This is a genomic window from Proteus sp. G2673 (assembly GCF_009915125.1).
Classification (GTDB): Bacteria; Pseudomonadota; Gammaproteobacteria; order Enterobacterales; family Enterobacteriaceae; genus Proteus; species Proteus penneri.
Genome location: NZ_JAABLT010000004.1, coordinates 57,672 through 173,014, shown reverse-complemented (window position 1 = coordinate 173,014; position 115,343 = coordinate 57,672). Strand labels below are relative to the sequence as shown.

General features: G+C 36.9%; 102 protein-coding genes and 3 pseudogenes. 50 read left to right on the top strand and 55 right to left on the bottom strand.

Annotated elements, in window-relative coordinates:
- Window positions 1–726: 726 nt before the first annotated feature.
- The 4 genes from GWI59_RS01505 to GWI59_RS01490 all read left to right on the top strand — a co-directional run bounded on the left by GWI59_RS01505 (window position 727) and on the right by GWI59_RS01490 (window position 3,239).
- Window positions 727–1,263: an Ail/Lom family outer membrane beta-barrel protein gene (locus GWI59_RS01505; protein ID WP_006536995.1), complete on the top strand. Its 537-nt coding sequence runs from the start codon at window positions 727–729 to the stop codon at window positions 1,261–1,263.
- Between the two features lie 334 nt (window positions 1,264–1,597).
- On the top strand, window positions 1,598–2,137 hold the full coding sequence (locus GWI59_RS01500) for an Ail/Lom family outer membrane beta-barrel protein (protein ID WP_006536994.1): 540 nt from the start codon (window positions 1,598–1,600) through the stop codon (window positions 2,135–2,137).
- A 193-nt stretch (window positions 2,138–2,330) separates the two neighbouring features.
- Window positions 2,331–2,786 (top strand): GNAT family N-acetyltransferase, encoded by a 456-nt coding sequence (locus GWI59_RS01495; protein WP_109847593.1) that lies wholly within the window; start codon window positions 2,331–2,333, stop codon window positions 2,784–2,786.
- Window positions 2,787–2,957: 171 nt separating this feature from the next.
- Window positions 2,958–3,239 carry a lipoprotein gene (locus GWI59_RS01490; RefSeq protein WP_109847592.1) on the top strand — a complete coding sequence of 94 codons (282 nt, stop codon included), beginning with the start codon at window positions 2,958–2,960 and terminating at the stop codon, window positions 3,237–3,239.
- A 108-nt stretch (window positions 3,240–3,347) separates the two neighbouring features.
- On the opposite strand, the gene GWI59_RS01485 is transcribed toward GWI59_RS01490, so the two are convergent.
- Window positions 3,348–3,677, bottom strand: a complete 330-nt coding sequence (locus tag GWI59_RS01485; protein WP_373273825.1) for an HI1450 family dsDNA-mimic protein — start codon at window positions 3,675–3,677, stop codon at window positions 3,348–3,350.
- Between the two features lie 109 nt (window positions 3,678–3,786).
- Window positions 3,787–5,247, bottom strand: coding sequence for a cardiolipin synthase (cls, locus tag GWI59_RS01480; RefSeq protein WP_072062521.1), 1,461 nt, complete (start codon window positions 5,245–5,247; stop codon window positions 3,787–3,789).
- A gap of 305 nt (window positions 5,248–5,552) precedes the next feature.
- On the opposite strand from cls, the gene GWI59_RS01475 reads away from it, so the two are divergent.
- Window positions 5,553–5,735, top strand: coding sequence for a YciY family protein (locus GWI59_RS01475; protein WP_036913581.1), 183 nt, complete (start codon window positions 5,553–5,555; stop codon window positions 5,733–5,735).
- A 112-nt stretch (window positions 5,736–5,847) separates the two neighbouring features.
- Window positions 5,848–6,567 (top strand): TonB system transport protein TonB, encoded by a 720-nt coding sequence (gene tonB, locus GWI59_RS01470; protein ID WP_109847590.1) that lies wholly within the window; start codon window positions 5,848–5,850, stop codon window positions 6,565–6,567.
- A 130-nt stretch (window positions 6,568–6,697) separates the two neighbouring features.
- Here tonB and yciA read toward each other — a convergent pair whose 3' ends face one another.
- Complete coding sequence (gene yciA / locus GWI59_RS01465) at window positions 6,698–7,129, bottom strand: acyl-CoA thioester hydrolase YciA (RefSeq protein WP_006536988.1); 432 nt, start codon at window positions 7,127–7,129, stop codon at window positions 6,698–6,700.
- Between the two features lie 292 nt (window positions 7,130–7,421).
- Window positions 7,422–7,976: pseudogene (locus tag GWI59_RS01460) on the bottom strand (septation protein A); the annotation flags it as partial.
- Between the two features lie 296 nt (window positions 7,977–8,272).
- On the opposite strand from GWI59_RS01460, the gene GWI59_RS01455 reads away from it, so the two are divergent.
- Window positions 8,273–10,093 carry a SulP family inorganic anion transporter gene (locus tag GWI59_RS01455; RefSeq protein ID WP_237584726.1) on the top strand — a complete coding sequence of 607 codons (1,821 nt, stop codon included), beginning with the start codon at window positions 8,273–8,275 and terminating at the stop codon, window positions 10,091–10,093.
- Window positions 10,094–10,213: 120 nt separating this feature from the next.
- Here GWI59_RS01455 and GWI59_RS01450 read toward each other — a convergent pair whose 3' ends face one another.
- On the bottom strand, window positions 10,214–10,987 hold the full coding sequence (locus GWI59_RS01450; protein ID WP_109400366.1) for a YciC family protein: 774 nt from the start codon (window positions 10,985–10,987) through the stop codon (window positions 10,214–10,216).
- A 432-nt stretch (window positions 10,988–11,419) separates the two neighbouring features.
- Between GWI59_RS01450 and ompW the strand changes: the two genes are divergently transcribed.
- On the top strand, window positions 11,420–12,055 hold the full coding sequence (gene ompW, locus GWI59_RS01445) for an outer membrane protein OmpW (RefSeq protein WP_006536979.1): 636 nt from the start codon (window positions 11,420–11,422) through the stop codon (window positions 12,053–12,055).
- A gap of 673 nt (window positions 12,056–12,728) precedes the next feature.
- On the opposite strand, the gene GWI59_RS01440 is transcribed toward ompW, so the two are convergent.
- From GWI59_RS01440 to GWI59_RS01410, 6 genes and pseudogenes are all read right to left on the bottom strand, one after another.
- Complete coding sequence (locus GWI59_RS01440) at window positions 12,729–13,043, bottom strand: BON domain-containing protein (RefSeq protein ID WP_006536978.1); 315 nt, start codon at window positions 13,041–13,043, stop codon at window positions 12,729–12,731.
- A 276-nt stretch (window positions 13,044–13,319) separates the two neighbouring features.
- Window positions 13,320–14,126 carry a tryptophan synthase subunit alpha gene (gene trpA, locus GWI59_RS01435; RefSeq protein ID WP_161723845.1) on the bottom strand — a complete coding sequence of 269 codons (807 nt, stop codon included), beginning with the start codon at window positions 14,124–14,126 and terminating at the stop codon, window positions 13,320–13,322.
- Window positions 14,126–15,316: a tryptophan synthase subunit beta gene (gene trpB, locus GWI59_RS01430; protein WP_006536976.1), complete on the bottom strand. Its 1,191-nt coding sequence runs from the start codon at window positions 15,314–15,316 to the stop codon at window positions 14,126–14,128. The genes trpA and trpB overlap by 1 nt, the downstream gene beginning before the upstream one ends.
- A 48-nt stretch (window positions 15,317–15,364) precedes the next feature.
- Complete coding sequence (gene trpCF, locus GWI59_RS01425) at window positions 15,365–16,711, bottom strand: bifunctional indole-3-glycerol-phosphate synthase TrpC/phosphoribosylanthranilate isomerase TrpF (protein WP_006536975.1); 1,347 nt, start codon at window positions 16,709–16,711, stop codon at window positions 15,365–15,367.
- A 4-nt stretch (window positions 16,712–16,715) separates the two neighbouring features.
- A pseudogene (trpD, locus tag GWI59_RS17635) lies at window positions 16,716–18,309 on the bottom strand (bifunctional anthranilate synthase glutamate amidotransferase component TrpG/anthranilate phosphoribosyltransferase TrpD).
- Window positions 18,309–19,886, bottom strand: a complete 1,578-nt coding sequence (locus tag GWI59_RS01410; protein ID WP_109847586.1) for an anthranilate synthase component 1 — start codon at window positions 19,884–19,886, stop codon at window positions 18,309–18,311. Before GWI59_RS01410 ends, trpD begins: the two are co-directional and overlap by 1 nt.
- A 308-nt stretch (window positions 19,887–20,194) precedes the next feature.
- On the opposite strand from GWI59_RS01410, the gene rnm reads away from it, so the two are divergent.
- The 4 genes from rnm to GWI59_RS01390 all read left to right on the top strand — a co-directional run bounded on the left by rnm (window position 20,195) and on the right by GWI59_RS01390 (window position 24,174).
- Window positions 20,195–21,055, top strand: coding sequence for an RNase RNM (gene rnm, locus GWI59_RS01405; protein WP_161669296.1), 861 nt, complete (start codon window positions 20,195–20,197; stop codon window positions 21,053–21,055).
- A gap of 24 nt (window positions 21,056–21,079) precedes the next feature.
- Window positions 21,080–21,700, top strand: coding sequence for an L-threonylcarbamoyladenylate synthase (locus GWI59_RS01400; RefSeq protein ID WP_072062510.1), 621 nt, complete (start codon window positions 21,080–21,082; stop codon window positions 21,698–21,700).
- A 420-nt stretch (window positions 21,701–22,120) separates the two neighbouring features.
- Window positions 22,121–23,044 (top strand): 23S rRNA pseudouridine(2605) synthase RluB, encoded by a 924-nt coding sequence (rluB, locus tag GWI59_RS01395; protein WP_072062509.1) that lies wholly within the window; start codon window positions 22,121–22,123, stop codon window positions 23,042–23,044.
- 179 nt (window positions 23,045–23,223) lie between these two features.
- A complete protein-coding gene (locus tag GWI59_RS01390) occupies window positions 23,224–24,174 on the top strand; it encodes a hypothetical protein (protein WP_109847584.1) in 951 nt (316 codons plus the stop codon).
- 23 nt (window positions 24,175–24,197) lie between these two features.
- Here the strand turns inward: GWI59_RS01390 and cobO are convergent, their stop codons facing one another.
- Both cobO and GWI59_RS01380 read right to left on the bottom strand, forming a co-directional pair.
- Window positions 24,198–24,788 (bottom strand): cob(I)yrinic acid a,c-diamide adenosyltransferase, encoded by a 591-nt coding sequence (gene cobO, locus GWI59_RS01385; protein ID WP_006536964.1) that lies wholly within the window; start codon window positions 24,786–24,788, stop codon window positions 24,198–24,200.
- A gap of 25 nt (window positions 24,789–24,813) precedes the next feature.
- Window positions 24,814–25,575, bottom strand: a complete 762-nt coding sequence (locus tag GWI59_RS01380) for a YciK family oxidoreductase (protein WP_174704118.1) — start codon at window positions 25,573–25,575, stop codon at window positions 24,814–24,816.
- Between the two features lie 213 nt (window positions 25,576–25,788).
- On the opposite strand from GWI59_RS01380, the gene sohB reads away from it, so the two are divergent.
- Window positions 25,789–26,835: a protease SohB gene (gene sohB / locus GWI59_RS01375; RefSeq protein WP_072062507.1), complete on the top strand. Its 1,047-nt coding sequence runs from the start codon at window positions 25,789–25,791 to the stop codon at window positions 26,833–26,835.
- Window positions 26,836–27,234: 399 nt separating this feature from the next.
- Here sohB and GWI59_RS01370 read toward each other — a convergent pair whose 3' ends face one another.
- Window positions 27,235–27,483: a YciN family protein gene (locus GWI59_RS01370; RefSeq protein ID WP_006536960.1), complete on the bottom strand. Its 249-nt coding sequence runs from the start codon at window positions 27,481–27,483 to the stop codon at window positions 27,235–27,237.
- A gap of 307 nt (window positions 27,484–27,790) precedes the next feature.
- Between GWI59_RS01370 and topA the strand changes: the two genes are divergently transcribed.
- The 3 genes from topA (at window position 27,791) to cysB (ending at window position 32,283) form a co-directional block, all read left to right on the top strand.
- Window positions 27,791–30,388, top strand: coding sequence for a type I DNA topoisomerase (gene topA / locus GWI59_RS01365; RefSeq protein ID WP_072062505.1), 2,598 nt, complete (start codon window positions 27,791–27,793; stop codon window positions 30,386–30,388).
- Between the two features lie 155 nt (window positions 30,389–30,543).
- On the top strand, window positions 30,544–31,068 hold the full coding sequence (sodC, locus tag GWI59_RS01360) for a superoxide dismutase family protein (protein WP_006536955.1): 525 nt from the start codon (window positions 30,544–30,546) through the stop codon (window positions 31,066–31,068).
- Window positions 31,069–31,308: 240 nt separating this feature from the next.
- Window positions 31,309–32,283 (top strand): HTH-type transcriptional regulator CysB, encoded by a 975-nt coding sequence (gene cysB / locus GWI59_RS01355; RefSeq protein ID WP_006536954.1) that lies wholly within the window; start codon window positions 31,309–31,311, stop codon window positions 32,281–32,283.
- Between the two features lie 61 nt (window positions 32,284–32,344).
- Here cysB and GWI59_RS01350 read toward each other — a convergent pair whose 3' ends face one another.
- Window positions 32,345–33,175 (bottom strand): hypothetical protein, encoded by an 831-nt coding sequence (locus GWI59_RS01350; RefSeq protein ID WP_109847582.1) that lies wholly within the window; start codon window positions 33,173–33,175, stop codon window positions 32,345–32,347.
- A gap of 219 nt (window positions 33,176–33,394) precedes the next feature.
- Here GWI59_RS01350 and acnA point away from each other — a divergent pair, with 219 nt between their 5' ends.
- Both acnA and GWI59_RS01340 read left to right on the top strand, forming a co-directional pair.
- Window positions 33,395–36,067 carry an aconitate hydratase AcnA gene (gene acnA, locus GWI59_RS01345; protein ID WP_161671559.1) on the top strand — a complete coding sequence of 891 codons (2,673 nt, stop codon included), beginning with the start codon at window positions 33,395–33,397 and terminating at the stop codon, window positions 36,065–36,067.
- A gap of 215 nt (window positions 36,068–36,282) precedes the next feature.
- Window positions 36,283–37,647, top strand: coding sequence for a transferase (locus tag GWI59_RS01340; RefSeq protein ID WP_109400382.1), 1,365 nt, complete (start codon window positions 36,283–36,285; stop codon window positions 37,645–37,647).
- A 297-nt stretch (window positions 37,648–37,944) separates the two neighbouring features.
- Here the strand turns inward: GWI59_RS01340 and ribA are convergent, their stop codons facing one another.
- On the bottom strand, window positions 37,945–38,544 hold the full coding sequence (ribA, locus tag GWI59_RS01335) for a GTP cyclohydrolase II (protein WP_109400383.1): 600 nt from the start codon (window positions 38,542–38,544) through the stop codon (window positions 37,945–37,947).
- Between the two features lie 285 nt (window positions 38,545–38,829).
- On the opposite strand from ribA, the gene pgpB reads away from it, so the two are divergent.
- The 5 genes from pgpB (at window position 38,830) to yciH (ending at window position 42,300) form a co-directional block, all read left to right on the top strand.
- Window positions 38,830–39,537 carry a phosphatidylglycerophosphatase B gene (pgpB, locus tag GWI59_RS01330; RefSeq protein WP_006536945.1) on the top strand — a complete coding sequence of 236 codons (708 nt, stop codon included), beginning with the start codon at window positions 38,830–38,832 and terminating at the stop codon, window positions 39,535–39,537.
- Between the two features lie 159 nt (window positions 39,538–39,696).
- On the top strand, window positions 39,697–40,014 hold the full coding sequence (locus GWI59_RS01325) for a LapA family protein (RefSeq protein WP_072063882.1): 318 nt from the start codon (window positions 39,697–39,699) through the stop codon (window positions 40,012–40,014).
- A gap of 12 nt (window positions 40,015–40,026) precedes the next feature.
- Complete coding sequence (gene lapB, locus GWI59_RS01320) at window positions 40,027–41,196, top strand: lipopolysaccharide assembly protein LapB (RefSeq protein WP_161669294.1); 1,170 nt, start codon at window positions 40,027–40,029, stop codon at window positions 41,194–41,196.
- A 45-nt stretch (window positions 41,197–41,241) separates the two neighbouring features.
- The gene (pyrF, locus tag GWI59_RS01315; RefSeq protein WP_161723843.1) at window positions 41,242–41,976 is read left to right on the top strand and encodes an orotidine-5'-phosphate decarboxylase; all 735 of its coding nucleotides are present in this window, start codon (window positions 41,242–41,244) and stop codon (window positions 41,974–41,976) included.
- On the top strand, window positions 41,977–42,300 hold the full coding sequence (gene yciH / locus GWI59_RS01310) for a stress response translation initiation inhibitor YciH (protein ID WP_161671558.1): 324 nt from the start codon (window positions 41,977–41,979) through the stop codon (window positions 42,298–42,300). It begins immediately after the preceding gene.
- A gap of 133 nt (window positions 42,301–42,433) precedes the next feature.
- Here the strand turns inward: yciH and GWI59_RS01305 are convergent, their stop codons facing one another.
- The 10 genes from GWI59_RS01305 to GWI59_RS01260 form a co-directional block, all read right to left on the bottom strand.
- Window positions 42,434–42,982, bottom strand: a complete 549-nt coding sequence (locus GWI59_RS01305) for an RNA 2'-phosphotransferase (RefSeq protein WP_109400385.1) — start codon at window positions 42,980–42,982, stop codon at window positions 42,434–42,436.
- 185 nt (window positions 42,983–43,167) lie between these two features.
- A complete protein-coding gene (locus tag GWI59_RS01300; protein ID WP_006536939.1) occupies window positions 43,168–45,114 on the bottom strand; it encodes an exoribonuclease II in 1,947 nt (648 codons plus the stop codon).
- Between the two features lie 114 nt (window positions 45,115–45,228).
- Window positions 45,229–45,867 (bottom strand): endonuclease III, encoded by a 639-nt coding sequence (nth, locus tag GWI59_RS01295; RefSeq protein ID WP_006536938.1) that lies wholly within the window; start codon window positions 45,865–45,867, stop codon window positions 45,229–45,231.
- 12 nt (window positions 45,868–45,879) lie between these two features.
- A complete protein-coding gene (locus tag GWI59_RS01290) occupies window positions 45,880–46,584 on the bottom strand; it encodes an electron transport complex subunit E (RefSeq protein WP_072063886.1) in 705 nt (234 codons plus the stop codon).
- 1 nt (window position 46,585) lies between these two features.
- Window positions 46,586–47,212 (bottom strand): electron transport complex subunit RsxG, encoded by a 627-nt coding sequence (gene rsxG, locus GWI59_RS01285; protein ID WP_109400387.1) that lies wholly within the window; start codon window positions 47,210–47,212, stop codon window positions 46,586–46,588.
- Between the two features lie 17 nt (window positions 47,213–47,229).
- Window positions 47,230–48,306: an electron transport complex subunit RsxD gene (rsxD, locus tag GWI59_RS01280; RefSeq protein ID WP_161671557.1), complete on the bottom strand. Its 1,077-nt coding sequence runs from the start codon at window positions 48,304–48,306 to the stop codon at window positions 47,230–47,232.
- Window positions 48,307–48,312: 6 nt separating this feature from the next.
- Window positions 48,313–50,481, bottom strand: a complete 2,169-nt coding sequence (gene rsxC / locus GWI59_RS01275; RefSeq protein ID WP_161723841.1) for an electron transport complex subunit RsxC — start codon at window positions 50,479–50,481, stop codon at window positions 48,313–48,315.
- On the bottom strand, window positions 50,474–51,100 hold the full coding sequence (rsxB, locus tag GWI59_RS01270) for an electron transport complex subunit RsxB (RefSeq protein WP_006536931.1): 627 nt from the start codon (window positions 51,098–51,100) through the stop codon (window positions 50,474–50,476). Before rsxB ends, rsxC begins: the two co-directional genes overlap by 8 nt.
- Window positions 51,100–51,681: an electron transport complex subunit RsxA gene (gene rsxA, locus GWI59_RS01265; protein ID WP_006536930.1), complete on the bottom strand. Its 582-nt coding sequence runs from the start codon at window positions 51,679–51,681 to the stop codon at window positions 51,100–51,102. The genes rsxB and rsxA overlap by 1 nt, the downstream gene beginning before the upstream one ends.
- A 94-nt stretch (window positions 51,682–51,775) precedes the next feature.
- The gene (locus GWI59_RS01260; protein WP_109848436.1) at window positions 51,776–52,243 is read right to left on the bottom strand and encodes a DUF2569 domain-containing protein; all 468 of its coding nucleotides are present in this window, start codon (window positions 52,241–52,243) and stop codon (window positions 51,776–51,778) included.
- Window positions 52,244–52,375: 132 nt separating this feature from the next.
- Between GWI59_RS01260 and GWI59_RS01255 the strand changes: the two genes are divergently transcribed.
- Together GWI59_RS01255 and GWI59_RS01250 are read left to right on the top strand one after the other, a co-directional pair.
- A complete protein-coding gene (locus GWI59_RS01255) occupies window positions 52,376–53,419 on the top strand; it encodes an oxidoreductase (protein ID WP_161723839.1) in 1,044 nt (347 codons plus the stop codon).
- A gap of 22 nt (window positions 53,420–53,441) precedes the next feature.
- The gene (locus tag GWI59_RS01250; RefSeq protein WP_109400391.1) at window positions 53,442–54,431 is read left to right on the top strand and encodes a bile acid:sodium symporter family protein; all 990 of its coding nucleotides are present in this window, start codon (window positions 53,442–53,444) and stop codon (window positions 54,429–54,431) included.
- Window positions 54,432–54,568: 137 nt separating this feature from the next.
- Here GWI59_RS01250 and add read toward each other — a convergent pair whose 3' ends face one another.
- Window positions 54,569–55,570 (bottom strand): adenosine deaminase, encoded by a 1,002-nt coding sequence (gene add / locus GWI59_RS01245; RefSeq protein ID WP_109848439.1) that lies wholly within the window; start codon window positions 55,568–55,570, stop codon window positions 54,569–54,571.
- 668 nt (window positions 55,571–56,238) lie between these two features.
- On the opposite strand from add, the gene GWI59_RS01240 reads away from it, so the two are divergent.
- On the top strand, window positions 56,239–57,207 hold the full coding sequence (locus GWI59_RS01240) for a VWA domain-containing protein (RefSeq protein ID WP_006536924.1): 969 nt from the start codon (window positions 56,239–56,241) through the stop codon (window positions 57,205–57,207).
- Between the two features lie 91 nt (window positions 57,208–57,298).
- Here GWI59_RS01240 and GWI59_RS01235 read toward each other — a convergent pair whose 3' ends face one another.
- Window positions 57,299–58,990 carry a YdgA family protein gene (locus tag GWI59_RS01235; protein WP_161723836.1) on the bottom strand — a complete coding sequence of 564 codons (1,692 nt, stop codon included), beginning with the start codon at window positions 58,988–58,990 and terminating at the stop codon, window positions 57,299–57,301.
- Window positions 58,991–59,570: 580 nt separating this feature from the next.
- Between GWI59_RS01235 and fumC the strand changes: the two genes are divergently transcribed.
- Window positions 59,571–60,968 carry a class II fumarate hydratase gene (gene fumC, locus GWI59_RS01230; protein ID WP_006536921.1) on the top strand — a complete coding sequence of 466 codons (1,398 nt, stop codon included), beginning with the start codon at window positions 59,571–59,573 and terminating at the stop codon, window positions 60,966–60,968.
- Between the two features lie 75 nt (window positions 60,969–61,043).
- A complete protein-coding gene (locus GWI59_RS01225) occupies window positions 61,044–61,397 on the top strand; it encodes a hypothetical protein (protein ID WP_115065329.1) in 354 nt (117 codons plus the stop codon).
- 8 nt (window positions 61,398–61,405) lie between these two features.
- Here the strand turns inward: GWI59_RS01225 and tus are convergent, their stop codons facing one another.
- From tus to GWI59_RS01215, 3 genes are all read right to left on the bottom strand, one after another.
- Window positions 61,406–62,335: a DNA replication terminus site-binding protein gene (gene tus, locus GWI59_RS01220; protein ID WP_161723834.1), complete on the bottom strand. Its 930-nt coding sequence runs from the start codon at window positions 62,333–62,335 to the stop codon at window positions 61,406–61,408.
- Between the two features lie 176 nt (window positions 62,336–62,511).
- Window positions 62,512–62,682 (bottom strand): hypothetical protein, encoded by a 171-nt coding sequence (locus GWI59_RS17360; protein ID WP_202608158.1) that lies wholly within the window; start codon window positions 62,680–62,682, stop codon window positions 62,512–62,514.
- A gap of 110 nt (window positions 62,683–62,792) precedes the next feature.
- Window positions 62,793–64,076 carry an MFS transporter gene (locus GWI59_RS01215; protein WP_109400397.1) on the bottom strand — a complete coding sequence of 428 codons (1,284 nt, stop codon included), beginning with the start codon at window positions 64,074–64,076 and terminating at the stop codon, window positions 62,793–62,795.
- Window positions 64,077–64,201: 125 nt separating this feature from the next.
- Here GWI59_RS01215 and GWI59_RS01210 point away from each other — a divergent pair, with 125 nt between their 5' ends.
- The 3 genes from GWI59_RS01210 to bioD all read left to right on the top strand — a co-directional run bounded on the left by GWI59_RS01210 (window position 64,202) and on the right by bioD (window position 67,324).
- Window positions 64,202–65,116: a LysR family transcriptional regulator gene (locus GWI59_RS01210; protein WP_006536916.1), complete on the top strand. Its 915-nt coding sequence runs from the start codon at window positions 64,202–64,204 to the stop codon at window positions 65,114–65,116.
- Window positions 65,117–65,244: 128 nt separating this feature from the next.
- Window positions 65,245–66,456, top strand: a complete 1,212-nt coding sequence (mlc, locus tag GWI59_RS01205) for a sugar metabolism global transcriptional regulator Mlc (RefSeq protein WP_109400398.1) — start codon at window positions 65,245–65,247, stop codon at window positions 66,454–66,456.
- Between the two features lie 196 nt (window positions 66,457–66,652).
- On the top strand, window positions 66,653–67,324 hold the full coding sequence (gene bioD / locus GWI59_RS01200) for a dethiobiotin synthase (RefSeq protein ID WP_072063901.1): 672 nt from the start codon (window positions 66,653–66,655) through the stop codon (window positions 67,322–67,324).
- A gap of 268 nt (window positions 67,325–67,592) precedes the next feature.
- Here the strand turns inward: bioD and GWI59_RS01195 are convergent, their stop codons facing one another.
- The 5 genes from GWI59_RS01195 to dhaT all read right to left on the bottom strand — a co-directional run bounded on the left by GWI59_RS01195 (window position 67,593) and on the right by dhaT (window position 70,878).
- On the bottom strand, window positions 67,593–67,829 hold the full coding sequence (locus tag GWI59_RS01195) for a DUF1161 domain-containing protein (RefSeq protein WP_006536912.1): 237 nt from the start codon (window positions 67,827–67,829) through the stop codon (window positions 67,593–67,595).
- 54 nt (window positions 67,830–67,883) lie between these two features.
- On the bottom strand, window positions 67,884–68,240 hold the full coding sequence (locus tag GWI59_RS01190) for a DUF1283 family protein (RefSeq protein ID WP_006536911.1): 357 nt from the start codon (window positions 68,238–68,240) through the stop codon (window positions 67,884–67,886).
- A 100-nt stretch (window positions 68,241–68,340) separates the two neighbouring features.
- Window positions 68,341–69,090 (bottom strand): bifunctional NADP-dependent 3-hydroxy acid dehydrogenase/3-hydroxypropionate dehydrogenase YdfG, encoded by a 750-nt coding sequence (ydfG, locus tag GWI59_RS01185; RefSeq protein WP_072063902.1) that lies wholly within the window; start codon window positions 69,088–69,090, stop codon window positions 68,341–68,343.
- Window positions 69,091–69,344: 254 nt separating this feature from the next.
- Window positions 69,345–69,566, bottom strand: a complete 222-nt coding sequence (gene osmB / locus GWI59_RS01180) for an osmotically-inducible lipoprotein OsmB (RefSeq protein ID WP_006536908.1) — start codon at window positions 69,564–69,566, stop codon at window positions 69,345–69,347.
- 148 nt (window positions 69,567–69,714) lie between these two features.
- Window positions 69,715–70,878, bottom strand: a complete 1,164-nt coding sequence (gene dhaT, locus GWI59_RS01175; RefSeq protein WP_161671553.1) for a 1,3-propanediol dehydrogenase — start codon at window positions 70,876–70,878, stop codon at window positions 69,715–69,717.
- A gap of 257 nt (window positions 70,879–71,135) precedes the next feature.
- Between dhaT and GWI59_RS01170 the strand changes: the two genes are divergently transcribed.
- The 3 genes from GWI59_RS01170 (at window position 71,136) to arsC (ending at window position 73,270) form a co-directional block, all read left to right on the top strand.
- Complete coding sequence (locus GWI59_RS01170) at window positions 71,136–71,471, top strand: metalloregulator ArsR/SmtB family transcription factor (RefSeq protein WP_006536906.1); 336 nt, start codon at window positions 71,136–71,138, stop codon at window positions 71,469–71,471.
- Between the two features lie 73 nt (window positions 71,472–71,544).
- The gene (locus GWI59_RS01165; RefSeq protein WP_161723832.1) at window positions 71,545–72,834 is read left to right on the top strand and encodes an arsenic transporter; all 1,290 of its coding nucleotides are present in this window, start codon (window positions 71,545–71,547) and stop codon (window positions 72,832–72,834) included.
- A gap of 10 nt (window positions 72,835–72,844) precedes the next feature.
- Window positions 72,845–73,270 (top strand): glutaredoxin-dependent arsenate reductase, encoded by a 426-nt coding sequence (arsC, locus tag GWI59_RS01160; RefSeq protein ID WP_161723831.1) that lies wholly within the window; start codon window positions 72,845–72,847, stop codon window positions 73,268–73,270.
- A 162-nt stretch (window positions 73,271–73,432) separates the two neighbouring features.
- Here arsC and GWI59_RS01155 read toward each other — a convergent pair whose 3' ends face one another.
- Window positions 73,433–74,554: a ribosomal protein uL16 3-hydroxylase gene (locus GWI59_RS01155; protein ID WP_161671551.1), complete on the bottom strand. Its 1,122-nt coding sequence runs from the start codon at window positions 74,552–74,554 to the stop codon at window positions 73,433–73,435.
- Between the two features lie 700 nt (window positions 74,555–75,254).
- On the opposite strand from GWI59_RS01155, the gene GWI59_RS01150 reads away from it, so the two are divergent.
- The 3 genes from GWI59_RS01150 (at window position 75,255) to GWI59_RS01140 (ending at window position 79,247) form a co-directional block, all read left to right on the top strand.
- Window positions 75,255–77,123: an amidohydrolase gene (locus GWI59_RS01150; protein WP_161723829.1), complete on the top strand. Its 1,869-nt coding sequence runs from the start codon at window positions 75,255–75,257 to the stop codon at window positions 77,121–77,123.
- A 62-nt stretch (window positions 77,124–77,185) separates the two neighbouring features.
- A complete protein-coding gene (locus GWI59_RS01145; RefSeq protein WP_109848447.1) occupies window positions 77,186–78,784 on the top strand; it encodes an MFS transporter in 1,599 nt (532 codons plus the stop codon).
- Between the two features lie 172 nt (window positions 78,785–78,956).
- A complete protein-coding gene (locus GWI59_RS01140; RefSeq protein ID WP_161723827.1) occupies window positions 78,957–79,247 on the top strand; it encodes a VF530 family DNA-binding protein in 291 nt (96 codons plus the stop codon).
- A gap of 40 nt (window positions 79,248–79,287) precedes the next feature.
- Here GWI59_RS01140 and GWI59_RS01135 read toward each other — a convergent pair whose 3' ends face one another.
- Window positions 79,288–80,454 (bottom strand): XylR family transcriptional regulator, encoded by a 1,167-nt coding sequence (locus GWI59_RS01135; RefSeq protein ID WP_115065339.1) that lies wholly within the window; start codon window positions 80,452–80,454, stop codon window positions 79,288–79,290.
- 188 nt (window positions 80,455–80,642) lie between these two features.
- On the opposite strand from GWI59_RS01135, the gene GWI59_RS01130 reads away from it, so the two are divergent.
- From GWI59_RS01130 to xylB, 4 genes are all read left to right on the top strand, one after another.
- Window positions 80,643–81,812: a MalY/PatB family protein gene (locus GWI59_RS01130; protein ID WP_115065340.1), complete on the top strand. Its 1,170-nt coding sequence runs from the start codon at window positions 80,643–80,645 to the stop codon at window positions 81,810–81,812.
- Between the two features lie 6 nt (window positions 81,813–81,818).
- The gene (nhaC, locus tag GWI59_RS01125) at window positions 81,819–83,294 is read left to right on the top strand and encodes a Na+/H+ antiporter NhaC (protein ID WP_161723825.1); all 1,476 of its coding nucleotides are present in this window, start codon (window positions 81,819–81,821) and stop codon (window positions 83,292–83,294) included.
- Window positions 83,295–83,304: 10 nt separating this feature from the next.
- Window positions 83,305–84,621, top strand: a complete 1,317-nt coding sequence (gene xylA / locus GWI59_RS01120) for a xylose isomerase (protein WP_161723823.1) — start codon at window positions 83,305–83,307, stop codon at window positions 84,619–84,621.
- Between the two features lie 73 nt (window positions 84,622–84,694).
- Entirely contained in the window at window positions 84,695–86,149 is a 1,455-nt protein-coding gene (xylB, locus tag GWI59_RS01115) for a xylulokinase (protein ID WP_161723821.1), read from the top strand.
- Between the two features lie 75 nt (window positions 86,150–86,224).
- Here the strand turns inward: xylB and GWI59_RS01110 are convergent, their stop codons facing one another.
- The 4 genes from GWI59_RS01110 to GWI59_RS01095 form a co-directional block, all read right to left on the bottom strand.
- Window positions 86,225–86,488 carry a DUF3811 domain-containing protein gene (locus GWI59_RS01110; RefSeq protein WP_072063915.1) on the bottom strand — a complete coding sequence of 88 codons (264 nt, stop codon included), beginning with the start codon at window positions 86,486–86,488 and terminating at the stop codon, window positions 86,225–86,227.
- A 164-nt stretch (window positions 86,489–86,652) separates the two neighbouring features.
- The gene (locus tag GWI59_RS01105; RefSeq protein ID WP_161723818.1) at window positions 86,653–87,678 is read right to left on the bottom strand and encodes a threonine aldolase family protein; all 1,026 of its coding nucleotides are present in this window, start codon (window positions 87,676–87,678) and stop codon (window positions 86,653–86,655) included.
- Window positions 87,679–87,790: 112 nt separating this feature from the next.
- Window positions 87,791–89,143: a molecular chaperone gene (yegD, locus tag GWI59_RS01100; protein ID WP_109848451.1), complete on the bottom strand. Its 1,353-nt coding sequence runs from the start codon at window positions 89,141–89,143 to the stop codon at window positions 87,791–87,793.
- A 140-nt stretch (window positions 89,144–89,283) separates the two neighbouring features.
- A complete protein-coding gene (locus GWI59_RS01095; RefSeq protein ID WP_161723816.1) occupies window positions 89,284–89,679 on the bottom strand; it encodes a DUF6122 family protein in 396 nt (131 codons plus the stop codon).
- Window positions 89,680–89,784: 105 nt separating this feature from the next.
- Between GWI59_RS01095 and GWI59_RS01090 the strand changes: the two genes are divergently transcribed.
- Window positions 89,785–90,873, top strand: coding sequence for a linear amide C-N hydrolase (locus tag GWI59_RS01090; protein ID WP_161669293.1), 1,089 nt, complete (start codon window positions 89,785–89,787; stop codon window positions 90,871–90,873).
- 80 nt (window positions 90,874–90,953) lie between these two features.
- Here the strand turns inward: GWI59_RS01090 and GWI59_RS01085 are convergent, their stop codons facing one another.
- The 4 genes from GWI59_RS01085 to GWI59_RS17480 are packed head-to-tail and all read right to left on the bottom strand — an operon-like array spanning window position 90,954 to window position 95,468.
- Window positions 90,954–92,423, bottom strand: coding sequence for a TolC family protein (locus GWI59_RS01085; RefSeq protein WP_109848453.1), 1,470 nt, complete (start codon window positions 92,421–92,423; stop codon window positions 90,954–90,956).
- Window positions 92,423–94,276: an FUSC family protein gene (locus tag GWI59_RS01080; RefSeq protein ID WP_109848454.1), complete on the bottom strand. Its 1,854-nt coding sequence runs from the start codon at window positions 94,274–94,276 to the stop codon at window positions 92,423–92,425. Before GWI59_RS01080 ends, GWI59_RS01085 begins: the two co-directional genes overlap by 1 nt.
- Complete coding sequence (mdtN, locus tag GWI59_RS01075; protein WP_161723814.1) at window positions 94,266–95,306, bottom strand: multidrug transporter subunit MdtN; 1,041 nt, start codon at window positions 95,304–95,306, stop codon at window positions 94,266–94,268. The genes GWI59_RS01080 and mdtN overlap by 11 nt, the downstream gene beginning before the upstream one ends.
- Before the next feature lie 3 nt (window positions 95,307–95,309).
- Window positions 95,310–95,468 (bottom strand): hypothetical protein, encoded by a 159-nt coding sequence (locus GWI59_RS17480; protein WP_237584731.1) that lies wholly within the window; start codon window positions 95,466–95,468, stop codon window positions 95,310–95,312.
- 389 nt (window positions 95,469–95,857) lie between these two features.
- Here GWI59_RS17480 and mnmH point away from each other — a divergent pair, with 389 nt between their 5' ends.
- Window positions 95,858–96,943 (top strand): tRNA 2-selenouridine(34) synthase MnmH, encoded by a 1,086-nt coding sequence (mnmH, locus tag GWI59_RS01065; RefSeq protein WP_161723810.1) that lies wholly within the window; start codon window positions 95,858–95,860, stop codon window positions 96,941–96,943.
- Between the two features lie 784 nt (window positions 96,944–97,727).
- On the opposite strand, the gene GWI59_RS01060 is transcribed toward mnmH, so the two are convergent.
- Window positions 97,728–99,128: an amidohydrolase gene (locus GWI59_RS01060; RefSeq protein ID WP_109400421.1), complete on the bottom strand. Its 1,401-nt coding sequence runs from the start codon at window positions 99,126–99,128 to the stop codon at window positions 97,728–97,730.
- A 171-nt stretch (window positions 99,129–99,299) separates the two neighbouring features.
- On the opposite strand from GWI59_RS01060, the gene GWI59_RS01055 reads away from it, so the two are divergent.
- Entirely contained in the window at window positions 99,300–100,541 is a 1,242-nt protein-coding gene (locus GWI59_RS01055; RefSeq protein WP_161671542.1) for a TerD family protein, read from the top strand.
- Between the two features lie 103 nt (window positions 100,542–100,644).
- On the opposite strand, the gene GWI59_RS01050 is transcribed toward GWI59_RS01055, so the two are convergent.
- Entirely contained in the window at window positions 100,645–101,100 is a 456-nt protein-coding gene (locus GWI59_RS01050) for a YaiI/YqxD family protein (RefSeq protein ID WP_006536837.1), read from the bottom strand.
- 447 nt (window positions 101,101–101,547) lie between these two features.
- Here GWI59_RS01050 and GWI59_RS01045 point away from each other — a divergent pair, with 447 nt between their 5' ends.
- Together GWI59_RS01045 and GWI59_RS17575 are read left to right on the top strand one after the other, a co-directional pair.
- A complete protein-coding gene (locus GWI59_RS01045) occupies window positions 101,548–103,146 on the top strand; it encodes an ABC-F family ATPase (protein WP_161723808.1) in 1,599 nt (532 codons plus the stop codon).
- A gap of 379 nt (window positions 103,147–103,525) precedes the next feature.
- The gene (locus GWI59_RS17575) at window positions 103,526–103,651 is read left to right on the top strand and encodes a hypothetical protein (RefSeq protein WP_006536833.1); all 126 of its coding nucleotides are present in this window, start codon (window positions 103,526–103,528) and stop codon (window positions 103,649–103,651) included.
- Window positions 103,652–103,714: 63 nt separating this feature from the next.
- Here the strand turns inward: GWI59_RS17575 and GWI59_RS01040 are convergent, their stop codons facing one another.
- Window positions 103,715–104,923 (bottom strand): MFS transporter, encoded by a 1,209-nt coding sequence (locus GWI59_RS01040; RefSeq protein ID WP_161723805.1) that lies wholly within the window; start codon window positions 104,921–104,923, stop codon window positions 103,715–103,717.
- Between the two features lie 140 nt (window positions 104,924–105,063).
- Between GWI59_RS01040 and GWI59_RS01035 the strand changes: the two genes are divergently transcribed.
- Complete coding sequence (locus GWI59_RS01035) at window positions 105,064–105,654, top strand: TetR/AcrR family transcriptional regulator (RefSeq protein WP_006536830.1); 591 nt, start codon at window positions 105,064–105,066, stop codon at window positions 105,652–105,654.
- Between the two features lie 72 nt (window positions 105,655–105,726).
- Here the strand turns inward: GWI59_RS01035 and GWI59_RS01030 are convergent, their stop codons facing one another.
- Window positions 105,727–106,323 (bottom strand): TetR/AcrR family transcriptional regulator, encoded by a 597-nt coding sequence (locus tag GWI59_RS01030; protein ID WP_161723803.1) that lies wholly within the window; start codon window positions 106,321–106,323, stop codon window positions 105,727–105,729.
- 152 nt (window positions 106,324–106,475) lie between these two features.
- On the opposite strand from GWI59_RS01030, the gene GWI59_RS01025 reads away from it, so the two are divergent.
- Entirely contained in the window at window positions 106,476–107,978 is a 1,503-nt protein-coding gene (locus tag GWI59_RS01025) for an MFS transporter (protein WP_161671539.1), read from the top strand.
- A gap of 3 nt (window positions 107,979–107,981) precedes the next feature.
- On the opposite strand, the gene GWI59_RS01020 is transcribed toward GWI59_RS01025, so the two are convergent.
- Together GWI59_RS01020 and accA are read right to left on the bottom strand one after the other, a co-directional pair.
- The gene (locus GWI59_RS01020) at window positions 107,982–108,869 is read right to left on the bottom strand and encodes a LysR family transcriptional regulator (protein WP_109400624.1); all 888 of its coding nucleotides are present in this window, start codon (window positions 108,867–108,869) and stop codon (window positions 107,982–107,984) included.
- A gap of 78 nt (window positions 108,870–108,947) precedes the next feature.
- Window positions 108,948–109,910 (bottom strand): acetyl-CoA carboxylase carboxyl transferase subunit alpha, encoded by a 963-nt coding sequence (gene accA, locus GWI59_RS01015; protein ID WP_161723801.1) that lies wholly within the window; start codon window positions 109,908–109,910, stop codon window positions 108,948–108,950.
- Window positions 109,911–110,212: 302 nt separating this feature from the next.
- Here accA and ydeE point away from each other — a divergent pair, with 302 nt between their 5' ends.
- Entirely contained in the window at window positions 110,213–111,400 is a 1,188-nt protein-coding gene (gene ydeE, locus GWI59_RS01010; protein WP_161723799.1) for an efflux MFS transporter YdeE, read from the top strand.
- A gap of 151 nt (window positions 111,401–111,551) precedes the next feature.
- Here ydeE and GWI59_RS01005 read toward each other — a convergent pair whose 3' ends face one another.
- Together GWI59_RS01005 and GWI59_RS01000 are read right to left on the bottom strand one after the other, a co-directional pair.
- On the bottom strand, window positions 111,552–112,088 hold the full coding sequence (locus GWI59_RS01005) for a metallophosphoesterase (protein ID WP_072068090.1): 537 nt from the start codon (window positions 112,086–112,088) through the stop codon (window positions 111,552–111,554).
- Window positions 112,089–112,220: 132 nt separating this feature from the next.
- Window positions 112,221–113,000, bottom strand: a complete 780-nt coding sequence (locus tag GWI59_RS01000; protein ID WP_237612093.1) for a helix-turn-helix domain-containing protein — start codon at window positions 112,998–113,000, stop codon at window positions 112,221–112,223.
- A 286-nt stretch (window positions 113,001–113,286) separates the two neighbouring features.
- On the opposite strand from GWI59_RS01000, the pseudogene GWI59_RS00995 reads away from it, so the two are divergent.
- Window positions 113,287–113,854, top strand: a pseudogene (locus GWI59_RS00995) (GNAT family N-acetyltransferase).
- Between the two features lie 65 nt (window positions 113,855–113,919).
- On the opposite strand, the gene GWI59_RS00990 reads toward GWI59_RS00995, so the two are convergent.
- Window positions 113,920–115,203, bottom strand: coding sequence for a cystathionine gamma-synthase family protein (locus GWI59_RS00990; RefSeq protein ID WP_109848464.1), 1,284 nt, complete (start codon window positions 115,201–115,203; stop codon window positions 113,920–113,922).
- Between the last annotated feature and the right edge of the window lie 140 nt (window positions 115,204–115,343).

Here is a 115,343-nt window from a genome sequence, read left to right as displayed (position 1 = left end):
AGAGAGTAGGTCTCTTAAGTTAACTAAATTATATTTAACTGTTTTTTATACAGTGTTTATGTCGAACAATGATGATAAGGGAAATGTAATGTTAAAAGTCATTGCTGAAGATTTTATTAAAACAGAAGCATTACTAGGGAAATTGTAGAGTCGAATAACAAACTGATTTCTCCTTGTAGAAAAGAATTTTTTAATTTATGCCAGCTAAGTTTTTGGTTAAAAATGCAACTTGCTAATAATATATGAAAGGAAAAGCCACTTATAGAGTGGTTTTTTTATACACATTAATATTAATAAGGTTATCTATCTTAGATACCAGATTAAAAATACACTTAAATATTAATCAATATCATATAGGTTAAGACAAATTAATTTTACTTAGTAAGTGTCTTTTATTTTACTGATTAGTAACCAATAGAATTTCAATCGAAGCTTTAATCATATTTAAATTGCGGCTGAAACTAATGATAAATTGAAATTACTTCTTTTTTAATAACGTTATGATCTTAATATTTGCTTAGTAATAGTGAAAAATAAGGTAAGTTTATTGTTAGAGCGGATGGTCTTTTAATTATCAATTTAATCATAAGAATTTCTTTATAAAAATTAATTAATAACGTATTATTTATAAATAAAACTTATTGAGTATTAAACTCAATTTGATAAGAAAGCTAAATTCTATTTTAGTTCCTTTTTCTATCTTTTGCTTTTATATAGAGAATAAAAATGAAACGTAATTTATTTCTGTCTACTTCGTTGTTAGCTATTTCTACACTTTCTTTTAATGTACAAGCCGCGTTAGATAATACTTTATCAGTGGGTTATGCTCAAAGCTCAATTAAATTGAATGATGATAAAATAGATGATAATCCTAAAGGGATTAACTTTAAGTATAATCATGAGTTTGATAATGATTTGGGAATTATTGGATCACTGACGTATACAAAATTAACCTATAATTATTATAGTCGTTGGGGAAAAATTGGTTCAAGTGAAATTGACTATGTTTCATTAACGGCTGGCCCTAGTTATCGTTTTAATGACTATTTTAGTGCATATGGTTTAATTGGTCTTGGTCACGCTAGTCAAGAAGATAAATATTATTATGCTAATGATACATACAGCAAAACATCCGTGGCTTATGGATTAGGTTTACAAATTAATCCAATTCCAAGCGTAGCAATAGATGCATCTTATGAGTATTCAAAATTTGATGATGCAAAATTTGGTACTTGGGTATTAGGTGTTGGTTATCGTTTCTAATTTCAAGTTAATAAATAATATTGTTAAAAGGTCACGTAACGTGGCCTTTTTATTTTTTATAAAATATAAATTAAATAATATTAAAATAAATCATTTTATTTAATTTTAAAATCTATTCGCCTTCATTTTTCAAATAAATATTTTATTTATTTACCTTTATTTGGATGGTTCTCTTTATTATTTTTCCATTAAAATTAAATTATTTATATAAGTTTTACTTTGATTTATTATTTTGAGTGGAAGCAGCGATTTATAGTGTTGAATTAATTGAAATTTAAACTATTTTTATTGCTGTTTCTTATTTTATTAACTAAAGATAATATTGAGATATATAATGAAAAATAAATTATTATTACCAATTACAGCAATTTTCTTATCAATAACGGCATTTAATGCATCTGCTACATTGAAAAACACATTGTCTATAGGCTATGCACAAAGTCAGATAAAAGTAGATGGCGAGAAGGTAGATGAAGATCCTAAAGGATTTAATATTAAGTATGATCGCAAGATAAATAATGATTTTGGTCTTATAGGTTCATTTGTTTATAATAATAAAAAATATAATTGCTATGATGATAATGATAAAAATGTAGGGCATATTGATGTAGATTATTATTTATTTTCGGCTGGACCAAGTTATCGTTTTAATGAATATATTAATGCGTATGGTTTAATCGGTACCAGTGTTTTTAATGCTAATTATAAAGCTCCCTCTGAAGAACAGCATGAAAACAAAGTATCTATAAGTTATGGATTAGGTTTACAAATCAACCCAATTCCAAATGTAGCCATCGATGCATCTTATGAATACTCAAAATTAGATGATATGAAATTTGGTACTTGGGTGTTAGGTGTTGGTTATCGTTTCTAATTTTAAGTTAATAAATAATATTTTTAATAGGTCACGTAATGTGGCCTTTTTATTAATATAAATGTTTATCGCTATATTTTAGATGTAACTTATCAAAATGCATTTAATATACACTAAATGTGTTTTTTTTATTCAGATTGCTTGACTGTTGATAAAGGATCTTTATGATGCCATATTTTATATAGAGGAAAATATGTTAACTGTAATAAAAGCAGAACCTTCGCACTATGATGAAATGATTGCGGTTTGGGAATCGTCAGTTAGGGCTACACATACATTTTTATCTGAAGATATCATCTTATCGCTTAAAAAAGATATTGTAGAACACTATTTTCCAATGCTTAATACATATGTTGCGATAGACAATAATAATATTATTCACGGGATTTTAGGCACAGCAGAAAATAAGTTAGAAATGCTATTTGTTGATGCAAATTCTAGAGGGCATGGTTGTGGAAAATTGCTTACAACTTTCGCGATAAATACACTGCATATTGATGAGCTAGATGTCAATGAGCAAAATCTTCAAGCGATTGGCTTTTATCTTTATATAGGATTTGAGCAAGTAGGGCGTTCAGAATTAGATGGGCAAGGCAATCCTTTTCCATTGCTACATTTAAGATTAAATAAAAATAAGTATAAATACTAAACAAAGAGATGTTAAAGATATAAAATAGGGAGAAAAGTAAAAACTCTCTTTATTTATCTTATGCAAGTAATAATTATCCACTTAAACTTGATTTATATCGTGATAACTTATCTACTTTAATGAAATAATTTTTTCATAATTAAATAAATCTAACACGATAGTGGAATAGTTATGAAAAAAACCTTAATTATTATTTTTTCTTTATTTTTATTATCCTCTTGCTCTGAATCACAAGAAAATAAAGTTATTGAATATTGTATGGATACATTAAATATTTATAGTAATGTGAGCAAAGATCAATGTTTGTGTTTTTATAATGAAGCAAGTAATAAATTTTCTTCAACTGAAATAGATAGAATGGTCAAATCACCGCCAATAAAACAAGAAAGTACACTGACAAGAGAAGGCACCATGTTTTTAACTATCGCACATTCATCTAAATGCTTCGAGTAACAGATATTATGTGTAATACCTAACAACAATGTGGCTGTTCCTCGCCCACATTAGGCGAGGGTTTACGGCGGATTTTGCTAAAAGATAAGCAAGTGAAGAGAAAAGAGATCATGATTTCCAAATAATATGGAACATAGGTTGTAGTGGATCACGACTAATTAGAACACGACCAAAAATATCATCAATATCAGAATCATCGTCTGGAGCGAGACCAATAATCACTTCGCTAAAACGGGCTGATGTGACAGGTAGGCCAACAATAAATTGCCAATCATTACCTAATGGAACTACTTCAGCAGCACCTCTTTCTTCAAATTGCAGGTTAAACAATAATTGGTCTGCAACATCTAAATTATCAGCTGCTTGGGCTAAAAATAGATCGTAAGCTTGTTCTAAAGCGTCATCTTCACTCATTAAAGTTGGTTCATTCATGGTAATGCCTGTCTATTATTTCAATCATTATTGCGTTAGTGGTATCGCATTTTTACTAATTTAGCACCGTTATATCTTATCAGTTCTTAGTAGTCTATTGATTATAACATTTCTGTTATAACAGAGGACTAAAGAAATAGCAGATGCGCTCTAATACACGATTTAAGAAGGGACGTTTTTCCCATTCATCCATGGTTAATTCTGTTGAGCGGGCAATATAATCATATTGCACAATGCTTAAATCACTTCCAAAACCTTCATCATCAATGACAACGGTAATTTCAAAGTTTAACCATAGACTACGCATATCAAGATTAACTGAACCTACCATGCTGAGTTGTCCATCAACCATCACACTTTTGGTATGTAATAAACCATCTTCAAATTGAAATATTTTTACACCGGCTTCTAGCATTTCTGTAAAGAAAGAACGGCTTGCCCAACGCACAAGGAAAGAGTCATTACTGCGAGGAATAATAATACTGACATTAACTCCTCGCATCGCAGCGGTTGAGATTGCATGAGCCAGATCATCGCTAGGTACAAAATAAGGTGTTGTGAGTACCAGTTCTTTTCTTGCAGAGTAAATCGCTGTAATAAGTGATTGCTGAATTAGCTCATCAGGAAATCCTGGGCCTGAGGCGATGATTTGTGTTGTATGACCACTTTCTTGTTCACAAGGCATAATATTGTCATCAGGAGGAGGAGGTAAATGGCGCTCACCCGTTTCCATTTCCCAGTCAAAAGCATAAATCATACCTAATGTTGTAGAAACAGGGCCTTCCATTCTTACCATAATATCAATCCATTGACCGACTCCGGAATCTTGCTTGAAATAACGAGGGTCAACCATATTCATACTTCCTGTATAGGAAATGTAATTGTCGATCAATACGATTTTTCGATGTTGACGCAAATCCATGCGGCGTAAGAAGAAACGGAATAAATTAACATGCAGTGATTCAACGAATTCAATACCTGCGGCTCTCATTACATCTGGGCCATTAGTACGGAAGAAATTCCAACTACCTGCGGAGTCAACCATGACTCTGCATTTTACACCGCGTTTAGCGGCTCTGATTAAGGCATCGGTGACTTCATCGACTAAACCACCTGATTGCCAAATATAGAAGACCATTTCAATGTTATCACGAGCGTTATTAATATCGCGTGTAATTGAATTTAGCGAATCTTCACAGGTAGTTAACAGTTCAATTTTGTTACCTTTAACGCCTCTAATACCCTGGCGTTTAGCGGTTAATTGGAAAAGAGGGGTTGCAATATCGCTCGTACTTGTAGCAAAGATATGTTTACATTTTCTCAAGTCTTCAAGCCACGCAACAACAGAAGGCCACATCTGTTTAGCATGTTCAACGCGTCGTTTTCCTAGGTGTAATTCACCAAAAGCAAAATACGCAATAACTCCGACTAATGGCAGAATATAGATGATTAATAACCATGTCATTGTTGATGTAACCGGTCGTCGGTGCATTAGGACACGAAATGTGACCCCTGCAATTAATAGCCAATAGAAGAAAAAGGTTAGCCAACTCAATACAGTATAAAATGTTGTCATAGTAGAGCTATTTTCCGTTGAAAATGAATTGCATGGATATGCTAAAGGCAATTTACTAAAAATAGTTCATTATTTTTGTTATTTGCCGAATGTTGTTATTAAATCAGGATTATTATCTCTGTCAAATCTCTTTCTTAAGAGATAAGTATTAAATAAGTAATAAGATACAACTCTTTATTCATTTTTTCTTTGTGAGAAATGCTTAAATGCTGGATGAAATTTAAGCAAAACATAAATCCCCCCTTGGATCACAAAATGAACGTCTTATAATAGTCCACTTATTCGAAAAAATAGGTGCTGATAGTATGAGACACAGTAGGACTGAAGTAGCTCGTTGGCGAATGATGAGACAAGCTATACGTAAACGACGCCGATGGCTAGAAGGGCAATCTCGCCGTAATTTCCGAATTTATAAGCTGCGTAAACTTGATACTTCTAGAAAACATAGAGCACTTTTATTTGTACAACACATAGAATGGAACTCATAATTTCACTTTTTAACAGTTAATATCAATCATTTTGCTAAACCTTATTGAATATGATTGCTATTTGCATTTAAACTAGGGGCATATTTTTTCTTTAGGTGAAATAAGATCAGTTATGCGTTGGAAGCTTTGGGTACTCATATCACTTTGTCTACATGCCTCACTTGTTGCGGCTGCGATGTTATATGTTGTAGAAGATAAGCTAGTTACACCTGAGCCTATCTCTATACAGATGTTGGCATTTGCAGCAGATGAGCCTGCAGGCGAACCAGAGCCTGTGGTTGAAGAAGTTACCCCGCCAGAACCTGAGCCGGTTGTTGAACCAGAACCAGAACCTGAGCCAGAACCTATTCCTGATGTAAAACCTGTTATCGAAAAACCAATAGAGAAAAAACCTGAACCGAAACCAAAGCCGAAACCAAAACCTGTGGACAAACCCAAACCGCCTGTTGAGCGACCACAACCTTTAGTTGTTAATAAAGGTAATGATCTCAAAAATCTTAACCCAACGGCAAAGCCAAGCGATAAAGGCGATGAAAAACCAGTTGCAGTGGCAAGCAGTGGTGAAGGCAGAGTACCAAATGCAGTACGCCAAGGTTTACCTGAATATCCTTCGCGAGCAAGAGCTGTGGGTATTGAAGGGGCTATAAAAGTTCGTTTTGATGTTGATGCTGATGGGCGAGTGGACAATGTAGAAATACTTTCTGCTGATCCAAAAAACGTGTTTGAACGTGAAGTAAAAAGAGCCATGCGCCAATGGCGTTATGAAAAAATCCCTTATAAAGGAAAAGTGGTTCTTATTGAGTTTAAAATGACAGGGATATCAGCAAGCTAATTTTTATAAAGTTAGCGGTTAAACAAAGCGATATTATTATTTAATACCAGATAAATAAAAGGCACTTTTAATAAGTGCCTTTTTTAGTATCTCAATTTTAATACTTTTCGTTATTTTGGGTAATGGCGTTTTATTCCATTGTGCTTGTTAACGTAAAGTGAGCTTTACCTTCAGGTAAACGGCGAGCTGAATTGTTCTCATCAACGGCAACGTAGGTAAACACTGCTTCTGTTGCGCGATAGCGTTGGCCGACAGGTTCTGTGGCAACTTTCTTAACCCAGACTTCAATATTAACCGTAATTGAAGAATTACCTGTTTTTAAGCAACGTGCATAGCAACAAACGACATCGCCAACAGCAACAGGTTTAAGAAAGGTAATGCCTGTTACGCTTACAGTAACGACACGACCTAACGCAATTTCTTTTGCTAAAATTGCACCACCGATGTCCATTTGAGACATTAACCATCCACCGAAAATATCACCATTGGCGTTAGTATCAGCAGGCATGGCAAGGGTACGTAAAACGAGCTCACCATTAGGCAAAGATTGTTGTTCAGTCATGAAAATAAAGTATCTGTAAATAATGTTGAAAACAAGGAGATATTTACTCGTCATACTTCAAGCTGTAGCGTTGTTGACTTCGTTCATTCGCATTAGTCACATACTGATGTATGCTCCTAGTGTTTCATTCACTTGTCGCCTAACTACACCTCGAATTATTTAGAGTACATATCCCCCAATAAAATAAAAATGATTATTCAGATTTTGAATGAGCATCATGTGATGTCGGTTTAGATGCTTGTTTTACCATATCATCTGATAATTTGTGTTCACTATCTTCTGCAGTTTCATCTTTAGTTTGTTCTTCTGGTAAACGGTTATTCCAGATATAAACCACACTAGCGATTGTAAAGATAAAGGTTAAAATAGTTAAGCCAAAGACTTTAAAATTAACCCAAGTCTCTTCTGCTAAAGAAAATGCCACATAAATATTACCAAGAGCACAAGCAAAAAAGAAAATCACCCATGCAATATTGAGTTTCTTCCAATTTGCGGGTGGCATAGCAAGTTCTTTGCCTAACATTCTTTCCATTAACGTTTTTGGCGTAAATAACTGCATACCAATTAAAACGATGGCAAAAATGGCATAAATCGCGGTTACTTTCCATTTAATAAAATCAGCAGAATGGAAGAAGATCGTTAATGAGCCAAAAATAGTCACCACGATGGCAGTAATGAGCGGCGCTTTCTCAACTTTATGGAAAATAAGCCATGTCAAACCGACTGAGATCCACGTCGCGATAATTAATGCACCTGAAGCATAGAAAATATCTTGCCATTTATAAAAGATAAAAAACACTAATAGTGGAGCAAAATCAAGTAATTGCTTAAGCCAGCCATTTTTCATAACAGATAGGAACCTATGGTTATTAAATTCATAAACTTCGCTATTCTAATGCAAAGCGACAGAAAATGGGTAAACAATTGCATATCTTTAACGACAGAGAGTTAATTTATACAAAAAACGCTATTTTTATCTGAAATAACCCAATGAAAAATCAACGTAATTGTGTTTATGTAAAATTAAAACTCAAGCTTGAGTTATGAAAGAGGATTTAAATATAACTCTAGTATATGATTTAGTTACTCATCATTATCATCCGCCACTTTTTGATGAATGTATATTCTGATAAGAGGAAATCAATGAACGGAAAAAGAATAATAAAATGGATGCCAGGATTAGGCTTATTATTTAACTATAAGCGTGAATATTTTGGCTATGACTTAAAAGCAGGGCTTTCGGTTGCTGCCGTCGCGCTACCTGTTGCTATTGCTTATACTGAATTATTAGGCATTAATGCTATTGTTGGATTGTATGCCTGTATTTTCCCCATGATTATTTATGCATTATTTGGTACTTCTCGCCAATTAATTACGGGACCAGATGCAGCAACGTGTGCCGTTATTGCGGCAGTCGTTATTCCATTATCTGCTGGTGATGAAAATACACGATGGCAACTTGCCATTATTATGACTGCAATGACGGGGTTTTGGTGTATTTTAGCTAGCCATTTCCGATTGGGGGCATTCACTGACTTTTTGTCTCGTCCTATTCTTCAAGGGTTATTAAATGGTGTGGCTATCACCATTATGGTCGGGCAAATTAGTAAAGTATTTGGTTTTGACACTTCTCCAGAACACCTAATTGAAAAACTTATTGAAGTTCCATTTCGATTAATGGATGCGCATTTACCTACGGTATTGATGTCAGTGGTAACACTCGCTTTATTATTAGGTATTCGTTATTTTCGTAGCCGATGGCCAGCACCACTAATTGCTATGGTTGTAATGACTTATCTTAGCTGGCAATTTGATTTAGCAAGTTATGGTATTGCTATTGTGAATAAAGAAGCAGGAAATGTTGATCTATTTCTGCCAGTCGTGTCGATGAGTGGATTTCACCCTAGTGTATTACGAGAGTTATTGGTTCCATCTATAAACTTGGCTGTCATTAGCTTTGTGAGTTTTATGATGACAGCTCGCAGTTTTGCCAGTAAAAATGGTTATGATGTCGATGCAGATCAAGAATTAAAAGCATTAGGTATTGCCAATATTGCGGCTGCACTTTCACAAGGATTTGCTGTAAGTGCAGCAAGTAGTCGTACCGCAGTCAATGATTCTGTCGGTGGTAAAACGCAATTAGTTTCTATTATCGCAGCACTGGTTATTCTACTGGTGTTATTATTTATGACAGATTTCCTCGCCTATATTCCATTATCTTCACTTGGAATTGTGTTGATCGTCTCTTCATGGTCACTGCTGAGTATTCGTCATATTTGGTCTTATCGTAAACGTAATAAACAAGCATTTACATTGGCATCATTCACCTTGTTAGCAGTGTTATTAGCAGGGGTGATTAATGGTATAGGCTTTGCGGTCTTATTAGGCTTATTACAATTTTTACGTATTGTTTTTCGACCAAGCGATCAGCTATTGGGTATCGATGAGCAAGGAATGGTTCACTCAATGAATAAGGATAATGGTATTGAACCTATCGATGGCTTAATGATGTACCGTTTTAATTCACCACTGACTTATTTTAATGTGGGTTATTTTAAAAAACGGGTACTTCAACTTGTTGATAGTGCGCCTCAACGTCCAGCTTGGTTAGCGGTAGATGCGGCTGTAAGCTTTACTTATGATGATGTCAGTGTATTTGCCGCTATTGATGAACTAATACGAGAGTTGCGAATAAAAGGCGTTAAATTGGTTTTGGCAGGACGGAGAACAGAGTTAAATCGCTGGATTGAACGTAACAGAATTTCGCTCAATGAAGATGACTTGATTATTGCTCCTGATCTCTATTTTGTGATCAGACTTTATCAAAGCAGACAACAGATCAAAGAAAAACAGAAAGAAGCAAGAAAAGAAGCGTTAAAGCAAGAAGCTGAAAGCCAAGAAGCAGGGAGTAATAAAACATCGATATCAGAAGTATCAAGAGAGAGTCAGACTTCAACACCTTAAGCATTCCAGCTATGTTTATGAGTGGTAATAAATAAACAGTAAAATCCCGTGATAAGTCGTTAGCTTATACACGGGATTTTTTTATCGATAAATTTTATGGGTAGTTATGTTTTGAATAAATTAGCGCATTTGTTGCGTTGTGTATTTGTTTTCAACCAACATAAATAAACGAAATAGGTAAATAATCATCCACGCTGAAGCCATATTTTTCAGAAGATAGAATAAGAAATTATGGATAAGATCAGGTAGTTGAATAGTTAGATTACTCACAAAACCAATGCCAAATTGCAATAAGATCCAAATACCTAAAGCAGGAATAAGTGAGCCAGATTCACTAAAGCCAATTTTCCAGCCTAAACGAATTGCACTACCCATATTTTGTTGGCGCACTAAAACAACGGGGGCTAATGCAAAACCAATAAGCAAAATGATGCCAGGAATAATCATCACCATAAAACCTGCGCTAATTAAAATAGAGCACAGAACAATTAATAAAAACATTTTTGGTAAGCGAGGTAAGCACGCGTTAAATGTTTGCCCAAGAGTAACATTGTGACCCGCAGAGATTGCCATAGCGAACATCAATAAGGTGAGAACCAAGATGCTTTGCTGTAATGTTTCAAATGCATACAGTGATAACACTTTTTTGGCAATACCCACGACACTGTTTGACATTGCTTCTAACTCCGCAGGAGAAGCAGAGGAAAGCTGTGTATTTTTAAAATTAGCCACAAATTCAATCATCACTTGGTATTCTTGAGGATTAGGGCCAATTAAGACATGAATTATCGCTAAAATAACAGCAAGGATAGCGGAAAGTGTAACAATGCTACGTCGTTCATTCTTATAAAAATTCAGACTGTCTCGGTAGATTGTGCGTGCCGTGGTAGGCATGAAACTGCTCCTATAAAAAATAGACTGTGTCAATGCGCGCTATTGTACCTTCTACAACAACAAAATGGGATATTTTCTCTTACTTCTCTTATTTGGTTTTTTTCTTGTTATCAGTAATTAGAATATACTTATTATTTAAAATAAATAAAACATTATTTTAACATAAAAGTAACCTTATTTTTAATTACATTTTTCAGGATATTTTTATTCAAAAATTATTAATAAAAATAAATTTAATTATAAGAAAAAATTGTATTAATCGGTAATTTGATGCAGATCAATTATAAATAATCGCATTGATAAATAATAATAAGAGAAATAACACTTTCTGCAAAAATAATTCCAAAGTTGTGATCGGTATTAGATCATAATTATCAATAAATGGTTATATTTTTAGCGGAAATTTTACTTATTACAGGAATGGGTTAAATAATGAAAAAACTTTCTGCGCTTATTTTAGCGGCTGCAACTCTTGCGCCTTCTATTTCTTTTGCTCACCAAGCAGGTGATTTCTTATTCCGTGCAGGTACTGCAACTGTTCGTCCTAATGCAGGTTCTGATAATGTATTAGGTATTGGGCATTTTGAAGCTAATAATAATACCCAATTAGGTTTAACCTTTGGGTATATGATCACTGATAATATTGGTGTTGAGCTATTAGCAGCTACTCCTTTTGAGCACAAAGTATCATTAACAAACTTTGGTGAAATTGCGACAGTTAAACATTTACCACCAACATTAATGGCACAATATTACTTTGGTAATGGTGAAGATAAATTACGTCCTTATCTAGGTGCAGGTCTTAACTTTACCACTTTCTTTGATGAAAAATTCAATTCAGCGGGTAAAGGTGCTGGTTTATCTGACTTAGATCTTAAAGATTCATGGGGCTTTGCTGCACAAGCGGGTTTAGATTATAACCTCGATAAAAACTGGATGCTGAATGCGTCTGTTTGGTGGATGAATATCGAAACGGATGTTAAATTTAAAGCAGGTGAAGATAGACAATCAATCAGCACACGTTTAGACCCATTTGTCTTTATGTTTGGTGTGGGCTACCGTTTCTAATTATTCTTTCTTTAAAAGAATATCTTATAATGAAAAAGCGAAGTTTATCTTCGCTTTTTTTATCTTTTAAATTTGAACCAAGCCTTTCACTTTTAGATTATATAAATTCTCTCTTTTATTGTTGAATACATCATTTATGAGTAATTAAAAATAGAGATAAAACAAAAGATGCATTTTAAATATAATATTTAATATTTAAACATTAATAAAAATGCATCTTATATATATCTTTTATTTTTACCTTCTTAATAAGATAAAACAGTGTATTTTTATTTATTAAAAACCAATGGTCTTTTTATAAATAAAATAGGGTAATATATAGATTCATTTTAAATGCAACTTTATTTTATTTTAGTGGAAGTGCTTTGTGTATCAAGAGATAGAAAGAAATAAAAAAAGAATAAAAGAGGGTTAAGAGAAGCAATATTCATAAAAATAAGAAGGTTGGTTTTTAATCATTAAATGATTAATTATTCTTTTTAATTGTTCTCTTTACAAACATTTTTTCAAGTCGAAGTGAAAACACCCTTTTTTAATCTATTTGCGTTTTTTATAAAAATTGATCTGCTTTATGATAAAAGCTAATACTGATAATGGTGTACTTGACAAAAAAAGACCACCGAAAAGGTGGTCTGAAAAGTAAGGCTAAAGGAAGACTAGAATAAAGAAAGGATCAGCGAATCACCATTGAGTTGATAACACCTTTTACGCCAGTTACTTTACGGGTTGTTTCAATGGCACGATTAGCATCCGCTTGAGAAGAGACAAAACCACTTAATTGAACTTTACCTTTAAAAGTCTCAACGCTAATTTGTGTTGAGTTAAGATTTTTTTCACCAATTAGTGCTGTTTTAACTTTGGTAGTGATCACGGAGTCATCAAAATAACCCCCAGTACCTTCTGATGTTGCAGTTGGAGAACATGCAGACAACGTAAATGCCATCAGTAGTGCCGCCATAACAGCGGAGATTTTTGCCCATAGTTTCATTATCAAACTCCTTATACATTGCGTAATTAATTGAGTATCTTTGAAAAGAAAATATAAAGCGCTTTATAAAGTATGTGCAAAAAATAAAATTTTGCCAAATTTTTATAGGTATTGATTATGTTACTTTAAATGGAGAAAAAAGAGGGATTGCGCCATTTCATGCGGAATAAGCACCAATACGGGCCTTCAAAAGCGTGAGTCAATTAATAATGAATTAAGAGTAATCCGCTTAGAAAAATAGCAAACTATTCTCCTAAAGCGGATTGATTATGATAGTTAAGAGAGTGTAGCTGCTTTCATTTCTTGGACAAATTGAGTAAGCGCTTTAAGCATCACTTCAGGTTGATGAAGATTTTTCTCAATAATTTGTACAACGGCTGATCCTGAAATAGCACCCGCTGCACCATTTGCAATCGCCTCTTTCACTTGTTTTGGCTCTGAAATGCCAAATCCTTGTAATGCTGGGGGCGCATTATAGGTTTTTAGCTTGTCAGTAAGATGTGTTAGTGATTGTTCTGCGCGTTTATCTGTGCCAGTTACACCTGCTCTTGATAGTAAATAGGTATAACCTTTACCTGACGCTGCTAACTCTTGTAAAAGCTCATCATCAGCATTAGGCGGGCAAATAAAGATTGGAGCGATATTCGCTCGCTTTGCTGCCTCTCGGAACGCTTTTGATTCACGTAAGGGCACATCACCAATTAAGACAGAATCGACACCAGCTTGTTGGCATTTACCATAAAAATTATCAATCCCATTACTAAAAACAAGATTGGCATAAACTAATAGACCAATAGGAATATTAGGATGTTTTTTACGTACATTAGCTAAAAGTGCAAAACAATCAGTGGGAGTTACGCCAACATTGAGGGCACGTAAATTAGCACCTTGAATAGTAGGACCATCTGCAAGAGGATCGGAAAATGGAATACCAATCTCTAAAGCATCTGCGCCACCTTCAATTAATGCATCAATAATTTGTAATGACAGTTCAGGAGAAGGATCACCTAATGTGACAAAAGGAACGAATGCGCCTTGCTGTTGTTGTGCTAATGCCTCAAAGCATACTTGATAACGGCTCATTAGATTTCTCCTCTTGCTGCTAAAATATCGTTTACAGTAAAAATATCTTTATCACCACGGCCTGATAAGTTCACAATTAATAACTGTTCTTTGTCAGGATTTTGTGCAATTAATTTCAGTGCATAAGCCAATGCATGAGAAGATTCTAAAGCTGGAATAATTCCTTCTCGGCGAGAAAGTGCTTTAAAGGCTTCTATGGCTTCGTCATCGGTAACAGAAACATAATCAGCACGACCAATGCTGTTTAAATGTGCGTGTTGTGGTCCAACTGATGGGAAATCAAGACCCGCTGAAATTGAATATGACTCTTCAATTTGTCCTTCATCAGTCTGCATAATTGGGGATTTCATCCCAAAATAGATCCCTAATTTTCCATGTTTCAGAGGTGCGCCATGTTCACCTGTTTCAATGCCTTTACCCGCAGGTTCAACGCCAATGAGTTGCACAGGTGTTTCTGGAATAAAGGAAGCAAATAAACCGATAGCGTTAGAACCACCACCAATACAAGCAATAACAGCATCAGGTAGACGACCTTCACGCTCTAAGATTTGTGCTTTGGCTTCATCACCAATCATACGTTGAAACTCACGGACAATAGTTGGATAGGGATGAGGGCCTGCTGCTGTTCCTAATAAGTAATGCGCGCGATCGTAACAGCCAGACCAGTCGCGCAACGCCTCATTACAGGCATCTTTTAAGGTAGATGAACCACTATGAACGGGAATAACTTCAGCACCCATTAAACGCATACGAAAGACGTTAGGTGATTGACGTTCGACGTCTTTTGCACCCATATAAATACGACACTTCATATTAAGCAGTGCACAGGCCAAAGCCGTTGCAACACCATGTTGACCTGCCCCCGTTTCTGCAATAATTTCGGTTTTACCCATACGTTTTGCTAATAAGGCTTGGCCTAATACTTGGTTAGTTTTATGAGCGCCGCCATGCAGTAAATCCTCACGTTTTAGATATAAACGAGTCCGCGTGCCTTCTGTTAAATTACGGCAAAGAGTTAATGCTGTTGGTCTACCTGCATAATTTTTTAATAAATCTTGGAATTCTTGCTGAAAAGAGGGATCGTTTTGTGCATCAATAAAAGCTTGTTCGAGTTGATCCAACGCAGGAATTAAGATTTCAGGTACATATTGGCCACCAAATTCGCCAAAGTAGGGGTTAAGTTTTCTCATTGTGATGTCATCCTGTTTAAAATTTTATCTTTGTGAAATTTAGTTTTGCTATAATTGTGCAAAGACTTGGTTCAGACGTTGCGCATCTTTTATGCCCGGAGCCGATTCTACTCCAGAGTTAAAATCAAGCCCGATACAGCCTGTTTTAACTGCATCTAAACAGTTTTCACTGTTAAGACCACCTGCAAGTAATGCTTTTTCACGTATTGTGTTTGGAATTTTTTGCCAATTAAATGTTGTTCCTGTACCGCCTGTGCCGTTATCAAGTACATATTTATTAACGTGTGAAACGGGGAGAATATCACTGTGAATTGCCATATTTATGGCTTGCCAAATCTCACAGCTAGGTTGAATTTTTTGTCTAAGTTGCTCAATAAACTGAGCATCTTCTTGTCCATGTAATTGAATGGCAGATAAATTAAGTTTTTCTGCATAGTCACAAATAAGTTCAATAGGTTGGTTTTGAAAAACACCGACAAACGCTAAGGGGGCTTGTGTTATCAGCTCTTGAGCTTGTGACAATGTCACTTTACGTGGGGATTTTTCTGCGAAAATCAATCCTGCATAGTAAGCACCGGCTTGATAAACCGCTTTTACATCTTGTGTACGAGTTAACCCGCACACTTTATGCTTTCCCAAAACGAGTGCTCTTACTGCTTGGTCAATATTTTCTTGTGACATTAAGGCACTACCCACTAAAAAACCATTAGCATATTGGCTTAACTCTTGAACTTGCTGGTGGGTATGAATACCTGATTCACTGATCACGATTGCATCTTTAGGTAATCCTTGGCTTAACTGTTGGGTACGAACTAAATCAATAGAGAGATCTCGCAAGTCGCGATTATTAATACCAATAACTTTGGCATTAAGCTTAATTGCTCGTTGACGCTCTTCTTCTGTGCTGACTTCGGTCAACACACCCATATTTAATTGATGAGCAACTGTTGATAGCGCGCGATATTGTTCATCATCTAAGACAGAAAGCATTAATAAAATGGCATCTGCTTGATAAAAACGTGCTAAATAGATTTGGTATTCATCAATAATAAAATCTTTGCACAAAACGGGCTGATGTACGGCTTGGCTGACTTGACGTAAATAATCAAAGCTTCCTTGAAAATATTTTTCATCGGTTAATACCGAAATTGCTGCAGCATAAGGCTGATAAATTTTTGCAATTGTAGCGGGATCAAAATCAGCACGAATTAATCCTTTTGAGGGCGATGCTTTTTTACATTCTAAAATAAAAACCGTATTAGGTTGAGTTAATGCCTGATAAAACGAGCGCGTTGAAGGCACTATTTGCTGCACAAATTCTGATAACGGTTGGCTTGCTTTACGTGCGATCAAATATTCTGCTTTATCTTTTACAATGGCGTTTAATACAGTCATGTTTTTATCCTCTCGCGGCTAATGCGGTAACACGATTTATTGCTTTACCGCTATAAATGGTGTGCATAGCAACTTCAGTATTTATTTTTAAATCTTCTTGCCCATGTAAACGCATTAATAAAGCGACATTTGCTGCGACAGATTCGGTATGTGCTCTTTTTCCTTCGCCTTGCAGTAAATTCGCCAATAATTGACGGTTAACTTCAGGTGTACCACCTTCTAAATCGGCCATTGAACAAGGACGAAGACCAAAATCACTTGGTGTGAGTTCATAACGCGTAATTTCACCATTACGTAATTCAGCGACTTGAGTCGGTGCATGTAACGACACTTCATCCATACCGCCACTGTGTACCACGGCGGCGCGTTCATAACCCAATACTTTTAGTGTGTCTGCAATAGGCATTAATAACTCAGGGCTATAAACACCAATTAATGCTAATGGTGGGCGTGCTGGATTAATCAAAGGACCTAATACGTTAAATAAGGTGCGTGTTTTTAGTTGTTGGCGCACAGGAGCAGCAAAACGAAAACCACTGTGATACTGCGGTGCGAATAAAAAGCAAAGTCCCACTTCATCTAATAATTGACGTGCATCATCTGCACTTCTATCTAATGGAATACCAAAAGCAGCGAGTAAGTCTGATGAGCCTGAGCGACTAGATACGCTACGGTTACCGTGTTTGGCAACTTTAATGCCGACTTCTGCCGCTACGAATGCGCTAGCAGTTGAGATATTGATGCTGTTCGCGCCGTCGCCACCTGTGCCAACAATATCGCAAAAAGTGTAATCAGGACGAGGAAATGGCAGTGCATTTTCAAGTAATGCTCGTACAGCACCGGCGATTTCTTGTGGATGTTCACCACGCATTTTCATGCTAATTAATACAGCGGCTAATTGTGATTCTGTTAATTCACCACGGATAATCGCGCTAAACAGGGTTTGGCTTTCTTCTAATGTTAACTGTTGAGCGCTAAATAATTTGTTGAAGATAGTTTCCATTTTATGCGTCTCCTTTAGGAGTTAATGCCCATGCGATTGTTTGTTCTAAAAGTTGTGCGCCTTTGGTGGTTAAAATTGATTCTGGGTGAAACTGGAAACCACATGTTTTATGTTGACGGTGACGCACCGCCATAACAGTGTTATCGCACCAAGCATTAATAATAAGTTGTTCTGGAACTTGTTCTCCTGAAAGTGAATGATAACGAGCAACGGGTAAAGGGTTAGGTAGATCCACAAACATTTCACTGTTATCGTGTTCAGCTAATGTCGCTTTACCGTGTAAGATCTCTCCACATGAAGAAACTTTGCCACCGTAAGCTTCAATGATGGCTTGATGGCCTAAACAGATGCCAACAACAGGTAATGTACCTAATACGCGTTTTAACAGCTCAGGCATACAGCCCGCTTGTGAAGGTGCACCAGGCCCCGGAGATAACAGTAAAATAGGGTTATCGAGTTCGCGCAACTTCTGTTCAATAAAATCAGCTGTGACGCTATTGCGATAAATCACCACGTTATTACCAAAGCTACGTAATTGATCAACAAGGTTATAAGTAAATGAGTCAATGTTATCGAGCAGTAAGATAGTCGCCATTAACAAGCCTCCTGCTGTTGTGTATCCGTATGCGCTTGTAAAATAGCGTTGATTACAGCTTGTGATTTATTGCGGGTTTCTTCCGCTTCCATTTTGGGATCTGAGTCGAGCACAATTCCGGCTCCGACTTGAATTGTGGCAATATTATTTTCAACATAAGCAGAGCGAATAACTATGCAAGTATCAAAATCACCGGCACCAGTAAAATAACCAATGGCTCCACCATAGCTGCCACGTTTCGTTTTTTCATAACGAGCAATTAATTGCATAGCACTGACTTTAGGCGCTCCCGATAACGTTCCCATATTCATACAAGCTTGATAAGCATGAAAAATGTCTAAGTCATCACGTAATTTTCCAACTACTCTAGAGACTAAGTGCATCACAAAAGCATAACGGTCAACTTTTGTTAACTCCGCGACATAACGGCTACCTGCTTGGCAAATGCGTGCTAAGTCATTACGCGCCAAATCAACTAACATTAAATGCTCTGAAAGTTCTTTGGTGTCAGTACGCATTTCTAGCTCAATACGGCTGTCTAAATCTGCATTAATTGAACCATCGGCATTGCGCCCTCTAGGACGAGTTCCCGCAATAGGGTAAATTTCAATTTGTCGATCACTGGTTTGATATTTCAGTGCGCTTTCTGGTGATGCACCAAAAACAGTGAATAGCGCATCTTGCATATAAAACAGATACGGGCTTGGGTTTTTCTGTTTCAACACTTGATATGCAGCAAGTGGTGAAGGGCAAGCTACTTGAAAGCGACGAGATGGCACGACTTGGAAAATATCACCACGACGAATATAGGTTTTCATTGCCTCAACGATATCACCATAGCCTTTATCATCCATATTGGTGTGTATTGTTGATCCTTCTGCTGTTAAAGCGTGGCGAATAGGGTGTTTTAACGGTTGTTTAGCCAGCGAAATTAACTCAGTTTGTCGTAAAGTGAGACGTTGGCATTCTGTTTTATCATCGGTAAATGCAATGGAAACCAATTGACTATCTTCATTTTGATGGTCGATCACGATTAATTGTTCGGCTAAATAAAAGCAATAATCAGGGCAAGAAAAATCACTTTCTAATTCAGGAATAGATTCAAATCCGCAGACTAAGTCATACGCAAATAAGCCACCAACAAAGATAAAGTTTGCATCTTTAGTATCTTTATTAACAAGAAAGAAGCGTAACGCATCAAATACGCTAGCAGATTTTAATTTGCTTTCTTCATCGGTCTCTTGTGAAGGCGTTGCAAAAGTAAAGACACACTGTTTGTCGTTTTCTGACGTCAAATTAGCTTTTTCTTTTAGTGCGATTTTTAATGCAGGCAATAACGCTTGTCCATTAACGCTTAATGCATCAATAGTGACTTGATTTTTTACTGCACTGATGCGTAATGCACTATCAACAATTAATAAGCTTTTTAAGTTCGCTTTAGTGTCGATTTGTGCGGATTCTAACAATAATGTGTAATGTTGATTTTCACATAATGTATTGAAAAGCAAAGCGGGTTCTCTGTGATAAGGCAGTGGCGTTGCCTTGGTATTAAATGAGAATGCAAGTGATGTATTCATTGTTATCGCTCTATATTATTTTCTTTATTTGCTGTTTTTAAAGCATAAAAAAACCCGCGTAGGCGGGTTTTAGATATCACTGACGTTAAGCCGGAGATCAAACCGCCCATAAAAGAGTGTTGCGCCACCAAAGAACGATAACATGTTGATTGATATTCATAAGATCTCCTTACAGCTAACGACGAATAAATGAAAAGTGAACTAGCTCGTGTTACGTACTAGTAAACTGGATTGTGTTAGGTTCGTCAAGTACTTTATGGCATACTCTTTAAAATTTATTATCTAGTTAAGGTGAAAAGGGAGACGTGATGACTGAAGGGCTATCTGATTTGAGAGTGATTTATGATTTACACAGCCACACTACCGCGTCAGATGGCGAGCTTTCACCAGAAGAATTGGTTGATAGAGCGATAGAGCGTCAAATTAATGTTTTAGCGATTACGGATCACGATACAACAGCGGCAATTGCACCGGCTAAGCATTATATTGCAGAAAAAAATCTGCCTCTTACTCTGATATCAGGTGTCGAAATATCGACTTTGTGGGAGAATATAGAAATCCATATTGTTGGATTAAATATTGATATTGACCATAACGCGATGAAATCGCTCCTTTCATCACAAAGCCAATGTCGTGAAACACGTGCGATAATGATAGGTGAGCGATTAGAAAAAGCAGGTATTGCCAATGCTTTTGAAGGCGCTAAAGCGCTAGCGCATGGTGGGCAAGTAACAAGAGGACACTTTGCCCGATTTTTAGTGAATGACGGACATGTTGCTTCAGTTAATAAAGTATTTAAACGTTATTTAGCGAAAGGAAAAACAGGCTATGTACCTCCGCAATGGTGCTCAATAGGTGACGCGGTCACAGCAATTCATGCTGCTGGTGGTGTTGCAGTATTAGCACATCCGGGTCGATATGGTCTATCTTCTAAATGGTTAAAACGATTAACACTTTATTTTAAACAACAAGGTGGTGATGCAATCGAAGTGGCACAATGCCAACAACCACCACAAGAACGAGAACAACACGCGGCATTAGCTCAATCTTATGAGCTAAAAGCTTCGTTAGGTTCTGATTTTCATCGTCCTTGCTCGTGGATAGAGTTGGGGCGTAATTTATGGTTACCCAGTGGCGTTGAACCAGTTTGGTCGCTATGGCAGGAGTAACATCAGAAATTCGTTGAGGGATGTATGAGCCAACTTTTTTATATTCACCCTGATAATCCGCAGGCTCGTTTAATTGAACAAAGTGCTGATATTTTACGCAAAGGTGGAGTGGTGATTTATCCAACAGACTCTGGTTATGCTATTGGCTGTTGTTTAGAAAATAAAGATGCAATGACGCGAATTTGTCGTATTCGCCAATTAGATAAAAAACACAATTTTACACTGATGTGCCGTGATTTATCAGAAATCGCCAATTACGCTTATGTTGATAATGTGGTATTTCGTTTAATAAAAAATAACACGCCAGGTAATTACACTTTTATCTTAAAAGCGACTAAAGATGTACCAAAGCGTTTGATGAATGATAAGCGTAAAACTATAGGCTTGCGTGTTCCTTCTAACCCTATTGCATTGGCATTGTTAGAAAATATTGGTGAGCCATTAATGTCAACAAGCTTGATTTTACCAGGCAATGATTTTGCTGAATCTGATCCGGAAGAAATCGAAGATTTATTAAGCAAACAAGTTGATTTGGTTATCCATGGTGGTTATTTAGGGCAAAAACCGACAACGGTAATTGATTTAACAGAAGACACCCCTGTCATCGTGCGTGAAGGTACGGGTGATATTACGCCATTTCAGTAAATTATTGAGTTGATTAAACGAGATTAGAAGCAAATGACTCGATAGTGAAGAAATTTATCACAAGATAAAGAGATAAAAGGTGAAGGGATGTATCGCTTGTGTTAAATTTATACATTGCGATAAAAATCATGGTGCTTATTTTTGAAATCGGTTATATCAACGCGTATTTTAAACGCAAAATACAATAACTCGATCTGCAGACAAACGACTAATTGTCGTTAAGATTTTTACCAACATCGTTTTATCGACACTATTTATCACAATATTGATGTGAAAAATCGTCAATATTGTTCACTATTGAATCAATAAACCTGTGTTTATTTCTTATGTTAATAAACATGGGTTATTTTTTACTTAATTGATTTTTAAAAATTAATTCTATTGTATGACGCCTGTGAAGGCGACAAATGAGGTTGTTTCATGAGCGATAAATCGCAACGTACTGAAAAGTTACAAAAAATCCTTGCTCGTTCTGGTCACGGCTCTCGTCGTGAGATTGAAGGTTATCTTCAAGAAGGACGTATCAGCATTGATGGTACAAAAGCAAAATTAGGTGATCGTATTGATGTCACCTCTACAGCAAAAATCCGCTTAGATGGTCGTATTCTAAATATTCGTGAAGCACAAAAAGATGTCTGTCGTGTGCTTGCTTATTATAAACCTGAGGGGGAGCTGTGTACTCGCAGTGATCCGCAAGGTCGTCCAACTGTTTTCCAACGTCTTCCTCGTCTTAACAGTGCTCGCTGGATTGCTGTTGGTCGTCTTGATGTAAACACCAGTGGATTACTGTTATTTACCACAGATGGTGAATTGGCTAACCGTTTAATGCATCCTAGCCGCGAAGTTGAGCGTGAATACGCAGTTCGTGTTTTTGGTGAAATCGATGATGCGAAAATTCGTCAATTAACGCGAGGTGTACAATTAGAAGATGGTCCTGCTTCATTCCGTTCTGTTTCTTACCGTGGTGGTGAAGGGATTAACCAATGGTACAATGTTTCACTGACTGAAGGGCGTAACCGTGAAGTGCGTCGTATGTGGGAAGCTGTTGGTGTACAAGTTAGCCGTCTTATTCGTGTTCGTTATGGTGATATTGATTTACCAAAAGGTTTACCGCGCGGTGGCTGGGTTGAATTAGGGTTAGCTCAAATCAACTATTTACGTCAGTTAGTTGAGTTAAACGACGAAACAGTAACAAAAGTTGCAGTGGAAAAAGATCAGCGTCGCATCAAAGCAAATCAGATCCGTCGTGCAGTTAAGCGTCATACTAAAATTTCAACACGCACTTCAACATCGCCTGCTAAAAGAGCATCAAGTCGTCGTCAATCAGCAGGAAATAAAAAGTAATTAGCGAATAATTATTTATTATTTTAAATTAAAATATCATTTTGAAAATAATCGCTCTATTTTAATAGGGCGATTATTTTTTTGACTACTTTCTTTTTTTTATAAATCTATTTATGATGACACTATTAGGGCGTATTTATTAATAACTTTATATTTAACGATAAGGTATTCAAAATAATATGTATCGTTATTTTCATTTAATTGCTGTGTTATATATAGCCTCTTTAGTCACGGGGTGTGATTATCCTGCTATAAGAGAAAAACAAAATGGTGTTTTCTACATCAACAATAATCAATTGGAACCTTTAGAGTTTAAAATTGATAATACTAAATTTGTGATGGGGAAAGGCGAAGTAAAAAAAATTAAACTTAATAATGGCGAACATATACTTATTGATAGTCAAGGTAAACAAAGTATATTTATGGTTTATCCTGGAAACCGAGGAGGAATAATTAATCCCAATAGAGATATCTATTATAGTTTCACCACGTTATTTAAACAAGAATATCCTCCATCTGAGGAAATCCGTATAGATGAACGTACTGTATGGGTTAATGGTATTCTTTTAAGAGGAGCGATTAATAGTTCTGACTCTCTCTTTATTGATAATAATATTTTTAGTTGTGATATTCCAATCGATGAACCACTACCTACTTATTTATCTGATTGGGAAGGTAATGAAAAAGTAAGTGCATTAACCAAATGTTTTACAAAAGATGATTTTTATCAATATATCATTAAATTTCCCTATGGAATTAAATTTTATTCTGAGCATGATTTATTAACTCAATATATAACAGAAGATAATTTTAATTGGATCGATAAAAATAATACACGAACAGATAGTTTATCTCCGTTAGATGATAACTTTAGCTTCAATGATGAAAAGTTGATGAAAGAAGCGATAAGCATTCATGAAGTAGTTAAAAAATATTTAACTTCAAGAGATCCTGCAGAAAGAAAATTATTTTATAGTGAGTATCATAAGCATATCATGAAGATGGCAATACTTTATGATCAACAAATAAGAAGTCATATTTTTGTTGATAGAGAGATGTATTTAGATTTTATTAAAAGAAATGGGCGTATATTTGGTGCTGGTATTTTAGGGGAGCCCATTCTTATTTAATATTCGAGTTCTTTACATAGTGGTTACCAATCTATGCCTTTTTGTGCTTTTATCCCACTATCAAAAGCGTGTTTAATAGGACGCATTTCTGTCACTGTATCTGCTAACTCGATTAATTTTCTATGGCAGCCTCTTCCAGTAATAATGACATTTTGATGGGCAGGGCGAGAGCTAATCGCTGAAATAACTTCATCTAATGGCAAATAGTTAAAGGTAATCATATAGGTAATTTCATCGAGAATAACTAGATCGTATTCTGGGTCATTAAGTAGTTTGAGTGCATATTGCCAAGTATTTAAACAAGCTACTGTATCTGTACTTTTATCTTGAGTTTCCCAAGTAAATCCTGTTTCCATCACATAGAAAGGTACACCAAACTGTTCTAATAAATTACGTTCACCGTTTTCCCATGTTCCTTTAATAAATTGCACAACACCGACCTTTTTTTGATGACCCACTGCGCGTGTCGCTGTACCCATCGCTGCCGTCGTTTTGCCTTTACCATTACCTGTAAAGATCATCAAGATACCTTGTTCTCGTTGAGCTTGCTCAATTCTAGTATCGACTTTCTCTTTTAAACGTTGTTGGCGCTTTTGGTGTTGTGCATTATTCATTTTGCTACCTCAAACTTAAATTACGTTATTCAGCGGGACCGGCTTTACGACCAGGTTGTGCATCTAAAGATTGTCCTTTCACATCAATACTGTCATCACTCATTAAATAGAGATATAACGGCATCAAATCTTTAGGTGTTTTTAGTTTTTGTGGGTTCTCATCAGGGAAGGCATTTGCTCGCATTGCAGTACGAGTACCACCAGGATTAATGCAGTTAATACGCAAGGTACTTTCGTTATATTCTTCATTAAGTACCTGCATAAAGCCTTCTGTAGCGAATTTAGAAACAGAATAAGCCCCCCAGCCATAGCGTCCTTGGCGACCAACGCTGGATGTAGTGAGAATGAGGCTTGCATGAGGTGCCTTGAGCATCAATGGTAATAGTGCTTTCGTGAGCATAAAAGTTGCATTGACGTTGACTTGCATCACGTCATGCCAAAGGTTACTTGGTTGATTAATAATAGGCTCGATAACGCCTAATAAGCCCGCATTTTGTAATACACCATCAAGATGGGGAAAACGTTTAACGAGTGTGTCAGCAAACTGTTGAAAGTCGTTCTCTGTTGCTGTAAGTAGATCAAGTGGATATAACATGGGTTGTTGACCACCTGATGTGATGATATCTTCTTGAACATCTTCAAGTTTTGATAGAGTACGTCCTAATAAGATAAGTGTTGCGCCATATTGCGCATAAGTTAGTGCGGCTTCTTTTCCTATACCATCACCAGCACCTGTTACTAGAATAATTTTATCTTTTAGCACGCTATGATCGGGTTGATATTGCAACATATTGATATCCTGTCTAGTAAAAAGTAAATAAAGTGTAACGTCTTATTTGTCTACCGACCAGTTTTGCCAGATTTTTTGTTTACAATTTATGGCTGTTTTCTTTATGGTATTAAACATAATCATGCCTTTGTTGCTGGCGCTAAAGCAGAATTTCGTTAAACTAGGCATATTGGTTTTAGTCAGTGTTATTAACCTTAAAAAGAGGTCTTTGTGGAGTATATTTTACAATATGGACTGTTTTTAGCAGAGATTGCCACTGTTGTTGTGGCGATTATCGCTATCGTGTTGTTTTTCGTTGTGATTGGAAATAAAAAACAAAATCGTAAAGGGACGTTAAGAGTGACAGATCTTGCTGAAGCTTACGAAGAAAAACAGCGTGTTATGCAACAAGCAAAAATGGACGATGCTGAATTAAAAGTCTGGTATAAAGCGTTTAAAAAGCAGCAGAAAAAAGAGAATAAACAGAGTAAAAACAATGCAAAAGAAGGGAAAAAAGGCGTTGTAAAACCTTGTTTATATGTGCTTGATTTTAACGGTAGTATGGATGCACACGAAGTGGGTGCATTACGCGAAGAAATTAGTGCCATTCTTTCTGTTGCACAAGCAAATGATGAAGTGTTACTGCGTTTAGAAAGTCCTGGTGGCATGGTTCACGGATATGGATTAGCCGCAGCTCAATTAACTCGCCTAAAAGAAAAAGGGATTAAACTGACCGCCGTTGTCGATAAAGTGGCGGCTAGTGGGGGATATATGATGGCATGTGTGGCAGATAAAATTGTTGCTGCGCCATTTGCGATTATTGGTTCGATTGGTGTTGTCGCTCAGATCCCTAACATTCACCGCTTACTTAAGAAAAATGATATTGATGTTGAGTTACATACTGCTGGCGAATATAAGCGTACATTGACCTTGTTAGGCGAAAATACCGAAGAAGGCCGTGAGAAATTTAAGCAAGATTTAAATGAAACACATTTATTGTTTAAATCATTTGTGCATAAATACCGCCCACAACTTGATATCGATAGTGTTGCAACTGGAGAATATTGGTACGGCTCTGAAGCGTTAAATAGAGGCTTAATTGATGAGGTTGGAGTGAGTGATGATTGGTTGATCAATCATATTAATGACTTTGAAGTTCTCTCTGTCCAATATGTTACCAAGAAGAAAATGGTTGAGCGCGTTACAAGTGGTGCAATGGAAAGCATCGATAAATTGATGATGCGTTGGGTACAAAGAAGTAAAAAACCACTTCTATAAGCCAAATAAAGATGTAATACATGATATCAGTGATACAAGTTATCGCTGATATCATCCTTCCTTCTTCCTTACTAAACATGATCCTTAAACTTACCGAATAAATATTCTAATTTTCATTCCGATAAAGCAAAAAAAACCAGTGAAAATATCACTGACAATCAAAGAAATAATTGATATTACTGATTGTATTGATAGGCAAGTATAATCGTGAATTAAAATGTGACAGATAATTTCACCTTAGGATAAAAGTGAGTTTTTATTCTTTTATTTTGTTTAATTATGCCAGTTATTGGCATCTAGATTAAGGCAATAACTGGCAAGTAAATTCTCTTTTTTGCTATCGATAAAGAGTAAATGAATTTACTTTAGGAAATAAATAAAAATAATCACAAAGATGACTTATTCTAAATGGTATTTATCAGATAACACATGAGCTAAGTGCTTAAACATATTGAATGCTGCGGTGCTTTTTGCTGTAGGCAAACCTTGTTTATCTAAAAAAAATTCGCCTTTAAATACGAGGACATTACCTTTCTGTTCAACTGAATCAGCACGCATACCTTGTAAATAATCTTCATGTTCACATATGATTTTATTCGCTTTTTCAAGTAGCATCTCTGTTGTGATCGGTGTAGTTTGTTTTGACATAATCTGTGCTCCTTAGAAAAATAATTTGTTGCGCCTCACTTTTTATCAGGTAGAGTGTGGCATTTTTAAAAGCTTAGCTACTCTATATGTAGCAAACAATGATTTGCCTGTTCCTGATCAAGGCTGTGAGGTAATTAAAATACCTCAAAAAAGGGCATGAGTTTTGAGCTCAAACAAAAGCTTTGAATAAAAACAGGTTGATATATTGCAAAACTAACGCAATATAAAAAAGAGATTTTAAACATTTTTTTAGTTGAGGGTATTAAACAATACCGTCATAACAAAGTTTAATTAGGTAAAGGTAATTATGGGTAAAGCTCTTGTTATCGTGGAGTCCCCGGCTAAAGCCAAAACGATCAATAAATATCTTGGCAATGACTACGTAGTTAAATCTAGCGTGGGTCACATTCGTGATTTGCCAAAGAGTGGTTCTGGCAGCCAGAAGAGCGAAAACTCATCCGCCACGAAAGGCGTGAAAAAAGTTAAAAAGGATGAGAAGTCAGCCTTAGTCAGTCGTATGGGCGTTGATCCCTATAATGGATGGAATGCGAATTATCAAATTCTACCCGGCAAAGAAAAAGTCGTGGCTGAACTAAAAGCATTGGCTGAGAAAGCTGATCATGTCTATCTCGCAACGGACCTTGACCGCGAAGGAGAAGCTATCGCGTGGCATTTACGCGAAGTTATCGGCGGTGATGATGAACGATTTAGTAGAGTGGTTTTTAACGAAATCACTAAAAATGCTATTACACAAGCTTTCCAAACTCCAGGTGAGTTAAATATAGATCGCGTTAACGCGCAACAAGCACGTCGCTTTATGGATCGTGTTGTGGGCTATATGGTTTCACCTTTACTTTGGAAAAAAGTTGCTCGTGGATTATCTGCGGGTCGAGTTCAATCAGTTGCTGTGCGTCTTTTAGTTGAACGTGAGCGTGAAATTAAAGCCTTTGTTCCTGAAGAATATTGGCAATTACATGCATCATTATTAACGCCTGATGAACAGCCTCTGCGTATGGAAGTCACGCATTATAATGATAAAGCCTTCAACCCTGTTTCATCTGATGAAACTCAGGTAGCGGTTAAGGCATTACAAAATGCGGCCTTCACGGTAAAAGATCGTGAAGATAGACCAACATCAAGTAAACCAAGTGCACCGCTTATCACATCAACCTTACAGCAAGCGGCAAGTACACGTTTAAGCTTTGGTGTGAAAAAGACGATGATGCTTGCTCAGCGCCTTTATGAAGCTGGTTATATAACTTATATGCGTACTGACTCAACTAACTTAAGTCAGGATGCCATTCAAATGGCGCGCGATTATATCAATGAGAATTTTGGTGCTAAATATTTGCCGAAAGAGCCAAATGTTTATTCGAGCAAAGAAAATTCTCAAGAAGCGCATGAAGCTATCCGACCTTCTGATATTAATGTTATCGCTGAATCTTTAAAAGATATGGATAACGATGCCAAACGTTTATACCAACTGATTTGGAATCAATTTGTTGCTTGTCAAATGACACCAGCAAAATACGATTCAACGACATTAACCGTCGAAGCAGGTGATTATAAACTCCGGGCTAAAGGTCGTACTTTGCGTTTTGCAGGTTGGACGAAAGTCATGCCAGCGATGCGGAATAAAGATGAAGATAAAACTTTACCTGCGGTTGATGTAGGGGCAACACTGGCTTTAGCTGAGTTAGAGCCAACTCAGCACTTTACCAAGCCACCAGCACGTTTTAGCGAAGCAACGTTAGTTAAAGAATTAGAAAAACGTGGAATTGGCCGTCCTTCAACGTATGCATCTATCATCTCTACCATTCAAGATCGTGGTTATGTGAAAGTTGAAAACCGTCGCTTTTATGCAGAAAAAATGGGTGAAATTGTAACCGATCGCTTAGAAGAGAATTTTAGCGATTTAATGAATTACGATTTTACTGCGCAAATGGAAGATCACCTTGACCATGTTGCCAATAATGAAGAGAACTGGAAAGAAGTATTAGATGCGTTCTTCAGCGATTTTAGTCAGCAACTAGAGGTCGCTGAAAAAGATCCTGAAGAAGGTGGAATGCGGCCAAATCCAATGGTAATCACGTCGATTGAATGCCCAACTTGTTCTCGTCATATGGGAATTAGAACGGCGACAACAGGCGTATTCTTAGGATGTTCTGGGTATGCTTTACCGCCTAAAGAGCGTTGTAAACAGACTATTAACCTTATTCCTGAAGATGAATTATTGAATATTCTGGAAGGGGAAGATGCAGAAACTAACGCATTACGAGCTCGTCGTCGTTGCCCGAAATGTGGTACTGCAATGGACAGTTACCTGATTGACACGCATCGTAAATTACATGTTTGTGGTAATAACCCTGCATGTGATGGTTATGAAGTCGAAGAGGGTGAATTCCGCTTAAAAGGTTACGAAGGGCCAGTCATAGAGTGTGATAAATGTGGCGCTGAAATGCACCTGAAAATGGGGCGTTTTGGTAAATACATGGGTTGCACCAATGATGAATGTAAAAATACCCGTAAAATCTTAAAAAGTGGTGAGATTGCGCCACCAAAGGAAGATCCTGTACCGCTTCCTGAGTTGCCGTGTGAAAAATCGGATGCGTATTTTGTCTTACGTGATGGTGCCGCGGGTGTATTCTTAGCCGCAAATACCTTCCCTAAATCAAGAGAAACGCGAGCACCAAAAGTAGAAGAACTGGTGCGCTTTAAAGACCGTTTAGCAGAGAAAATGCGTTATTTAGCAGAAGCTCCAGTGGCTGATCCTGAAGGAAACCCAACTATTGTGCGTTTTAGTCGTAAAACAAAACAGCAATATGTTTCTTCAGAGAAAGAGGGTAAAGCAACAGGTTGGTCTGCATTTTATGTCGATGGCAAGTGGGTTGAAAAAACCAAATAACATTGACATTACGTGGTAAATAAAAAAGCGACTAATGAGAGTTAGTCGCTTTTTTGTATTAAGAAGGTATGCTAATTAAATATACCAAAACAGTATTAATGGTTAATTTCTATTTGTCTGATGCTTTACCTTGCTAATAATAAGACGGAGATACTATGAAACTGATACCTTTGTTACTATCTAGCTTACTCTTCACTTCAGTGGCAAGTGCTGCAACGTTAGATGTCACGTTAAAAGAAGCGTTACCAACGGGTGCTGGTAACGATATTGGTGTTGTCACTATCACTGAAACTGATTATGGGCTGTTATTTACGCCAAAACTTTCCGGATTAACACCGGGTATTCATGGTTTTCATATTCATGCTAATGGTTCTTGTGAGCCAGATATGAAAGATGGCAAACCTGTACCTGCTTTAAAAGCGGGAGGGCATTTAGATCCTGAAAAAGTCGGTGTTCACTTGGGGCCTTATAATAAAGATGGGCATTTAGGCGATTTACCAGGATTAGTTGTCAATGATAAAGGTGTTGCTGATTACGCAGTATTAGCACCAAAACTCACTAAGCTTGAGCAAGTAAAAGATAAAGCAATTATGGTGCATGTGGGAGGGGACAATTATTCTGATGATCCTGAGGCTCTTGGCGGTGGTGGCGCAAGAATGGCATGTGGTGTGATTAAATAATTTAGTGCCACTATTATTATGGGGTAAAAGCTGACAAATAAGGTCGGCTTTTTTTATGCTTCTTTATAGCTTATAACTATTCGATATAACAAAATCTAAATAACACTATTAATTACGTTAGACCGAAATGAAATAAATGATATAGTGGTTATATATTACATCTTTATTATTCTTTTTAGTTATATGAATATAAATAGAATAACGGAATAATAAGTCTTTTGTTGAAGGGATAGCCTCTCCATGAAATTACAACAGTTGCGTTATATCGTTGAAGTGGTGAATAACGATTTAAATGTTTCGACCACGGCAGAGCGTTTGTATACATCTCAACCGGGAATAAGTAAACAAATTCGTATGTTAGAGGATGAGCTCGGTATACAAATATTTTCTCGTAGTGGGAAGCATTTAACGCATGTGACACCAGCGGGTGAAGAAATTGTAAGGCTATCTCGAGAGATTTTATCAAAAACAGAAGCTATTCGTTCAGCTGCGGGCGAACACACTTATCCAGATAGAGGTTCACTATCGATTGCAACAACGCATACGCAAGCTCGTTATGTATTACCTCCTGTAATAAAAGGATTTATTGAGCGCTATCCAGATGTTTCACTGCATATGAACCAAGGTTCGCCAACGCAAATTGCTGAAGATGTATGCAGAGGTAAAAGTGATTTTGCGATAGCGACAGAATCGCTGCATCTTTATAACGATTTAGTGATGCTACCTTGTTATCGTTGGAACCGTATTGTAGTGGTGTCAAAAGATCATCCTCTGGCACAAAAACGAGAAGTAACGTTAAAAGAGCTTGCAGATTACGATATCGTTACTTATACCCAAGGTTTTACAGGACGTTCAGATCTTGATGATGCATTCGGTAAAGTAGGGTTAAAACCTAAAATAGTTTTCACTGCAACTGATGCGGATGTCATTAAAACTTATGTGAGACTGCATTTAGGTATTGGTGTAATTGCCAGTATGGCATTTGATCCCGTACTTGATAGTGATTTAGTTGCTATTGATATGCGTGATAAATTTAGTTATAGCACTACTAAAATTGCATTTCGACGCAGTGGTTTCTTACGTGGTTATATGTATGATTTTATGTGGCGTTTTGCCCCTCATCTTACGCGTAATTTGATTGAGCAAGCTGTTGCGTTACGAACAAATGAAGAGATTGAAGAGTTATTTAAAGATATTGAATTACCATTAGTGTAATACTGAAAGGCGGGTTATTCCCGCCTTCAAGCGTGTTCATAAACCTAATTGTTGTGATTACTCATTTCAAATAAAAATCCCCACTAAAAAAAGCGTCTGATTTTGCAATACTTAGCTGACGATACTTATTCAAAAAATCATAAAACTGCTGATTAATCAGTGGATCATCAAGAGCACTAGTATCAAAAATAGAGGTAATGGTGGTGTACTCTAAAGAGAGGGTAAATTTACTACCTATACAGCTAGCGAGTAGCATTTTCGCTGATTGATAAGAAAAACGTAGGCTCAAAATTTTCAGCTTTGGAACAAAAATAAGATGATTATTATGATTGAGGATCTCCGTGATCCCCGCAATAGTTATCGTTTGATAGCTGTCTAATGATTTTCGTAAGCCAACTTCTATTTTTTGTCCTTGAGTTCGTAAAAAATCAATAAATTCTCCAAGTGCAGGAGAGGTGGCATTGATTGCAGCTCCTAGTAATAATTGAATAAACGCTTGAGCAACAGAAAAATCAAAGGTTTGTTTATGAAGTTTCTTTGTCTCAACTTTATTGTGCCCTAGAAGTGGTAAATGGTTGAGCGTGTCTAACCAATGTTCGGGACGATAATAGGCTTCATTATCCTCTTTTTTTAATGCGGCAAGATGGTTTGCCATAATAGAAATAAGCCCAATTTGGATATTTTTAAGTTGTGACATTTTTTCTATTTCAGAAGGCTCAAAAGGTTTTGGCGACGCAATGATAAATTGCACCAAACCTTCTGAATCTTTTATATTTTGAGAATGTAATGCATTCATCGATAAGGTTTGTGGAAAAGGAGGAGTAACAGGTTCCGCAAAATAGTGATCAGCATTCATAATGTTTTTGAGTAAATCAGATTGTTTATTAGTCATAAATATTATCCTTACGTAGTTATACCTCCTTCATTAAAACTTAATTAAGTGAAAATTTAGAGACCAAAATTTATTAACAATATGACAGCCATAACATTGTGTTTACAAATTGTGTGGTCTTTAAGCGAAATTCAACGTTATATGGTATGTTTAATAAATAACCTTACCTATTTTGATAGTTTGAACATGCTGTCAGTATAAAAATAAGAAGGAGGAGCTATGTCGTTACGTTTGAAGAAAGAGAGCCATTCCACGCTCTTAGTCGGATCTCAAAAATATGAGTACTACCGTCTTTCAGAAGTTGCTCGCCAGTTAGGTGATATTACCCGTCTTCCTAAATCACTGAAGGTGTTACTAGAAAACTTAGTGCGTCATCTCGATGGTGATACAGTCGTTGACGAGGATATTAAGGCGCTAGTTGAGTGGCAAAAAACAGCTCATGCATCACGTGAAATTGCGTATCGACCTGCAAGGGTGCTGATGCAAGATTTTACAGGTGTGCCTGCGGTTGTTGATTTAGCGGCTATGCGTGAAGCTGTGAAATCTTTAGGTGGGCAAGTGGATAAAGTTAATCCATTATCACCCGTTGATCTAGTTATTGACCACTCTGTTATGGTTGATGAATATGCCAGTAAAAATGCGTTTGCTGAAAACGTGGAAATTGAAATGGAGCGTAACTATGAACGCTACCTTTTCTTGCGTTGGGGACAACAATCCTTTGAACGCTTCCGTGTCGTGCCGCCAGGGACAGGAATTTGTCATCAGGTAAATCTTGAGTATTTAGGCAAAGCTATTTGGTCTGAAATGCAAAATGGGCATCATGTAGCTTATCCTGATACATTAGTCGGTACGGATTCTCATACCACCATGATCAATGGCCTTGGCGTGTTAGGTTGGGGGGTAGGAGGCATTGAAGCAGAAGCTGCAATGTTAGGTCAACCTATCTCTATGCTAATTCCAGATGTTGTTGGTTTTAAACTGACAGGAAAATTACGTGAAGGGATCACGGCAACTGATCTGGTATTAACCGTCACACAGATGTTGCGTGCGCATGGTGTTGTAGGTAAATTTGTGGAGTTTTATGGCGATGGTTTAGCATCATTACCTTTAGCCGATCGTGCAACAATAGCGAATATGTCGCCAGAATATGGCGCGACCTGCGGATTCTTTCCAATAGATGATATCACTCTTGATTATTTGCGTTTAACAGGACGTGAAGAGCAAGAGATTGCACTTGTTGAAGCGTATAGCAAAGAGCAAGGTCTATGGAGACACACAGGCGATGAACCTATCTTTACGTCAACATTATCGCTAGATATGGGAACCGTTGAGGCAAGCCTTGCAGGGCCTAAACGTCCTCAAGATAGAGTTAATTTACCGAGTGTACCTAAGGCATTTAAAGCCGCAGTCGATCTTGAAACCAATAAGAAACCACTGGTGCAATTTCCTCAAGTAAAAATTGATGATTATCCTGCTTTTGAGTTAACCGATGGTGCTGTCGTTATTGCGGCAATCACATCATGTACCAATACATCAAACCCTAATGTCTTAATGGCAGCCGGATTACTGGCTAAAAATGCGGTAGAAAAAGGATTACAGCGTAAACCTTGGGTTAAATCTTCTTTGGCTCCAGGCTCGAAAGTGGTGACGGATTATCTTAATTTAGCAGGACTAACACCTTATCTTGATAAATTAGGGTTTAATCTTGTGGGGTATGGTTGCACAACATGTATTGGTAACTCAGGACCTTTATTAGCACCGATTGAAAGTGCGATTAAGGATAATGACTTAACTATTGCGGCTGTATTATCTGGTAACCGTAACTTTGAAGGTCGAATTCATCCCTTAGTGAAAACCAACTGGTTAGCATCACCGCCTTTAGTGGTCGCTTATGCCTTATCAGGAAATATGAATATCGATCTTACTAAAGAGCCATTAGGTAAAGATAAACAGGGTGCTCCTGTTTATTTAAAAGATATTTGGCCAGACAGCAAGGCGATTGCTGATGCTGTCGAAAAAGTGAAAACAGAGATGTTCCATAAAGAGTACTCTGCCGTGTTTGAAGGTGATGAGACATGGAAATCACTGCAAATACAAGATACTCCTGTTTATGATTGGCAACCAGATTCTACCTATATTCGACATCCTCCTTTCTTTGAAGGAATGTCAAAAGTGCCAGCTCCGATTAAAGATATTCATCAAGCCAGTATTTTGGCTATTTTAGGTGATTCGGTGACAACGGATCATATTTCACCCGCAGGTAATATTAAGGAGGATAGTCCTGCAGGGCGTTATTTACGTGAACATGGTGTCGAGCCGAAAGATTTTAACTCTTATGGATCAAGACGCGGCAATCATGAAGTAATGATGCGAGGCACATTTGCCAATATTCGTATTCGTAACGAGATGGTACCAGGCGTTGAAGGTGGTTTTACCAAGCATATTCCAACCGGCGAAACACTGGCTATTTATGATGCAGCCATGCGTTATCAACAAGAAGATACGCCACTGGTGATTATTGCCGGTAGTGAATATGGTTCTGGTTCTAGCCGAGATTGGGCTGCGAAGGGAACGCGTTTATTAGGAGTACGAGCTGTCATTGCAGGCTCTTTTGAGCGTATTCACCGTTCTAACTTAATCGGTATGGGGGTGTTACCTTTAGAGTTTCCTAAAGGGGTATCTCGTCAAACATTAGGCTTAAAAGGGGATGAGAAAATTGAGATCACAGGGCTTAATGCATTAATACCGAGCCAAGATATCGCGGTTAATATTACTTTTGCAGATAATCGTACTGAAACTATTATGGCGCGTTGTCGTATTGATACTCAAACCGAATTAGCTTATTTCCAACATGGTGGTATATTGCATTATGTGATTAGAAATATGTTATAAATAATATTCTAATAACATAGATAAAAAATATTAAGTTATTATCATAAAAGACAGTATTTAAAATTTTAAATACTGTCTTTCTATTTTAAATTAATAGGTCTATTTTTTTATTTAATGTTACCTAATTATTTTTTTCTTTATATTATTCCAATGGTTCTTGTTTTGGAGGAGTTTCTATTTTAATAAGATTATATTAAATAGACGCGAGGCGTATAATGAAAAAATATATTATTACAAATGAATCAAAAGAATATAATGGTGTTACCCTGTTTAAAATTAAAAGAGTATATACTGGTAGTCCAGGGGGATGGATTGAAAATGAAAGTAATTTAAGTCGAGAAGGTGGTTGTTTTATTTATGATGATGCAATGGTATTTGGTAATGCGAAAGTGATAGAAAATGCAATAATATCTAAAAATGCTAAAGTTTATGATAATGCGATAATTTCAGGTAATGCATCAGTATCTGATAATGCAGAAATATATGATTCTGCTGTAGTCACACAAAACGCGAGCATTAAAAATAGAGCTAGTGTTAGAGGAAATGCAAAAATTGAAGGTAATGCGGTTGTTTTTAATGATGCTATTGTTGAAGGGAATTCCGTCATATCAGGTAATGAAAAAATTGAATATTATATAGGTAATTGGGAAGATATTGAAAGTGTAATACAATTTACTTTTTATATTAATCACCTGGATCAAGAATCAAATATTTGTGTAAATGGTAAACATCAAGTTCCTATCGGTGTTGGTTTAATTGTACTAGATAAAGAAAAAAGACATTTTAAAGTGTCAGAAGAAGAAATGCATAAAAATATTTTTATTGTTGATGATAAAAATGAAGCGTTAAATTCAGATATACATATTTCTAAAGAAGCAAAGGGTTATATTTATCCTCACAGTGATAATTATTATGAGCAAATAAATTATTCAGCATGTATATGGTATGTATCTGTTGATAAAATCATGGATACTTTAAAACTATGTGCACAATTTACTGCCAATGGTACAAAATATACAACCGCTTTTAGACCTAATAGTCCTATATATCGGCAGAGTGTTGTAACATTAAATGTGATACCGCCCCGCGTTTTTACAAAAGAGGATATGGATATTGATCCGCTAATATACCCAGAAGTAGAAAAAAATGTGTTAATGCCCGGTGGAACGCTGTCTAAGTATTACCTTGCATTTAATGGTAATGGCGGTGCAATAACAACAAGTGCAGAGTGTGAGGAAAATAAAGATTTTTATTATTATCATAAAAATAATTATCAATTAATAGGTACATCAACGGATCAATCGGTTTTATTCGATCCTTCTGGTTATTATACAAAGAATTTCCATTTTGATAAAATGTCCTCAATTCAAATAACATCAATTAATAAAGAAAGAGTAGGATTATGTTTCTGGACTTATAGTATAAACTATGGTCTACCATTTTCTTCAAGTAAGAAAGAAGACAAAATGGATTGTATTATTCGAGATCAATATGGGAATGGTGCTAATGTTTCAGTTAAAGCAGATGAAAATAATAAATTAATTTTCATGTTAGATAATAAAGTGAAATTAGCCTATTAATTTTTATATTGAGATTAAATTTAATCACTAGTTATTAATTTTATACACTTTCTATAAGTAATATAGGTGTAAGGCGAGTTTCACTCTCAATAAAAAATACCATCTTTCTGTTTTAAATAGAATACATACTAAAATTTAACTATTAAATTTTTTATTAGTAATAATAAAAGCTTTAATTAATAAAAAGGACATTTTATGAAATATAAGTTTACTAATTAATAGAATAAAAGGAATAAATAAAAAATCCGAGCGCTTAGACTCGGATTTGAAAAGAATTAATGCTGTGTTGTTGCTGTATTATTGCACTTTCTTAAATAAAAGATGGCCCATTTTATCGGCTTTAGTATCAAGATAATGTGCATTACTTGGATTACGTCCGACGATCAAAGGAACTCTTTCAATAACATTAATCCCTGCCGCTTTCATTATTTCAATTTTCTTCGGATTATTGGTTAATAATCGAACTTCATGAACACCTAATAGGTTATACATATCAGCACAAAGGGTAAAATCACGTTCATCAGCTTTAAAACCTAACTCGAGGTTTGCTTCAACGGTATCTAATCCTTTATCTTGTAACGCATAAGCACGTATTTTATTTAGTAATCCAATATTTCGCCCTTCTTGGCGATGATAAAGTAATACGCCCCGACCTGTTTTGCTTATTTGTGAAAGTGCGGCTTCAAGTTGGAAACCACAATCACAACGTAGGCTAAATAAAGCATCACCCGTTAAACATTCTGAATGAATACGAGATAATACAGGCTCGGAGCCTGAAATATCGCCATAAACAAGGGCGACATGATCTTTACCTGTTGCGATTTCTTCAAAACCAACCATTAAAAACTCACCAAAAGGAGTAGGTAGTTTTGCTTCTGCGATACGTCTTAATTTCATTATTTTTTGACTCATAATTTCAGGTGAAACTCTCGTTCAAGTTCAAGATTATACACTTTATAACGAGAACAAAGAGAAATAAAACACTGAAATACTTCCATGTCTGATAGGCAAGGAAATTGGATAACACACACTTATAAATTCACACCAATACAAATTATCAGATTTTGCACCTTCTTGCATAATGATTTATTGCTAAACTTGCATCGTTTATACTGATAATCTTTAGCTGTAAGTGGAAGATAACATTTGTATTTGAGAAGGGACAATATATTGAGTAAGCAAATGGCAAAGTTGATTCTATTAGGTAGTATGTTGCTCTTAATCATACCAAGTGCCGTGTTGATATTGGGTTGGAAATGGCAACCTACTGATCACCCTTTCGGTGGCATAAGTACATTATGGATAGCAGATAGTGCTGCGAAACCTTGGGGAGCTGTGACGGTTATTATTTTTTTAGCGTTGCTCTTTATCGCTTTGAAATTAAAACGTAACCATTTTATTCAATTGGCAGTGATAATTATTATTACATTATCTATTGGCCAATTAATTAAGGTTGCGGTTAAAAATACAGTAAAAGAACCTCGTCCTTATGTTGTTTGGGTCAGTGAAAATTTACACATTACACCAGAGGCTTTTTATCAAGTATCAAGACCTGAGCGAGAACAATTACTCCAAAATGGATTAGTTAATTCATCGGTGATCCCTGAATGGCAACTTCAATATTGGAAAGCTGAGACGGGTTATGCTTTTCCGTCTGGTCATAGTTTATTTTCAGCCACACTCGCATTATTTGTTTTTGTCCTTTTTATGTTGCGTCGTCATTATTTTTTAGCGTCACTCGGGTTATTATGGGGGATAGATGTCACGGTAGGGCGTATTGTATTAGGAATGCACTGGGCATCTGATGTGATTGTCGGTATTCTTATTAGCACAGTGCTGGTTTGGTGTGCATTTAAGGTGATTGAGCGACGTTTATTGCTCAAATCCTGACGATAGCCCTTATTTTTGAGATACAGAATGTCTTTTTCGATATTTATGTGAAAAAATATACGAAAATCAGATGATTCTAAGAAATGACTTTCTTTGTGCGCAGTGAAAATGCTACCTTTATCTGTCTACTAAAGAAAAGAGAATAAAAAAGGAAATAATGTGAAAAAAGTCCTACTTTTTATTTTGGTTATTCTTGTTCTTGCCATCGTGGTGATTGCCATGACTTTAGGCTCAAATAACGATCAGGTAGTCACATTTAATTACCTTATTGCTCAAGGTGAATATCGTATTTCTACCTTGTTAGCGATCCTGTTTGGTGTGGGCTTTGTACTTGGTTGGATTGTAAGTGGTGTTTTTTATCTACGTGTACGCTTATCACTAGGCCGAGCAAAGCGTAAAATTAAACGTCTTGAAAGCGCCCAAACAAAACAAGAAAGCCAAGAAAGTCGCCCAACGGTTGCTTCCGCTACGAAATAAGGACGATAGCTGATGCTAGAATTGCTGTTTCTGTTATTACCTGTCGCGGCGGCTTACGGCTGGTATATGGGGCGTCGCGGCGCTCAACAGGACAAACAGCAGAATGCCGATCGCCTGTCACGTGAGTATGTGGCGGGTGTTAACTTTTTACTCTCTGATCAACAAGATAAAGCCGTTGATCTTTTCCTCGAAATGCTTAAAGAAGATAGTTCAGCTTTTGAAGCTCATCTTACTTTAGGTAATCTTTTTCGCTCTCGTGGCGAAGTCGAACGAGCTATTCGTATCCACCAATCGTTAATGGAGAGTGCTGCGCTTTCCTTTGATCAACGTCTACTTGCTGTTCAACAGTTAGGGCGTGACTATGTGGCGGCGGGTGTTTACGATCGAGCTGAAAATATGTTTCAGCAACTTATTGATGAACAAGAATTTCGCCAAAGTGCTCTACAATCCTTGTTGGCTATTTATCAGTTAACCAGTGATTGGGGAAAAGCGATAGAGACGGCTGAAAAATTAGTTAAATTAGGTCAGCATGAATTAAAAGAACAAATTTCACATTTTTATTGTGAATTGGCACTTCAAGAAATGAGCAGTGATAATCTTGATAGCGCGATTAATTTGTTGCAAAAAGCAGGGCAAATGGATCCTTTTTGTGCCCGTGTTTCAATTATGTATGGTCGTATTTATATTGCTCGTGATGATAAACAAAAAGCTATTGATGTTTTAATGAAAGTTATTGAGCAAGATAAAGAGATGGTCAGTGAAACCTTACCTATGCTTTTTGAATGTTTCCAAGCTCAAGGTGATACTTCTCGTTGGGAAGCTTATTTACGTCAATGTGTAGATAGTAATTGTGGTGCAATTGCGGAGCTTTACCTTGCAGACATTATTGAAGCTAAAGAAGGTATTGAAGCGGCTCAGTTATACATTAATCGTCAATTAGAACGTCATCCAACCATGCGTCTATTCTATCGTTTAATGCGTTACCATTTAGCTGAAGCGGAAGAAGGACGTGCCAAAGAGAGCCTTATCTTATTGCGCTATATGGTGGGTGAACAAATTCGCACAAAACCAGATTATCGATGTCATAAATGTGGTTTTACCTCTCATGCATTATATTGGCATTGTCCATCCTGTCGTTCATGGGATACCGTTAAACCTATTCGCGGTTTAGATGGTCAGTGATGATGTCACTTTTTTAATAGTCTCTTTATAAATAAAGGCCCTAAGATGTCATTTCATTGTGATAAAAAATCGCCCGAGCTTACCTGCGCGCCCGTTATTGTGGCACTAGACTATGAAGACCAAAAAAGTGCATTAGATTTTGCACAGCGTATTGATCCCTCATCTTGTCGTTTAAAAATTGGTAAAGAGATGTTTACCCGTTTTGGACCTCAATTTGTGACTCAATTACAAAAAGAAGGGTTTGATATTTTCTTAGATTTAAAATTTCATGATATTCCCAATACCGTTGCAAGAGCAGTTGCAGCGGCGGCTGATTTAGGTATATGGATGGTCAATGTACACGCGAGTGGTGGAAGTCGTATGATGCGTGCGGCTAAAGAGAGTCTAGCAGCCTTTGGTAAAGATGCGCCACTTTTAACAGCAGTGACTGTACTTACCAGTATGGATCAATCTGATTTGATTGAATTGGGAATAACATTGACGCCTGCAGAACAAGCAGAGCGCTTGGCATTACTGACAAAATCTTGTGGTCTTGATGGTGTTGTCTGTTCTGCTCATGAGGCAACGCGTTTTAAACAAGTTTGTGGTGATGATTTCTTATTAGTGACTCCAGGTATTCGCCCTGCAGGAAGTGATGTTGGCGATCAGCGTCGCGTCATGACACCAGAACAAGCCATTGTAGCAGGGGTTGATTATATGGTGATTGGACGTCCTATTACACGTAGTGATAATCCTCTTGAAACATTGCAACAAATTAATCGTTCTATACAAGGTATGTAAATGGATAATAACTCTCGTTTGGTTTATTCCACAGATACAGGTCGCATAAAAGAAGAAGAACAAAAGCCAGTACGCCCTGCTGGTGATGGTATTGTGCGTATTCAACGCCAAACTAGTGGACGTAAAGGCAAAGGGGTTTGTGTTGTTTCAGGTATTGATCTGGATGATGCAGAGTTAGTCAAACTAGCGGCTGAATTGAAGAAAAAATGTGGCTGTGGTGGTAGTGTCAAAGACGGTTTAATTGAGATCCAAGGCGATAAGCGTGATTTAATTAAATCGCTATTAGAAGCCAAAGGAATGAAAGTTAAACTTGCTGGTGGCTGATTTATAGTATGGAAGAAGATAAGAAAGGCTCTAAAATTACGATCACAGGTTATTCTGATTAATTATTAGTAAAACAGCGAGTTCATCAATAATATCATAGGTGACATTGTCACCTATTTTTTTGCATTTCATTCTATTCATTCTCATCGATTTTTAGATATTTAGCTGGTACTGAAAGTGTTAGCCAAACACCATTATCTGCTTGATAAAATTCAAAACCTTCACTAAACATTTTTTCACTATCCACCGTTAAAACAACGGCTTTTCCATGACGATTGCCGACATTCACGGCTGTTTTATAATCTTGTGAAAGGTGAACGTATTGACGACCATTTGGTATTAAGCCTTGATCAAAAATGCTGGTGATAAAGCGAGTAGCCGTGCCGTGATAAAGTATTTTAGGAGGAGTAATAGCTTGGTAATCAACCGTAGTCTTAAGAGAGTGTCCTTGAACGGCACGAATAAAAAGTCCATCTTCTGAGATAGCAAAACGCTTTTTATCATTGGTTTCTACAACGTCTTTAATTAACTTAAGGGTTAGTGGTGTTCCATTTTTCTGTGCTAATGAAATTAATGTTGATATTTCTCCCCAACCTTGATCATCTAATGTTAAACCAATACTTTCAGGGGCATGACGTAATATATAACTTAAAAAACGACTAATTTGTACTTTGTCTTTCATTAATTCAATCCATTCGTTATTTACTAAATTTATGGTCTGAGTGTTCTATTTTCTTAATACCATAAAAGATCCCTTTTTTATTCCCTTTAAACTTCTAGTGTTGTGTCTAGCAAAGATAAGGGGCATAAAAAAACTGATGGCTTAAAATGAACCATCAGTTTTATTGTATACCGACCACAGACTAATTAGATAGGGCGAGCAACGATATTACGTGTTTCCAGTTTTACATCTTCGATACGAACAGGAATGATATCATTGAGTTTATAAGCACTTTCGCCTTTCACAATCACTGTCCCCGTTTCTTGACTACATTGAATTTCATCACGCACAGCATGTAAGAAAGGAGCCGGAATAAAGGCGACCGCACCATTTTCAACTAAACGGACACGAACACCACCACGCGTAATATCAATAATTTCTGCATTAAATGATGTTTCAGTACCAGCAAAAGGTTTTAAGAAACGTGCATATAACCAATCACCCACATCACGCTCAGCCATACGATTAGCACGACGGCGTTCTGCAATACGAATACCATCTTCTTCTTGTGGCTTTTCAGCGGGTTCTTTGCTGATAATCGCTTTGAGTAAACGGTGATTTAAAATATCACTGTATTTACGAATTGGTGAAGTCCATGTTGCATAAGCTTCTAAACCTAAACCAAAGTGTGGGCCTGGCTCTGATTTGATTTCAGCAAAGTTTTGGTAACGACGAATACGACTATCAAGGAATTGATTCGGTTGGTTATCAAGTTCACGACGTAATTGGCAGAAGCCTTCAAGCGTTAATAAACGTTCAGATGTTGTTTCAATACCGTTATCTTTTAAGGTCTGTACAACTTGATCGATATAGAGTGGATCAAAACCAGTATGAACGTTATAAACACCAAAGCCTAAGTTTTTCGCCAGCACTTTAGCTGCACAGATATTGGCTGTGATCATTGCTTCTTCGACAATGCGGTTTGCGATACGACGTTTTTCTGCAACGATATCTAAAACATTACCGCCTTCATCAAGAATAAAACGGTAATCAGGACGTTCTTTAAAGACTAGAGCATGTTTTTCACGCCATTCATGACGTTTTTCACACATCTCTTTTAATAACATCACTTGCTCATGAACCATTTCATTTTCAGGTTGCCATTGTGAGTTTTCACCTTCTAGCCAATCTGAAATGTTGTCATAAACCAGTTTAGCTTTTGATTCTACCCATGCAGAATAGAAGTGAATGTCTTCATGTAATGCACCATCTTGTGCAATGCTGACTTGGCAGACTAATGCTGGGCGCTTTTCATTAGGACGTAATGAGCAAATGTTATCAGATAGCTCACGAGGTAACATTGGGATATTAAAGCCAGGCAGATAATTAGTCAGCGCGCGTTGTGCCGCAATTTTATCTAATTCGCTATTTGGCAGAATATAAGCCGTAGGATCGGCGATTGCGATAAATAGTGTTAATTGGCCGTTATCTTCTTTACGAATAAAGAGCGCGTCATCCATATCTTCTGTTGAGGCACTATCAATAGTGACAAAGGAGAGAGAAGTCAGATCTTCGCGAGGTAATGCGTCATGTAATGTTAGCGCTTCGTCACCCATTTCAGGGGCATCACGTTCAAGTTGATGACGCATTAAGGTCACCCACCAAGGTGCGAAGTGATCATCTTTATCCGTAATATAGTCAGTTATTTCTGCTTGAAAACCTTTATCACCTTTATTCAGTGGGTGGCGACGCATTACGGCAACTGCCCAATCTTGATCCACAAAGCTATGCGTTAAACCTTGAGCTGGACGGCAAGGGATCACATCTTTTAAAAGAGGATGGTCTGGGATTATCCACAGACGGTTATCACCTTCTTTTTTCTGAATACGGCCGACAAAACGTGTTAAGAAAGGTTCGACTAATTCTTCGGGTTCAACCGATTCTTTATCACCGTTTGTATGAACGGCAGCAATAACTCGGTCGCCGTGCATCACTTTTTTCATTTGCGGAGGGGGAATAAAATAGCTTTTCTGACCATCAACTTCAAGGAAGCCAAAGCCTTTATCTGTTCCCTTTACAAGGCCTTCCACGCGCGGTGTCTGGGCATGGAGTTGCTGTTTTAGCTGTGCAAGCAGCGGATTGTCTTGAAACATATTTTTCCGGAAAGTCGGCAGTTTTAATAATAAAAAGTGGGCAATAGTTTTATTCGATTGTATGTAGTGACGCAAGTAATATTGCATCAGAAAAACAGACAAATCGGTAAAAAATTATTCAGGATCTGTTTTTTCTTTAAATTCACACAGATCTTCAATAATACAAGAGCCACACCGTGGTTTTCGTGCAATACAGGTATAACGACCATGAAGAATAAGCCAATGGTGACAATCAACTTTAAATTCTGCCGGAACAACCTTTAACAGTTTTTGTTCTACTTCATTGACATTTTTACCGGGGGCGAAACCTGTGCGATTACTTACTCTAAAGATATGTGTATCGACAGCAATGGTTGGCCAACCAAATGCTGTGTTTAAAACGACATTTGCTGTTTTACGACCAACACCAGGTAAGGCTTCTAGGGCTTCTCTGTTTTCAGGAACTTCACTGTTATGTTTATCGACTAAGATTTGACAGGTCTTAATCACATTTTCAGCTTTAGTATTATAGAGGCCAATGGTTTTAATATATTCTTTAAGACCATCCACCCCTAAATTGAGTATCGCTTGTGGTGTATTGGCAACTGGATAAAGTTTAGCAGTTGCCTTATTGACACTCACATCGGTCGCTTGTGCAGAGAGTAACACGGAGATCAATAGTTCAAACGGAGAGTCAAATTTTAGCTCTGTCGTAGGTTGCGGATTGTTATCACGCAACCGAGTTAGAATTTCAATACGTTTTGCTTGATTCATTATGCTCACAAATTAATTTTTAACGATATGACTACCACAGCCTTGCTCTTTTTCGTAAGTTTTCGTTGTCAAAGCGCTGCGCTTTTTCTGTCTTTCATCGATAAGGTATTTTGCTGCCAACATAAAGCCTAAGCCGATAAAAGCACCTGGTGGCAAAATGGCGAGTAAGAAGGGTGAGTCTAAATGTATTATCTCAACTCTTAATACTTGAGCCCATTCGCCTAACAATAAATCTGCACCGTCAAATAATGTTCCGTTACCTAAAATTTCACGGATCGCGCCTAACACAAAGAGTGCGGCTGTTGCCCCTAATCCCATTGCTAAACCATCAATGGCAGAAGGAAAGACTTCATTTTTAGCAGCGAAGGCTTCAGCACGGCCAATAACAATACAGTTGGTGACTATTAATGGAATAAAGATCCCCAACGATTGGTATAAACCGTAGGCGTATGCGTTGATCAGTAATTGCACAGCACTGACGACAGACGCAATTATCATAACATAAATTGGGATACGAATTTCAGAGGGAACCCAACGACGTAAGCTAGAAACAGCCACATTGGTGCAAAATAGCACTAATGTTGTCGCAATACCTAAGCCTAAGGCGTTTGTTGCTGTGGAGGAAACCGCCAGCAAAGGGCATAGACCAAGTAATTGCACTAAGGCTGAGTTGTTTGTCCATAACCCTTGGGCAAAGAGCGTTTTGATGGAGTTCATATTAATTCGCCTCACAGACAGAGAGTGTATCGAGTTTCTCTGGTAATGATTGTATTAGCCATGCTGTGCGTTTTGATGAGTTAACGACAGCGCGGGGGGTGATTGTCGCACCTGTAAATTGATCAAAATCTCCGCCATCTTTTTTTACTGCCCAGTGTGGATCGTTTTCACTGGAAATGAATTTATTACTTAGCGTTGTGATCCAATCGGAAATGCGTGTCTCAATTTTATCACCCAGACCAGGCGTTTCGTTATGTGCGGTTACACGAACCCCTAGCACGTTGCCTTTAAAGTCAGCGCCAACAAGAAGCTCAATTGCACCTGAATAACCATCTGGGGCGGTAGATTCTAAGGCTGCTGCAACAGGTTTACCTTCTAAACGCGCAACATAAAGTTTATGAGGTTTTGAATTTCCCAATTCAGGGGCCGTAAGTAGATAACAATCTTTAGAAAGCTCATTGTCATACATTGCTTGAGGGATCACCTGATCCAATAATTTCTGTTTTTCTATAGCCACTTGTTCTGCAATGGTGTTTGCGGTTAAGTGGTATACCACAGCGGTTAAACCCGTAGTACAAGCTGCAAAGATAGCTAATGTGAGTCCATGGCGTTTTAAGATTTCGATCATCATTTTCTCCTTAGCAATTAATGGCCATAAACACGAGGGCGTGTATAGCTATCAATAAGAGGTACAGCAATATTGGCTAGTAATACAGAGAAGGCAACGGCATCTGGGTATCCGCCATAAACACGTATAACCCAAACTAATAAACCAATCATTCCCGCATAAATTAAACGACCTTTAGGTGTTGTTGAGGCGCTAACAGGATCAGTAGCAATAAAAAATGCACCTAACATTGTCGCTCCAGAGAAAATCTGTAATAACGGTTGTGAGTAACGAGTAGGGTCGATACCCCAGCTAATAACCGAACAAAGCGCTAATACAGAAATCATCGCAACAGGGATATGCCAGCTAATAATGCGTTTATAAAGTAGAACTAATCCACCAATTAAATAAGCGACATTCACCCATTGCCACCCAATGCCGGCAAATTCACCTTGTAAAATAGGTGTCGCTAAGACTTCATCAATAGAATGTGTGAGTAAGCCTGTTTTAAAACTATCTAGAGGTGTTGCTTGTGTAATGCCATCAACAGAGCGTCTCAAATCTTCAAGCGTTAAACCTGATGAGGTATGACCTGTAAAGAAGATACTTAAGCTGTCCATGACATTGTAAGAAACTGCTTGTAATTCAACAGGAGGCATCCACGATGTCATTTGTACTGGGAATGAGATCAGTAAAACTACATACCCTACCATTGCAGGGTTAAATGGATTTTGCCCTAAACCGCCATAAATATGTTTTGCGATAACAATCGCAACAAAAGTGCCTAAAACAATGATCCACCAAGGCGCTAAAGGTGGAATGCTAATGGCGAGTAATACGCCTGTCAGTAGTGCTGAATTGTCTTTCAGATAAAGTAAAGGATCTTCTTTTTTAAGCTTTACGCAGAGTGTTTCAGTGACAAGCGCCACAATAATAGCTAACACAATTTGGTAAATAGTGCCTAAGCCAAAGAAATAGATCTGGCTTAAGATCCCCGGCAGTGCTGCTAATGTTACCCATAGCATAACTTGGCTGGTGGATTGCTGATTATGCGTAAAAGGGGAACTCGAAATTTTTAATTTACTGTTGTTATTTTGTATCGGTCTAAATTTCATCTGTGATTAATCCAAGGTAACTTCTTCTTTAGCTCGACGTTGTTCGGCTTCTTTTTTTGCTTTTACTCTGGCAATAGCGGCGGCAACGGCAGCTTTACGTGGATCGACATCTTCGGCTTTAGCGCTTTCAACAGGCGCTTCAACGGCTGGCGTTGCTTGGGAGGCTTGTTCGGCTTCTTTTTTCGCTTTTACTCTAGCAATAGCAGCGGCAACGGCAGCTTTACGTGGATCGACATCTTCGGCTTTAGCGCTTTCAACAGGCGCTTCAACGGCTGGCATTGCTTGAGAGGCTTGTTCGGCTTCTTTTTTCGCTTTTACTCTGGCAATAGCGGCGGCAACAGCAGCTTTACGTGGATCGACATCTTCGGCTTTAGCGCTTTCAACAGGCGCTTCAACGGCTGGCGTTGTTTGGGAAACTTGCTGTGCTTTCTTTGCTTTCACACGAGCCAATGCAGCGGCAACGGCAGCTTTACGTGGATCAGCATCTTCACTCTTACTCGTTATACTCTCACTTGAGGTTTCTAGTGCCTTTTGCTGTGCTATTTTAGCCGCTTGTTTTGCTCTAACTTCTTCTTTACGTTTTTTACGTGCGGCAATAGCGGCTGCGTTATCCGGCTCTTCTCCCGCTTTAACAGAAATAATTTTCCCGATACTTTGTTTCGTTTTTACACGAGAAAGTGCTGATTGAACTTCACTGTGTTCTTTATCATCAAGTTTAACTGCCGCACGTTGATGCCTTGCTTCACGCTCAAGTTTTTCACGCTCCATACGTAATTTTTTGGCTTCAAAACGCGCTTTAGCTTCAGCTGCTCGTTTGGCTTCCGCATCAATTTCACGAATTTCAGCCTTTTCTTGGCGATAGTATTGAACTAACGGAATATTACTTGGGCAAACAAATGCACAAGCACCACATTCAATACAATCAAATAAATTATGTTGTTGTGCCTTCTCATGCTCTTTACCTTTACTAAACCAGTAAAGTTGTTGCGGTAATAAGCCACTAGGGCAAGCATCAACACAATGACCACAACGGATACAGGCTTCTTCAAGGTTATCTGTATCCATCTCTTCAACTGAAGGGATAAGTAGACAGTTGGTTATCTTAACTACAGGGGCATTTAAGTCGGGTAAGGTAAAGCCCATTAATGGCCCCCCCATAATCACCATTTGTTCAGAGCCAGCAACAAATCCCGCTTGTTTTAGCAATGAATAAATAGGGGTACCTAAACGCGCCCAAAAGTTACCTGGTGTTTTAGCACCATTACCAGTGACCGTGACAACACGCTCAATTAAAGGCTCATCATCAATAATGGCACGTTTGATGGCAACAACAGTACCGACGTTTTGCATCAAAACACCAATATCAGATGAACGACCACCTGATGGCACTTCTTTGCCTGTTAAGATTTTGGTGAGTTGTTTCGCACCACCTGATGGGTATTTTGTTGGGATAACACGAATGAAAATACGTTTTTCATCAGGTACTGCACTTAAGGCATGTTTTAATGACTCGATGGCTTCAGGCTTGTTATCTTCAATACCAATTAACACTTCATCGGGAGAGAGAAGGTGAATTAAGATCTGACACCCTGCAATCACTTCATCAGCATGCTCCTGCATTAAGCGATCGTCGGCAGTAATATATGGCTCACATTCTGCTGCATTGATGATAAGTGTTTTAATGAGATCGCCACCACCTTTTAATTTTGTGGCTGTTGGAAATCCAGCTCCACCTAATCCCGCTATACCCGCTTCATGAATACGAGTGAGTAAAACCTCTTTACTTTGTGATTGATAATCCACAAGAGGGAATTGTTCACGCCACTCATCTTTACCGTCAGATTGAATTCTTACTGCAATTTCAGGTAACCCAGAAGGGTGAGTACTTGGAAAAGGTTCTATTGCTGTAACTATACCAGAGATAGAGGCATGTACCGGTAATGTCCTGCCAACCCCTCTTGTTAACGGTTGACCTTTTAATACATGTTCGCCTACATTGACACAAAGTTGACCCGGTACACCTAAGTGCTGATGAATAGGAATAATGACTTCATCAGGTAATTGCGCTATACGCATTGGTGTACGACTTGACTGCAATTTCATTTCAGGAGGATGAATACCACCTTTAAAATCCCAGATTTTATCTTTTTTAAATAACGAAAAGAGATTAAACATGAGCGTTATCCTCCGTCTTTAATGACGGTTCATCTTCAGGTGTTTCTTCCGGCTCTGCTGGAATGTTTTTTACTGGGATGGTATTTAAATCCCATTTCCAATTTGAGGTTGTTACTTTGACGGGCACTAAGGTAATACAGTCAGTAGGGCAAGGAGGAACGCATAAGTCACATCCAGTACATAAGTCTTCAATAACCGTATGCATTGCGCGCGTTGCACCGACAATGGCATCAACAGGGCACGCTTGAATACACTTAGTGCATCCTATGCAATTATCTTCATCAATTAAGGCGACTTTTCTAATTGGATTTAACGCTTCTTCGTCACCATCAAGCGGTTGAGGATCAACACCCATCAATTCTGCGATTTTTAACATCACCTGTTCGCCGCCCGGTGCACAACGGTTAATCATTTCACCATTGTTTGCAACCGCGTCGGCATAAGGGCGACACCCCGGATGACCACATTGTCCGCATTGGCTTTGCGGTAATATCGCGTCAATTTTTTCAACAATAGGATCTTCTTCCACTTTGAAACGGCGAGCGGAATATCCCAAAATTAGCCCAAAGATAAGACCTAGCGCACCGAGTACGCCAATTGCTATCCATAAAGAATTCATTACAGTTTCACCAAACCACTAAAACCCATAAAGGCGAGAGACATTAAACCTGCGGTAATTAAACCAATTGAAGCACCTTTAAATGGCGCAGGGACATTTGCCACTGCTAATCTTTCTCTAATAGCGGCAAATAATACCATCACAAGAGAAAAACCTACTGCTGCACCAAAACCATAAACAGCCGACTGCATAAACGTGTGTGCTTGATTGATATTTAATAACGCAACGCCTAAGACAGCACAGTTTGTGGTAATTAAAGGTAAGAAGATCCCCAACAAACGATAGAGTGTCGGGCTTGTTTTTCTTACGACCATTTCAGTGAATTGTACAACTACTGCAATAACTAAAATAAAGCTCAGTGTGCGTAAATAAAGTAAGTCCAAAGGAACTAAAATAAAATTATCCATCAGCCAAGAACTAATCGAGGCGAGAGTCATAACAAAGGTCGTCGCAAATCCCATTCCAATCGCGGTTTCTAATTTTTTTGATACACCCATAAATGGGCATAAACCTAGGAATTTGACGAGTACAAAGTTATTCACCAATACGGTGCCGACGAATAGAAGCAAGTAATCAGTCATTGTTATGCCAAAATTGTTAAACAGAGAAACAAAAAGCCTCCTGAAATAAAGAGGCTAAACAAGTGTATATAATATCAAGGGTAAAGACGCGAAGTTATCGAACTTGTGTGAAAGTTTCACGCACACGTTTAGAGTACTTGATATAGGGCACAAAGCAGACAGTCGAGAAAACAGACCATAGAAGGGATTGTAATGCTGTTTGGTCATCTACGGGCGCAAAGCCAAAGCTCTTAATTGCTAATAGTAAGTTGATAAGCAACCAAAAAACAAATAGGCGCGGAAAGTTTTTAGCACGATAAAAAAATTGTCTTAGTAGGTAAAGTGTAAAGCTAAACATTACCCATGTTGTTAACGCGGAAAGATACCAGCTTGATATCAAATGAAAAGGAAGCTGGTGGAGGATCGAAAAATCTGAAAAATATTTAATAATATAGAGAACAGACATCAACCCAGAACCAATAACTGACAAGATCATATAAGCCAATGGCGCAAGCAACCACCCGGTAATAGGCGCTTTTCCTGAAAGGTTATTCTGCGTGTTTGCTTTGAGATCAAATTTCATTAATTAATTATTCCTACTCGTATGTATAGAACTAAACGGGATATTATCACAAACTTTGTTATTATTTATTTAACTACAAAAGTGAAAGTGATTTTTGTTAATAAAAAAAGCATATAAAAATAGGATAGGGTTATGGCAATTAAACTCAATGTTGGAATTATCGGGTATGGCTATGCAAGTAAAACTTTTCATGCACCGCTAATAACAACAACCGATGGCTTAAATCTTAGTGCAATTTCAAGTTCTGATGAAAATAAAGTCAGACAAGATTTTCCTCAGATTACGGTTTATGCAGATCCTCAAGCACTTATTAATGATCCCTCAATAGATTTAATCATTATCCCTACACCGAATAATACTCACTATTCACTGGCTTCACAGGCCCTGAAAAAAGGTAAACATGTCATTGTGGATAAACCGTTTACACTGACACTGGAAGAAGCTGAAAAATTGACTCAGCAAGCAACCGATGCTGATAAACTTCTGTCTGTCTTTCATAATCGCCGTTGGGACTCCGGTTTCTTAACAGTTAAAAAACTTTTAGCAGATAAAACACTCGGTGAGATTAGTGCCTATGAAGCGCATTTTGATCGGTTTCGCCCAACCGTGCGTCAACGTTGGCGAGAAGATGCCGGAATGGGGGGCGGGCTTTGGTATGATTTAGCGCCCCATGTTCTTGATCAAGCTGTTTGCCTATTTGGGGAGCCTAAAGCAATTACTGCAGATATTGCTCAATTACGTCCTAATGCAAAAAATGCCGATTATTTTCATGCATTATTAGAATATGACAATCTTAGAGTTGTTCTTCACGCTTCTATGCTCGTCGCATCTCCAACACCTATTTTTGCCATTCATGGAACAAAAGGAAGTTATGTTAAATATGGGTTAGATACCCAAGAAGATGCCTTAAAAGCCGGTTATCTTCCTAATCAAACTTATAATTGGGGAATGGATCATAGTGATGGTGAATTAACAATACTATCAGAGTCTGGTGAATTAGAGACAACGACACTAACTACACTTTCTGGTGATTATCCCGCTTACTATCAACAAATTTATCGTGCAATTACATTGGGTGAAGACAATCCCGTTACGCCAATACAAGCAACAGCCATTATGCGTTTGATTGAAGCTGGCGAAATTTCAAATCGTTTAAAACAAACTATTACGCTATAAGCTAAAGGGAGCGCTAAATCTAATGTCTTGGTGGCAAAAATTAAAACTCGATCCTTTTCTCATGATAATGATTTGTGTGGTGACACTAGCAACGCTACTACCCGCACAAGGCGATATTAAAGTCCTATTCCAATATCTTACGACCGGCGCGATAGCACTGCTGTTCTTTTTGCATGGCGCAAAGCTTTCTCGAGAAGCGATATTGGCAGGGCTTGGGCATTGGCGTTTACATCTTACTGTATTTGCCAGTACTTTTATTCTTTTCCCTATTTTGGGTCTTGGATTACAAGTGATTGTGCCTGAATGGATGTCACCAACTGTCTATATGGGTTTTTTATATCTTTGTGCGTTACCAGCGACGGTGCAATCTGCGATTGCCTTTACTTCTGTGGCTGGGGGAAATGTCGCTGCGGCTATTTGTAGTGCATCTGCATCCAGTATTCTTGGTGTTTTTCTTTCACCGGTATTAGTCGGTTTTTTAATGCAAACGCAAGGCTCTGCGAGTGACTTTGATACTGTCGGTGCTATTCAATCTATTTTACTGCAATTAATGGTGCCTTTTATTATTGGCCATTTATCTCGCCCTTTGATTGGTCGTTGGGTTGATAATCATAAAAAATTAGTTAATAGAACGGATCGCTCGTCTATTTTGCTGGTGGTTTATGTGGCATTTAGTGAGGCAGTTGTTGAAGGGATCTGGCATAAAATTGATGGTTGGTCGCTATTAACGATTGCAGTAGTAAGTTGTATTTTGTTAGCGATTGTGATTTTTGTGAATGTGTACAGTGCAAGGTTGCTTGGTTTTAATAAAGAAGATGAAATCACCATTGTTTTTTGTGGCTCTAAAAAGAGCTTAGCAAATGGTGTACCCATGGCGAATGTATTATTTCCTGCTGCGACTGTTGGAGTAATGTTATTACCACTAATGATATTCCATCAGATCCAATTAATGGTTTGTGCGGTATTAGCACAGCGCTACGCTAATCAAAATAAAGTGACAGAAAAAAAATAAATTTATGCTGATGGTAGTAAATTTAAAGATAATATGAAACTAAACGGTAGTTAATTGAAAAAGCATCTCTCTAATTTAAACTGTTCAATAAACAAGGGCAGTTTAAGACAGATGCTTTTCTATTAAACTATTTTATATTAACGTTGACTGGCTTTTTTAATTAATGCTTCACGTTCTGCTTGGCTAATAAACGCCATTTTTAAACCATTAATTTGAGTTTGGCGAATTTGCTCTGGTGTTAATCCAGCAGCCGGTGCTGCAACGTTATATTCGTGCTTTAATTCAATGCCTTCAACAGCAGGATCATCGGTATTAAGCGATGCAATAATGCCATGCTCTAAGAAGGTTTTTAGAGGATGTTCTGCTAATGAATTGATCGTACTGGTTTGAATATTTGAGGTTAAGCAAGATTCAATACCAATTTGATGCTCTGCGAGATAATCCATTAGACGAGGATCTTCAATAGCCTTAACACCATGACCGATACGACTTGCGCCTAATTCTTTAATTGCGTGCCAGATACTTTCAGCACCCGCCGCTTCACCGGCATGAACAGTAATATTCCAGCCTGTGTCACGAGCACGATTAAAATGAGATTGGAATAAGTGACCCGGAAAACCTAATTCATCACCCGCTAAATCAAGCGCAGTAATTTTATCTTGATGTTTCAACAATCCATTTAATTCTTGTTGGCAAGCATCTTCACCAAAAGTACGGCTTAAAATACCGATTAAACGAATATCTACATCATGTGATTGCAGTGCGCTTTGCACACCATCAACAATGGCTTCCACGACACCTTCAACAGGCAACTGGTGTTTCATTGCCATATAATAAGGAGAGAATCGCAGTTCAGCGTAATCAATACCCGCATTAACCACATCCACCACGTTTTCATAAGCAACACGATGACACGCATCTAAGTCTGCTAAAACCGCCACTCCCCAATCTAATTTTTGTAAGAAGCTCACAAGACTTGGCTCATTTTTTGTAATTTGCACATGAGGACGCAAAGCTTCTAACTCATAAGCAGGGAGTGCAATATTGTGTTGTTTTGCTAAATCTAAAATAGTTTGTGGACGGATATTACCATCTAAATGACGATGTAAATCGGTTAAAGGCAACTGTGTGTCAATCACGTGTTATTTTCCTTTTTAATAGAAATAATGAAAATCTATCGTTTATAGTGATTTTCTTATAATCGGGTAAATATAAATGAGTTGCAGATTATTATGACTGATTTTTATTTTATTCACTAATAAATAAACTTAAATTGGTTATTTTTAAAACTAAAAATACAGTTTTTTCTTAATTTTAAGTTAAAAAATAAAAAATAGAAAAAAGAGGTGTTTATTTATTCGCTACAATATTCAATCTAATTGACGTGTATTATCAGGTAAATTGATACATTAAATATTAATTTGGAAAAGATTTATCATTATAATTGAAATCTCTTATCAGCTACATTGATAGTGTTAAGTGAAAGCGGTGTAAAAACGGCTGAAATATTATTTGATCATGATTTTATTTGATAAATTGTTGTTTATATTGGTTTGAGATGATTTTCAGACAAAGAATAAAAAATTATTTCTATAAAAATAATAAAGTTAATTTATATTTGAGTTTATTTATAGAAAATAAAATGGAACTAAAAAATAGAACATCTCTTTTATTAAATAAGGATTAAATGATAGGTGATTATTGCCATAATAGGTTGCTGTGAACTAGATGTATTTAGCTGAATATAATTATTTACACAATGATTTTTTAATAGATCTCTATTTGTTTAAAGTTAAGGAAAATAAATATGAATGAGAATTCTGATTTTAGTTTTGAAAATAAAAATAATAAAATAAAAGACCAATTAATGTCCCAAATACTTCCACCTTCATCCTCAAATAATCTTACTTATGGATCACAAGTCGTTACTGGTGATGGTATGATTGCGTTAGATTTAGTTGTCGTGATTGATACCAGCGGTTCAATGTCTGATGAATCGTCGGATTTAAGTAAAGAAGTGGATGATGCAATACAAGCTGCACTTGAAAAATGTCCATCAAAACTGAGAGTGACCTTTTTAGGTATAGAAGGTACATGGGATGATACTAAATTTGATCAATCAGCTAGTGACTATTTAAAAGCTCTAGGGGTTCCTGAAAATCGTTTACAGGCAAGAAAACCCTTTAAAGAGGCTGATGGGCGTGATCATGCGGGCAATAAAGAGGATTTGTGTCGTGCAGTGATTGATTTAAGTAAGTATTTTGATTGGCGTGACGGTGCTCGTCGCGCTATTTTTGTGTTGGGTGATGAAGGGATGGAAGGAGGAGGTGGTGTTCTTACAAATGATGCAGTTAGAAAGAATGATGAAGCTATCTCTGTAGCTCAGAACGAAAAAGTTAAAGTCTATACCTATCAAGGGACACCTGACGATAAGATAACGAATTTAGATCGTTTCCCAAGTATTGCTGATAGAGATAGTATTACAAAAGAATATGAGCGCTTAGCAAAACAGACAGGAGGGCGTTCATATATCTATACTACAGGCATTGCACAGTTCTCATTAGTATTACAAGAAATACTCTGCGATAGCTTGACGTTACCGAATATTCCTAAGCCGGATGAAAAAACATCTAACTGTAGTCAGATCTGCGCACAACTCACTTCTATTATTTCAACCGTAAATACTCTTGCGGGAATAATTAATAAAACTATTGATTCTTGTTGTAAAGAGGAATGGAGTAATCACCATATTCCAGCTAAAGATCGCGATTGTTAATTAAAACACGATGTTAAAAAATACCCCATTATGTTATTCACAAATGGGGTATTTATTGTTTTAACGACTGAGCGTTCGAACAAAAAGTTAATTATTGAGCTTGTACAGGTTGCTCAGGAATTAAAATATCTTGTTCTTCGATAATGGCTGGATCTTCTGTCATTTCTTCTTGATAACCTTCTTCTGAATAATCAGAATCATCGTAATCATAAGATGATGCGCCCATACCGAATAACATAGCTGCTAAACCTAACATTTGTGGAGCTTGGGTTACTTCCATAAACTCATCAAAAGTATAAGTTTTACCATTCATGGTAAATTTATCTGCCGCATAGTTCAGTTTCATGCTTAATGCTTTACCATCTTGTGCAAGTAGCATCAGAGGTAATGCATCTTTCTCATCTTGAGAAATTTGGTTGATATTTTGCTGTAATTCAGTTTTTAATTGTTCAATATCTGTTGCTGTTGCTGCTTCGATCTCTTTTTTCTCTTCATCTGTCAATGCGGTTTCTTGGTAACGAGCAGCATCAAGATATTGAGTGGTGTTACGGAATTCAGCTAACATTGGAAGAGATAAATCAATATTGAAATCGATGTTTTTAAACAGATAGTTAAATAACTCTGCTGGTGATTTCTCTTGGTTTTCTAATGTTTTAACGTTAAAAGCATTTAAGTCTAAGTTAAAGGTTAACTTACTTGCACCACTTTTATTGGTTAAAGAAGCTTCATCAATACGGAAAACTAAGCCTTTTTCTAGAACATCACGAACGGCTTGTTCAACCATTTCAGAATTGTCGAAATGATTTTTATTCCATGGCAATAATGAGTTGTTATAAACTTTGGTTAATAACAACATTGCATCTGGATCAGCTTTATCAATTGAATAGCCAAATTTACCAGCACCAAATTCTAGTCCTGCAACATTCAGTGACTTAAAGTAATAAGTTTGAGAAATGTTAAAAAGCTTATCTTTGATATCACTTTTGGTTGTCAGAGAAAAATCTTTCAGTGAGAAATCCGATGCTTTTTCTTTGCTGGTATGTGTAATTTCAGCAAAACTTAATAACTGCTCATTAAATAAATATTGATCGTTGTTAACTTTAGTTCCAGCAACAGAACCTGCAATATTTTTAATTGTGAAAGTTTCTTCACCATCTTTAGTGACAACAACTTGATCACCTTTTACGGCGGTAGTGAAGTTGGTTGCAGTTTTATCTGATGAGAATTCAATTGTTAATGGTGTTGTTTTAACTGTGCCACCGTTTTCAGCGAAATCGATAGGATTTAGTTTAGCTTCACCTGATACTGCACCATCAAAAGCTAAAGATGTATGGATATTAAAAAGAGATTTATCTTTAGTCAGCTTGAATAATTCTTTAGTTGTATCATTGTTGACCAACGTATTATTCATGGCCGCTAATTTTGGTACTAAATTAAATCTAGCCAAATCAGAAAGAGGGAATGGACCGTGATCAATATCAGTAGTGAAGATAATCTCTTCTACTTTTTTATCCTGGTCTTCAACAATTTCACTAGCATCTTTTGAAATCACGACAGCAAAGTCTGCATTAGAGGTGAATACCCCTTTTTTATAGTCACGAATTTCAAGTTTAATATCAGCGCCAAATTGTGCATTTTTAGCAAGTTGCGCTAGTTGGACATTTGCTAGTTTCGTTTCTTCCTGTAAGCGACTTTCAATTTTGCTGCCCATGTACCACGACGCACCAGTCCAAACAACACCTAGTGCGACGATAACACCAACAGCGACAAGCGATTTCTTCATAATTCTAGTCCATCCTCTGTGTACATCTGGCGATGTACGTTATAAAGGCTGTTTTGTAACCCTTAAACAACCCGATAAATTGGTGATAAATTTTACTAAATTTAAATATAGATAATCCACATATATACATCGCCACCTATATTAACTGTAAATATAGATTTAGTGGAATAAAATCGCAATCAGAACTTACTTAGTTACTCGCTAACATAATGAGTTTAAAGCAAAATGGATATGATTTATAAGATAATTCAAATAATCATTAAAACTCTCTTTTTTTACTCATTTTTCGATTTGGACAATATTTAATTGTGATGTGATTCTATTTATGATGAATAATAAAGGCTCATAATAAGTATGGATATAAATATGAAAGCTTAAATAATAACATTGACAATAAAATAAGATTGCTAATCGTACTTTTCCCAAAAAATCAACAGATTTCATTCTGTTATAAATTTCATAAGCTCGCTTTAGCTCTCATATTTATTATTCTGTTTATGGCATGATACTGGTATCCGAGTTATTTACTAGAAAGTGATTCGGAATTAATCAATTATTCTGTGTACTTAAGGAGATTGAAATGGCAGCCACTCGCATTGAAAAAGACTCAATGGGACAAATCGAAGTACCAGCTGACCAGTTATGGGGAGCTCAAACGCAGCGTTCTCTTGAACACTTCCGTATTTCAGTTGAAAAAATGCCTGTTGCACTTATCCATGCGCTTGCTCTCACGAAGAAAGCAGCCGCAGGTGTTAACATGGATTTAGGTTTATTACCCAAAGAGCGCGCTGATGCAATTATCGCAGCTGCAGACGAAGTGCTTGCAGGTAAACACCCAACTGAATTCCCATTAGCAATCTGGCAGACCGGTTCTGGCACTCAATCAAACATGAATATGAATGAAGTGTTAGCTAACCGTGGTAGTGAGATACTTGGTGGTATCCGTGGCATGGAGCGCAAAATCCATCCGAATGATGATGTTAATAAAAGTCAAAGTTCAAATGATGTGTTTCCAACTGCCATGCATGTCGCTGCTGTTATTGCATTACGTCAGGATTTATTGCCAGAATTAAAATCACTGCTGAAAGTATTCAAAGAGAAAGCAGAAGCTTTCCATGACATCGTTAAAATTGGTCGTACTCACCTGCAAGATGCGACACCCCTGACATTAGGCCAAGAGATCTCTGGTTGGGCTGCTATGCTTGAACATAGCATCAAACATATCGATGACTCAGTTCCTCATGTTTGTGAATTAGCGCTAGGTGGTACAGCAGTAGGTACGGGATTAAATACCCATCCAGAATATGCTGTGCGTGTTGCTAAGCGCATCGCTGAATTATCAGGTCAGCCTTTTGTAACAGCACCTAATAAATTTGAAGCATTAGCAACTTGTGATGCATTAGTTCATGCTCATGGTGCATTAAAAGGTTTAGCGGCATCATTAATGAAGATTGCTAATGACGTACGTTGGTTAGCTTCTGGCCCTCGTTGTGGTATTGGTGAAATCTCGATCCCAGAAAACGAACCCGGTAGTTCAATCATGCCAGGCAAAGTTAACCCAACACAATGTGAAGCATTAACAATGTTATGTGCTCAAGTAATGGGTAATGATGTTGCAATTAATATTGGTGGTGCATCGGGTAACTTTGAACTGAACGTTTATCGTCCAATGATCATTGATAATTTCTTACAATCAGTGCGTTTACTGGCTGATGGTATGCGTAGTTTCAATGAGCACTGTGCAATTGGCATTGAGCCAAACCGTGAACGTATCAATAAACTACTGCACGAATCATTAATGTTAGTTACTGCGTTAAATACTCATATTGGTTACGATAAAGCCGCTGAAATTGCGAAGAAAGCGCATAAAGAAGGCTTAACGCTAAAAGAATCTGCATTGAAACTGAATTACCTGACATCGGAAGAATTCGATAGCTGGGTACGTCCAGAAGATATGGTTGGTAGCATGAAAAAATAAGTGTTAAACACACTTATTTAACCGATATTAAATCCCGCTATCATGGCGGGATTTTTAGATCTTATAGGAAAAATAATGATTGAAGAAATTAGGTTTACAGCGACAGAAGTGAATTGCTATGTCGAAGATGATGTCACCATTATTGGAATAGGGGATGATGTAGTTTCTCCTGATCATTTCATTATCCTTTCAAGATTTGATGAAGAAGATATAGATAATTCAATTGGTTTAATGACTCATTTATCTGATATTGAAGCCATTAATACGCTCGTAAAAATTACTCTTGATCGAAAAAATATTACCCTTACATTAAAAAACAATGTGGTAATAACAATCTATTTAGATATTGAAGACAATCACTTTATTCAGCTTAATGATTATCTTCAGCAAATTCTTCAAGGAAGCTCAATTAAACTTATTGAAAAATAAGACATCCTCTACTTTTCAAGATACAAATGCATTCTTGGAATAATTAATTGTAGCTTTTTAGCTTTAGGGCGATGGCGAATTTGAATGTTATCGGCATCATAATCAGGTAGTTCGCCAATAATCGGTTTAAAATCGTTCTCTTTATCAATATAGAAAGCTAATAAAGGCAAGGGGCATGCATATTGCACTTGTTTTTGAAGTTCTGAATACCAAACGCGCGCAATAGGTTGTACTTTTACGGGGCGCTTTATCTTTAATTTTGCATTTTCAGGTAATTGGGAAAGGGTGATGATCTCTTTGTCCAGACGTTCAGCCCATTGTTCACTGGTATAAGGTGGAACGGCACGATTAGCCTCACGGCTTTTTTCTAATTGAGCTAATACCTCATTACGCGTTAAATTTTTAATAATATTCTTATTCGCCCAACCAAAACGAACAGTATCTGGATCAGATAGCAGGGTGAGGGTACGATAAGCATTGAGCGTAATTAAGCCTTTTAATTGATTATGGACGAAATCAAAGCGTTCTTCTTTCGATATACCTGACTCTTTAGTAACAATATCAGAAAGCTGTTTTTTTAATAAATTAATTTGCTCAACTTGTTTTTTTACAGATTTAAATGTTTGGTTATTGGTACTAAAGCAAAGCACACCAGGTAAACGAATAGCGCGTTTACTACTGATATGTGGGGCATTATCATAAATAAACAGGTTGGCAATAAGTTTTAAGGTAAGATTCAATGCATCTTCGTTGTAGCTTGGTGACACTGTAACATAAGCAATTTCATCATGTTCTTCTTCTTTACTCACATCGGGTAATTCAAATACAGCAGAAGGTAATAAAGTCAGCTTTCTAAGCGAAGTCGACAAAGCCTCAATCTCTGTTTCTAACAATTTAAAGCAACGGTTAAATTGCTCGATTAAATCATATTTGTTCACTTTCATATCCTTATTTAGTTACAACATACAATTAGCCTTTATTTAAAACAATACATCAGCTTCAGAAGAAAATACATTGCTTAATAGAGATAAATGCCAAAAATACGGTATACTGTTTATTTATACAGTATACCGTAAAAAGGGCATATTAGGATGGTGTTTTTCCTAAAAAGAGATTATTTGATGGTTTTTAAATCAAAAACGGTCTGTTTTTCACTCTGTCGTGCTAATGGATCATGAGTAACATCACAATCTGGTTTTGTTGGTGGACAGTGTTCTGCAAACGTACTCGTAAGAGAGGTAAAAAAAAGAAATGACAGAGTAAAGGATAGTTTTATAATAGACATAATCATTGTTCCTTCTTAAAGAATAAGTTTATACCTTAAGAAAGGAGTGCAAAATCGACAACATTAAACCGTATTAATCTGCTTTTGCACTTTATTCATTATCAATAAATTTATTGGGCAACTTTGTTTAAGTGTAATGCTATTAATAAGGCTGTTAACATTAAAATGGCGATAAATAATCCTACACCAAGCCAACCGAAACTCACCCAGAATAATCCACCTACGGTACCTGCAAGACTAGAGCCTGCGTAGTAAGTAAAAAGATAAAGGGAAGAGGCTTGGGCTCGTCCTCGTTTTGCACGACGACCAACCCAACTACTTGCGACAGCATGTGCCGCAAAGAAACCTGTTGTTAAGATAAGCATCCCAATAAAAATAACGGGCAGTGATTCAATTAAGGTAATCAATATGCCAATTAACATCATTGAAATGCCTGCAATAAAGACCTTGCCTAAACCGTATTTAGTGGTTAATAAACCCGCCTTAGATGCGCTATAAGTACCACTTAAATAGACGATAGAAATCAGCCCTACTGTGGTTTGACTTAATGAATAAGGTGCATCTAATAAACGATAGCCAATATAGTTAAATAAAGTAACAAAACCGCCCATTAATAAACCACCTTCAATAAATAACAAAGGCAGCCCTTTATCTCTAAAATGCAATTTAGTGGTAATAAGAAGATTACGAGGCTTTAATGCTGTCGGTCTAAAGTGCTGTGAAGCAGGTAATATCTTCCAGAAAGTAATCGCAGCAAAAAGGGCAAAAATACCGAGAATAACGACAGATAGACGCCAAGAATAATAATCACTTAATACCCCAGTAATGACACGACCACTCATCCCACCAATAGAGTTGCCACTAATATATAACCCCATTGATAGAGCTAAGTAGGCCGGATGGATCTCTTCGCTTAAATAAGTCATTGCCACCGCAGCAACACCACTTAATGACAGTCCAACTAAAGCTCGCGTAATTAAAATACCTGTCCAGCTATTCATGGTTGCACTTAATAATGTAAAAAATGCGGCACAAAACAGTGCGATAACCATAACATTTTTACGCCCAAAAGCGTCTGAAAGTGGTCCGGTGATTAATAAACCACATGCCATTAAAGCGGTTGAAAGTGAGAGCGCTAGACTACTGGTTGCTGGACTAATAGAAAATTCGTTAGATAGCACTGGCAATATGGGTTGCACAAAATAGAGTAAAGCGAATGTCGCTAAACCGACCATAAAAAATGACACTGTCACTTTTATGTACAGTGCATCATCACGCTGAATATAGTGTTTAGGATTAGATTGGCGATGAGCAGGCTTTTCTATACTTGATGTATTGTCTGAAATATCAGTGCCTAAGCTCATACTTTTACTGTCTATTTCGTGAGTGTCCATATTGATTAAACTTCCATTACTTAAATTTGATTTATGTCAATGTTAAAAATATTTGATTTTTTTGTCTAATATATTAATTATTAGAAATAAGACTTTTAAAGTATCAATAATAATATGAGAAAAATATGAATATTGAACTTAGGCATTTACGTTATTTTATTGCTGTTGCAGAAGAGCTTCACTTTGGCAAAGCAGCCGAAAGATTAAATATTTCGCAACCACCGCTGAGCCAACAAATACAAGCACTTGAAAGTGAAATCGGCGCTAGACTCTTAGAACGAACTAACCGTTCTGTTTCGTTAACACCCGCAGGACAAATGTTTTTAAAAGAGTCATATCAAATAATGGCGCAGGTTAACGCAGCCACAACGCGCGCCGCTAGAATGGAAAAGGGTGAGTTAGGTGAGATTTCAATTGGTTTTACTTCAACAACGCCTTTTATGCATTTAGTCACCTTAAGTTTGCGGCAGTTTAGAGAAAATTACCCAGAGGTCGGTATTCATATGCATCAAATGAATACAAAACAACAGATATCACCGTTACTGACTGGGCGTATTGATCTTGGGATCATGCGAAACACGACATTACCCGAAAATTTGCACCACCAGCTATTATTTCGTGAGCCTTTTATTTTGGCGGTTTATGAAGGGCATCCTCTGCTTGCTTACAAAGAAACGGGAGTCAATATTCACGATATTGGACAATATCCTTTTGTTTTCTTTGAAAGAGATGTCGGTACAGCACTTTATGATGAGATCATTCAACTACTTAGTCTGTCAGGAATTACGCCAACTATTGCACAAGAAGCGGGTGAAGCCATGACGATTTTAGGATTAGTTGCCGCTGGGCTTGGTATTTCCATTGTGACAAAATCATTTACGCGAATGAAAGTTGATGGGGTGCATTATCTACATTTTGCCAATTCTCAAGCGTTCTCTGAAGTTTGGTTAGTTTCACATAATAAACGTGCTATACCCGCAGCGGCGAATCGATTAACGCAATTACTGCTAAAAAATATCCTAGATCACCAAAAATCTTGATTTATCTGTGTTTTTGATCACGATTTTTATGTAAGTATTGTACAATTATCACAAATTGACGACATAATCGGTAATGAATTATTTGGAGCCTCGAATTAATTATGGCTCTTTAATTAAGGAAGCATTCAATGGGGAACCAACCTAGCCACATCGATCACGTAAAACAATTTAATCTTGGCACAGTCTTTCGTTTGATTGATGAACATGGTCCCATTTCGCGTATTTCATTGTCGAAAAAGGCAGAGCTTGCACCAGCAAGTATTACTAAGATCACGCGAGAATTAGTTGAAGCGCATCTTATTCATGAAACGGAGTTTCCAGATGTAGGATTTCGTGGCAGACCTGCAGTTGGATTAAAATTAGAAAGTCAGGGCTGGCAATTTCTCTGTATCCGCGTCAATAAAGGTAACTTGCTTTTTAGTTTAAGAGAATTAGACAGCAAACTGGTTACTGAAGATACGTTTGATTTTCCCAAAGAATATAGCGATGATTTTCTTAATCACTTTTTAGTTGCAATTGATAAATTCTTTGAACGTTATCAATCTCATGTTGAAAGACTGACGGCCATTAGCATTACAATGAATGCCATTGTTGATCCCATTAGTGGTGTTATTTATAGCTCGCCTTATTATGATATTAAAGACATACCACTTGCTGATAAAATCCATGAAAAAACAGGTGTCTCTGTATTTTTACAGCACAGCGTAACCGCATGGACAATGGCCGAATATTTATATGGTGCGGCAAAAAACAATTTAGACGTTCTACAAATTGTTATCGATGATATTGTTGGTGCTGGCGTGATAAGCAATGGAAAAACATTACATTCTCACAGTCACAGTGCGGTTGAAATTGGACACACTAAAGTCATCGACTCTGAAAATAGTTGCTATTGTGGGGCGAAGGGATGTTTAGAAACCGAAATTGCTATACCTCAATTAATTAAGAAAGCTCAATTATTAGCACAAGAAGATCCCACTTCGTTGCTAAACAAATATCCTATTACTGTTGAGACATTGTGTGATGCAATATTAGTTGGCGATAAATCAGCGCTAGAAATTGTTAATTTAGTCGCTCAGCGATTAGGTTTTATTTTGGCTGTGATGATTAATATCTTTAATCCACAAAAAATATTAATAGGTTCACCGCTTTGTCGCGCTAAATCTATTCTTTTTCCTTTGATCTTGAACCAAATTCAACAGCATGTCATGCCACGTTATGCTCAGTCTTTAACTATTGAAGAAACAGAATTAAGAAACAAAGGTACTTTACCAGCGGCCTCATTAGTGAAAGAGGCCCTGTACAATGGTTCTTTGTTAATTGAATTGATGCAAGGCTAAATGAAGTGTAAAAAATCGTAACAGAAGTGTTTTGCAAGCGTAAATACCCCAATTGATCATTAACGAATTCTCTATTTTCGACCAATTAACTAAAAAATTGAGCTATCTCAAGCCACCAGAAACAGTGTTACCCTAAACTCTAATCTCTGTCATTTTTTATGAACCTGATTTATCTGTCATAACGGAAGTAAATTATATGTTAACACGCTTTTTTGTTACGGGGACAGATACCAACGTGGGTAAAACTGTTGTAACCCGAGCACTTCTTCAGTCAATAAATCGTGGCGGGTCAACGGCAGTGGGTTATAAGCCTATTGCAACAGAATTGCATGAAACGGCTGAAGGTGAACGTAATCGTGATGCTATGATTATTCATAATTCATCGCCAGTTGAAGTTCGCTACGACGAAATTAATCCTATTTTGCTTGATAATTGTTATATTAGTGAAAATGAAATTGATTTTAATAAAATTTCAAATGAACTCGACAATTTAAGTAAAAAAGCAGAGTGTGTTGTTATCGAGGGTAATGGTGGTTGGCGTTATTTACTTGATGATAATACCTTTTATTCTGATTGGGTGGTGAAAGAACAAATCCCAGTCGTTTTGGTTGTTGGTATTCAACCAGGCTGTGTCAATCACTCAATATTAACTGCGCAATCTATTATTAATGATGGTGTAAAATTAGTAGGTTGGGTTGCGAACAGAATAAATCCAGGATTACCTTATTACGCGAAAATTGTGGAAAGGCTGTCTCAGCATATTCCTGCACCGTTGATTGGTGAAATCCCGTATTTGTTACGTCCTGAAGAACGTGATCTCTCTTGTTACCTCGATTTAAGTCAGTTAGAAATCGCGGTACCTGCTTAAGAGAGAAGATAAATAAGTAATCAAGTGGATTGCTATCAGTTTTTAAACGATACCAAACTTGTTACTTTTAAGCGCCTGATGAGTAAATTCATTGGGTGTTTTTGTTTTTTCTGATTTAGTCTCAAATATAGCTAATGATAAAAATGACACATAAAGTTAAGGCTAAATAATATAGAATGAATTAGATAACATGTTGATAAATAGTGACAAAGAGAAAGGGCGCTAATATTGCGCCCTTTTTTAATCACAAGATTTTATTAACTATAGATTAATGACGGGTATAGATGATTTTCTTGCTATCATTTTCACAAGTTCCGACAACTTTACCTTCTGTTTGTGCTACTTGGTCGTTTTCAACGACAGTTAAAGTAAAGTTAGCGGCTGGCACACCATTATTAATGATTTTTTGTTGAATAGACTCAACGACTTCATCACAACCTGCATTCGCAGCTAAAGGTACAAACGCAACCAGTGCGGTCATTACAGCAAATACATATTTTTTCATATTATTCTCTCCTTGTTTTAGCGGGCAAAAACATCACTGTTTTACACTATTTACTTACGGGTTAACAGGGCGACCAGTATTACTGTCTAAACAACGACGCGTTTCTGATTCCCAATATGCATAGATATTTGTGCTTTTCAGACAAGCATCTCGCTCATCAATGGCTTTATCTACTTTATTAAATTCGATTTTTTCCCGCTGATTGATTTGGGTACGAAGTTCACGCTTTTGATCCCAATCTTCTTTCATTTGTCGAGCTTGTTCTTTATCTAAAACATTGTCATAGCCATCGCCATTAATGGTTACATTAGTCGAAGCGGCAACAGAAGAAAAAGAAGACACTGATAAACCAAGAAATAAAGAGAACATCATGGTTCTGATGGCTTGTTTCTTAGTTAGTGTGTTTATCATGGTTGCTATCCTCTAAAGTTATGTAGCTATTACTCTCAATGACGATTATATCTTAATAATTATAGCTGATACCTTAATAAAAAATGTGTTTTCAGTGTGTTTAATTTTGACGATGGACACTTAACCCTGCAAATGACTGACTCACTGGCATCATTTCTAGCGTATTGATATTCACATGAGCAGGTAATGTTGCTGTCCAATATACCGCTTCAGCCACATCTTCAGGTGTTAACGCATTTGCATTAGCATAAGTCTGTTCAACTTTATCATTATCACCTTTAAAACGAATTAATGAAAATTCTGTACCACCGACCAGTCCCGGCTCAATATCGGTCACGCGGACTTTTTTACCTTGGAGATCAGCACGTAATCCTAAACTAAATTGCTTAACAAAGGCTTTAGTGGCGCCATAAACATTACCACCTAGATAAGGCCAAGACGCTGCTGTTGAGCTGATATTAATAACATGACCTTTGTTTCTTTCGACCATAAAAGGAAGAATAGCACGAGTGACATGAACTAAACCTTTATTGTTTGTCTCGATCATTGTATCCCAGTCATCAAGGCTTGCTTTATCAGCGGTATTTAAACCTAAGGCTAAGCCAGCATTATTGACTAATACATCAATTTCATGCCATTTTTCAGGTAATTGCTTGAAAATCTCACTAACGGCTTTTTTATCAGTAACATCTAACTGCAATGGATAAAATTGTTCACCTAGCTCTTTATGTAAGCTATTAAGTTTATCCAAACGACGAGCAGTACCAATAACTTTATGTCCATGGCTGATAAAATGACGAGCAATGGCTTCACCAAAGCCAGCAGAAGCACCCGTGATAAAAATAATCATTTAATTTCCCCTCAATAGTTATAATAATTGAAAGTAAAAGGCTATCACTAGAAAGAGTCAAGTTTAAAACGCGGCTTTGAGATAAATCAGGCTAAAAATCAGCTCGTTTTCTTATATGAAAGATTTTTATCTTTAATAATAAATAAGATTTTTGTTTTAAACTGCAATATAAGAAGGGGAAGATAGGGCAATTAACGACTCGGAGACTGGGTTTATTGAGAAAAACCCAGCCTAGTTGAATAAGGCAATGTCAGTTATTTTTTACCGACTTGATGGCCAATAACGCCACCTAAGACACCACCGCCAATGGTACCTAATGCGCTACCATCTGTTAAAATAGCACCACCGATAGCACCTGCGCCAGCGCCAATTGCTGTATTACGGTCGCGTTTTGTCATGCTAGAACAGCCCGCAAGTGAAAAAAGCAGAACAGAAGCGACACACAGTGTTCCAATCTTTTTTAACGTGATATTCATTTTTATAAACTCCGATATAAAGGACAATATAAAAATAAACCTATCGTATTTATACTAGGATCGGAATATTCGGGAACAACGGAGAGAAAATTCTTAAATTAACCCACATTATAGTGGGTTAATGTTTATTGGTGTTTCTTTTAAAAAATTAGAATGCTTGACGGAAAATTTCAATGATCTCTTTTTCATTACCTTTACGAGGATTAGAGAATGCATTACCGTCTTTAAGTGCCATTTCCGCCATATATGGGAAATCAGATTCTTTCACACCCAACTCACCTAAATGTTGCGGAATACCGATATCCGCAGAGAGGCGAGCGATAGCCGCAATAGCACGTTCAGCTGCATCCATGACGGATAAACCTGCGACATTTTCCCCCATAAATTCAGCAATATCAGCAAATTTTTCTGGATTCGCGATCAGGTTATAACGTAATACATGTGGGAGTAATACGGCATTGGCCACACCATGAGGCATATCATATAAGCCACCTAATTGGTGAGCCATTGCATGCACGTAACCAAGGTTAGCGTTATTAAATGCCATTCCTGCTAAAAGAGAAGCATAAGCCATATTTTCACGAGCTTTTAGGTTTGTCCCCAAGGCTACGGCTTGGCGTAAATTCCGAGAAATCAAACGGATAGCTTGAATAGCTGAAGCATCAGTGACAGGGTTAGCATCTTTAGAAATATAAGCTTCAACCGCATGAGTTAGCGCATCCATACCTGTTGCTGCAGTCAGTCCGGCGGGTTTGCCAATCATCAGCAATGGATCGTTAATAGAAACAGAAGGGAGGTTACGCCAACTCACAATAACAAATTTAACTTTAGTTTTTGTATTGGTCAGAACACAGTGGCGAGTGACTTCACTTGCTGTACCAGCAGTTGTATTCACTGCAATAATCGGTGGAAGTGGGTTTGTTAGTGTTTCAATACCGGCATAATTATAAAGGTCACCTTCATGAGTGGCTGCAATACCGATACCTTTACCACAGTCGTGTGGACTGCCACCTCCCACTGTAATTATCATGTCGCATTGTTCTTTGCGGAACATTGCAAGGCCTTCAAGCACATTCGTGTCTTTGGGATTAGGTTCAGTACCATCAAATACGGCAACATCAATACCCGCTTCTTTTAGATAACTGATAGTTTTATCTACGGCACCATCTTTTATCGCTCGTAGGCCTTTATCTGTCACCAATAGGGCTTTTTTACCGCCTAATAATTTGCAACGTTCGCCAACAACAGAGATAGCACCAGGACCAAAAAAGTTAACATTCGGTACCAAGTAATCAAATATACGATAGCTCATGATAAACCTTCCAATATCAGATTATTATTAAAATAAATTAAAGTATTAGTGCATTCTCACCTCGTTGATTATTAAGTCAAGGAAGTCGCTCACCAATGAGATGAATCGATTCATTTAACGTTGGTTCATTTGATATAAGTCAACGGGATATGCTTATTTGATGATGTGAGGTTAAGAAAATAACCATTCTAACATATATGGTTTGACAGATTTATATTCTGGGAGTACGTTAGAATTTCTTAAAGAAAGGAGCAAATATGGAACCGTTGCAATTATTTAAGGTATTAAGTGATCAAACAAGGCTAGATATTGTGTTGCTACTTAAAGCATCTGGCGAATTGTGTGTTTGTGACATTTATACAGCGCTAAATTTATCCCAACCGAAAACTTCTCGCCATCTAGCTATGTTGCGAGAAAGTGGACTATTACTTGATTCTAAACACGGGAAATGGGTTCATTATCGTTTGTCTCCTACATTGTTGCCGTGGGTGAAAAATATCATTGAAGTCACCTATGAGACTGAGAAAAATAAAATAGCAGATTTACTTCAATCTATTGAAAAGAAGGGGGCTGTGAGTTGTTGCCCTGAATAAAATTTTTTAACTTAATATATATGAAAAAGCAGATGTGAAAAGTTAGAGGAAGAGTCTTCTGAAAGAGGTTTTTATGCTTATTGCAGTATTAATATTTGTTCTAACAATTACTTTTGTTATTTGGCAGCCCAAAGGATTGGGGATTGGTTGGAGTGCAACAATTGGTGCGTTAATCGCATTATTACTCGGTGTCATTAATCTCCAAGATATTCCAGTGGTTTGGAATATTGTCTGGAACGCAACCGCCACATTTGTTGCTGTTATTATCATTAGCCTGATCCTTGATGAAAGTGGTTTCTTTGAATGGGCTGCACTTCATGTTGCAAAATGGGGCGGTGGTAAAGGTCGTCTTTTATTTAGCTATATTATCTTATTAGGCGCATCTGTTGCGGCACTTTTTGCCAATGATGGCGCTGCACTGATTTTAACGCCCATTGTGATTGCAATGTTATTAGCACTCGGGTTTAGTAAAGGAACAACATTAGCTTTTGTTATGGCGACAGGATTTATTGCAGATACAGCAAGCTTGCCTTTAATTGTTTCAAATTTAGTCAATATTGTTTCTGCTGATTTTTTTGATATTGGATTTACGGAATATGCCTCCGTGATGGTTCCCGTTGATATTGCGGCGATAATCGCGACATTAATTATGTTGCATTGGTTTTTCCGCAAAGATATTCCTCAGCAATATGACACATCTAAATTAGCGATACCAGCGACAGTGATTAAAGATGTGAAAACATTTAAAGCAGGTTGGTTGGTATTGCTTCTTTTATTACTTGGATTTTTCATACTGGAACCTTTGGGTATTCCAATTAGTGCTATTGCTGCTATTGGTGCTGTAATTTTGTGGTTTATTGCGGCACAAGGAAAGACGATTAATACTCGAAAAGTTTTACGAGGAGCACCTTGGCAAATTGTGGTTTTCTCCCTTGGCATGTACCTTGTTGTTTATGGATTACGTAATGCAGGCTTGACTCAATATCTATCAGAAATTCTCGATTTTCTATCAAGTAAAGGCGTATGGATTGCAACACTAGGAACGGGATATATCACCGCATTTTTATCATCAATAATGAACAATATGCCGACAGTGCTTGTTGGAGCCTTATCAATTGAAGGCAGTAATGCCTCCGGTTTAATTAAAGATGCAATGATTTATGCCAATGTCATAGGTGCAGATTTAGGTCCTAAAATTACACCAATAGGAAGTTTAGCGACATTATTGTGGTTACATGTTTTGTCGCAAAAAAACATGACCATTACATGGGGATATTATTTTAAAACGGGCATTATTATGACCATCCCTGTGCTTACAGTAACTCTGATTGCATTAGCACTTAGACTTACATTAATGAATTAGTGGTGAAAAAATGAATCGCATTGTAATTTATCACAATCCTAATTGTGGCACATCACGAAACACGCTTGAAATGATACGAAACAGTGGTATAGAGCCTGAAATTATCCATTATCTTGAGACGTCACCCTCTAAGTATGTTTTAGAGGAATTGATTGCTGATATGGGAATTTCGGTGAAAGCACTATTACGAAAGAATGTTGAACCTTATGATAAATTAGAACTTGATCATGTTAATGTTACTGATGAGCAACTTATTGATTATATGTTGAAATATCCAATATTAATCAATAGACCTATTGTTGTGACACCTTTAGGAACTCAGTTATGCAGGCCTTCAGAAGTCGTCTTAGATATTCTTCCAAAAGCACAGAAAGGTGCCTTTTCAAAAGAAGATGGACAAAATGTTATCGATGAAAAAGGGAATAGGCTGCTATAAAAGAGTTTATTAACTATTTTTAGGATAATAGAAGCCTCGTTAAGGCGGGGTTTTCTTGTTGTAATTAATCAGCCAACACCACAGGGCTTGAGAAAGAAAGGGCGGAAACGAAAAAATAAAGCACCCGTAAGCAGGTGCTTTATCATATCCAGCAATTATTATTTATTCTTCGAAGTACCAATATCCTTGATTGATAAATTCGGTTAATTCCGCAACAAAGGCCGGATTTTTCAATGCTTCACCGAGTTCATCTGTGCCAACTTCCGTAAACTGGCATAATGCATCTGCTCCTTTCATTTCCTTGGTAGCCCAAGCTTCTGTATTCACAAAGAAATCATTCTCGATACGTAGGACGCGCAGTCCGCTTAGTCGGTTCAGTTTTTCACCCGCATTTAACGCACTTAGTACTTCGTCTGGCTGATATGGTGGTTCTGCAGGGGCAATATCGAGTTCGTGGCGTGGTGTGGTTGTAAAACGGCCTAACCACTGTTCAAAATCATCAGGCTTGTTGATCATTTCAATCATCATAGCGCGCAGGCGTTCAACTTCATAAGACTCCATTCTTCCTGCGTTATCGCGTACTGTCAGATCAGGATCGCCATAATTTATTCCGCCCAGATCCTGTTCCAGTGCATAATCTGCAAAGCTACTTAGCAAATCACGACCATTGGGTCCACGAAAGCCGACAGAATAGTTCATGGTATCTTCGAAAGTAAAGCCATCGTGAGGGAATCCTGGTGGAATATACAGAATATCTCCCGGTGCCATTTCTACATCAATAATTGGCTCAAATGGATCAACATGCAGTAATGCAGGATGCGGGCAGAACTGACGCATTGGCAGGGCGTCACCTACGCGCCAACGACGGCGTCCCATTCCTTGAATGATAAAAACATCATAGTTATCAATATGAGGTCCGACACCACCTCCGGGCACTGAATAGGAAATCATCAGATCATCAAGACGCCATTCAGGTAGCACTCGAAATGGTTTTACTAGTTCAGCTGCTGGCATATGCCAATGGTTAACTGCTTGTACCAGTAGTGACCAGCCTTCTTCGCCTAATTCGCTGAAGTCTTCAAACGGACCGTGACTTGCCTGCCATTTGTTGCCAGTGAAACTGACAAGGCGGCTGTCGATTTCCGGTTCCATTGCCAGACCTGCCAGTTCATCTGGAGTGATTGGATCGACAAAATTAGGAAATGCATTTTTCAGTACAACAGGTTTCTTTTGCCAGTATTTCTCTAAAAATTCAGGCCAATTAAGATTCAGTTTGTTAACCATGTGATCACGTCTGTATCAATGAATAGGCTGGTCATTATAGAAGTAATACAAAGTGATATTTTTGTTTGGCATCAAATGGCAGTTAATAACACTAATAGGAATAGTATCAACGATGGGAATTTGATATAGAAAGTGACGATATCAAAAGTTATGTTTAAAAAGAACCAACATAATCAATTAGCCAAAAATAGAGATTTCAATGCCTATCCGTATTTAGATACCAAGGTTCGCATAATGTATATTATGTTAAATGAAGCATGTAACTTTATTCTAGGTCTGTGTATCATCATCTTTGAGCCCTATTAATTAAGCCCTATTAATACTGATTATTTTTTATATTAAAGTATTGAACCAACGGCTTTATATTCTTTCTTACTTATTGATAGTCACTTCTTATCTTCGATACTGTGCTAAAACCATGCTCAGGTGAAAAACTTATTATTCAATTAAATATCAATAGATTAGCTCATTTTTATCTTGTTCATTTTTTTGTTCTCTTAAAGCAAATGTTTTAAATGGTAATGAAATAAACTTAAGCTACAATTTAATAAACCTGCTGGAATAAATATAAAAAACTGCCTTCTTATCTTTAATTTATTTTTAAAAATAAATAGTTAGCTGTATTGCTAATACAGCTCGGTACGATCACACCTTTTACTTAATAAAGGGTTAATTCCTTTTAAATAGGAAATCAATAATCATGAATAAAACTTTCGCGACCGAAATATTTATCAATGGCGAGGTCCATACTCTTGATAGAGAAAATCCTCTCGCTCAAGCGATCGCTGTCTATCAAGGTAAATTTCTTTTTATTGGCTCAAATGATGAAGTGATGCAATTTCAAAATGCAGAAAAAAAAATCATCGATCTAAAAAAACACGTTATTATTCCTGGGCTTAATGACTCTCATCTTCATTTGATCCGCGGTGGATTAAACTACAACCTAGAATTACGGTGGGAAGGCGTCCCTTCTCTTTCTATTGCCCTTGATATGTTAAAGGCTCAAGCCCAAGTGACACCGTCACCGCAATGGGTACGTGTTGTTGGTGGTTGGAGCGAGTTTCAATTCGCAGAGCGTCGCATGCCAACGCTAGACGAAATTAATGCGGTTTCTCCTGATACGCCTGTTTTTGTATTACACCTCTATGATAGCGCATTGCTAAACAAAGCAGCATTGCGTGCGATTGGTTATACCAAAGAGACACCCAATCCACCAGGTGGTGAAATTCAGCGTGATGAACATGGCAATGCTACCGGATTATTGATAGCAAAACCTAACGCGATGTTGCTCTATTCTGCATTAGCAAAAGGCCCTAAATTACCTCTTGAATATCAAGTGAATTCAACCCGTCAATTTATGAGAGAATTGAATCGTCTTGGTGTAACGAGCGCTATTGATGCGGGGGGTGGTTTTCAAAATTACCCTGAAGATTATCAAGTTGTTGATGAGCTTGCTAAGAATAATCAATTAACGATTCGTATTGCATATAATTTATTTACTCAAAGACCAAAGCAAGAGTTTGAAGATTTCCAACAATGGACATCAATGGTATCACCCGGTGATGGCAGTGATTTTTATCGTCATAACGGTGCTGGTGAAATGTTGGTTTTTTCTGCGGCAGATTTTGAAGACTTCTTACAGCCAAGGCCTGATCTTCCTGAAAACATGGAAGCAGAATTAGAGAAAGTGATTCGTCATTTAGTCGAACATCGCTGGCCATTTCGTTTACATGCCACTTATAACGAATCCATTAGTCGCATGTTAGATGTTTTTGAAAAAGTAAATAAAGACATTCCTTTCGATGGCTTGCATTGGTTTTTCGATCATGCTGAAACCATCAGTGAGAAAAATATTGAACGCGTTAAAGCGCTTGGCGGTGGATTAGCAATTCAACATCGTATGGCATTCCAAGGTGAATATTTTGCACAACGTTATGGTACAAAAGCACTGAAACAAACACCCCCTGTCGCCAAAATGTTAAATGCACAAGTTCCTGTTGGATTAGGTACAGATGCAACTCGTGTTGCTAGTTACAATCCGTGGACAGCGCTTTATTGGTTAGTGTCAGGGCGTACTGTAGGGGGGATGCAAATGTATGACGGCGATAATCGTTTAGACAGAGATACAGCGCTTATGTTATGGACGATGGGAAGTTCATGGTTCTCCAATGAACAAGGTAAAAAAGGTCAAATTAAAGTAGGTCAATTTGCCGACTTTATCGCCCTTTCTGCTGATTATTTTCGAGTACCGGAAAATGAAATCAAAGCGATTGAATCACTTTTAACCGTCGTAGATGGCAAGATAGTGTATGCAAATGGTGATTTTTCATCATTAACACCGCCTTCTATTCCTGTATTACCTGATTGGTCACCGGTGATCAAAGTACCTGGTCACTATTCTTATTTGCGACAAGAGACAAAAACAGCGGTATTAAATCAGCTACATCAATGCTGTGGTGCCTGCCATGTTCATGGGCATCAACATGATATTGCTCGCCAATCATCCATTCCTGTTTCAGATGATAATGCATTTTGGGGTGCTTTAGGCTGTTCTTGCTTTGCATTCTAATTTTTATGATAACGATGGTTGGTCATTGCTTGCCAACCATCTCAAACAAAAGAGATAAGACGATGACAACGCAACGCACCTCTGCATGGTCGCCCTTACGTAATCGTATTTTTTTCGTATTATGGATGGCAACGCTATTTTCTAATATTGGTACTTGGATGAATGATGTGGGTGCCGGTTGGTTGATGACAAACCTAAGCCCTGATCCCGTAATGATTGCCGCTATTCAAGCCATGACAACATTACCTGTTTTCTTATTGGCACTTCCAGCAGGAGCTATTGCTGATATTTTCGATAAACGAAAGCTGCTTATTTTTGTGAATATGTTAATGCTCTGTGCGGCTTCATTATTGGCTGTTTTAGTGTATTTCGATGTTATCAGCATTGGCTGGTTATTATTAATTACTTTTGTTCTGGGCTCTGGCGCAGCATTTTTAGGTCCTGCATGGCAAGCGATAGTACCAAGTATTATCGAACCCAATGAATTAAAATCAGGTATTGCCTTAAACAGTATGGGTATTAATATCAGTCGCGCAATAGGCCCAGCACTTGCAGGTATTTTGATTTCCCAAGTCGGTCTTTATCTTCCATTTTTACTTAATGCTTTAAGCTTTATCGCCATTATTCTGGCTGTCTGGTGGTGGGATGGTGAGAAAAAAGAAGAGGAAAAACTCCCTGCTGAATCTGTTGTGGCTGCAATGATCTCCGGTTTACGCTATGCACGTTATAGCCCTGCATTAATAAAAACGATTATAAGAGCAGCCAGCTTTTTTATTTTTGCAAGCGCTTATTGGGCAATGTTACCGCTAGTCGCTCGGGTCTCACTACATGGTGATGCAACATTATATGGGTTACTTACCACCAGCATTGGTATTGGTGCAGTGGCTGGTGCATTTAGCTTATCAACATTGCGTGAAAAATGGAGTACCAGCACACTAATCGCTGTTGGCACTGTGGTGACTGCATTAGTGTTATTTATTTTCGCCAGTGCGACTTCAAAATATTTAGCTATTTTTGCTAGTATGCTTGCTGGATTTAGCTGGATAATCACCCTTTCCACATTAATGGTCTCAGCACAAACAGCATTGCCTAATTGGGTTCGTGCGAGAGGTCTTGCGCTCTATTTAACCGTATTTTCTGGCTCAATGGCGTTAGGTTCCCTTATCTGGGGACAAGTTGCTTCACATACGTCAGTGACGGTGGCTTTGCTGTGTGCAACCGTTGGGATTATTTTAGTTTGGTTATGTGTTTTTCGCGTCAAATTGGAACATGATAACATCAACTTACAGCACTCAGAACACTTTATTTTGGATGATGGACTGATTGATATTACAACAGATAAAGGCCCTGTGTTAATTACCGTGAATTATCAAATTGGAGTCAATCACCATGAGCAATTCCTAAGTTTAATGAATCGATTAAAAACGGTTCGTTTAAGAGATGGCGGTTATTCATGGGGACTATTTGTTTTATCTGATGCGATTACAGAAAATAACGTTCGAACGTATATGGAAACTTTTATGGTGGCTTCTTGGGCTGAGCATCTTCGTCAACATGATCGCGCGACAATCGATGATAAACAGCTGCAACAACAATTAGATAAAATAATCAGTACTAAAAAAGTGACTCACTCTTTTTCTGCTTTTTCGCGTAAGAAGTAATAAGTAGTAACCAAGTCATTAAAGCTTATTAAATAGATTAATTTAATGGCTTGGCTTTAGAATACATGCCATATTTATTTTATTCGATACCTTTTATTGATACTACTATGGCTTTCTTGTACTCTGCACCGCTTCTTACCTTTGAAACAATTAAAACGTATTTGAGAAAATCATGACAGGACATCGTTCTAAAGATCCGCTACACGGCGTTACTCTTGAAATGCAAGTAAATGCGCTAGTGGCAAAATATGGTTGGGCTAAATTAGGACAGCTTATCAAAATTAACTGCTTTAGAAGTGTTCCTAGCGTGAAATCGAGTTTAAAGTTTTTGCGTAGAACTCCGTGGGCACGGGCTGAAGTAGAAGCGCTTTATCTTGATTCTCTTGAAGCTGATATTGATGATGTGATTGAAGTTTTCGATCATCCAGATTGTGATCCGTGGGCGAATAGCCGTCGAAAGTAAAATATCTAGCATCGATAAAATAGTACCGAAAATATTACTCTCACTCATCTCTAAACTCCTTCGGCGTCATGCCAAATTCTTTTTTAAAGATAGAATAAAAGTATTGTAATGACGGATAGCCACACATCACTGAAATTTCTTGGATTGCGAGTGTTGTTGTGGCTAATAAATTTTGAGCGCGTTTGAGTTTCTCTTCATAAATAACAGTATGAATTGTCTTGCCAATTTCTTTTTTAAACCGTTGCTCTAAATTAGAACGCGACATATTAACTGCATCTAAAACTTGTTCTGTTTTTATCCCTTTACAGGCATTGTAATAAATATAATGCATAGCTTGAACAACAGTGGGATCGTTAAATGAGTGAAAGTCAGTTGAGCGCCGTTCAACAATTTTAACGGGAGGAACTAATACTCTTTGCTGTTTATCTGTTACATGCCCTTCTAGGGTTTGATGTAATAGCTTTGCAGCTAAATATCCCATTTGTCGTGAACCTTGCACAACAGAAGATAATGCAATACGAGATAAATAACGGGTCATATCTTCATCATCAATACCAATAATACTGATCTCTTCAGGTACATTTATATTTAAATTATCGCAGACTTGCAGTAAATGACGCGCTCGTGCATCTGTTACCGCAATAATGCCAGTTTGTGGCGGTAACGTTTGTATCCAATCAGATAAACGATTTTGCGCGTGTTGCCAATTTTCTTGCGTTATATCCATGCCGTTATAAACAATGCCTGGATATTTTTCACTGGTGACTAATTGGCGAAAAGCGTACTCACGTTCATTAGACCAATGAGGATGATCTTTTGCTGGTAGGCCATAAAAAGCAAAGTGTTTCAGCCCTTTCTGTTTTAAATGTAAAAAGGCTTGTTGAACTAATTCATAATTATCAGTGGCGATATAAGGTACAGGCGGGTAACTTTTTTCTTGATGATAAGAGCCACCTACACCAATTACCGCTAACGATGATTGGCTTAAATGTTTCGCAATAATCGGATCATCAAAATCTGCAATAATACCGTCACAAACCCAGTGATTAATATTATCCACTCGAGTACGAAAATCTTCTTCAATAAATACATCCCAATGGCACTGCGATGCCTGAAGATATTCTCCAACACCCTCAACTACTTGTCGGTCATAGACTTTATTAGCGTTGAATAACAGCACAATACGAAAGTATTTATCTTTTTTCATTTTACTCTACCTGATTATCCAGCTACGCATTAAACCACAGCTTTAATTTTGCTAGAACTTGCTTTCATCGCTATGTGATTACTATCACACAAGCCAAATTTCGTAATAGCAAAGTAAAAAATAGGAATAACCAATGTTAAGAACAACGAGTATTTTGTTTTTAAACACGATTGCCGAGGAGATTTTTCATGTATCAGAATAACTTTAATAAATTAATTTCTAGGCAAAATACCTATAGCGCAAAATGGTGTAATAGTAACGCTAATGTTATTCCATTATCTGTTGCGGATATGGAAATTGCTGCGCCTGATTTTATTACAAACAGACTTGCTGAATTTAATCACAAGGGAATTTATGGTTATACCGATCTTAGCCATGATTGGAATAACGTTGCTGCTAATTGGTTTAAAAGCCAATATCAATGGATAGTTGCTCCTGAGACGATTGTATTTTGTCCTCGTGTTATACAAGCGGTTTCACTTTATATCCAGAATTTCACACAAATAGGCGATAAAATCACAACGCTATCTCCGGCTTATCATCCTATTAGTAATGCTGTTTGTGTAAATAACCGCGAGTTATTAGAAAGCCCGTTAATTTATCGTGACGGTTACTATGAAATTGATTTTGACGATCTAGAAAATAAGTTTAAACAATCGGTCTGTTTTATGTTGCTTTCACCACACAATCCAACAGGTACGGTATGGCAGCAAACTGATTTAATAAAAATAGCGAAGCTTGCACAAAAATATCACGTTTTTATTATTTCTGATGATGTACACGCAGATTTTGTTTTTGATGATGCTCGCTATCACCCTATTTCATCCTTAAACACCTATGTAGAACAACACTCTTTTATTTGCACATCTCCAGCTAAAACTTTCAATTTAGCAGGACTAGAGATAGCGAATATTGTGATTGCTAACCCTGAATACCGTGAAAAATTCAAGCAATGCTTAATTGCTGCAGGTATTCATAATCCTGGTTATTTTTCAGTTCCCGCTTTTTTACAAGCTTACACCTTACAAGGCCAACAATGGGTTGGTGAATTAAAAACGTACCTTGCTGATAACCGACGTTGGGTAAAAGAACAATGTGAACGTTATTTTCCCGATTGGGTTGTCACACAAAGTCATGGCACCTACATGCTATGGGTTAATTACCAAAAAATGCAGTTAACCGAAGAACAACTAAAACATTGGTTTGTTTCATTAGCCGAAGTGGAAATGAGTTGGGGGCGTGGTTTTGGTGCGGTTGGGGATGGTTTTTTCCGCATTAATATCGCGACACCTCGTTCAATATTAGAAACCGCTTTCACTCGGCTTATTCGTACCTTACCTCACGCCAGTTTGGAATAAATTACAATGAAAACGCAAATGATAAACAGCCCAAGAACGCCCACGCTTCTTGAATCACTCTTTCCTATTCTCACTATGGTGGTGTTATTAGGAGGAGGCTACGCCGCTTTTGATTTACCACCAGAACCATTAATGGTGCTTTCGACTGTTGTGGCTGCACTGTTAGTAAAACGGTTGGGATATCGCTATGACGAGATCTTAACCGCTATCTCACAAAAGATTGCTAAAACTATGCCTGCATTGCTGATTTTAATCAGTGTGGGCTTGTTAATAGGCACATGGATGATTGGTGGCACCATTCCACTGATGATCTATTACGGCTTGAAAATGATTAGCCCTGAAATGCTATATGTCACAGCATTATTGGTCACGTCATTGGTATCGGTCTGTACGGGAACATCATGGGGTTCTGCTGGAACCATTGGTGTTGCATTTATGGGCGTTGCAGTGGGCATGGAAGCAAACCTTGCGGCAACAGCCGGTGCTGTGGTTGCAGGGGCTTATTTTGGTGACAAGCTCTCACCATTATCAGGTGATACCAACCTTGCCGCAATGGCAGCAAGGATCGACCTTTATCAACATATTTGGCATTTACTTTATACCACATTGCCTTCGCTAATTTTAACGGCGATTGTGATGACTGTTTATGGCATGAATGGCGATTTAGCGGGTCAAGGTGTGCCAGAAAAAGTGACCTTAATTACCAATGGTCTTGAGAATGTTTATAACTTCAATCTTATTCTTCTCATTCCTGTATTGGTAATTCTATATGGTTCAGTAACGAAAAAGCCCACTATCCCTGTGATGCTAGCCTCTGCCGCAATTGCGATGTTTAACGCTTATCTTATTCAAGGCTTTGGTTTACATGACATAGTAAAAAGTGCGGTTGATGGTTTCAATGTCTCGATGATCCAAGGTAAAGAAGTTCCTGAATTGTTAGGTAATTTACTAAATCGTGGTGGCATGAATTCCATGATGAGCACTCTGCTTATCTGTTTCTGCGCCCTCTCTTTTGCTGGTACTTTATCGTTAAGTGGCGCATTAGAAGTGATTGTTCATGCATTGTTAAAAATGGTGCACTCAACAGGTTCGATGATCTTAGCCACAATTGTTTGTGGACTAACTATGATTGGCGTGACCTGTAATGGACAAATCTCAATCCTTATTCCTATAGAAATGTTACGTGGTGCCTATATTGAACGAGGCTTACATCCTAAAAATCTGGCACGTACTGTAGAAGACTCCGCCACTATCTTTGAACCTATTTTACCGTGGACCGCTGCCGGCGCTTATATGGCGGGTACATTAGGTGTTGCAACCTTAAGTTACTTACCTTGGGCTGTATTGTGCTGGAGTGGCATCTTCTTTGCCATGCTGTGGGGTTTTACGGGCTTTGGCATTGCCAAATTAACACCAGAAGAGCAGGAAGAAATGACTGCTGAACTTGGATCACATTCAGAATTACAACTTGATACTAAATAAGGACGGTTCCATGTCTTACTTTGATAAAATTGAAAAAATTCAATATGAAGGCACAACAAGCGATAATCCATTAGCGTTTCGTTACTATAACCCTGATGAGATTATTTTGGGTAAACGAATGGAAGATCACTTAAGATTCGCAGCTTGTTATTGGCATAACTTCTGCTGGAATGGTTCTGATATGTTCGGTATCGGTACTTTTGATAGACCTTGGCAAACACCAGGTGAAGCTTTAGAGCAAGCTAAGCGTAAAGCTGATGTGGCCTTTGAATTCTTTCATAAGCTAAATGTTCCTTTCTATTGTTTTCATGATGTGGATGTGATTTCCGAAGGGAATAGCATCAATGAATATATTTCTAACATGGCGGCGATCACCGACGTATTAGCGGAAAAACAAGAAGAGACTAACGTTAAGCTATTATGGGGAACGGCAAATTGCTTCACTAATCCTCGTTATGGCGCGGGCGCGGCAACAAATCCTGATCCTGATGTTTTTGCATGGGCCGCAACACAAGTGTGTGAAGCGATGAAAGCGACAAAAGCACTGGGGGGTGAAAACTATGTATTATGGGGCGGGCGTGAAGGTTATGAAACCCTACTAAATACTGATTTACGCCAAGAAAGGGAGCAAATTGGCCGCTTTATGCAGATGGTGGTCGAGCACAAGCATAAAATTGGTTTCCAAGGCACATTATTGATTGAACCCAAACCTCAAGAGCCAACAAAACATCAGTATGATTATGATACTGCAACCGTTTATGGCTTCTTAAAGCAGTTTGGCCTTGAAAAAGAAGTGAAAGTAAACATTGAAGCAAACCACGCGACATTAGCAGGACATAGTTTCCACCATGAGATTGCAACTGCGATTGCGTTAGGCATTTTAGGCTCTGTTGATGCTAACCGTGGTGATCCTCAATTAGGTTGGGATACAGACCAATTCCCAAATAGCGTAGAAGAAAATGCACTAGTCATGTATGAAATTCTTAAATCAGGTGGCTTTACTACAGGTGGATTAAACTTTGATGCTAAAGTTCGTCGCCAAAGCAATGATAAATATGACCTATTCTACGGGCATATTTCAGGAATGGACACAATGGCAATGGCATTACGCATTGCGGCAAAAATGATCCAAGATGGCGGCCTTGATAAATTTACGGCACAACGTTATTCAGGTTGGAGTGCGGAGTTTGGTCAAAATATCTTACAAGGCAAATTAAGCCTTGAAGATGTGGCGAAATACGCACAAAGCAATACATTAGCGCCACAGTTACAAAGTGGGCGCCAAGAAATGCTAGAAAGTTTAGTGAATCGCTATATTTTTGGTTAATGGTATAAACGTAATAACACAGCGGGTTTTTCCGCTGTGTTTATTAATTAGATACAGGTCATGAGGTAATTTCATGTATTTAGGGCTAGATCTAGGCACTTCAAGCGTTAAAGCGATCATCATGAATGAGCAAGGCAAAGTTGTTGCCAGTCATTCTGTTTCTTTAGCAATATCACGCCCTCACCCTCAATGGTCAGAACAAGATCCACTGCAATGGTGGCAAGCAACGGAAGAAGCCATTCTTCAGCTTGGGCGCAGTTATCCGATGGATAAAATCGAAGCGATTGGATTAAGCGGACAAATGCATGGCGCCGTTTTACTTGATGCACAACAAGCGATGCTACGTCCCGCCATCCTATGGAACGATGGGCGTAGTTTTAAACAGTGTCAGACGCTTGAGGCGCAATATCCTCAGTTTAAAAAAATCACTGGTAACTTAGTTATGCCCGGCTTTACAGCCCCAAAACTACAATGGGTTGCTGAACATGAACCTGAAATCTTTCAACGTATTGCACATGTTTTATTACCTAAAGATTTTTTACGTTGGAAGATGAGCGGTAATTTTGCTAGTGATATGTCAGATTCAGCCGGTACGCTTTGGTTAGATATGCAAAAGCGAGATTGGAGTGATGAACTTTTAAATGCGACAGGATTAACACGTCGGCAGATGCCAACATTGTTTGAAGGTAATCAAATAACGGGCTATCTATTGGCTGATATTGCTGAAAAATGGCAAATGAAGCAAGTACCTATTATTGCTGGTGCTGGAGATAATGCGGCGGGGGCAATTGGTGTTGGTGTTTATCAACCTGGTCAGGCAATGCTCTCTTTGGGTACTTCAGGCGTTTATTTTGTTGTTAGCGAAAAATTTCTCCAAAATAGTGATAACGCAGTACACAGTTTTTGTCACGCATTACCCAATACTTGGCATTTAATGTCAGTGATGTTAAGTGCAGCATCATGTCTTGATTGGGTGTGTCAATTGACAGGAATTGAGAGTGTGAGTGCGATGTTTGAAGAAATTAAACACGCTACTTTTGCTCAGAGTCCCCTGCTGTTTTTACCTTATCTTTCTGGTGAACGGACACCTTATAATAACCCTAATGCGAAAGGTATCTTTTGGGGATTAACCCATGAACATCAAAGAGCTGACTTATGCCAAGCTGTTCTTGAAGGTGTGAGTTTTGCATTACGACAAGGGATTGAAGTTGCTGATAATGCTGGACAATTAGCTGATAATATTACGTTAATTGGCGGTGGTGCCCGAAGTGAATATTGGCGACAACTTCTTGCAGATATTACTGGAAAAAATCTCGATTATCGTCAAGGTGGTGATGTTGGTCCCGCTCTTGGTGCTGCAAGACTCGCACAATTAGCCGTAAATCCAGCTTATTCATCACACGTTATTCTTTCTCAACCTAAGCTTGAACAACGCCATACGCCAAATTTAGAAAAACATAAAACATACGAAAAAAAATATCATGCTTTTAAAAAGTTATATTCATTAATAGAGACGATGGAAATATAACAATATTGCGTCAATATCAGGGTAAATTAATAGCGCTAATTTTTATTTATAAAGTTAGCGCCATTTTATCAATAATTAACGATATCCCCGAGTATGGTTTTTAGCTGACCAACTGTAGGTTTCATCACTAGGGGCTAGTTTTTGCTTCTTCTTGAGGGCTTGTGCTTTTTTGGTGGCTTTTTCAACTTCGAGGGAGATTTCGGTAATAATGGAGTCTTTGACTTTATTCATTTCGGCGTTAGTTAACTCACGGCCTAATTTCTTTTTCTCTTGACCTATTCGGGTTCTTACTCGCATTTGTTGGGCATCTGTCATTTCTTGGAGTGTCAGTTTCTTCATTCTATTACCCTACTTATGTTGAGTGAGGAGCTATTAATATAGCATTATTAAGACACCTCTCCATCATTATATTTTAAATTTGGGTAATTAATTTCTTATTACATTAAAGATGCATTACGCCTGAATATGTGCGTAATGCATAAACAATAACTTTAAATAACAAATTAAACTAATTGAAGAAATGCGGCTTTAAATCCATCAATGTCTTGCTGTGTTGTTGCCCACGAAGTACAAAGACGTAAACAACTTAAATTAGGATCTTCAAGTAAAACACGATGGAAAACAAATTGTTGAGTTAATTTTTCCGCAAGTGTATTTGGCAAAATAACAAAAACTTGGTTAGATTCTGGCGGTGCTAAAAATTCAAAACCTTGTGCAGTAAAGAATTCAGTTAATTGTGATGCCATTTCATTAAGGTGTTTACCTAATTTAAAATAGAGATCATCTTTAAATAAAGCTTCAAATTGCGCGCCTAATAACCAGCCTTTTGCTTGTAATCCACCCTTTTGTTTCAAGCTAAAACGGAAATCAGTTTTCAATGCAGGATGACAAATCACTAAGGTTTCAGCTGACATTGCACCAATTTTTGTACCACCAATATAAAAAGCATCGGTTAAACTGGCGATATCTTCAATAGTCAGATCACTTTGTGCGGACATTAATCCTGCGGCTAAACGCGCACCATCAAGATATAGCCATAAATTATGCTCGTTACAGAAGTTACGTAGCGCTTGTAACTCCGCTTTGCGATAAACCGTACCAATTTCTGTGGCATTGGTTATATAAACAAGCTTAGGTTGCACCCAATGTTCATCATTATGCTCAGCCAGAATAGGTTTTAACAATGCGGGAGTTAATTTGCCATCAGCAGAAAATGTGGTGATAACTTTATGCCCTGTAGCTTCAATAGCGCCGGTTTCATGTGTAGCAATATGTCCTGTACTCACAGAAATAACTGCTTGGTGTGGACGTAAAAAATGAGAAATCGCGGTTAAATTAGTGATGGTACCACCATTAAAAAAGTGAATATCCGCATCAGGCTGTTGAATACGCTGTTTTATTAATTGAGCAGCTTGATGACAAAGCGTATCCATGCCATATCCATCATAGCGTTGCCCCACTGTATCCGTGATTGCCTTCATGACCGCAGGATGTGCAATTTCATTATAATCATTTTGGAAGCGGTACATGTGTTCTCCTGTCGAATGTTGTGTTTTTATCGTGTTTTATAAAGAAAAACGCTCTACATCTAATCAATACATCGATTAAATGTAAAGCGCTTTAATATCTTGAAAAAGTAAGTTATTTAAAGCAGACCTCGCCCCAACGCGCTAAACCAGCGGTAACCGAACCGAAGTCATTTCCTTTCACAATAGGAATATTAGGTAATTGTTGTTCTATTGCTTGGCATAAAATCGGTGAACGCGCTGAGCCACCAGTCATAAAAATAGCGTCAGGTTTTATTCCCCCTTGTCGAACAGCGTCATTAACTAATTCAATCATTTTACTTTTAGGGGATTCAATCGATTCCACCATTTGTTCACGCTCAATGGTACATTCTAATGTTTCATTTAATAAGGCGATATTAGCAATATATTCAGGAGAATCTGATAAGGCAATTTTAGCCTCTTCAGCACGTCGAACAATGCTGTAACCCAGTGTTTCATTATACACTTCGATTAGACGAGCTATTTTCTCTGGTTCTTTTGCATCTCGTCTAAGTTGATTTAATGCAGCCAAATTTTGACGAGAATAAAAATCTTTTTGCGCTTCGACATTATTAATCGCAATAGGGTCCCAGAACTGTTTCAGCGGTAATTTAATACCAGAAGAAGTTAATCCTGTCATACCGAATAAAGGCATAAGCTGTTTAAAAGCAAGATAAATATCAAGATCATTACCACCAACACGCTGTCCACTATGGGCAAGTAAGGTATTTGAACGGTCAGTTTTTCCTTGATAACTCGGCCCCATTTGAATTAATGAGCAATCAGTTGTACCACCACCAATATCAACGACTAATACAGTTTGGTCTTTAGTCAATGTCGATTCATATTCAAGCCCAGCAGCAACAGGTTCAAATTCAAACATAATATTCTTAAACCCAGCTCTTTTAGCTGCGCGGATAAGAATACTTTCTGCTTGTTTATTTGAAGATTCACCACCTAACCCATTAAAGTTAATTGGTTTGCCAATAACAGTATCTGTGATCGCTTCTTGTGTACTTTTTTCTGCTTGGTACTTAATATTTGCCATCATGGCACAAACTAAATCTTCAAAGAAGCTAATTTGTATATCGTGTAGGCCTGAAGCACCTAAAAAGGATTTAGGCGATTTAACGTAATATACATCGCGCGGATCACGTAGATATAAACTTAGTGCGGATTGTCCGAAAAGAATATCTTCGGGTACTAATTCAATATCTTCTTCTCGATTAAACGCAATCGACTTTCTTAGTAATTGTTCGCCAATTTCACTGGAAGGTTTAATATTTAAATGGCGAAATAAGTGCTCAGAAACAGATTCACGGGTTGGCGCACAAAGGGTCGATGGAATATAGACATCATTACCTTCTAAAGGCAAAAGAGTGGGTTTTCCCTCTTTCATAATTGCAACAGAACAATTTGATGTTCCGTAGTCAAAGCCAATAAACATTTAGCCTCCCCAATAGACTTTCATTAAAAAAAGACTGAGCACTCTACATCAAGCTTTTTGCAATTACCATCAGATTATGGGGCTTAAAAGAGAGAAAATAAGTGTTGTAATAATTTTCGTTCAATGTGCGTTAGTAATCCCTATTTATCATTTAGATCAGATAAAAAGTAATTTTTATCAAAACTCATTATTGTTAGGTTGGGTTTTAACCCACCTAAATAGCAGTCAACCGAGTCGGTAAATAAATGAAATAAGCACCCTACTGCAATGGCTTTTAATTTCCATGAGGGTAAAAACCATACACCCAAATAAACCAAAGCGGCCCAAACAGTGTGTAATGGATGAAAGCCAATGCTACAACGATTGGGATCAAAAATAGGTGTTGCTAACAAATGGTCAATATCAATTGCCATTGTTCCTATCATAAGCAGTGAGGCAAACTTCCAATTTTTACGCCAGAAAAGATACCCTAATAAAATAGGTACTAAAAAATGTAACCCGTAATGTAAAATTGTTCTGCTGATTTCAAATATCACAAAATCTCCGATATTTCTAAAAATACTTGTCACTTAATATACCAAATAGTTGTTGTCTTTTTTATTTGAACTAAATTTAAAGGAGTTTTTTTAATTTAGGAATTCATAATGAAACGCAATAAAATATTGGTTGCTCTATTATCCTCATTACTCTCTATTTCTATGGCTAGTGAAGCCTGCTCTAGTTTGGCTATACTTGATAAAAATAATAACGTTTATCAAGGTAGAACTCTTGAACTAACGGCTGATTTACCTTCATGGATCACTTATTATCCTAAAAATACACAATTTACAAAAAAAACGCCTAATGGTGAAAATGGCCTAAGTTATAGCAATAAATATGACATATTAGCCGTTACAACAGATATTTTTTTTGATGGTGATGATCATAACTTATTACAAGGTTTAAATAGTGCGGGGTTATCATTTAGCGCGAACATGATAACAGAAGCTGAATTATCACCACTTGATAAAAATGATTATGATAAAGCCATTCCCGTTACTTCGTTAGGTGAATGGGCATTAGCTAATTTCTCTACGGTTGAAGAAGTACAAAAAGCGGTTGAGTCAGGTTATTTTTGGGCTCCCGTGTTAAAAAACTTTGGTAATCTAAAATCGCCTTTTCACTATGCTTTCTATGATAAAAAAGGTGGCAGTATTGTCGTTGAAGCCACAAACGGTAAATTACACGTTTATCAAAATCCAACCCGTGTAATGACAAATGGTCCAGATTTTCCTTGGCATTTAACAAACCTTAACAACTATAGTCAATTAACTAATATCGATAAATCTTCAGGAAAATTAGCAAATATCAATGTTGTACAGCCTGATAGCGGCATTGCAACATCTCAATTACCTTCATCAGATACGTCTGTTGGCCGTTTTATTCGCGCGGTTTATTTTTCAACCTACGCACCAACAGCCGAATCGACACCTGAAGCGATGAATACCCTAGCGCACATTATGAATCGCTTTGATAGAACAAAAAATATCACGGCTGATATCATGGGAGAAAGTCAAAGCACCAGTAATCAACTGCAAACGGAATACACTGTTTGGACAACGTTATCTGATTTAACGAATGGTGTAATGAAAATAAGAGGCTATAACGATATGAACTATACCGAATATTCTCTTTCACAGTTTAAAGATATGAATAAACCTGTTTTTGAACAGATTAACTTGAATAAATAATCTTTCATCGTTGCGTTAGAGGCTGGCGGCTTATTATTAACGCCGCCTCTACTAAAATATCAATATATAAAACAAATAGTTTAATGTAATGTCGAATTAGGCAATGCTTTATCTATTTCGCCTAATGCAAATGCTAAATCAACAGCCGCAATTTGTGAGCCTGTATAGGCATCAATCTGAGACATTTGTGCATTTAATAATGCAATCTCTGCGGTATTAATATCGGTTACTGTTCCTAACCCATTATGATAAAATTCCACACTAGCGGTATAGGTTAACTGTGTTGTCTCTACTAAGTTTTTAGATGCTTTATTTGCCTCAAGCGCTGATTTCAGAGCATTTTCACTAATTGAAATCTCTTTTATCGCCATATCTTGGCTTTTGCGTAAATTTTCTTGTGCTAGCCTAATTTCTGACTGTGCATTTACCATTCTTGATTGACGCATTCCGCCTTCATATAATGGAATACTTACCCCAATCAGAATATTAGAAGATGATGTTCTTTGGCTAATATCAGGAAGCCCCTGAACATCAAAGCTACCTGTTCCTCCAGCAAGTGCACCAGCAAGATATACTTTAGGAAAATAGTCAGATTCGACGGAATTAGCAGCCTTGATTGCGGCTTGTTGTAATTCATATTGCGCTAAAACATCCGGACGTTGTGCAAGTGCTTTTTTTATCACATCATGAGTTAATGGTGAAATATCATCTGGAAGAAAATTATCATCGGCATAATTAATGGTTATTTTTTCAAAAGGTGAAACGCCAATAGCTGACAATAAGATTTGATATTGATCTTTTTCATGACCTTTGGCTAACACGTTTTGTAATTCAACTTGTGCCACTTGTTGTTTAGCCAATGCTACATCTAATACTGTTGCTAATCCCTTGATTCGTTTTTGTTCAACAGCATATAAAATGTCTTTACTTCTCTGAAGGGCTTTTTGGGTGATATTCACCTTTTTTCGTGCCGCACCATAGCTAAAATATGCAACAGAGACATCATGAATAATTTTCTGATGCATCAGATTAAAATTAAGGTTTGTCGCTAGAGAAGCATGCTTGGCAGCATCAACTAATGCCCCTCTTTTACCAAAATCAAAAATAAGCCATCTAAATGTGAGTGCTGGAATAAAAGCGCTACTAGATGTTTTTATATCATCAACAATAGGATTTTTAGGTAAATCAATTTTCCCGTGTTGATACCCTGCGAGTGCTGTTGCTGTGATAATTGGCAAATATGTACTCTCTACCATACCAATATCAGTCGCTGATTTTTTTGCTAACTCCCATGCAATACGTGTATCTGGATTATTTTGTTGTCCTAAATCGATAAGATCGGCTAACGAATAACTAGATTTAATCGTTTTCTCTTGAGTTGACGATAAATATTGCTCAGAGGGTGAGGCAATATATTTGGTATTATCATAATTAATAGGTTGTTGAGAATATTGTTTAAATGAACTGCTTGTGTCAATACAACCAACAAGTAATAGGCTTAACAGAGATGGCAGAATGTTTTTCTTATTATTAATGATTAAATTTACCATTATGATTTTTCTCTTATTAAATGTTTAAATACAAGCTCTCTTTCATTTGTTGGTAATGTTTTTATTTCATTATTAAGAATATTTTTTTTAAATACATCTTTTGGCTCTTTATTGATATCTGAATAAGAGAGCTTATCTTCAAAAATAAATTTATGAGCATAATTGTGATAGCTAATATAAGAAATTTTATTTAATGATTCCTTGAAAAAAAACATTATATTCTTATTTCTTTCTCTATCTTCTTTTTCGAAGATAAGTAAGTCTATGTTGTCTTTTGATTGTGTAATAGCCTCATTCACGGATGAAACTAAATCCAACATGTCATTTTTATTTGTTGAATAGCTTAATTCAGTATAATTATCTAGAATAGAACTAATTTGTTTATATATTGTATTAATAATACTTGTTGGCCACACTTTTGTAAAAATGATGTACATGACAATATTACCTAACAAAATTCCTAGAATACGATCAGACACTACATTCATATCAAAGCTAGGTTTAAATCCATGTAATGTTGTCAATAAAAATGCTAACCCGACTTGTACACCAGCATAAGAGATACGCTCATTACCTACAGCAACCCAAGCTGCGGGCAATAGGCAGAAAAAGATCAATACCATCAATTCAAAAATATCAGATAAATTAGGAATAATATAGAGCAGTGAAATTATGCCAATTAGCGCTCCAATTAGACAACCCGTGATCCGTAATGTTAATTTATGAACCGTTTCGCCAACAGATGTTAATGCCACAACATAACAAGTGATCATTGCAGTATGAATACCCTGCCATTTAAAATAATCATAAAAAATATAACATAGAATGGCGGCTATCGTGGTTTTAATGGCAAAGTACTTATGGTTAGGATTTGTAAACGCATCACTAACAAAGAAAGGTGTTTTTTTCTGTACAGGTTTAGATTCTCTTTCAGTAAATAGAATTTTATCAAAAGTATTTAATAAGTGTAGTTTACTTATTTTATTTTTAGTTTGTATTTTATCTTTTATTTTTTCTATTTGATGATGCTTGAAACAGTCTAAAAGATATAAACATTTTTTAGAAAGAAGAAAACGTATAGAAGCTGGCGTTTTTTTATCAAAAGTTAATGACATAATCAATATTTGATAAGAGTTGTCAACCATATTCTCCAACCAGTGAATATCTTCTCTTCCTCGTAAATAAAATATCTTAATAAACATTAAATAGCGTTTACACTCTGTTTGTGTACTTAATAATTCACTGATATCGAGTTGACTTTCCTTTCTTCCTAAAAAGAAATCACTTGCAGTAGAAAAGCGTGTGGCGATTTTGTTTAACAGCAATTTTCTAGGACTAATTCCAAAAAAGTAATTAAATAAAATGACCAATAACATTGGAGAAACTGCCATAAGTAACGCATAAAGCAGTGCTCTTGTTGCCACATCTCCAACAGGAATATCATCAATTAAAGTCATTAAAAAGGCGATAACTAAAGCAACTAAATTACCAATATCACCAAGGCTACTTGCAGAGGCTAAATACATAAAAATGGCTGAAAACAAAGCCATAAAAAAGAATCGTAAAATAATGTTTTGTATCGTGAGATTAAAAAGTAAAAAAATAACACACACCACAATGGAACATAAAATAATAACACCAATAGATAATAATATATTTTGTACTGCATCAGCTTTGATTAAATAAATAATCAAATAGCAACTTATAGCAGATTCGGGAATTTCATATACCATCGCAATAGCAGCCATTAAGGCACAAAGCAATGCTATGCGCCAAGTCGTCGCTAAACGAAAGTCAAAGGGTAACAAGTCTTTTTTGACTTGTTTCACTATTAGTGAGGGTTTAACAATCATCGTCATTAGCTATGATATTAACAGTTGCTGTAGCGCCAACCCGCATAAGATATTCTGGTGGATTGGTGATAGTAACTTTAACAGGAAATCGTTGTTGAACTCTAACCCAATTCAGTGATTTAGGCACATAAGGTAAGTCCCTTGGAATATTAATAAGATCAGTTGACATGATCCCCCAGCTAACCCCCTCTACTTTGCCTTTAATAGGATGTTTACTATCAATCATTGAATAGACAACCACGCAGTCACCTATTTTTATATTATTTAAATCTGTCTCTTTAAAATAAGCTGAAGCATACCAACTGTCTGAGTTAATTAAGGTAAAGACAGATTGCCCAGAAAGAATAAATTCACCAGGTGACAATACTAATCCAGCAACATAGCCATTACTTGGTGCTTTTACTTCTGTATTACTTAATTCCCATTCAGCCATTGCCAGAGAGGTTTTTAACGATTTCACTAATGCTACTTCTGAATCAGTGTTATTAATTAAGGCTTCTGAGGCGATATTTTGTTTTTGTGCCTGTTTTAATGTGACTTCTGCATCGTGTTTTAATGTTCTTGCATCATCAACTTGTTGTGCCGTCACAAATCCCTTTGCCAATAACGGCTCTAATCTATTAAGAGATTGAGTTGCTAATAATAAATTGACTTGAGCTCGTTTTATTTGCGCTTCTGCAACTTCTGAATTTGATGTTTCTGCAATAATAATGCGTTGTTTATTACTTAATGTTGCTTCAGCAATCATGAGTTGTTCTTTCGCTTGCTGAACCCTTAATGCATACATGGTGGGATCGATAGTAAACAATAAGTCCCCTTTATTGACTTTACTATTTTCTTTAACATAAATAGCGCTAATTCGTCCGGGTACAGTTGACGATATATTAATTTTGTTAGCATCAATTATTGCATCTTCGCTGAGTGGATTTAGCGCTGATAACTGAATATTCTTCCACAATAAGATGAATGTAATCGTAAAAACAATCACAGTGATTATAAGCGCCAATTTTTTTTTGATTTTTTTATCCATAATTTAATAAGAAAAATAAAATAGAGAGATAGTTAAAGAAATTGATAACAATATCGCAAAATAAAAAATTAAAGGGAGCGGTAATTTATCATCAATACCCCAATAGATAAGTAATACACGTACGATCAAGGCTCCTAATATGCCGATAAAGGTACATAGCATCCAATATGGAAAATAAGCGCCTAACATAGAAATAAAAGGAGAATGACCTTGAGAACAACCAGACAATAGTAATGCAATTATACTCAAGCTAGTAATATGATAATATTTTCTTATTATTTCCAAGGTAATGTACCTGTCATTTTTAGATAAATTTTATTATTCGTTTAAACACTATAGTGTTTTTACTTACAGTTGTTTAATGACTTAATCAAAAACATCATATCGAATAGATGTTAGATGTTTTTCATTCATCAATCCATACATTATCTTAAATTTTTCTTATTGAAAGTGGAGTGTCGTTTTCAATATGACTGTAATCATGGGCGTTATATGATTTTAAGAGTATAGTAGCTAATCTTTCAGCCTGACTAGATATTACAATTTTTATTATGGAATCAGCGTTTTCTGCTCAAAATATTCGACATATTCTTGCTAATAACACACCTATTATTGATGTGCGTGCGCCCATTGAATTTAATCAAGGCTCTATCCCTAATGCGATCAATTTGCCTTTAATGAATGATCAAGAGCGTGCTGCTGTGGGGACTTGTTATAAACAACAAGGCTCACAAAAAGCGGTTGATTTAGGCCATCAGTTGGTTAGTGGTGAAATTCGTGATAAGCGCATTGCAGCGTGGCGTGAAGCTTGTGAGCAATTTCCCAATGGTTATATTTGCTGTGCTCGAGGAGGAATGCGTTCTCATATCGTTCAGCAATGGCTTAAAGAAATAGGTATAGATTACCCATTAATTGAAGGTGGATATAAGGTAATAAGACAGACTATCATTGAAATGACAAATGAATTAGTTCAACGGCCTATTATCTTAATTGGTGGATGTACAGGTAATGGAAAAACGACTTTAGTGCATTCGCTTCCTGAAGGTATTGATCTTGAGGGTATTGCGCACCATCGAGGCTCATCTTTTGGCCGCATAGTAGAAGATCAATTTCCTCAAGCTACATTTGAAAACCACCTTGGTGTTGAAATGTTACAGAAAGCACCAAAATATACACGATGGGTACTTGAGGATGAAGGTCGCGCTATTGGTGCTAATGGATTACCTGAATGTTTACGAGTAAAAATGCTTGAGGCTTCAATAGTTGTTGTTGATGATCCCTTCGAACGACGTATAGAACGTTTGAAGGCAGAATACTTTGATCGCATGACACATGATTATCTGGAAGCGTATGGCGAAGAAAAAGGTTGGCAAGCATACAGTGATTATTTGCACCATGGTTTATTTGCTATCCGTCGCCGATTGGGATCTCAAAGAGCAATGGAATTGACCAAGTTGCTAGATAATGCCTTAGAAATACAGAAAAAAGTGTCCGACACAGAGGCACATTTTTCTTGGTTAATCCCTTTACTTAAAGAGTATTACGATCCGATGTATCGTTATCAATTAAGCAAAAAGGAAAATAAAATTATTTACCAAGGCAGTTACGAAGAAGTCATGCAGTGGTTTAAAAATTAGTAGATAGCTAAGATTTCTTGTATTAAATGCATATACCGAAGAAAAGCTCTGTAAATTTATATTACGGGGCTTTTTAGTTTACTTGGTTAAGTTTTAGTTCGATATAACCATATCCCTAAAATTATCATTAAGCTAAAGAAAAAAGGTACAGCTAAATAGAGTAAATCAGGTGAAGTGCTTCCTACAATTAATGCAGGTAAATTAAGGTATTTACCTATTCGGGACTGTTTTATCGGGACAATATGGAAGGATGTGAAAAAGTCCACGGCATAGAAATATCTCTACATAACAAAGTGAATAACAAAATAAGCATGAGTATATCAGCAGATGAGTTAAGTTCTATCTGATATCACTATGTTCTGATGGATTTATAAAATGCGCTTTAATCGTGAAATTATGATGTTGATTTACTTGCAATTGGATCGGAAAAATTTTGCTTAATTAGTAGGTAAAAAAAAGAGTGTTACTGTATTAGGCAGAATAATCATTATAAATAATCAAGACTATCCTCTCTTTTATTTCATTTTTAGTCACATGAATAAGGTTAATATTTTTTTCGTATATAGATGTGTATTTTAAATTATTTATATTTTCAAAATATTGCTTTTTGAAATTTTCTACTTTTTCTAATAGTAGTATTTTATTTTTAATCTCTTCATTTATAGTATCGTTTAATGTAATAAAATACACGAAAAGCTCAGCTAAGTAACAAATTCATTTTTGCCATAATAAAAAGGCAGTTTAAAAGCAAACTGCCTAGGATCAAGATGTTTGTTATCAATTTTTATTTAACAACTTCACCGCTGTCGATAACAGTTTTACGTACTTTATCAGAGAAATCTTGTGCCTCTTTAATAATCGCTTTCTCATCAACTGTTAATAGTTGGCGATCTTCCATTAAGATTTTTCCATCTACAATGGTGTGGCGAACATTACTGCCATTTGCACCATACACTAATGCCGCATAAGGGCTATACATAGGCACCATATTAGGTGATTTAGTATCAACAACGATAATATCTGCTAGTTTGCCTGATTCTAATGAGCCCAATTTATCTTCCATATGCAAGACTTTCGCCGAACCCATTGTCGCCAATTCTACAACAGTTAATGGTGGCATAGCAGCACGATCTTTATTCTCTAATTTATGGATTTTACCTACAAGATTGAGTTCGTTCATGGTTGTTAGCGTATTACTCGACATTGGGCCATCAGTCCCTAAACCGACACGGACACCTTTCTCTAGCATCGCGACGACAGGCGCTACACCTTTCGCTGATTTAGTATTTGCACTGATATTATGAGCAACACCAACATCATATTTTTTCAGTAAATCAATATCTTTATCATCCACCATAATTGCATGAGCCGCGATAACTTTATTATTTAACGCTCCGATATCTGCCATATATTGAACAGGGCTTTTACCTCCTGTACGTTTGGCGATTTCTTCTTTTTCACGATCAGTTTCAGCTAAATGGATCATAACAGGAACATCAAGTTCTATTGATAATTTAGCAATTTTCTGAAGGTTTTCTGTGGTGTTTGTATAAGGAGCATGTGGAGCAAATGCAGGGGTAATACGAGGGTGATCTTTATATTCTTTAATAAAGTTTACTGCATATTGGATACCCTCTTCAGGTGTTTTTGCATCGGCAACAGGGAAATTAATCACAGATTCGCCTAATACCGCTCGATTCCCCATTTTATCAACCGTTTTGGCGACTTCATCTTCAAAATAATACATATCAACGTAAGTTGTTACGCCACCTTTTACCATTTCGATATTTGCTAGATCAGCACCCACTCTGACCATTTCACGAGAAACCATTTTGCTTTCAAGTGGGAAAATATAACGATGAAGTCGATCTGGCACATCATCGGCTAATGAACGAAATACAGTCATTGATCCGTGAGTATGGGTGTTAATTAAACCTGGCATTACAATATCACCATCTACATCTAATACTTTATTAGCTTGATATTCTTTGGAAAGCTCAGGGCCACCAACGGCAATAATTTTATTTTCTTTTACGACAACAGTACCCTGTTCAATGATTTTATTTTGCTGATCCATAGTCAGAACTGTGCCGTCAACTATCATCAAATCAGCTTGTTTTGTCGCGTAACTAGAAAATGAGATCGCCATTACAGCCAAAGCAAGCATAGATTTAGAAAATGACATCATTACCTCTCGTCTTGATGGGAAAATTTCCTTAAGATTATAAATAAATTCATTGGCTTTTGATATCAATTGAAAGTGAATGTGATCACCGAATAAATAATTAATTAAGATTATTATTACATTGTGGCTTAAATTTCTTGCAGTTAGTCTTATCAATCAAGGAGCGGTATTATGAGTAAAACGTTGCAACCTGGTGAAAATACATCACTTAACGAAAATAAAGGACAAGTTAAAGTTTCTCATGCTGTAGGCGATAATCTTGATATTAATCTGACTGCATTTTTAGTAACAGGATCAGGAAAAGTCGTTAATGACGAGGATATGGTTTTCTTCAATGCGCCTCATCATGCCTCTGGTGCTGCTTCATTTATTTCACCGATAACCCAAGGCTCAACAGTTATTCATAGTATTGATTTTGATTTTTCTCGTTTACCTGCAAATATTACTAAAATAGCCATCACATTAACGCAAGATGGCAGTGCTGGCGGTTTTGCTGTTGTTCAGCAGTTAAAAGCACACGTGTTGCTAAATAATGAAGTTATTGAGTTAGCCCCAAGCCAGTTTTCACAAGAGACAGGTATTATCGTTTTAGAGCTTTATGTTAGAAATGGTCAAAATAAAGTTCGTTCTGTTTGGCAAGGTTTTGCTTCTGGGCTTGCTGGTTTATGTAACCTTTATGGTGTTGAAGTTGAAGAGCCTGCCCCTGTTATTGCACCTGTGTCAACACCACCTGTTAATATACAAAAAAGTGTGGTGAAACTGACAAAACCAGATAGTAGCCACCGTGTTTCTTTACTAAAAGGGAGTGATGCACCTAAGCGCATTTTAGTCAGTGCAACGTGGATAGATAATGGTGATGGTAAGGATAACGATGATTTAGATCTTCGTGTGGGTATTTTGCGCCCCAATGGTCAAATGTCTATTATTCAAGCTCCAGATAAAAGTGGTGCTTTTAATTCAGATCCTTTTGTTTTCCATACTGGTGATGTGGTCAGTGTTAGTCAAGATCAGCCCGGCTGTGAAACAGTTGAAATAAACCCTGCTATTTCTCAATTAATGGGCGGAAAAGTGGCATTAGTTTGTAGTGTTTACTCTGCTATTAGTAATGGTTGTGTTTCTGTTGCTTCATTAAAACCAACAATGCGCATGGAGTATGGTAATCAAATCGTTGAGTGCTCTTGTGAATACAAAAAAGGCTTTTTCAATAATATGATTTACACCTATGTCATTGGTATTATTGAAATCGATCAAGACAGTATTACGTTAAAACCTTCAGGGGTGACATCAAGAGCAGGCAGTGAAGCCACTCCTTGGTTAACTCGTATTGGTGATGAGCTTAAATTAACGATGGATGGCCCTCATGTTTTTAAAGGGAAGAAACCGAGTATTTTAGGTACAAAGCGTTATGTCTGAGCTCATTCTAAAAAAGAAATAAGATAAAGTTTATCTTAAGGAAGAACGGGCAATAATGACTATGCCCGTTTGTCGTTTATTTAACGCGTTTAGTTCTGAGTAATTAAGCGTGTTTCTTTTGTTGCAAAAGCCATTTATCCAATTCATTCGCAAAAAGTTGGCGATCACGTTGACTTAAACTTGCAGGCCCGCCAGTTTGGATACCACTTGCTCTCATTGTATCCATAAAATCACGTATATTTAAACGTTCTCGAATAGTTGCTTCAGTATAACGTTCACCTCTAGGATTCAAAGCTACTGCGCCCTTTTCTATGACTTCGGCCGCTAATGGAATATCAGCGGTAATAACCAAATCATCTTTATTAGTACGGCGGACAATTTCGTTATCAGCTACATCAAACCCCGCAGAAACTTGTAATGTACGTAAGAAAGGCGATGCGGGTACGGTTAATCGTTGATTAGCAACAAAAGTAATAATCACTTTTTCTCTGTCTGCTGCTCGATATAACACTTCTTTGATTACTTTTGGACATGCATCAGCATCAACCCATATAGGCATAACAACACTCTCTTTGTTATTTAGTATTAAAATAGTCTGTATTTATGGCGTTTAAAATAACATATTAATTGTGACTAATTGATTGAAACTTTAATCTTTCTCGTTTTTCTAATATTTCACTTAAAGAAGAAACATTGGTTGTCACTACTTGACCAAGTTTATGCAGTTGTTAAACTGGGTTTAGTACCTTCCAAGTAGCAGCTAAATAGATACCACTTGGTAAATATATTACACTTCAAGTTAAGCCAACCATTAAAAGCTAGCGTATTTGCGTTATCTCTTTTTCTTATTTTTAGTTATGAGTAATAATTCACAATATGATGAGTTTTTCTCTTATGGCAATAATTTCTTAACAGACATTCGTCACTTTACTGTCTTAATAGGGGGAACTTGTGGCATAATGCCGCCCCATTACCTTTTGTCATTCACTAATAATGAGTATTCGTCTTGTTAATCAGCAATAATATCACTATGCAGTTTGGCTCAAAGCCACTGTTTGAAAACATTTCTGTCAAATTCGGTGGCGGAAATCGCTACGGTTTAATCGGTGCCAATGGTAGCGGTAAATCAACCTTTATGAAAATTTTAGGTGGCGATTTAGTGCCAACTAGTGGCAACGTATTCCTCGATCCTAATGAACGTCTTGGTAAACTAAAACAAGACCAGTTTGCTTATGAAGAATTTACTGTGCTTGATACGGTAATTATGGGTCACACTGAACTTTGGGAAGTTAAGCAAGAGCGTGAACGCATCTATAGCTTACCTGAAATGAGTGAAGAAGACGGTTTACGTGTTGCCGATCTTGAAGTCAAATTTGGTGAAATGGATGGTTATACCGTTGAATCTCGTGCTGGCGAATTATTGCTAAACGTAGGTATTCCATTAGAACAACATAATGGTCCTATGAGTGAAGTGGCTCCAGGTTGGAAATTGCGGGTGTTACTTGCACAAGCCTTGTTTGCTGATCCTGATATTTTGTTACTGGATGAACCGACGAATAACTTGGATATTGATACTATTCGTTGGCTTGAGCAAACGCTAAATGAACGTAGCAGTACCATGATCATTATTTCCCATGACCGTCATTTTCTAAATATGGTATGTACGCACATGGCTGACTTAGACTATGGTGCACTTGCTGTTCATCCGGGTAACTATGATGAATATATGTTTGCTGCAACCCAAGCGCGTGAACGCTTATTAGCGGACAATGCGAAGAAAAAAGCACAAATTAGTGAATTACAATCTTTCGTAAGTCGCTTTAGTGCTAATGCCTCTAAATCACGCCAAGCGACCTCTCGTGCAAAACAAATTGAGAAAATTCAATTAGCTGAAGTTAAAGCATCTAGTCGTCAAAACCCATTCATTCGCTTTGAGCAAGAGAAAAAATTATTCCGTAATGCGCTTGAAGTAGAAAATATCTCTAAAAGTTATGATGATAATGCCCCACTGTTTAAAAACGTCAATATGATGCTTGAAGTGGGTGAAAAAGTGGCTATTTTAGGTAATAACGGTGTAGGTAAATCGACGATGATCAAAACATTAGTCGGTGAATTAACACCAGATACAGGCCGTTTAAAATGGTCTGAAAACTCAAATATTGGTTATTATGCACAAGATCACGCTACTGATTTTGAAGTAGATATGACAGTGTTTGATTGGATGAGCTTATGGATGAAACCAGAAGATGACGAGCAATCTGTACGCAGCGTGTTAGGTCGTTTACTGTTCTCTCAAGATGACTTGAAAAAATCAGTTCAAGTGTTATCTGGTGGTGAAAAAGGCAGAATGTTATTTGGTAAGCTGATGATGCAAAAACCAAACATTCTGATTATGGATGAACCAACCAACCACTTGGATATGGAATCTATCGAATCACTGAATATGGCATTAGAGCTTTATCAAGGTACTCTGATTTTTGTTTCTCATGACCGTGAATTCGTGAGCTCATTGGCAAATCGTATTATTGAAATTACACCTGAAAAAGTGACTAATTTCCAAGGTACTTATGATGAGTTCCTTGCGAAAAAAGGCATTACACTTTAATTTCATAATAAATTAGAGCAATAAATAAATGAGGCTTGATACTCTTTATCAAGCTTTTTTTATTGTTATCAAAAAGATCACAATAATTTTGCCCTACTATTTTTTCAATAAAACACTATAACGGTGCACCCGAAAATAATGGTTATCCTGCAGGATTAATGGATGGTGATTTTAACGCCATTGTGGCCAACGCACTTTAATGCGCGCTCGAGCTTAGTATTTACAGCAGGTAGCAGGAATGCGAACTTTATGTTTAACCCATCATGCGTAGCATAGCAGCACTTCTGTCGGAGGAAGGCGGACTTGAATTGATATAAACAATTAATTAACCCCAAAAATTATCATTTATAGATATTTTTGCATAAATTAATTTACCTCAATGGGGTGGGCTGATTGGCTTGGGCAAATATTTATTTATCCCACTCAAATTGCAGCAGGAACGTTGGTGGCGATTTTAGGTGGTAGCTATTTCCTTTGTTTAATGTTGTTAAATCGTAGCCGTTGATTTAAAAAGCCTAAGATATTGTCATTAATTTTTGCTGATATCTTAGGCTTTGTGCGTTATTAATCACACATAACTTTTACTGTTTTTATGATTAATGCGTTGAAAACCTAAAAATGCAATTAACATCACTAAAGCACTTGCTCCAATTGCAACCCATATACCAGATTGAACACCGGAATAATCAATCCGTTGCCCTGTTAATGTTGCACCAATTGCTGTACCTACATTTAACCCTGCAAGTAACCATGTCATTCCTTCAGTTAGCTGATTTTCTGGTACATTTTTCTCAATAAGTGACATAGTCACGATTATCATAGGAGCAAAGAAGATCCCCGAAATTAATACGACAAAACTTAAGCTATAAATAGAGCCGACGAAAATAAGAGGCAAAATAGTAAGGAAAGTTGCGATGCCACCTAAGCATAATAAATGGTGTAAAGGTGTTGATAATTTTAACGTGCCAAAAAATAAGCCTGCAAAACAAGAGCCAACCGCATAGGCTGCTAATACAAAACTGGCTCCTGCGGGTATTTTTTGGGCATTGGCAAAAGCCACACTAAAAAGATCAATAGTACCTACAATAACGCCCATAAAAATCATAATAACAGTTAAGATTTTGACAAGAGAAAAACGGATCACAGAGTGTGTTTTATGAGATGTTGATTCAGACGATATTGATATTATTGCCGGCTCTGTATCACGTTGTAAAACGAGTAATAACACACCAATAATAAGAAAAAAAGCGGCTAGTAATAACCCTGCTTGAGGAAAAAAAGCGACACTTAATGTGACTGAAATGGGTGGACCAATAATAAATGTCACTTCATCAAACACACTTTCTAATGAATAAGCTGTTTGTAAACGACTATCTTCTTTATAAATTGCAGTCCATCTCGCTCTGATCATGGCAGAAATACACGGCATAAAACCAATCAGTACTGCAAAAATAAATAATAAACTAATATGCCACTGTAACCATGTGGCTAATAGCATCCCCACGATCCCAATCACACTAATTGATGTGAATAAAGGTAAAATTCTATATTGCCCATAATTATCAACTAAACGTGATATTTGGGGTGATAGAATTGCGTAAGTAAATACAAAACTAGCAGAGATTGTTCCCGCTAATGCATAACTCCCTGTAAGTTGTGAAATCATCATTATGATACCAATCCCCATCATTGGTAATGGTAATCTTGCAACCATTCCCGCTAAGGTGAAAGATAGAGTGCCTTTATAGCTAAACAGTGTTCGATAAGTGCTTATCATCGTTTTCCTTAAGTTTACCCTTGCCATTTTGACGAGGGTTAAAGATAATACATACATTGCGTATGTATAAATCATATATACATACGAACTGAATGTAAATATACAAACAACACGTATGTATATTTGAAAAAGGAGATGAAATGGCTAGACGTACGCGTGCCGAAATGGAAGAAACACGACTATTATTGCTACAAACAGCGAGAAAAGTCTTTTGTGAACAAGGTTATGCAGAAGCATCAATGGATGACTTAACGGCGCAAGCAGGATTAACTCGGGGGGCGTTATATCACCATTTTGGTGATAAAAAAGGATTGTTATCTGCTGTTGTTGCACAAATAGATGCAGAGATGGATGTGCGTTTGCAGGCTATTTCCGATATTATTGATGATCCTTGGTTGGCATTCTCAATGCGTTGTCATACCTATTTAGAAATGGCTTTAGAGCCTGAAATTCAACGTATTATTATGCGAGATTCACGTGCCGTATTAAGTGATAAATTGATGGAACTCCCCACTCATTGTGTAATATCAATGAGCAATATGATTGATAAACTTATCGAAAATAAAATAATTATCAAAACCGACTCAAAAATGTTGGCTCTATTTATTTATGGTAGTTTAGAAGCGACTGCTTTATGGATAGCGAATAGTCTTGATGGTAAAACTCAACTAGAGCAGGCTAAATCAACATTAGATACTTTATTAAACAGTCTACGTAATTCGACAGAATAAATAAAAAGGGTAATTTTACCCTTTTCTCTTATCAAAACCTTATGTCGTGACACTGTCACGATAAGATTTCATTTATTTTAGCAATTGAGTAAATTGCTGATATAACATATTACCTAATGTTTTTGCGGTATATTCTTTGCTATAGTCTAAATTATCAACAGCTGCATGCATACCATGATAAATTAATGTACTGGTTAATTCAGGCTGTGTGACGTGCCACGTTTTATTCTCAGTTCCCGCAATTAACAATGTTTGTATTTGTTGCAATGCCCTATTTTCATGAATATTACTGCTTTGATGAAATACTTGATGAAAAAGCATATCGTGTAATGCTTGTTTCTCAACATAAGCAATTACACTAATTTCACACCATTGTTTTAATTTTTCACGATGATCTTGTTGTGAGCAGGCGTCCATTGCGTTATCTATTTTATTTAAATACCAATCCATATAACGAGTTCTTAAAGCATCAAGAACGTCTGTTTTAGCAGAAAAATAGTGATAGTATGTTCCTTTGGCTACCCCTGCCTTTTTTACGATATCGCTCACAGTTGTTGCATCGAAGCCTTTATCTAAAAACAATGTTTCTGCCGCATTCATTAACTCTTCTAAACGAACCTCTGCGGGTTTTGTTCTTGGTTTATCTGTGGTTTGTTCTTCTAATAACATTGCTTATCTCCCTCAAAGCCGCTTGTAAAGAGTACTTTATATTAAAGTGATTCACAATGATAACAAATGAAACTCATTATCAACAGGCGTTGACCGACGGTCAGTCGAGTATTATTATGCCATTATTATTCATCATTAAGGCAATAAATCTTATGACTTATTTGAAACGACTGTCACTTATCTGTGCCATTTGTTTAGGTACTTTTATGGCAACACTTGATATTAGTATTGTGAATGTAGCATTACCCACTATTCAAAATGATATCCATGCTGATATGGCAACCTTACAGTGGATTGTCGATGCTTATGCGCTCTGTTTATCTGCCTGTATTTTGTCATCAGGCCCTTTAAGTGACCGCTTTGGACGAAAAAAAGTGTGGTTATGGGGTGTGATTATCTTCACATTAGGCTCAGTAATTTGTGCAATTGCACAGCAACATGAAATATTAATTCTTGGACGTATTATTCAAGGTATTGCTGCTGCTGCACTTATTCCGGGTGCACTGTCTTTAATCACTCATGCTTTTCCTATTGATATTGAACGGGTTCGCATCATAGGAATATGGTCTTCTGTTAGTGCATTATCACTCATCATTGGTCCTATTTTAGGTGGTGTTTTAGTTCATACTAATGGTTGGGCAAGTATATTCCTTATTAATATTCCTATAGGCATAATTACTGTATTACTGGGTTGGTATGGATTAAGTGAAAGTGCCGATCCTGAAAATGTTGCACTCGATCCCTTTGGTCAATTAACCAGTATGTTAGGATTAGGCTTGATAACTTATGGTTTAATTGAAGCCGGATCGGTTGGTTGGTCGCATTATCGAACTTTATCGACATTGATTGTGGGCATTATATTCCTTGTCCTTTTTTTAATGATAGAAAAACGCGTTAAACGCCCTTTATTACCACTTACTTTATTTAAAGATCGTGCATTTTTTCAATATAACCTTTCTTCTTTCACTTTGGGCTTTGCCACTTATAGTAATGTCTTTTTTATTGCCTTTTTTCTGCAAAAAGCACAAGGCTGGAGTGCATTAGAAACTGGCTGGAGAATGGCACCTGAATTTATTGCGATGGCACTGTTTTCTATGTCTTTTGGACGTTTATCTGCATATTTTTCAGTCAGAAAACTCATGATCTGTGGTTTCTTGTTTATTGCTATTTCTTCTTGCTTATTAGCAACATTGGCAACAAATAGCCACTATGGAATAACTGGAAGTTACCTATTTGTATTAGGTGCTGGAATGGGCTTGTCAACACCTGCAATTGGTGCTTTAGTGATGAAAAGTGTTTCACCATCTCGCTCTGGTATGGCGTCTGCAACCATGAATGCATTAAGACAAACAGGAATGACAATGGGGATTGCTTTACTCGGTACATTAATGGTGCAACAAGCAATCCATTATATGGTTATGCAAAGTCAGACATTGGGAATATCTGTAAACTATATCGATATTGTCAGCCTGGTAACTGAAAATGCTACGAGCAATTTAGACAAAGGATTCACCACTTTACTACCAGAGGCATTTAATTCTGGGTTTGCTTATGCAATTGCAACCGCGGGGATCTCATGTTTTGTGACTTTATTTATTGTGCTCTTTCCGGTTAAAGCAAAACATAAGGCACTTACTCAACAAAACACAGATTAACATTTATAAACGTTGAGTGAGAAACTCAAGAAAAGATCCAATATTACGAGAAAGCGCACTACGACTTGCATATATTGCGATTAAATTGATACTGGCGGGCTGTTGAGGAAATTCAATAGCTCGCAAATCCCCTGCTTTAATTGCATCAAAGCAACAATGCTCAGCTAAAATAGCAAACCCTAATCCTTTTAATACCGCAGCTCTTGCCAATATGGCGCTATTTACTCGATAATGGCTATTAATAGTAACTTTTATTGGTTTTTTATGTTCATCAATAAATATCCAAGGCTGCCCTTCTAGTGCGCTTAAACTAGAAATACAAGGCATTTGACTTAATTGTTCAATATGAGTTGGAACGCCTGTTTTTTCTAATAACTCATTAGATGCAACAACAATACTGCGCCACGATTTAATTAACCGCGAATGGTAACTGCTATCTGCTAGATTTCCGCGATGAAAAGTTAATAGTAAATCCATATCATCATCGATGATATTTCTTGGCATTAATTGGGTATCACATTGAATAAGTAAATTAGGATGAAGTGCAGCAAAATCAGCCAAAATATCAGCCAGTAGTTCACTACCATATTCACTTGGAATAGTTAAACGGAAAGTGCCCGTTAATGGTCCATCACTGGTAATATTGCTAACAACATTGTCTAATTCAGTTAAGGTTTTCTTTCCTTGCTGATAGAGTAATTTACCTTGTTCAGTAAGACGCATCTTTCGCGTTGTTCTATCAATAAGTTTACAATTGAGTTGCTGTTCAAGCTGTTTAATTGCGCGACTGATATTTGAGGTAGGCATAGATAATAATCGAGCAGCCGCGGCAAATTGTCCTTGCTCTGCTACGGCAGAAAAAATACGTAATAAATTAAGATCGATTTGCATAAATAATTCACTGCCTACTGTCTTTCTATTGCTTAATATAGGCAGTGTATCATTCATTTTCTTTTATCTCGTTAATAATTAACAGTAGCCATGAGACATGAGTTTTTGATAACGTTTATCTAAAAGTTCCTCGGTTGAATAGCTTTTTAATAAGGCTAAGTCGGTTAATAATTGTTGTTTAAGAAATTCAGCAGCTTGTTGATGATCACGATGAGCTCCACCTAATGGCTCAGGAATAACAGCGTCGATAATGCCTAATGATTGTAATTTAGGTGCCGTCATTCCCATGGTTTCTGTCGCTATTGGCGCTTTATCAGAACTTTTCCATAAAATAGAAGCACAGCCTTCTGGTGAGATTGCTGCATAAGTGCTGTATTGCAACATATTAACTTTATCACCAACACCAATGGCTAGCGCGCCGCCAGAGAATCCTTCACCAGTAATAGTGCAAATAATAGGTGTTTTTAATCGTGACATTTCAAGAATATTACGAGCGATAGCTTCTGCTTGCCCTCGTTCTTCAGCACCAACACCAGGATAAGCTCCCGCAGAATCAATAAAAATAATAACGGGTAGATGAAAACGTTCAGCCATTTTCATTAAACGAAGTGCTTTCCTATAACCTTCTGGTGATGGCATACCAAAATTGCGAAGAATTTTTTCTTTTGTATCACGCCCTTTTTGTTGTCCAATCACCATAACTGCCTTTTTGTCCAAACGCGCTAAACCCGCAACAATCGCTTTATCATCGGCATAAGCCCTATCACCCGCTAATTCCTGAAAATCAGTAAAAATCGCTTTAATATAGTCAAGTGTGTATGGGCGCATGGGATGACGAGCGAGTTGCACAATTTCCCAAGCACCTAAATCAGTAAAAATAGATTTGGTCAGCGAAAGGCTTTTTTGCCTTAAACGTGCGATTTCTTCATCTAAATTAATACCTGTTGGTTCATCTTGAGATTGCTTAAAAGTGAGCAATGCATCTATTTTTTCGTCTAATTCAACAATGGGTTTTTCAAATTCAAGATGAATAAAAGACATAACTACCTCGGATTTAATGCGGTAAATAAAACAATAATTGGCAGTTTAGAAAAAAGATCAGTGTGTTGATAGAGAGGAATTTGATAAACACTATTATCAAAAATGGGATAATTAAACCTTACTACAAGATTAGCAAGAAAAAAGACAAGATCAAAAAGAGCTTTTTCTCTAACTTTAGGCTATACAGAAATTATTAAGTCATGTATTAATATACAGTGCGAATTTATTCATTTTTCACCCGTAAAAAATCGCAAAATTTATAAAACATCCCATAAAATACAAATAATTAGAATAAAGATAATATGTTCTCAAAAAAAACACGATCAACAACTGCACTGTTATTTTCATCACTTCTTCTTACAATAGGAAGAGGTGCGACATTACCATTTATGGCAATCTATTTATCGCGGGAGTATCAATTACCTGTTGATGATATTGGTATTGCCATGTCTATTGCATTAACAACTGGTATTTTTTTCAGCCTTGGCTTTGGGATGCTTGCTGATAAATTTGAGAAAAAACGTTATATGCTCCTCTCTATTATAACGTTTATCTTTGGATTTGCGGCAATACCTATTGTTCATAGTACTGTTTTAGTCGTTATTTTTTTCTCGGTGATTAACTGCTCTTATTTAGTATTCTCAACCGTGTTAAAGGCCTATTTTTCTGAAACGTTGTCAGTTTCAGCAAAACCTAAAATATTTTCTCTAAACTATACCTTTATTAATATGGGGTGGACGGTTGGCCCACCTATTGGCACTTTATTATTAATGTATGGAACACAATTACCGTTTTGGCTTGCAGCTATTTCTGCCAGTGTTCCACTTTTTATGATCCAGTTATTTGTTCAACGTTCTAAAACAATAAATGTTGGTGAAGAAAATAGTGTGAAATGGGATCCAAAAATAATGCTAAAAGACAGAGCATTAAGTTGGTTTGTGCTCTCTACTTTTTTCGGTACATTAACATTTGGCTCTTTTGCTTCGTGTATTTCGCAATATATTTTAGTGGTTTACGATGCAAAATTAGCAGAATCTGTCATTGCGGTTGTATTACCAGTAAACGCTGCCATTGTTGTCTCGCTACAATATATTGTAGGTAAGCATGTTACAGCCGAAAGACTTCGTAAATTAATGACGCTTGGTACGCTATTTTTTATGATGGGTTTACTTGGGTTTATGTTTGCAGGCAACAATTTAATCTTTTGGGCGTTAGCTATCGCTGTATTTACCTTCGGTGAATTAATTTATGCACCTGGTGAGTATATGATGATTGATAACATTGCACCATTAGGGATGAAAGCTAGTTATTTTTCTGCACAATCACTCGGTTGGTTAGGTGCAGCACTTAATCCGCTTGCTAGTGGCTTTATTTTAACTGCATTTCCGCCAGCCTCTTTATTCGCTATTTTAATGGTAGTATCTGCATTAGCTTGGTTTTGTATGATCCAAGGTATGAATGTCCATAAAGAAAGAACAATTGCTCTTTAGTTTTAATCAATTTAGCGTACTAAAAAGACACCTTGGTGTCTTTTTTATGGGTTTTAGATAGAAATTTGATGAGTTATTAGTCTCTATTTTTTCTTTTCAACGGTGAGTTAATGCTATTACCTTAATTAAATAAAAACACAACATACTCAAATTATTTTGATGTTCTTTTTAGAATAGTTTCAATGCTAATAGGGAAAAAGTCATTCACATCAACACCGACATTAATTGCATTTTTTCCTAAAACATCTAAACGTTTACGTTGAGTTGGATCTTTTTGTGAATTGTGCACATGACCATATAAATGAATAGCATCACGGAAAAAACCACCCCATTCTAATATAGGATAATGAAACATCACAATTTTTCGTTTTTTATAATCCAATTCAAAGTAGTCTTTCACCCATTCGAATACTGATGCGTCAAATTCCGGATCATCGAGAAATTTGTCATGATTTCCACGGATAAGGTACTTTTTACCATTTAACCGACGTAAAATTCGGTTAGCATCTTGCCCTGTTCCTCGATAGAGAAAATCACCTAAAATATAGATTTCGTCATGATCAGATACATAAGCGTTCCAATTATGGATTAATGTATCATTCATATGGCTTACACTATTGAAAGGACGATCACAAAGATTGAGGATATTTGAATGGCAAAAATGTGTATCAGAAGTAAAGTAAATCATAGTAAGTTCTTAATAATCAATAAAAATCTTAACCTTAAGAAAGTATTTTCCATCGGTCTGTATAGTGATATTTTTTCAACATAATTACCTCCTTTCGCTAGAAATAGAACAATAAGTACAATATCATCTGTTTTATTGTCGTTGATGTTGTTTACGGTAACCAGATAAAGAATGCCCCGTCTCTCTTTTGAAATATCGGCATAAATAAGAAGGATCATCAAAATGAAGTTTTATTGATATCTCATTTACTGAAAGTGAAGAGTGCATTAATAATGCTTTTATTTCAAGAATAACTTGACGATTAATCAACGTCTTAGGTGAATCATTAAAAAATTGTTTTGTTATTTGTGATAAATAAAACGGCGTAATATTAAGACAATTTGCATAAAAAGCAACTTCTCTATGCTTTAAACAATGTTTTCCAATTAATTCCCAAAATTGCCAACAAAGTTTTTCTTTGCGACTAAATTCTTTTTTAGCGATAGAGAAATATGTTGGTATTGATTCTGTGATTGCAAAAAAGAGATTTTGTAGATGGTTTTTTAACATCAACTTTCGATGTTCAGAATAATGATTATCTATATATTTTAGTTGTTCTACCCATCTATTTAAGGCTTCTTTTTGTTCTTTTTGGGGGGAGCAAATGGGATTTTCATGGAGAAAAGCAAATAAAGTATTAGAAAGAGAGTAAGCAATTTCTGAGGCAAAAGATTTATCCAGAAAACAGTAAAATAAGCGGAAGTTTGCTGATTTTTGACGCAAAACCGCCATCATGTCATTACCTAAAATAAGAATGTCATTCGCTTTGATCGCCTGTTCTTGAAAACCAATATTGATTATAGCCCTTCCTTCTAAACAAATCATGACCACAATATAAGATAGTGGTAGAGGACAACTTATTTCATTCGTCATATTACTTTCACCCATTATGACATGTTGCGATGATGCATTAAGTTGTGACAAAACTTGACTCAACATAAATCAATTAACCTCTTTTAATTCTTACCTAGCTCATTTGCTATTTTTATATTTGATGATATTGAACTTAATAACAAGTATTTCCTTCTATTTAGTTGTCAAAAGTACCGATTTTACCTTTTTTATGACATTCGTTTTTTAGTCGTTTTCTTTAGAATAAACACATCTTAAAGACGCAAGATAAACTGCAAAATATTTAAAAATTAAGAGAGCTTATTAAATGAAAACATTAAAAACGGAAAGACTTACATTACGCCCATGGAAACTTTCTGATGCGTCAAGTTTGTATCAATATGCAAAAGATGAACGAGTTGGGCCAATTGCAGGTTGGCCAATACATAAAAGTGTTGAAGAAAGTGCCGAAATTATTCGCACTATATTTATGCGTGATGAAGTTTATGCTGTTACGTTAATTGATGACGATCTTGCCATTGGCTTGGTTGGACTATCTTTTGCAAATGAGAGTAATTTCCTGATTGGGGATAATGATGCTGAAGTTTCTTATTGGATTGGTGTTCCTTTTTGGGGCAAAGGTTTAATACCAGAAGCCGTAAAAGAAATCAGTTGGCATAGTTTTGAAACATTGGAATTAGATAATTTATGGTGTGGCTATTTTGCTGATAATGAGAAATCACAAAAAACACAAGAAAAATGTGGATTTAAATTCCATCACGTTCCATCACGTTATTGAAGAACAGTACATGGAGTTTTTAGATGAAGTGAAAGTTGAAAATATTTGTCGCTTAACTAAAGATGAATGGATTGAAATCCAAGAACAGACCGATTAAAACAAAACACCAGATTGTGAAATTCATATTATCTGGTGTTTTTTAATATTAATACGGCAATTTAATTAAGCACTTGCTAATGCTTGGGATAAATCAGCAATTAAATCTTGAGGATTTTCAATACCAATAGATAAACGAATGGTAGTGTCTTGAATACCAATATTATGACGTAATGCTATCGGTACGCCAGAATGAGTTGTTGAGCCAGGATGGCAGGCTAAAGACTCTGTTCCTCCCAGACTAACTGCAAGTTTAAAAATTTTCATAGCATTAAGAAAACGGAAAGCTTCACTCTCTCCACCCACAATATCAAATGAGAATGTTGAACCCGCACCTGTACATTGTTTTGCAAATACGTGACCTTCAACCGAGTTTTTATCTGCAAAAGGCAAATAGTGAATAGCTTTTACTTTTTCATGATCACGCAGAAACTCTGCAACTAATAATGCATTCTGATTGGCCTTTTCCATTCTAATTTGTAACGTTTCTAATGAACGACCTAACATCCAGCAAGAATGCGGATCCAGTTGAGTCCCGATGGCTCCTCTTAATAATCTGATTTGATTAATAGTCTCACGAGAGCCCATTGCAGCACCTGCAACTAAATCTGAGTGCCCACCGACATATTTAGTTAAAGAATAGACTGAGATATCAGCACCTTGTTCTATCGGATGCTGATATAGAGGACCAAGTAGTGTGTTATCACAAACAATAATAGGACGATAACCTTGCGTTTTTTCTAATTGATCAGCAACGTTTTTTAATGCTTCAATATCTACTAATGAGTTAGTTGGGTTTGCAGGCGTTTCTGCAAAAATAACAGATACACGCCCTTTTTGACTGGCTTTCTCTGCTTGTTTTTGAATAAGTGAAAGATTTAATCCGTCAGTAAATGCCGTTGCTTGAATACCAAATTTAGCCAGTGTTTTGGCAATTAATGTCTCAGTTCCGCCATAAAGTGGCTGTGAGTGTAAAATAACATCACCAGGTTGCGTTAATGCCATTAATGTTGTGGTAATTGCAGACATTCCTGATGAAAATAATACACAAGATTGCGTATTTTCATAAACAGCCAATCTGTCTTCAACAATTTCACTATTAGGTTGATTAAAACGAGAATAAACTAAACCTGCTTTTTCACCTTCTGGTAAAGGTTTTCTTCCGCTCACTGTATCAAAGAAAGCTTTGCCTTCTTCTGCACTTTTAAAAATAAAGGTCGATGTTAAAAACACAGGTGGTTTTACTGAACCTTCAGAAAGTAATGGATCATAGCCATAACTCATCATAAGTGTTTCAGGTGATAGTTTATGTTCACCGATATATTGTTTTTTTAGTTGAGAGTCAGCCATTTTTTTATTTCTTCTGTGGAATGGAGGATGAGTTATCATACTGAAAAAAATTCATGTTGTTAGAATGTTTTATAAAGTATAAAAACTAGCAGTTATATAAAAATAGCGAAATTAGGAATAAAAACTTAAAGATAAAAAGA

Bases quoted from the DNA above. Each gene is read 5' to 3' on its own strand.
- mnmH (WP_161723810.1), top strand. From the start codon at position 95,858: ATGGAATCAGCGTTTTCTGCTCAAAATATTCGACATATTCTTGCTAAT.
- GWI59_RS01155 (WP_161671551.1), bottom strand. From the start codon at position 74,554: ATGGTTAACAAACTGAATCTTAATTGGCCTGAATTTTTAGAGAAATAC.
- pgpB (WP_006536945.1), top strand. From the start codon at position 38,830: ATGGCAAAGTTGATTCTATTAGGTAGTATGTTGCTCTTAATCATACCA.
- GWI59_RS01040 (WP_161723805.1), bottom strand. From the start codon at position 104,923: ATGATAAGCACTTATCGAACACTGTTTAGCTATAAAGGCACTCTATCT.
- GWI59_RS01490 (WP_109847592.1), top strand. From the start codon at position 2,958: ATGAAAAAAACCTTAATTATTATTTTTTCTTTATTTTTATTATCCTCT.
- yciA (WP_006536988.1), bottom strand. From the start codon at position 7,129: ATGACTGAACAACAATCTTTGCCTAATGGTGAGCTCGTTTTACGTACC.
- GWI59_RS01025 (WP_161671539.1), top strand. From the start codon at position 106,476: ATGACTTATTTGAAACGACTGTCACTTATCTGTGCCATTTGTTTAGGT.
- GWI59_RS01050 (WP_006536837.1), bottom strand. From the start codon at position 101,100: ATGCCTATATGGGTTGATGCTGATGCATGTCCAAAAGTAATCAAAGAA.
- rluB (WP_072062509.1), top strand. From the start codon at position 22,121: ATGAGCGATAAATCGCAACGTACTGAAAAGTTACAAAAAATCCTTGCT.
- tonB (WP_109847590.1), top strand. From the start codon at position 5,848: ATGCGTTGGAAGCTTTGGGTACTCATATCACTTTGTCTACATGCCTCA.
- topA (WP_072062505.1), top strand. From the start codon at position 27,791: ATGGGTAAAGCTCTTGTTATCGTGGAGTCCCCGGCTAAAGCCAAAACG.
- GWI59_RS01110 (WP_072063915.1), bottom strand. From the start codon at position 86,488: ATGAAGAAACTGACACTCCAAGAAATGACAGATGCCCAACAAATGCGA.
- rnm (WP_161669296.1), top strand. From the start codon at position 20,195: ATGACTGAAGGGCTATCTGATTTGAGAGTGATTTATGATTTACACAGC.
- nhaC (WP_161723825.1), top strand. From the start codon at position 81,819: ATGAAAACGCAAATGATAAACAGCCCAAGAACGCCCACGCTTCTTGAA.
- GWI59_RS01215 (WP_109400397.1), bottom strand. From the start codon at position 64,076: ATGGACACTCACGAAATAGACAGTAAAAGTATGAGCTTAGGCACTGAT.
- GWI59_RS01495 (WP_109847593.1), top strand. From the start codon at position 2,331: ATGTTAACTGTAATAAAAGCAGAACCTTCGCACTATGATGAAATGATT.
- trpA (WP_161723845.1), bottom strand. From the start codon at position 14,126: ATGAGCCGTTATCAAGTATGCTTTGAGGCATTAGCACAACAACAGCAA.
- GWI59_RS01290 (WP_072063886.1), bottom strand. From the start codon at position 46,584: ATGAACTCCATCAAAACGCTCTTTGCCCAAGGGTTATGGACAAACAAC.
- ydfG (WP_072063902.1), bottom strand. From the start codon at position 69,090: ATGATTATTTTTATCACGGGTGCTTCTGCTGGCTTTGGTGAAGCCATT.
- yegD (WP_109848451.1), bottom strand. From the start codon at position 89,143: ATGTTTATTGGCTTTGACTACGGAACATCAAATTGTTCTGTTGCAATT.
- GWI59_RS01370 (WP_006536960.1), bottom strand. From the start codon at position 27,483: ATGTCAAAACAAACTACACCGATCACAACAGAGATGCTACTTGAAAAA.
- GWI59_RS01500 (WP_006536994.1), top strand. From the start codon at position 1,598: ATGAAAAATAAATTATTATTACCAATTACAGCAATTTTCTTATCAATA.
- GWI59_RS00990 (WP_109848464.1), bottom strand. From the start codon at position 115,203: ATGGCTGACTCTCAACTAAAAAAACAATATATCGGTGAACATAAACTA.
- GWI59_RS01400 (WP_072062510.1), top strand. From the start codon at position 21,080: ATGAGCCAACTTTTTTATATTCACCCTGATAATCCGCAGGCTCGTTTA.
- GWI59_RS01020 (WP_109400624.1), bottom strand. From the start codon at position 108,869: ATGCAAATCGATCTTAATTTATTACGTATTTTTTCTGCCGTAGCAGAG.
- GWI59_RS01135 (WP_115065339.1), bottom strand. From the start codon at position 80,454: ATGAAAAAAGATAAATACTTTCGTATTGTGCTGTTATTCAACGCTAAT.
- trpB (WP_006536976.1), bottom strand. From the start codon at position 15,316: ATGAGAAAACTTAACCCCTACTTTGGCGAATTTGGTGGCCAATATGTA.
- GWI59_RS01255 (WP_161723839.1), top strand. From the start codon at position 52,376: ATGGCAATTAAACTCAATGTTGGAATTATCGGGTATGGCTATGCAAGT.
- GWI59_RS01150 (WP_161723829.1), top strand. From the start codon at position 75,255: ATGAATAAAACTTTCGCGACCGAAATATTTATCAATGGCGAGGTCCAT.
- GWI59_RS01260 (WP_109848436.1), bottom strand. From the start codon at position 52,243: ATGAAATTTGATCTCAAAGCAAACACGCAGAATAACCTTTCAGGAAAA.
- ompW (WP_006536979.1), top strand. From the start codon at position 11,420: ATGAAAAAACTTTCTGCGCTTATTTTAGCGGCTGCAACTCTTGCGCCT.
- cobO (WP_006536964.1), bottom strand. From the start codon at position 24,788: ATGAATAATGCACAACACCAAAAGCGCCAACAACGTTTAAAAGAGAAA.
- osmB (WP_006536908.1), bottom strand. From the start codon at position 69,566: ATGAATATCACGTTAAAAAAGATTGGAACACTGTGTGTCGCTTCTGTT.
- GWI59_RS01440 (WP_006536978.1), bottom strand. From the start codon at position 13,043: ATGAAACTATGGGCAAAAATCTCCGCTGTTATGGCGGCACTACTGATG.
- GWI59_RS01350 (WP_109847582.1), bottom strand. From the start codon at position 33,175: ATGACTAATAAACAATCTGATTTACTCAAAAACATTATGAATGCTGAT.
- ribA (WP_109400383.1), bottom strand. From the start codon at position 38,544: ATGAAATTAAGACGTATCGCAGAAGCAAAACTACCTACTCCTTTTGGT.
- fumC (WP_006536921.1), top strand. From the start codon at position 59,571: ATGGCAGCCACTCGCATTGAAAAAGACTCAATGGGACAAATCGAAGTA.
- lapB (WP_161669294.1), top strand. From the start codon at position 40,027: ATGCTAGAATTGCTGTTTCTGTTATTACCTGTCGCGGCGGCTTACGGC.
- rsxD (WP_161671557.1), bottom strand. From the start codon at position 48,306: ATGAAATTTAGACCGATACAAAATAACAACAGTAAATTAAAAATTTCG.
- cls (WP_072062521.1), bottom strand. From the start codon at position 5,247: ATGACAACATTTTATACTGTATTGAGTTGGCTAACCTTTTTCTTCTAT.
- acnA (WP_161671559.1), top strand. From the start codon at position 33,395: ATGTCGTTACGTTTGAAGAAAGAGAGCCATTCCACGCTCTTAGTCGGA.
- sodC (WP_006536955.1), top strand. From the start codon at position 30,544: ATGAAACTGATACCTTTGTTACTATCTAGCTTACTCTTCACTTCAGTG.
- GWI59_RS01145 (WP_109848447.1), top strand. From the start codon at position 77,186: ATGACAACGCAACGCACCTCTGCATGGTCGCCCTTACGTAATCGTATT.
- GWI59_RS01060 (WP_109400421.1), bottom strand. From the start codon at position 99,128: ATGTCATTTTCTAAATCTATGCTTGCTTTGGCTGTAATGGCGATCTCA.
- GWI59_RS01105 (WP_161723818.1), bottom strand. From the start codon at position 87,678: ATGTACCGCTTCCAAAATGATTATAATGAAATTGCACATCCTGCGGTC.
- xylB (WP_161723821.1), top strand. From the start codon at position 84,695: ATGTATTTAGGGCTAGATCTAGGCACTTCAAGCGTTAAAGCGATCATC.
- dhaT (WP_161671553.1), bottom strand. From the start codon at position 70,878: ATGAGCTATCGTATATTTGATTACTTGGTACCGAATGTTAACTTTTTT.
- GWI59_RS01165 (WP_161723832.1), top strand. From the start codon at position 71,545: ATGCTTATTGCAGTATTAATATTTGTTCTAACAATTACTTTTGTTATT.
- GWI59_RS01340 (WP_109400382.1), top strand. From the start codon at position 36,283: ATGAAAAAATATATTATTACAAATGAATCAAAAGAATATAATGGTGTT.
- GWI59_RS01140 (WP_161723827.1), top strand. From the start codon at position 78,957: ATGACAGGACATCGTTCTAAAGATCCGCTACACGGCGTTACTCTTGAA.
- GWI59_RS17360 (WP_202608158.1), bottom strand. From the start codon at position 62,682: ATGTCTATTATAAAACTATCCTTTACTCTGTCATTTCTTTTTTTTACC.
- GWI59_RS01475 (WP_036913581.1), top strand. From the start codon at position 5,553: ATGAGACACAGTAGGACTGAAGTAGCTCGTTGGCGAATGATGAGACAA.
- cysB (WP_006536954.1), top strand. From the start codon at position 31,309: ATGAAATTACAACAGTTGCGTTATATCGTTGAAGTGGTGAATAACGAT.
- GWI59_RS01080 (WP_109848454.1), bottom strand. From the start codon at position 94,276: ATGATTGTTAAACCCTCACTAATAGTGAAACAAGTCAAAAAAGACTTG.
- GWI59_RS01195 (WP_006536912.1), bottom strand. From the start codon at position 67,829: ATGAAAAAATATGTATTTGCTGTAATGACCGCACTGGTTGCGTTTGTA.
- GWI59_RS01005 (WP_072068090.1), bottom strand. From the start codon at position 112,088: ATGATTTACTTTACTTCTGATACACATTTTTGCCATTCAAATATCCTC.
- bioD (WP_072063901.1), top strand. From the start codon at position 66,653: ATGTTAACACGCTTTTTTGTTACGGGGACAGATACCAACGTGGGTAAA.
- yciH (WP_161671558.1), top strand. From the start codon at position 41,977: ATGGATAATAACTCTCGTTTGGTTTATTCCACAGATACAGGTCGCATA.
- mlc (WP_109400398.1), top strand. From the start codon at position 65,245: ATGGGGAACCAACCTAGCCACATCGATCACGTAAAACAATTTAATCTT.
- GWI59_RS01305 (WP_109400385.1), bottom strand. From the start codon at position 42,982: ATGAAAGACAAAGTACAAATTAGTCGTTTTTTAAGTTATATATTACGT.
- trpCF (WP_006536975.1), bottom strand. From the start codon at position 16,711: ATGACTGTATTAAACGCCATTGTAAAAGATAAAGCAGAATATTTGATC.
- xylA (WP_161723823.1), top strand. From the start codon at position 83,305: ATGTCTTACTTTGATAAAATTGAAAAAATTCAATATGAAGGCACAACA.
- GWI59_RS01300 (WP_006536939.1), bottom strand. From the start codon at position 45,114: ATGTTTCAAGACAATCCGCTGCTTGCACAGCTAAAACAGCAACTCCAT.
- GWI59_RS01225 (WP_115065329.1), top strand. From the start codon at position 61,044: ATGATTGAAGAAATTAGGTTTACAGCGACAGAAGTGAATTGCTATGTC.
- GWI59_RS01250 (WP_109400391.1), top strand. From the start codon at position 53,442: ATGTCTTGGTGGCAAAAATTAAAACTCGATCCTTTTCTCATGATAATG.
- mdtN (WP_161723814.1), bottom strand. From the start codon at position 95,306: ATGGATAAAAAAATCAAAAAAAAATTGGCGCTTATAATCACTGTGATT.
- rsxG (WP_109400387.1), bottom strand. From the start codon at position 47,212: ATGATCGAAATCTTAAAACGCCATGGACTCACATTAGCTATCTTTGCA.
- arsC (WP_161723831.1), top strand. From the start codon at position 72,845: ATGAATCGCATTGTAATTTATCACAATCCTAATTGTGGCACATCACGA.
- GWI59_RS01235 (WP_161723836.1), bottom strand. From the start codon at position 58,990: ATGAAGAAATCGCTTGTCGCTGTTGGTGTTATCGTCGCACTAGGTGTT.
- GWI59_RS01035 (WP_006536830.1), top strand. From the start codon at position 105,064: ATGGCTAGACGTACGCGTGCCGAAATGGAAGAAACACGACTATTATTG.
- pyrF (WP_161723843.1), top strand. From the start codon at position 41,242: ATGTCATTTCATTGTGATAAAAAATCGCCCGAGCTTACCTGCGCGCCC.
- GWI59_RS01030 (WP_161723803.1), bottom strand. From the start codon at position 106,323: ATGTTATTAGAAGAACAAACCACAGATAAACCAAGAACAAAACCCGCA.
- GWI59_RS17575 (WP_006536833.1), top strand. From the start codon at position 103,526: ATGGGGTGGGCTGATTGGCTTGGGCAAATATTTATTTATCCCACTCAA.
- nth (WP_006536938.1), bottom strand. From the start codon at position 45,867: ATGAATCAAGCAAAACGTATTGAAATTCTAACTCGGTTGCGTGATAAC.
- GWI59_RS01085 (WP_109848453.1), bottom strand. From the start codon at position 92,423: ATGGTAAATTTAATCATTAATAATAAGAAAAACATTCTGCCATCTCTG.
- GWI59_RS01000 (WP_237612093.1), bottom strand. From the start codon at position 113,000: ATGACGAATGAAATAAGTTGTCCTCTACCACTATCTTATATTGTGGTC.
- GWI59_RS01055 (WP_161671542.1), top strand. From the start codon at position 99,300: ATGAGTAAAACGTTGCAACCTGGTGAAAATACATCACTTAACGAAAAT.
- GWI59_RS01390 (WP_109847584.1), top strand. From the start codon at position 23,224: ATGTATCGTTATTTTCATTTAATTGCTGTGTTATATATAGCCTCTTTA.
- GWI59_RS01170 (WP_006536906.1), top strand. From the start codon at position 71,136: ATGGAACCGTTGCAATTATTTAAGGTATTAAGTGATCAAACAAGGCTA.
- GWI59_RS01410 (WP_109847586.1), bottom strand. From the start codon at position 19,886: ATGAATACATCACTTGCATTCTCATTTAATACCAAGGCAACGCCACTG.
- GWI59_RS01240 (WP_006536924.1), top strand. From the start codon at position 56,239: ATGAATGAGAATTCTGATTTTAGTTTTGAAAATAAAAATAATAAAATA.
- GWI59_RS01455 (WP_237584726.1), top strand. From the start codon at position 8,273: ATGAACGGAAAAAGAATAATAAAATGGATGCCAGGATTAGGCTTATTA.
- GWI59_RS01130 (WP_115065340.1), top strand. From the start codon at position 80,643: ATGTATCAGAATAACTTTAATAAATTAATTTCTAGGCAAAATACCTAT.
- rsxC (WP_161723841.1), bottom strand. From the start codon at position 50,481: ATGTTTAATCTCTTTTCGTTATTTAAAAAAGATAAAATCTGGGATTTT.
- accA (WP_161723801.1), bottom strand. From the start codon at position 109,910: ATGTCTTTTATTCATCTTGAATTTGAAAAACCCATTGTTGAATTAGAC.
- ydeE (WP_161723799.1), top strand. From the start codon at position 110,213: ATGTTCTCAAAAAAAACACGATCAACAACTGCACTGTTATTTTCATCA.
- GWI59_RS01210 (WP_006536916.1), top strand. From the start codon at position 64,202: ATGAATATTGAACTTAGGCATTTACGTTATTTTATTGCTGTTGCAGAA.
- rsxA (WP_006536930.1), bottom strand. From the start codon at position 51,681: ATGACTGATTACTTGCTTCTATTCGTCGGCACCGTATTGGTGAATAAC.
- rsxB (WP_006536931.1), bottom strand. From the start codon at position 51,100: ATGAATTCTTTATGGATAGCAATTGGCGTACTCGGTGCGCTAGGTCTT.
- GWI59_RS17480 (WP_237584731.1), bottom strand. From the start codon at position 95,468: ATGCTATGTACCTTTATCGGCATATTAGGAGCCTTGATCGTACGTGTA.
- GWI59_RS01450 (WP_109400366.1), bottom strand. From the start codon at position 10,987: ATGCCTACCACGGCACGCACAATCTACCGAGACAGTCTGAATTTTTAT.
- GWI59_RS01505 (WP_006536995.1), top strand. From the start codon at position 727: ATGAAACGTAATTTATTTCTGTCTACTTCGTTGTTAGCTATTTCTACA.
- GWI59_RS01190 (WP_006536911.1), bottom strand. From the start codon at position 68,240: ATGATAAACACACTAACTAAGAAACAAGCCATCAGAACCATGATGTTC.